The following is an 89085-nucleotide window of genomic DNA, read 5'->3' as shown; positions in this document are numbered from 1 at the left end:
CGCAATGACAGTAGTCGTAGGGTGTGTCGCCATTCTTTAATCCCTAACTTGCATAGATCCGCACCTGACAAAATAGTGATCGTAAGGTGCGTCATAGCTGAATATTTTAACCACTTACTCAAGGATTTTCCCCCGCTGGGCCCCCTACTACGGCGATACTAGATATTTTGTTATCCCTTGAAAGATTGATAGTTTCATGAAGAGGTAGAAATGATGAATATAGAATATCAACAAACTTTAAATGACCAACAAAAACTGGAATTTTTGAGGATTCAAAATTTAATTAATGAAGATGGACTAAGGCCAGACCCCAAAGCAGGATTGTTTTTTGAACAAGCTTTACTTTATGGCTCTGCTGAACAATATGCACAGGCGCTAGCCTCCTAGGACAAAGCCTGAGAATTTAAACCAGATGACTCACAAACCTGGTACAAGCGGGGCATTGCACTGCTTAATTTAGGCAGATTGGAAGATGCGAGATCCTCCTACCACAAAGCCTTAGAATTCAAACCAGATTATCACGACGCATTTTATAATAAAGCTTGCAGCTATGCGTTACACAGTCAAGTTGACTCATCTATTCAAAACTTGCAGCGTGCAATTAATCTAGATCCTGACGAATACCGAGAAATGGCAACAACAGACTCGGATTTTGACGGCGTGCGATCGCACCCTCAGTTTCAAGCCTTGATTGAATGATAGGGATTTGCCGTTGGGCGGGGGCGGGTTTACGAGATTGTCGGTGTAGAGGCAATTATTGTTGGTAAAACCCCCCCCTACAGCATCACAAACACTCTCTGATGGGCTAATGAATAATGAGGTAAAAGATGACTCAACTAAATGTAACTGTAATTAATGGCTGACCTGAAGCGACTAGAAGCACTAGAAGCTGCCCTCATTAATAAAGCAAAACTAGAAGAATATCAATGGCTAAAAGCTGCGATCGCAAATCCAGCCTTTGATTCTCTTAGAGACTCAGCCGAAGATATCTACACTTTAGCTGATGGCTTGCCATTCCACGACTCAGAATGCATTAAAACAGTAGCGATCGAGCCTAATTTTGGTTCGATTCTCGACCCGGAAGCAGACATTTATACCATCGCTGACGGTAAACCATTCCATGACCAAGGGCGAGGATTGTCATACCTCAGGCAGCTCGCCCTTTCCTCCCTTCTAGGCAATTCCCTAAAAAAAATAGTAAAAATCAATACATCCAAACCAACAGCCCGACAAAAATACTGAGAATTCAACTCGAAAAAATTGAAAAAGTTCCCCAGTTAATGTAAAATGGTCAACAATAACAAAATAAGGTACAATCGCCACCATTAGATGGCAGATGGCGAAAAACATCGCATATAAAAGAAAAAACGACAATTTTACATAATGAGGTGAAAACCCTTGCAAAAATTAGCTAGCAGAGAAAAGCCGATCGACTCTGGAGAAAAATCCATACCAGTCAACCTCCAAAACGCTCAAACGTTGTACGATCGCGGTAACGCCCTAGACGCAATGGGACGATTGTCCGCAGCGCTCGAATCCTGGTCATCCGCGATCGAACTCGAACCGAAATTTTATGAGGCATGGTACAACAAAGGCGTAGCCCTCAAAAAATTGGGACGGCTAGAAGAAGCGATCTCCGCCTACAACAAATCCTTGAAAATTCAACCAAACAATCCAGAAGCGTGGTATAATCGCGCCAACGTTTTGCGGAAGGTCAACAGACTCTCAGAAGCGATCGCCTCCTACGAACACGCGATCGAACTCAAGTCGGACTATCACGAAGCTTGGACGAACCGCGGCAACACCCTCGTCAACTTGGAAAAATTCTCAGAAGCGATCGAATCCTACAACAAAGCGATCGCCATCAAAGCAGACTACTGCGAAGCTTGGTACAACAAAGCATTCGCCCTGAAACACTCCGGCAAAAATACAGCGGCGATCGCCTCCTACGATCGGGCACTGGAACTAAGACCAGACTTGCATCAAGCCTGGTACAACCGCGGCTTAGCCCTAGCCGATGAAAAACTCTACGCGGAAGCCGTCGCCTCCTACGACAAAACCCTGCAACTGCGGCCGAATTCCCCTGAAGTCTTCAACAAGCGCGGCACGGCGATCGCCCAAATGGGACAATTTTCCGAGGCGATCGCATCCTGGGACAAAGCCCTCGCACTCAAGCCCGATGACAGCGAAACCTGGTACAACCGCGGGTTAGCCTTAGTCAACTTAAAACTCTTTGAAGACGCGATCGCCTCTTGGGACAAAACCCTAGAGTTGCAGCCAGAAAACATCGAAGCCTGGTACAACCGCGCCGTCGCCCTCAAAAAAATCCAACGCTTTACTGAAGCCATCGCCTGCTACGATCGCATCATCGCGATCACACCCGACGATCCACATCTTTACTATCAAAAAGCTTGCATTTACGCCCTAGAAAAAGCAGCAGACGATCGCACAAACAACCCGGAAGCTGTAGCAACCAGCACCCGCAAAGCGATCGAAAACTTGTCAAAGGCGATCGAACTCAATCCCAAGAAATACCGGAAACTATGCCAGAATGACTCTAAATTGCGTACAATACGGGAACAGGTGCGGTTTTTAGCTTGATTTCAGGGTAGCAATGATTGATGGATACCGATGCCGCACTGCAACCTTTGTAGGCAAAACAGCACCACAAACCCCAATCATGCAAACCCTAGACAAAACTCAAGCAAAATTCGCTCAACTCGCAGCGTACCTCAGGGAAGTTACCGACATCGAATCAGCCTCGTCACTGCTGCATTGGGATCAGGCGACTTATATGCCTGCCAAAGGTGCAAGTGCCAGAGGCCGCCAGTTGGCCACTCTCAAACAAATATCCCACGAAAAATTTACCGACCCAAAAATTGGCGAACTCCTAGAAGACTTGCGTTTCTACGAACAAACCCTCCCCTACGATTCCACCGCAGCTAGCCTGATCCGGATCGCGCGCAGAGATTACGATCGCGCCGCCAGAGTCCCCGCAGCCTTCATGTCCGCACTCTGCCGCCACCAAGCCGACTGCTACGAAGTTTGGGCCACAGCCAAAGCAGCCAACAACTTCTGGGCCGTCGAACCCTATCTCGAAAAAACCTTAGAATTAAGCAGGCAGTACGCCGACTTTTTCCCCGGATACGAACACATTGCCGATCCTTTGATCGATCGCAGCGACTACGGCATGAAAGTCTCCCTGCTGCGCCCGCTGTTCGCCCAACTGCGTCAAGAATTAGTACCCATAGTCGAAGCCATCACCTCACAACCTCCCGCCGACGACTCCTGCTTGCACCAAAAATTCTCAGAAGCTCAACAGCTAGAATTCACCCGCACAGTCGTACAACGGATGGGGTACGACTTCCAGCGGGGACGGCAAGACACCACCCTGCACCCCTTCATGACCAACTTCTCCATAGACGACGTGCGCATCACCACCCGCGTCTACGAAGATCACCTCGATCAAGCACTCTTCAGCAGCATCCACGAAGCCGGGCACGCCCTCTACGAACTCGGCAATTCCCCGGAATATGAAGGCACGCTTCTCGCAGGCGGCATTTCCTCCGGCGTGCACGAAAGCCAGTCGCGGCTTTGGGAAAATTTAGTCGGGCGCAGCCGCGGTTTTTGGCAGTGTTTTTACCCGCAACTGCAAAGCCTATTTCCGCAGCAATTGGGCGACGTATCCCCAGACTCATTTTACCGCGCCATTAACAAAGTCTCGCGATCGCTCGTCCGCACCGACGCTGACGAAGTAACCTACAACCTCCACGTCGCCATCCGCTTTGACCTAGAATTGGCAATGGTAGAGGGAAAACTAGCAGTGCGCGATCTCCCCGAAGCCTGGAACGAACGCTATAAAACTGACCTCGGCGTTGTCCCCGCCACCGACAGCGATGGTGCGATGCAGGATGTTCACTGGTATGCTGGTACGATCGGCGGAATGTTTCAAGGTTACACCCTCGGCAACTTGATGAGCGCTCAATTCTATGAAACCGCACTCAAAAACCGTCCCGAAATTCCCGCACAAATAGAACAGGGAAACTTTAGCGTACTCCACGACTGGCTCAAACAAAACATCTACGACCACGGCCGCAAATACACTGCCGTCGAATTGATCGATCGCGTCACCGGTTCACCTTTAACCATCGATCCGTTTGTCCGCTACATTCGTCACAAATACGGAGAATTTTATGTCATTTGAGGGAGTGCAATTTCCGATTGCAGACTTTAAAATGAGATTAAAAAAAGTAGGCGCCTAAAGAAAGGGTGGTACTAATACAGTATCGCCCTTTTTTAGAGCGAAAATCAAAAATCTCAAATAAGGGAGTATCTATGTCTGAACTCTTTGAGGCTGTTATCGCCAGCGACGAAAAAACCGACTTGCGGCAATTTGCCAGCGATTTGCGGGCTTTGGGAAACAAATATTTACTGCGAAACGATATAGTTAGCGCTTTTGCCACCTACTGCACCAAATACGAAAAGCCCGAACAGTTCCATCAATCTTCTCATTTGAGCAAACTGATTTACTACGTTCAGGAAATTATTCTCGAAGAAGGCAGCCTTTGCGTCCTGCTGCGGCCAAAAATTGCTACAATGGAAGTAGTGCGAGTTGGAGACGACTTGACACTGGAACCGATGACAGTCCAAGAATTGCTCGACGTGCGCGATCGCTTCGTCAACCACTTTCACCCCCAAGAAGGCGACATCCTCGAACTAGATTTCGGCCCTTTTTACGACTATTCCCCCTCCATTCGCGACCCCAAAAACATCGGCAAAGGAGTGCAATTCCTCAACCGATACCTGTCCAGCAAACTGTTTCAAGACTCCAAACAGTGGCAGGAAACTCTATTTGATTTCTTGCGGATTCACCGCTACAACGGCGTACAGTTACTAATTAACGATCGCATAAAATCTCAAGAACAACTTTCAGAACAAGTCAAAAAAGCCCTCACCTTTGTCAGCCAACTTGCTGAAGACGAACCCTACGAGAGATTTAAATTTGTCCTGCAAATGATGGGGTTGGACGCAGGTTGGGGAAATACCGCAGCCCGGGTGCAAGAAACCCTAGGAATTCTCGACGAATTAATTGATTCCCCCGACCCGCAAACCCTAGAAGCATTTATTTCTCGCATCCCGATGATTTTCAAAATCGTCCTAGTTTCTCCTCACGGCTGGTTCGGCCAAGAAGGAGTTTTGGGGCGGCCGGATACGGGCGGCCAAGTAGTTTATGTACTCGATCAAGCCAAGAATTTAGAGAAACAACTGCAAGAAGACATTCATCTTGCCGGTCTCGATACTTTAGGCGTCAAACCTAAAGTAATTATTCTCACCAGGTTAATTCCTAACAGCGACGGCACGCGCTGCAACGAACGTTTGGAAAAAGTTTACGGCACAGAAAATGCTTGGATTTTGCGGGTTCCATTCCGAGAGTTCAATCCCAAACTGACTCAAAATTGGATTTCGCGGTTCGAGATTTGGCCTTATTTGGAAACTTACGCGATCGATGCCGAAAAAGAACTGCTGGCAGAGTTTCAGGGCAAGCCAGATTTAATAATTGGCAACTATTCTGACGGCAATTTGGTGGCATTTTTGCTGTCTAGAAAACTAAAAGTTACTCAGTGCAATATTGCCCACGCGCTGGAAAAATCGAAATATTTGTTCAGCAATCTCTACTGGCAAGAATCAGAGGAAAAATACCATTTTGCGCTGCAATTTACTGCCGATATCATTGCCATGAATGCAGCTAATTGTATTGTCAGCAGCACTTATCAAGAGATTGTCGGTAAACCCGATAGTGTCGGGCAGTACGAATCTTACAATTGTTTTACCATGCCTGATTTGTACCACGTCGTCAACGGCATTGAACTGTTCAGCCCTAAATTTAACGTCGTGCCGCCGGGAGTCAACGAAAGTGTATACTTTCCCTATACGCGGAGCGAAGACAGGGTGCATGGCGATCGCGATCGGCTCAACGAACTGCTGTTTACTCTAGAAGACCCCGAACAAGTCTTCGGAACACTCGACGACCCGCAAAAGCGCCCTTTATTTTCCATGGCCAGGCTCGATCGCATTAAAAACCTGACAGGCTTAGCAGAATTGTTTGGAAAAAGCCAGGAATTGCAAGCAAAATGCAACTTAATTCTAGTAGCCGGCAAGCTGAGAGTCGAAGAAACCGAAGACTACGAAGAAGCAGAAGAAATTAAAAAGCTCTACGCAATTATCGACCAGTACAACCTGCACGGTAAAATTCGCTGGCTGGGAGTGCGGCTTTCCAAAAGCCTGTCCGGCGAAATCTACCGGGTAATCGCCGACGGCCAAGGTATATTTGTACAGCCAGCCTTATTTGAAGCTTTCGGCTTGACAATTCTCGAAGCAATGATTACCGGCATTCCCACTTTCGGGACGCAGTTTGGCGGCCCGCTGGAAATCATTCAAGATGGGGTAAATGGGTTTTATATCAACCCGACACAACACCAGGAAACTGCCCAAAAAATTCTAGATTTTTTCTCGAAATGCGAACAAAATCCCAACTATTGGTATGAAATTTCAACGCGAGGAATAGACAGAGTTTACAGCACCTATACCTGGAAAATTCACACTACCAAGCTGCTGACGCTCGCCCGGACTTACGGTTTCTGGAACTACTCGTCCAAGGAAAACCGCGAAGATATGCTCCGCTACATAGAAGCGCTGTTTTATCTGATTTACAAGCCGAGAGCGAAGGCTTTATTGGCAGAACACGCGAAGCGATAAGTGGCGAGTTTTGCTTCTCTAGGGGCCGGTTGACACCAAAAACTTTGCCTCCGAGCGATCGACTAGGTATGTTGTTCCGCAAAGAGCGCTCTTTGCGCAACAACGTACCTAGTATTTAAGGTGGATGCTAAGAAACCCGGTTTCTACGAAAATATTGGGTTTGGTAACGAAACATCTCTGCTGAAACCGGGTTTCTGACGAATAGTGCGCGATCGGGCCCAACATCCAACTCGCAACTTCTAACTCGCAACTGCTGACGGTGGCTCTCCCCGTTACCCAAATTCTAGAGGTCAGGACAGATATAGCAACTGCCCTGACCGTTAGGACGTTCTTAATGACCCAAACATCAGCGGTGGATTCCTTCTTCCTTCTATCCGTTACATCCATTACTTGCAATCTGCTGCCGAACTTCCTTTGTGTCGTTCGCGTCTTCGCGATTAGTAAAAAAATCACCTTCAAAACATCCGTTAAATCCGTTACAGAATCCGCTGCCGAACTTCCTTCTTCTTTATTTCTCAGAAAGCTATCCGGGTAATACAATGAGATGGAGAAACATGAAAATAGGGAAACCTTGTCAAACCTTACCAACAGGATGAAACTTATGCGTGTAACTACTGTTACGATTTTCAGCTTGCTCGCTCTGCTCGCTCCCGGGTTGACCAGAAAGGCAAATGCAGCCTTCGAGTCCAAACCCTTTGTGCAGGAACAGTACCGCACAGACTTTGCAGCTCCCGCCGATCCGGGAGCGTCGGCACAGCCTGAGGCAACTTCCCAAGGAGATATGTTTAATAAGCCTTTTTATGCAGGGGATCAAAAGCCTGTCAGAAAGGAAAAAACTATCTCGGCGGGAGCTGACGGCCCAGAAGTGGCCACCATACAGCAGCGGTTACAAGTTCACGGTTTCGCGATCGGCACGATCGACGGTTCCTATGGTTCTCGCACCACATCCGCTGTCAGTGCTTTTCAGCAGTCTAAGCAGTTGAAGTCAGACGGCATCGTGAACAAAGAAACTTGGACAGCTTTAGCAGCAGATCCGGCGCGCGCTCCTGAAACTTTGCAGAGCAATGCTCCAATTGACAACAGCGCTCCAATTCAGAGCAATGCTCCAATTCAGAGCAATGCTCCTGTGCCCGGCAATCCTGCCACTGCTCTGACTAAAGGCGCTGCCGGTTCCAAGGTGAAGACGCTACAGGTGCGTTTGGAAGTACAGGGTTACGATCCGGGCCCGATCGATGGCATTTTTGGCGCTCGCACTGCTACGGCTGTTAAGAAATTTCAGGAGTATAAGGGTTTGACGGCTGACGGCGTGGTGGATGAAATCACCTGGAAGGCGATCGGGCAAAACTAAGTGACGAGTTAAAAATACGGAAAATTGCTGTGGCGATGACTCATCAATGAACCCGGTGTCCAAAAATGACCGGGTTTTTGGATGTTGACGCATCGCTCGGTTGTGTGTTATATTAGTTGAATGTGAAAATGCGGATATGGCGAAATTGGCAGACGCGCCAGATTTAGGTTCTGGTTCCGAAAGGAGTGAAGGTTCAAGTCCTTTTATCCGCACTACTCTTAACGCTTTGTACATCAATAGTTTCAGGTTCGTTACGCCATTAAAACTTATGCTTTCCGCTCATCCTTCGCTAATTTAGGTGCCAAGTATTTCCAAAACCACCTCCATATCTGCCAAGTCCGCCCTCGACTTTTTGCGTGTGGTTTTCAACTGGTTGAGCAAGTCGGCCGGCTCTGGAAATTCTGCGACGGTCGGAGCCGAGTTTTTGTTTTCCTCCCGATCGCGCTGCGCTTCCTTGAGTTCTTGCTCCAGCATCTGAACCTTCAGACCCAAATCGCCGTTGCGCTCGTGTAGCTGATTCAGTTCTGCATCCCATTCTGCAAGTTGCTTGTTGGCCGCTTTCAATTCCTGCCTGAGCGATTCATCGTTGCCATCACTCAGGCACTCAATTTTCCCAGCCGTTCCTCAATGGCGGCCATCCGCTCCATCACGGGGTCAAGGCTTGAACTTACAGCCTTGTCTACAATGTCTACAATATTTGTAGACACGACATCATGAGAGTTTGTTGTAGACACCTCGGCGGGAGGTGTAGACACATCGTCTGATGATGTAGACACAGGATTGCCGCTGGTTGTATACAGCTTGTAGTTACCGTACACTCCCGATATTTCCTTGAGAATGCGCTGTGCAGCTTGACTGACCGACTCACCCTCTAGTCTCTGAGCTTCTATCCAGTTCAGGAAGTGGCCGGAAGCTCTGAACGATACGACTTGACTTTGACTCATTGTAGACATCTGTATACGGCATTTGTCTACACTAACAGACTGCTGTCTACACTGTCAACAAATGTCTACAGAGGTTGTAGACATGAAAATCCCCCAGTTAAGGGGGATGAGTTTTAGCCGCTAGTTGTCAGGCAGCGGCTAAATTTTCCGCAGGTCGCAGAACAACATAGAAATTATCCGTCCGCCCTTGTGACCTTCCCGTTCTTGCCAGTCAACCTTGCAACTGATACTCGTGTGAATTTCAATGATGCGACCGTGCCAGTTGTAGCTAGAGTTCTCTGGTTTGTTGCCAGCCACTTTGTCTCCGACTCTAAAAGCTTTGAGCGGGTCGGAGCAAGGGACGCCCGTGAGTAGTTCTGTCAGTTTTTGCTTGTCAGAGAGGGTGAGTTTTGCGATCGCATTGCACAATTCCAAAATAGTTGGGTTTTGTGCTCCACCATCTCCACCAGCTTGCTGTGTAAGGATTGTTTGCTCCACCAGTGCTCCACCCGTAATTTCTTGGTGGAGCAATGGTGGAGACGATTTCCTTGCTGTGTCTACTGGTGGAGCAGGTGGAGCACTTTTTGCACTTTTTTCTGGTTTTTGTTTTACGATGCCTAAATAGTAAAAATCTCCTTTCGTTCGTCCAGACTCAAAAACTCCTTCTGTATGTCGGTATTTTTCCAAGTTCGGGACTAACTCGCTCAATCGGGCATACAGTTGGTTGATAGCTTTTACAGGAGCATCACGCCCCGGCAACTCATTCCAGACTCGTTTCTCCTTGCCGTCGCGGTCATACTCAACCTCAAGGGTTCCCGTCTCTATGTACCAGTCCACCAAGTCATTCCACGCATCTTTGGCGTAAACGCGATCGCCTTTGCCAGCCTCATATCCCCTGTCTCGCATGAATTGCCACAGGTGATTTGATTTTTCCTGAGCTTCCCGTAAAGCAGCCTCGCCGGAACTATAATCAATACCCTCAGCCAATATCACAGGAATTCGCGCCAGCATCATGTTAAGCATGGCAGGGGCAACGTGCTTAAGGACAAAATCTTTGTCGCTCTTTAAGCGTGGGTCTGCCTCCAACTGTCCTCGACTTGCATCCGCTCCGACGGCGTAAGTTTTCTTGAAATCAACAATGCAGTATCGGCTCCTGATTGCTTCAGCATCGCTGCTGATAGATGGCACGGCATTGCAATTCGCGAGAAACGTAGCTTGAGGCTCATAAGGATATTCCCCGCGTCCTTTGTGTTCGATGGTGAGTTCATCCCCAGTGATGAATTGCTTGAGGCTTTGCAGCTTATCCAGTCTCACGGCATCCGAGTTTTCACTTGACCAATTGCACAGGGAATTCTCCAACCCAGCGAGAGGAAACTTCCGGCCGGTGTCATAAATCTGGAAATCCTTAAGAGTTTTGCCCGTCACACCTCGCCCCAGAACCATAAGAAGCGCAATCCGCAAAGTATCTTTGCCGTTGCTGCCTTCGCCGTGCAGCAACAGCCCTTTGACCCTCGACATTTTCAAACGAACCAGTGGCAAGCACAGAGAAGCGGCAAAAGTTCTGAGAATGATTTCTCGCTGCGATGGCTCAAGGCATTCAAGAAGGCGATCGCAATCCGAGGGGTTTACATTCGGGTCATACTTGCAGCCCACATAGGTATAAATTCTGTCTGGACTGTGGCGGACAAGGGAATGAGAGCCGTCATCGTGGATGATTACCACCCCATTGGAGCAATTTAACCCCGGCGGATTGACCTCCTTGATGTCTACAGCGCGACCCAAAACCACCCAATTAAAAATCTCGTCAATACTTCCCGACTTGGCACGGTTGCAGACATAGACGGCGTTGCGATTCTTCTCCGAGTAGGTGTTCAGCCAATCTCTGATACGCCGCTTCTCCAACTTTTCTGGCCGCTCCTCATAGTAAGTGCCAGTGAATTGGTAAAGTAGCCCGCCAATAGACACCCAGTGACCCTCAGAATAGAGCGCTGACTCGGCTTTTTGAACAAAATTTTGCTCTGGAACTGGTGCTGTATCAGGGATGTAGTAGTTTAAACTACTGTCATACTTCTGGCATACTACTTCTTCTCGCGTGCGCAGGTGAGGAGTTAGAGAATTTAGTATGTCTTGAGCGCTGAGTTTTTTGTCCTCAATCCAATCTCTGACATCTAATCCCTGACTTTTTGGCAAATTATCCCAAGCCCAGGAGTCTGGATAACAGTAGAGCCACATCGCCTCTGGGAAGTGCTGGGAAAGTTTAGCCGCGTCCTCAACTCCCGGTATGTCGCGGTCGGGGCAAATAACAACCTTTGCACCTTGTAAATCGCTTGTGTCAGTGATTCGCCACTTACCCATGCCGCCGATGCTGGTGGTAGCGGCCAAACCTAAATCCCACAGAATGTCAGCGCAAGATTCGCCGTCAACGATAAAAACTTGTTGACCGTTGGCGATCGCCTTTTGAACCTCGGCACGGCAATAAACGGGGATGCTGGCACGTTCAACCTTGCCCAAACCCATCGCCCAATCGTTTTTATCTTTGTCCCAATGCTGCTGCTTGATATCCTTCTTGCGATCGTCGCCGAAGTCAGTGCGCTTAACCCGAACAAGCGGGGAGCCGTCGCGAGCTGGGTATTCAAAATAGCGAGTTTGAGCGGGGCGGACAGCTTTTTTCTCTTGAACAGGTGCGTAGTAGAGATGACCGTCTTGATCTGACTTGGCAGTCGCTTCCCAGCCAGTAGCGGGCGGTTGGTCGCGGTTGCAGACTGACAAATCACCTACGGAATAGCACCAATCTGGTTTGCCACAGTGCAAGCAGGGGTTGTCTTTAGAAACGCGAATCAGCTTGGACTTGGGATTTGATGTATTATTTGAATACATAGGTTTAGCTCGCCCTCAAGGCGAGTTGAATGTTTACTTCCAAAAAGCCGTTGCGGTTCAGGTTCCAATTGAAAGCAGCGGTTTTTTGGTGCGCGGGTAAAGAATTTGGAGCTAGACAGGGGGAACCGCTCCGCTTGGATTAATAAGCGGAGTCAGCCAAGTCGCTGCGAGCACAGCTACCCTGTTCGGTCTTATGGGGAATAGGAATAAATGCCACAGGTGGCGGCCCTCTACCTACCAAAGGCTGAAGCACTTCTATCCGTGGAGCCGGAATGCGGAGGCAGGTTGGTGCTAAGCGACGGCGGATGAAGCGGGTCGGTACCAGCCTATTAAGCTTTAGGATGAGTTCTTCGAGTTCTAGTTCGACGAGTAGTGAGTAGCAGTACCAGCCCCCCTCCGAGAGCAAGTCAGTCACCCGTTCCATGTATAGCGCTTCTAGTGCCCCGTCCAGTTCCTCGTCGGGGAGTAGTCCGTTTTCTGCTACACCTAACCCGTGTGGGGCAATTATCTCTAGAAGTCGATCAATTAGTTGTCCTAGTAGCCTTGCTGTTATGTTTAGTATCATTGCCATATGTTACCGGCGAGGGGGAGCGATGGGAGTCAGTGGGAATAAGTGTGATTTTTGACGGTTATCCGATGACAGCTTGATTCATAGAAGCAATAACCGATAAAAATCTTTAATTTATAACTTAGTTTCCTTATAGGGCAAGGGTTTGCGGTCACTGTATTTACTTCTTGAAGGCTAAGGTACAAGGTGGAGTCTGTAAGGAAGGTTGCACCCCTAAAACTTAGAAACTTGTTGCTGTCGGGAGGCATGGCGTTTAATATACTGCAAAATTCCTCGAAACCTAATAGGTTTGCAATTTTAGTATGTGAGAATAGACACTCGCATTTGAGCGATTTTGCCACCCTCGGAAATTGCCAAATCTCAGAGGATGGCTTCCTGATAGGAAGTATTAATCGCGCTGGCCACCCAAAACTGCATCCCACAGTCGAGGTTGTGGTTCCGCCGGTGTTGGCGGGACTGCTACACCGAGCTGGGGTAATTGCAGGTCATTGAGGTAGTAAGCGTACTGATTGCTATCCCCTCTTTGCGGGTAATACTTGCCGTTAGTTTTCCAGAAGAAATCTTTGCCTCGCAAAACCGCCAGAACTAACTCTATTTCTGACTTAGTGCCAGTCAATCTTAGGGATGCCGTGGTTGGGATGTTTGGCGGTCTGTTCATGACTTTTCCCCTTCAAACTGATTGAGTAAATTTTGCAGTTTCACCTTGCCTTCTGAGAATTTACGCCCTCCCATTTTGAGTACATTCTCAACAATCCACGTCACAGACTTACCCGCTTCCATTGACTTACAAACTTCCAAGTATATAGGGTAATCAGGAGAGTCGGAAGCGGAAGCAGTTTCCTGTAAGCCGCTGCTATATATAGCTTCCAGGGCTTGACGGCTGGCTTCCACGTCAACGCCAGGGTTCGTCAGGATAAGTTCGGCTTCCTGCTGTCTTTGTTGCTGTGAAATGTAAGCGCTTGTCGAGATTTCATCAATCACATCGGCAGTGATAGCCCGCTCTTTAATTGCCTCAATCTCCCCTTGCTCAGACAGTTTGCGGGCGATGTTACCCGCCGACACTGCACAAGCAATTGCAGCACACAAACTCACCCCTTGCACCGCTTTGTGAGTGTCTAGCTTTTTGTCTAGTGCTGCTAGTGGAACCAACCACAGCACGACAGAGGACGCACTCAACACAAACAGTTTTAACTGCATAAAAACACCCCCAAACCAATTAGCAGCATCGCTAAACCGCCAATCAAAAGTGCTTGCAGGTCAGCGACTGAAATCTTGAGCAACTTGCTCAGGGAGTAATCGAGCAACCAACTCAGCCCCCAAGCAATCGCAATTGCTGCTAATAGGAATAAAACCGCTTTCATTGCCATCGGATGCAGGCTCGCTATCCACCCCAAAAGGGAGAAAGCGACGCACCCAGCAACGAAGTAATTTGCCAGATACATCGCTTTCATTATTTTTTGCCTCCTAACACGACATCCCACGGGCGGGGCTGGGGGGTTGGCACGGCGGGGGGGCGGAAATTCTCCAAGGTATAGGAGCATCGGTTACGCCCAAAAGGGGAATTTGATATTTCCGCAAAGTGGGTAAGGTCAAACGTGAATCCGTTAGCCCTTAAAGCTTCTATTAATTGCTTCAATTCTTTTTTGTTGCCGGCAAGCCACATATATTCCATTAGCTTGCACCTCCCGTCAGCTTGGCTTTGATTTCGTCAATCCGAGTACGGGCATCGCTGTCAGCTTTATCAATCCCTAAACCCAGTCGGGCATAACCGGGTCGGAGTGCGTGTAATTTTTTCGCCAAGCCAGCGTTAGCGCGTATCTTGCCTAGCTCATTTTCTGCAACCGCACCCTCATATTTGCGATGCTCTTTGTGAACTGTTTTGTCAGCCACTTCAATCTTGGATAAAGCTTTGTAAGCACGTTTAGACTGCCGTGCCTCGTCTGTTTTCTCCTTTGCCAAATCTTTCATTGCGTCCGCTTCTTCCTTCGTGAAATAGCGCGGGGCGGGAACTACGGGAACACTACGAACTGAGTCAAAGTTACCAGGATTTGATGGCGTTATAACGCTTGCGTCAGTGCTTGCCAAAACTTTTGACTTGTCAATAGCGTGTCCGCCGTCGTTGCTGGCAGTGAGTTTTTCAGCATCAGAATTACCGCCAAACAGTCGCAGTTGTAAGCTCATGATTTTGTCCCGATTTGAATGTTGATGCGAACTGGGGAGGGAAATAAATTCAGGGGATTGATTTGTCGCCACATGGACATTGCCAACACAAACACTCCCGCCGATGCGAGTGCGAGTGCGATGAGTTGAGAGAGGTCAACCCACTCTAAAAAGCTGGTGGAATTCTGGCGACTAAAACCGCACACGGGGAACGAACCGTCGTTAGTCCAATCTAGGGTGTCTACAGTGTCTACACTTTCCACCTCAAGCGGTTCAGGCGTGGTGTCTACACTGTCTAGCGGTGTGTCTAGCGACTCGCCGTCAACGAGGTAGAGTTTCAGCAGCGCTTCCCATGTAGCAGTTTTGCTGAGTTTTCCAAACTGTCTAGCATCTTCGTTGGTGAAGCCACGGTCATAGGCGATCGCCCTGAGTTGGTCAATTCGACGGTAGCTGACTATGGGTTTAGTCATGGCTGACAAGCCTCAACTGCTCGGCCCCGGTCGGCTCGCCGTCGTAGCAGGGATAGCAGGAGTCAGCACCGCAAGTGCTGTGCGTCCAGTAGATGTAATAAACCCAACTATTAGCCGGAAAACCTGAGTGACTTTCTGGCAGCCATCGCAGACCCAAAACCTCACCAAAATCAACAACGTCCTCGTCAAATTCGTCAACCCAGTCGCTGGCAACTAAATCGCCGATACGAAAACGTGGCACAAATAGCAAAGCGGCCGATGCGATTTTTTGCAATAACTCGCGACGGGGAAATGTAGCAGAAAGGTTTGCTAAAGGTTTCATAGTGCTTCTTCTCCAGAAACCTCTAAACCTTGCACGTAGCCAATCCCCGACAGGTAAGTACATCCATGTCGTGCTGTGGCCCCACGTTCCGTGTACCGCCGTCTCCGAAGTTTAGGAAAAATCTCGCAAAGCCTTCGGTATACCTGGTTGATAGCTTTTACAGGAGTATCCCGTTTATTTTGCAACTCACGCCAAGTTAACTTCTCTTTGCCCTTGACAATCTCAACCTTCAGTACCCCAGTCCTGACGTACCAGTCGCGCAACTGCTGCCAGAGGTCAATAAGGTCAATTTGACTATCGGGTTGATATTCCAAGCCGACTTCACGGACAAATTCCATCAAATGACTGGTGCTGCGCGGTGTCCACTTGGGTTGCTTCTTGTCCTTTGCCTTGGTCTTACTGAGGCTAGCTAGGGCTGCTGCCAGCATTTTCTGCTGTTCGTTGATGACCTCGACCTGGGTCTGGGCGAGTTCGATGAGTTGAGATACTTGAGGGTCAAAAACCTGTTCAGATGTGGAACGAGAATAGCTCCCTGTCCGGCGGATGCTGGGTAGCACTTCCTCAAACATCCAAATTCGGAACCGTTGGGCTGCTGGCTTGTCCGAGCGAAAAATAAGTTCGTACAAACCGGGCTCAGTTACGGTGAGAACTTGTTGAGGGCCGCCAGGGGTATGTATTGAATACATACCCTTCCAGTTCTCAGGCATCTTTGCAAGCCGACGACTAAGCGTGCTTTGTTCAATTCCTAAAACAGCGCCCACATCGGCGGCCACCCACACAAGGGTATCGGTTAGACCGATACCCCTAATTTCTTGACCCTCGAAATTGAAAATTGATAGTTCAGTCATTGCAAAACCTCGCAAACTCAATCATTAAGAGTTGCGATCGTCCGCAAAGACAACCGTCTAAAAATGTCATAATTTATCGGCTCCAAACGTTCTGATTCAACGGTTTGGGGAAGTCGTGACTTGGTTAGCGGTGCAAACGCTAGTCAGTCGCGCATCAATCTTCCTTAGTTACTCACGATTGCAGACTTACAGTTCCTTGTCAACACAGGAACTGTAAAGTTTTGTTTCAAATTATTCAGCAAGTAACTCCATCACTTCGTCAGGCGTAATGCCGTAAATAGCAGCTAATAATCTAATACATTGTGCGTCGCTTCCTATTTGCTTGAGTACCTGGATAGCGCTACTTAAAGGAATAGCTTCTTTTGTAAATCGAGTCAACAAATCAATTGTCGTTTTGGTATTAGCTCGCTTCTTGTAAGTGCCTTCGTTCATCTGCGTTGAATGTCCCAAATTTTTAGCTCTTGTTTCCTGAGACATCCCCGCCATCTGACCGTTGAGATTAGCCAAGTGACGTAAAGCGTGAGACTGAGTAAAACCTTTATTCCATCTTTTCAAAGTAGTCCAAGCACGGCGACTATATATACCAGCAATTGTTTGAGGGCTATCTGACAATAAACAGATTTTAGGTAGTTTACCAGACTTAATTCCTAAACGCTCTATCAAGTCAGGATGAGTCGGCGCTAACATCGGTACGCACAGCCGGTAGCCAGTCTTAGTTGTTGTATCTAGTGATGTTTTGTCGCCTACTACAGCAATCATTCTCACGTTGTCTGACTCGGTCAGCGCTTGAATAATAATTCCATCCTCTGTCTTAAATGATTTGTCAATGTTTTGAATAGCAAAGACTTCGTGTACTCGAAAACCATACACCACTTGCATCGAGAACACCCACAGCCAACAGCGTCGCTGCTCTAAATCGTATCGTTTATTACCAAGAGGGACATCTAAAACATCTTCACAGAATTTAAGAAATTCGTCAATAGATACTGATTGCAGGTCTTTCCTAAACTCCGTTTGTCTTCCGTCAATCTCCTTCAGACGAGCGAGTATATCAGTATTGCCGATAACTTCAGCTAACTTTTTCATGGCACACAAGCAGTTCTTAAAACACTTACTGCCTTGTTTTTTACTATTGATTATTGACAGAATGTCCGTTAAATTGACAACCGTGTTCTGTGGTAAAAGCTTGTAATCGTGACCGTAAACGGCATCCCAAGTATTCTGCTGGCTAATACTACTTTTGTCGCGCTGGTGACGGCGTTTAGTACGTCCATCCCAGTAATCTTTCTCTACTTTTGCTATTGCATCACCAAACGTCATCAAATCATTTTTGATGATGTTTTTTTCTAAAATCGTGTCATCGTACCACGCTAAAAACTGAGACTCGCTAGAGAATGAGCTTAGAGCATTAGCCACTAAATGAGCTTTTCTTGTGGCGTCAGTAATACCCTGCATCGTCAGATAGCACCCGCAGGTCTTGTTGACCCGCTTGTTACCTAACTTGAACTGAAGTGTTATATAACCTCCACTAGCTTTGCTGTCTCTTTTGATCCCTACTCCTTTAGGGCATTCCTTCTGGGCTTGTTTGAAATAGTCCAAAATCCGCTCATAGCCGATAAGGTAGTCGGCGGTAGTGTTTGCTGTGACTGAATTAAACTTTTCGCTCATCTTTCGCTCCCAGCTCTAAAGTGTTGAATTTGCTTGCTGTATAGACCATACATCAAGTAGCTCAGTCTTCGCTCAAGTGTAAGACAGGACTTTCAGAGTGAGTAGAGAAAAGCGCTAGGATGGCGGAAAATCGTGATTTGAAGCCTAAGTGTTAATTCAACTCCTTTTATCCGCATCGCTTTCTAAGGCTTATGGTTACTCCATTGAGGTGTATGAGTAAATCCCGGGTTAACGGTTTCCACTCATATCATGTCCGAAGAGAATAACCACAATACAATTGGTTTGTAGTGAGGACTTTAGTCCTCTGATTGATGCGGACTAAAGTCCTCACTACAAACCCTAATACAATTGGTTTGTAGTGAGGACTTTAGTCCTCTGATTGATGCGGACTAAAGTCCTCACTACAAACCTTTATTTGAGGTTGTGCGTCTTGAACTTTTAAAACCACCGCTTTTTGAGTTTCTTTAAGTGCGATCGCCTTAAATTATCCACCAACCGCCGCAATTGATCCATATTTCCCGCTTCGCCGCCATACTTCCACCGCACGTAAGCTTGCGAAACTTCCTCAATTACCTCCGCTTCATCAGTTGCATGATGGCCGCGCATTGCTTCAGCATACTCCAAAGGCGTTTGAGCTTTCTGCTTGGCAAATCCCCGGCTCGCCAAATCCTTCAGCATTTGCTGATAAACCCCTTCCACCGGCGGCAATTTCCCTAGCCAGCGACGGTAGCGCCACTTGCGCCACCCTTCCCAAATTAACCAGCCAATGAAGCCAAAGCCGATCGCACTAATCAACCCAGTAAATAACCCCACCCAACCCTTAGCAAATTGTCCCAGAAACCAGCCCAGAATCAAAGTTATCCAGCCAATCACAAAACCGATAACTGAATCCAGCCCGCTTCTCAGAGGAGTCGGTAGCCAACCCGCGATCCACTTCCAAAACGATTCCAGCGCGCTAAAAGTCTGGTTGTCTTCCACCGAAGGTGGAATCAGCGGATAACCGGGAATCGGATTAAAACCAAACCAGCCGTATTTGGGAAAATATACCTCCGTCATTAAGAAAGCGTCGGTATTTTTCACAACATACAAACCAGTAAACGGGTTGAATTCTCCCGTATCGAAACCGCCAGCCATTCGCGCCGGAATCCCGATCGATCTGAGCATAATTGTCAGTACCGTCGAAAAATGATCGGGATATCCGCCTGTAACTTTTTTGCCATCCTGGGTGTTTTTGTAGCCAAACAGAAAACCCTCGACTAAATCTTCACTTTCCTCTAAATAAGGCAAGGCTTTTACAAGTTTGTAATTCGGGTTTTGCTTCAAATATTGAGCTAAGTACAAAGCTTTTTCGTAGGGAGAATCGATCGCCCTATCCGACTTAGCTACTCTAGTTCTCGCCAACAAAATTTCTTCAGTTTTTTCTCGCACCTTCTGGGCAATTTTCGGCGGCACATCCAAATAGAACTTGCGAATATTTTTCGGGTAATCAGTACCAGTTTGACCCAACAAAGAGCGATCGCGAAAAGGCACATTAGAAATCACCGTATAAGTCAAACCTTCCGCCAATTCCACAGGCGATCGCAAACCGCCCTCCGCATCCACCGCCACATCCTGCGTCGGAAAATAGAGTTCCTTCGGCTTAGCCAAAGCCGGAATTAAATTCGGCAACTGAGCCACAACAGTATAACTTTGAATCACCTCTTGAGTGCGAGGCGCATTGGGATACGGATTCAGATAAAATTGATAAGACCAGCGAGGTCTATTCACCTTTTGAGCTTGTTCGTTGCGAGAAATTTCCCAACCCTGGCCCGTGTATTTGTCAAAGCCCAACACCCGCCAAAAACCCGCCGCCTGCGATCGCACGCGCATCACCACTTGGGGTTTCATTTCCCCCCGCAAATTCTGATTGATGCGCTGGTTGAAACCGTAATAAAAAGTAGAGTCCACCTCTCCTGGCCCTTTGTCTGGGTTTCTCCCCCTTCCTCCGCCAGTTCCTTTTTCATTTCCCCCTCTGACATACCCCGGATTTAAAATGCTGCGCGAGTCAAACTCCCCCTGATATTGAATGGGAGCACTCACCGGAAAAGTCCGCAACTGATAGCCCGGGAGGCGCGGCAAAAACGCAAAAATAGTCAGCCCCAACCCGACAGTTATCAGCAACAGCCAACCAAAATATTTGGGGGATAGAGTAGCAGCAAATAGTGACCAATTCTTATTTTTGGCTGCACCTTCTGCTTTCTGCTGACTACCTTCTGCTTTCGACAGTCCCAAGCGCGATCGATAATCCAGCACCAAAGTCGGCAGCGCTAAAGCCAAAAACACCAACAGCAACGGCCCAAAAGTCAGCGTTTGACTGATAGTCGCCGCTACACTCAACAGAATCAGCCCGATGACGATCGAATAGCCCAAATCCTTGCGGCGGGGCAAATCGAAGCTGTGCAGCACTTGAATGTTGATTAACAGTTGCGCCAAAACTAACCGGGTATCGTTCAATTCTCCTACCAAGCGGGTAAAAAAAGCGAACAGCGCCACCAGCATGGCAATAGCTATGCAGAACTTAGCAGCTACATTGCGATCGCGGCGGCGGTACCAACTCCAAGTTGCTCCCACAATGCTAACAGGCACAGCCCACAGGTTCAGGGGTTCTTCTGCGGCAACGTCAGTAGCCACAATTCCCACAATTACCAACAACTGAACTAGGATTCGCAGCAGTAAAGAATCCTCAATCACCGGCGGAGGCATGGCCTCAATCTGCTCCCACAGCTTACCTAAAACAGGTATCTTTCGCAGGTTATCAGTTGTCATGTGCACCCATCCTAGTCAGTCGATTTTAGATTTTAGATTTTAGATTTTAGATTGACTCCACAGATAAATCAAGGAGAAATTCAACTAATATCTAAAATTTCTGGCTTTCCACGAGATAATTCAGTTTATTCTAGATTTTAGATTGAGTCCACAGATAAATCTGAGAGACCTTTAACTAAGATCTAAAACTTTTGGCTTTCCACTACTAGAGAATTGAGTCGCTTTTAGATTTTAGATTGACTCCATAGATAAATCTAGGAGAGATTCAACTAAGATCTAAAACTTTGGGTTTTCCACGACCGAAGTCGGGGGATTGATTGTGTTTGTGTGTGAGGTCAAACCACAGAGTAAAAACCTACATAATTTACTCTAATTTTATTGGTTTTAGTTGCTATCTTGTCCTGACAAAATTGGACGAATAGCAAACATCAGAGGTCTGGTCTCGAAGTTTTGGAATCGAACTTCTAAGGCATAAGTCTTATCGGGTTGCGGGTCAAACAACTCCACACTTAAATGCCCGGAATTTGGACGATGTGCAGTTGCTTCGGCATCTCCTGCCGTGAGTTCCAAACTTCCTCCCCCTGGAAATTCGCACTCAACTCTTAAACACGGCATTGGTTGTTCTGTATTGCGGTTGGACAGGTATTGAGCTTGCAGAGTCAGCGAGCCCAAAGCCGTCAGCCACTCCCGCGAAACCGGCGGCTGATTTACAGGACAATTTAAAGTTAGAGACTCAATGATTTCTCGGGCGGCCAACAGCGACATTAGCATTTGTTGATCGGTAGTTGCCGCTTCGTAATTCGGTAAATCTTCTACTTCTAAAGCTGTCATTCCTCTGGCAGCACCCATGAGTACGAAACCAGCTAATTGGTTGAGTTCCTGAGACTGGCCCGGAAACAAGCTATCTACAGCGCGAACTAACTTCGAGCCTTCCCGCAGCGACGACATTACCATTTCCTGACAAGGTTCTAGCAGTTGAGCAAAAACCCCTTGGCCGATCGGAATTGGCAGGCGACCCCATCTAATATTTTGTAGTTGGGGAGTCCAGATGTGTAGGGGGGGAACCCATTGGGGGGCTACATCGTCTGGGTAGTCGTGGTCGTAGCTTTTGATTTCTGTTTCCCAGGGGAACAGCGGCGGGTTAGATTCAATGGAGGCTCTAAGCCTTTCTTTTAACAAGGTCTGAAAACGGTCTTGCACGGTCGGTATGTCTCCAATAGTCAGCGGTTGTGCGGGTGCATTGCTGTGCGCCCCCACTTGATAATCCAGCGGGTCTGGTTCGTCCCATTCCCAGTATTCCACCCCAGAATTGTCTTCGGTGTCGCCCCACTCTTCTGAGAGATGGGGCCCATTGAGGTTGTCATCATCTTCGCTAGAGGTATTCGCGATTGGCGCCTGCAATATCCAGTCTAAAAAATGGCGCTCGAAAGCCTCTGCATCCCTGTTCGTTTCGTTATTCATCACTAGATGCCCCTTCTCCGGAATCTGAACGATTTCGCAATTCCCAGGCAAGTTCGAGTAATTTAAACCACCGTTTCTGTACCTGGGCTACCGTGCTGCCGAGGGTTTGCGCGATCGCTGACTCTGACAGACCCTGTTGCTTCAACTTTAACAAACGCTGCCCCTCTGGGCCAATTTGCTCGCCAAAAGCCTGCCATTGAGAAGGCAGCAAACCCAGATTTCGATCTAAGTCTGCTTCCAGCCACTGGTGAACCAGTTCCCAGCGGTGCGACATGGCGAACCTGAGCAAATGGTACTTGAAGCGCTGCTGCAAATAGTCTCTTTTGCGGGGAGTTATGCCCAGAAGCGACTCTATTTCATTAGTCGGCAAGTCTTGCAAGCGCAATATGAAATAATCGGCGCATTCTTGTTGGTTGCGCTCTTTTAAATACGCCACTAATTCGTCAATCACGTTTTGCCGCAGAGATTCTGACTCGTCGCCTTGGGGGCGAATTGCTGATGAACCCTGTCCGGCCATCGCTTCCCGCACCGAGTGCACCGAGGTGTCGTTCCAAGTTTGGTCGGAATCTGAAGCCCCCCCGTCGGCGGCTTGTTCCATATCTACGGAGGTTTCTTTGGGCTGCTGCTGGGAAAAGGTTTGGGCCCGTAAAATAATTAGTTGCTGGCTGCGGTTCCGAGGTAAAGGAATGCGCCGCTTGCCGAAACGCTCTACAAATGCCATGTACTCTGCTAATTCTAAGCGAGTGCGGGGACTGTAGGTGGGTGGCAGTTGGGTTTCCCGCCGGAATGCCTTTAAAGCTTCCAGATAAAATCCTTGCAAGAAATCTTTGATCAGTTCCACTCGCGCCTGATAGCTAGACTGCACCTGGGGAGGGGTGATGTAGCGATAGACGATCGCGCTGAGGGTACTGTGCAATTCTACTCGCCCGGGCCCGGAGCCTAAATTGTAATAGTGGAGGCATTGTTGCAAGCGGTGCTGAGCTAGGCTCTGGGCTGACCCCTCTATGTCTCCGGAGTCTTGAATCCGTTGACTTTCTGTGCATATCCTGGTGACTTCTGCTGCGAGTCGCCCTGCTACATCTTGGCAGTTCTGCTCAGACGCGCGAGTGGACTTTTTGAGTTCGTCTAACAGCAGTTGAAATATGGTTTCCACGCTCTGGCAGATTTCCCGCATGATGGTTTACAGCTCACATTGAAATTAGCACAGTTAGTACCAGTATGGATAAATCTTTTATACCGCTACTTTACCCGGTATTCCCGGCACAGGACAAACTGCAATGCCCTCGATCTCCTGTTCCACAAAAACACTGAGGACTGCTTTTTTTTGATCTGTCCCGGAGGTACCATCCGCCACAAACCAGCTTTAACCAGCGGTTTTTGGTGGCGAGGGCGAGATAATTTTTAGCAGAAACCGATTTTTTTGCGTCCTGGACTATAAATAATGTTGTATCAGCCACCGAAACTCGCCTTAATTAAATCGAGCATGAGGCAGGAGCTTGTTAGATTTGAAGGCTAAACCGTCAATTTGTCTAAAAAATGCGGAAATTTTTCTCAAAAACGCTATATTTGGGTATATGTTTAATATTTATTAATCATATTCATGGGGTTTCAGATTTCGCATTTTACATTATTATGGGGCAGTCCTGGTTAATATATACTTGGACGCGCACCTGTTACCGTGAAATTCTGAAACTCAAATCTCAAATTAACTGACTGATGGATTTAGACCAACAGATTCAAGCACTGATCGAGAAAGCTCCGCCAGACGGTTCGACCCCACAAATCTTAAAGGCGATCGCCCCGGCGCTAGTATTAATTGCCCAACAGCTACAGCACCTCGAATACTCGATCCTGCAAGCCCTAGACCAAAGTTGGGCGATCGTGGTTTTGAGCAATCTCAAGCAACCGGGACGGGAAAAGAAGGTGATTTATGCTTTTCCTACTTTTCAAGATGCGTCCTCCGCTGCGGCGGCTGCGGGCGATCGCGTCAGACCCGTGCCTTTGCCTGTTACTCACATTTTATTTCAAATGATCGCTCTTGAAGGTCTCGACAGCATTGTTTTTTTTGAAAATCCCGGCAATCAAGAAGTCGGTACCGAAATCCCTCGCCAGCAAGTGCAGGACTTAATTAACGTTTACTTGCAACAGTATCGATCGGCTCCACCGTCGGATATTGCATAAATATAGCCTTTCTAAAGGGCTCGCTTGATATGTCCAGCAATCGGGAATCGGGAATCGGTAATTGGTAATTGGTAATCGGTAATTGGTAATTGGTAATCGGTAATCGGTAATCGGTAATCGGTAATCTGTCATCGCTCGCGCTCTCGGGAACTCCATTAAGAAGCGCTATAACTCAATTTATGATGAATTGGTAATAGGGAATTCCCCATTACCAATTACAAATTACCAATTACCAATTACCAATTCCCCGTAAACTGTAATTTTTTCACCTCTAATAAAGCCGGCTCAAAACGTAATCTGCCAAATCAATCAAGGCTTGGCGGGACTCTGAATGGGGCAGCGCAGCCAAGTATTCGACAGCTTTCTGTGCGTGATTTGTGGCTAGTTCTCGCGATCGCTCTATGCCCCGAGAATCTGCTACCAGTGCCAGGGCCTGCTCTAGATCTCCTTCTTGGGCGAACTCGCGTTCTATCAGAACTTCCAAATAAGGCTTTTCTTCTAGGGCAAATAGCGCTGGTGCTGTCAGATTACCGCTGACTAAATCCGAGCCTGCGGGTTTCCCTAAAGTTTCTGTTGAGGCGGTGAAATCCAATATATCATCTACTATTTGGAATGCTAAACCAATGTTGCGACCGTAGTTGTACAAATCGTCTGCTATTTCCGCTGAAACCTCGCTCAAACAGCCCGCTGCTTTAGAACTGTTGGCAATTAAAGACGCTGTTTTGTAATAACTTTTTTCTAAGTACGCTTCGATCGACAAACTGGTGTCAAATCCATTTAGTCCCTGTTGAATTTCCCCCTCAGCTAAATCCATAATCACTTCTGAAAGCAGTTTGACTACTGGCAGGTTGTCCAGATTTGCCAAATGCCAACTCGATTGAGCAAACAGAAAATCTCCCGCCAATACTGCCACTCGGTTGTTAAACCGACTGTGTACCGTCGGTACTCCCCGTCGCAGATCCGACTCGTCCACCACGTCGTCGTGGACTAGACTGGCGGTGTGGATCATTTCTGTGATTTCCGCGAGGCGGCGGTGTTTTTCTGTGATTGGACGATCGGGCATCGTCGCCTTGGCCATCAACAAGACTATTGCGGGTCTCACCCGTTTTCCCTTTGTGCCGAATAAGTATTCCGCAGCCGCGTACAAGATGGGATGACGGGCACCCACTAACTGTTTCAAGTTTTCTGTCAACAGTCGCAGGTCTTCTTCAACCGAGGAAAATAGGAGAGTGCTAGAGATCATGGATACGCCGACTCAAGCCGTAAAGTAACAAAATTTTACATATCATATCTTTATTTTAAGGCAATTCTCTGCAATAGGGAAGAAAAATCTAGCCGATCGGCAGTTATTTGTCATCTGCTACGAGCTAGGAGTCACCCCACTGCCTCCGGTGAGTGGCCCGCTGGCAGAGGCGTTGCCCCTATTGTATCGAATTGTTAAGCACACTGCCCAAAAATATGTAAATCCCAGAAACCCTGTGTTATTATAGGTATTAAGGATTTAAACAATTCTATACATTAAGTACAGGCTGTATTTGAGCCTGGCTGGCAGGTAGCTTTCAGATGCCTGTAATAGTTTCGTAGAGCCAGCCTTGTTAGTCGATCGCAGCGAAAATTTCTGGGACAGATTTTGAGTTCCTCGTGGCTAAAAATTTTCAGGAGTTAAGACTAGCGCATGAGATGTGCACGGCAGCTCAAAGCAGCTAAAGTGGATGGTTTTACGCTGTTCAAGCATCTGTAAAGCAGTAAATCATGACCGACCCTGCCCAAAAACGGGTACAAGTCCCCTCCAAGCGTCGTGGAGATCCCAAAATTTTAGATCGAAGTTCCAGCTCCCAGATTCATCTGTGGAGTAAATCTAAAATCTAAAATCTAAAATCTAAAATCGATTGACCGGGGACGGCTAAATGTTCCCGCGGGCTTGATATGGAAAAGCAGCCTTCAGAACCAAGGCACGGTCTTGCGTGCTGACTTAATGTAGTAGGTCTTGAACTTGTCCCCTCCTCCTCCTAGTCCTTGACTTTTGGTTCTAATTATGATTTATCGCGATATTCCTCTAATTATTCCCATTCTAGCCGCCGGTTATGTAATGACTATTTATATAGTGCTGATGTTGGCCGAACGTAGCTCTAAAATAACTCGATTGGGCGAGTAGTACCCCGCGAGGCTGCCGAATCCGACCTCGCCCGCAATGGACTACTCGCTCAGAATTCCGAATATTCAATCATAACCCTGCCTTGAATGCTTGCGCACAAAGGCAGGGTTATATGATTTGAGATTTTCCATTTTTCGATTTGAGACTGAAGATTTGCGAATGGATGAAGCTCGTGGTTTAGAGCTTACAGCAAGTCTGAGAATATTTGTGGTGATAGCTGCGAACACATATCAGTCGTTACACTAAGATAAACGCTGCTGCTCCCTAAGATTCTGCGGTTATGCTCCACTTTCCAGGCTACAAAATTTTCAGGAAAATCTATGAAAGCGATCGATCTCTAGTTTACCGGGGCGTGCGATCGGCCGACGGCCAGCGCGCAATCTTCAAGATACTCAAGCAAGACTACCCCACGACCGCAGCACTCGCCCGTCACAAGCAAGAATATGACATCATCCGCAGCTTAAATCTAGCAGGAGTCGTCAAAGCTTACAGCTTAGAACAGTACGATCGCACTTTGGCGATCATTTTAGAAGACTTCGGAGGCGAATCTTTGAAAAGGTTTATGCACTCTGGCTCTTTTACCCTTTCCCAATCTCTCAGCTTCGCCATTCAAATAGCCGACATTTTAGGCGACATTCACGCAGCCAACATTATACACAAAGATATCAACCCTGCCAACATAATTTTCAATCCCAGCACCAACCAACTCAAAATCATTGACTTTGGCATTGCTAGCGTCTTCGCGCCCGAAAAATTAACCGAACAACCCACCCTAAAAAATCCCCATGTTCTAGAAGGCACTCTCGCCTATATCTCTCCAGAACAAACTGGCAGAATGAACCGCAGCCTAGATTATCGCACCGACTATTACTCTCTCGGCGCAACTCTCTATGAAATGCTGACTCGCCAACTACCTTTTGAAACCACCAGTGCCCTAGAATTAGTACACTGCCACATTGCCAAACAGCCAAAACCGGCCGCCGAAGTCGATCGATCAATTCCCGCCGCAGTTTCTCATATCATCGCCAAATTATTAGCCAAAAACGCAGAAGACCGCTACCAAAGTGCTTGGGGCATCAAAGCAGACCTAGAAGAATGTCTCAACCAATTAAACACGCGCGGTAAAATATCAGAAATATCCCTAGCAAGTCAAGATATTTGCGATCGCTTTCAAATCCCTCAAAAACTGTACGGACGCGAAACACAAATTAAAACCTTACTGGCAGCATTTGAGCGAGTCACCGACAATCGCCGGCAAGATCGAGAGCAAAAGCGGGTAGAAATCATGTTGGTAGCAGGTGATTCCGGTACAGGCAAATCATCGCTGGCACAAGCAATATACAAGCAAATTATCGAAAAGCAGGGCTATTTCATCACAGCTAAATTTGAGAGAGCGCAGCAAAATGTTCCTTATAGTGCTGTCCTCAAAGCTTTTCAAGAATTGCTCCAACAAATCCTCACAGAAAGCGAAGAACGATTTCAAGACTGGCGCGCCAAACTCTTAGCTGCTCTCATACCGAATGCTCAAGTAATTATTGATGTAATTCCAGATGTAGAATTAATTATCGGCAAACAACCTGCTGTACCGGAGTTAGATCGAGAGCAGGCTAAGAATCGTTTTAATTTAGTATTTATCCAATTTTTGCGAGTGTTTTGTGCCCCGGAACATCCCTTAGTTATTTTTCTAGACGATTGGCAGTGGGCTGACTCCGCTAGCCTAAAAGTAATTCAACAGATAGCAGCGGGTCCAATGGCAAGCCCAGCCGGCGAAAATCTTGAAGATTGCGAATCAATAACCGCTAGCAAATCATCTGTCCTACAGCCAGAATATTTATTGATTGTTGGGGCATATTGCGACAAAGATGTCAGTCCTGTTCATCCTTTGATGGTGGCTGCTGCTGAATTGCGAAAACAGGGAGCAACGGTCAATCAAATTACCTTGCTTCCGTTGGAAATAGCAGACATTACTAATTTGATTGCTGACACATTATCCAGCGACCAAAAATCAGTAGCACCCCTAGCGGCATTGGTGAGGAGGAAAACAGGGGGCAATCCTTTCTTTGTCAGCGAATTTCTGAAAATGCTGCACGCCGAAAACTTAATAACTTTTAGTTTCCCTAGCTGTCTGTTGACTTTTGATGCTAGCTCATTCGCAAGTTATACCTCAAAATCTGCCCATAATTGCGGGGAATTGCAAACCGGCTGGCAGTGGGATATTACTCAAATTGAGGAGATGGAAATTACCGATAATGTGGTGGAGTTGATGATTGGCAAATTGCAAAAACTGCCCGAGTCAACGCAGCAAGTTTTACGCTTGGCTGCTTGTGTGGGAACAGATTTTGACTTGCACCTGCTTTCAATGATTTGCGAAAAGTCTCCGCAGTTAGTGTTTGCCGAACTCAAGGCAGCACTGGAATCAGGTTTGATTTTACCCGTTTCTGAGGTAAATGCCGAGCTGTTAATTGTGAATTTTAAATTTTTGCACTATCGAGTACAGCAAGCCGCCTATGCTTTGATTGACGAGGATCAGAAAAAAATATTTCACTGGCAAATAGGTTGCTTGTTATGGGAGAATGCGGAGGAATCCTGGCTGACAGATGATATCTTTAAAGTAGTCGATCATATTAATATTGGCAGAGAATATGCTTTAAATTTAACATCGATATTTACTCAGGAGGAGCGAGATAAAATCGCTAATTTGAATTTAATTGCTGGCAAAAAAGCTAAGGCGGTGGCAGCTTATGCTGCTGCGGTTATGTATTTAACTGTCAGCACGAGATTGCTGGCAGATTCGAGCTGGACAAATCAGTACGAGTTAACTTTAAATATTTATGTAGAATCAGTTGAGGCGGCGTATTTTAGCGGCGAATTTGAGCTGATGGAACAATTAGCTGGGACTGTGCTGCTGCAAGGGAGAACCCTGCTCGACAAAATCAAAGTTTATGAGGTGAAAATTCAAGCTTATATCGTGCAGAGGAGACAGCTAGAAGCGATCGCGATCGCCCGAGAAGTGCTAGCACAATTTGGCGTAAGTTTTCCAGACAATCCTAGCGAGTTGAATATTCAGCGAGAATTAGAGCAAACAGCGGCAAAATTAGCCGGAAAGAAGATCGAAGACTTAATTAATCTGCCTGTGATGACATCTCCCGAACAACTAGCAGTAATGCGGCTCGCAGCAAGCATAGTTCCTGCGGCATTTCACTGCGCTCCTCAACTATTAGCTCCGTTGGTTTTGTCACAGATTAATTCATGTATTAAGTATGGAAATTCACCGCTTTCTGCCTTTTTATACGCAGCTTGGGGCGTAGTTATGAACTACGAATCTCAAGACATTGAATCGGCAAATAAGTTAGGCGAATTGGCTTTAAACTTAGCATCGATGTTCAATGCCAAAAGCCTCAGAGGCAAGATATTATATGTAGTAGCAGCTTGTATCGCTCACAGCAAGTATCATGTCAGGGAAACCCTGCCAATGTTCCGAGAAAGCTATCAAAGTTCGCTCCAAAACGGAGATTTTGAATTTGTCGGTTATTGTGCCCAACAAAAATCTCAATATGCTTATTTTGTCGGTCAAGAACTTACAAATCTTAAACGCGAAATTGCCGAGTCTAGCAACCTACTGGCTCAACTCAAGCAATCAATAAACTTACAATGCAATCAAATATTTCATCAAGCGGTGGTTAACTTGCTGGGTGAGGCAGATAATCCCTGCAATTTATCGGGGACAGCTTGTCAAGAAGAGCATCTGGTGCCGCTGCTGGCGAAAGCGAGCGATCGCACGGGAATACATTACTTTTATTTACACAAGCTCATACTGTGTTATTTGTTCGGGGATTTGTCCCAAGCACTGGAAAATGCAGGTAAATTTAGACAAGGTTTAACGGGAGGAACTGGTTTTTTAACTGTACCTGTTTTCCATTTTTACGATTCTTTGGCTGCACTAGCGGCGTATTCTGAGGCGGATGTATTAGAGCGAGAGATTCTGCTCAACAGAGTAGGAGAAAACCAAAAGAAAATGCAGAAATGGGCGGCACACGCCCCCATGAATCACTTGCACAAATTTCATCTGGTTGAGGCAGAGAAACATCGGGTTTTGGGCGATAATTTTCAGGCAATGGAAGAGTACGATCGCGCGATTGGTTTAGCGAAGCAAAACGAATATATGAACGAAGAAGCTCTCGCTCAGGAACTAGCCGCTAAATTTTATATGGGTTGGGGAAAAGATAAGATTGCGCGAGTTTATTTGGCTGACGCTCACTACTGTTACACTCACTGGGGAGCTCAAGCCAAAGTTGAGGATTTGGAAAAAAAATATCCGCAACTTTTAATCACAATTACCGCAGCAACTAGCATCACCAGCGACTGCGCTACAATTACTAATATTTCCCAGAGCCGCGATTCCAGCAAAAGTTTTGATTTGGCCGCAGTGATGAAAGCCTCTGGTGCGATCGCTAGCGAGATTGTGCTGGACAAGTTACTGACGAAGTTGATGAGAATTATGCTGCAAAATGCCGGGGCTGAACAGGGTTTTTTGATTTTGGAAAACAAAGGTGAGTTGCTGGTGGAAGCTGCGGGTAAAGTAGATGGCGCTCGCGTCGATGTTTTGCAGTCGATTCCCGCCGAAAAATGCCTGCCAGTTTCGATTATTAATTATGTCGCCCGTACCAAACAAAGTGTTGTAGAAGATTATGCAGCTAATAAAGGAAATTTTACACGCGATCCCTATATTATCAAACAGCATTCTCAATCTATATTGTGCGCTCCTTTGCTGAATCAAGGTCAATTAATTGGAATTATATATTTAGAGAACAATCTAACTACCAGAGCTTTTACTGATGACAGGGTAGAGGTTTTGCAACTATTATCAACGCAGGCTGCTGTTTCTATTGCTAATGCTAAACTTTACGCAGAAGTGCGGGAAAGTCAAAGCAAATTGACGCAGTTTTTAGAAGCTGTTCCTGTGGGAATAACTGTACACAATCCCCAGGGCGAGGTATCCTACATCAATCAAACCGGACAGCGGTTGCTCGGTCAAGTTTTTACGCCGTCAGCTACAGGTGAAGAGTTAGTCTCAGCTTCGGAAATTTATATTTCAGGAAGGGACAGCCCCTGTTCTGAACAACAACTGCCGGCTTTGCGAGCTCTCAAAGGCGAAAGTGCGATCGCCGATAATTTAGAAGTCCGCAGAGATGGGAAGATTGTCCCTTTGGAAATGCACTCGCAACCGATTTTTGACAACAAAAACAAGATTGTCTATGCGATTACGGCTTTCAGCGATATCACTACTCGCAAACAAGCTGACAAACTGGTAGCAGAGTACAACAGAACCTTGGAAATGCAAGTAGCCGATCGCACCAGGGAACTCTCGGAAGCCCTGCAACACTTGCAAGCAACCCAACAAGAGCTGATTCAATCCGAAAAAATGGCAGCATTGGGACAGCTAGTTGCCGGTGTGGCTCACGAAATCAATACTCCTCTGGGTGCGATTCGATCGTCTGTCGAGAATTTAGCCGATTTTTTCAATCAAAATCTGGCGGAAATCGCGGATTTTTTCCACAAAATGTCCCCTGAACGTTACTCGGATTTATTGACGCTGCTCCCCAAATCCCAGTCGCGGGCGATCGGCATTTCTAACAGAGAAAAACGCCAGTTTAAAAGAGCTTTGGTTCAGCAGCTATCAAACAATTTTGTGGCAAATTCAGAAACTGTAGCCGATACTTTAGTTGACATCGGCATTTACGACAATATTGAATCAATTTTGCCTTTACTGCAAGACCCCACCAGCTCGGATATTTTACAGCGAGCCTATCAAATTTCTACTTTGCAAAGAAGTACGAATACTATTATCACAGCTACAGATAGAGCAGCAAAAGTAGTTTTTGCTTTAAAAATATATTCTCGATCTAACTCTAGGGGAGAAAAGGTAATTGCCAATATTACTGAGGGGATTGAAACGATATTAACTCTTTATTACAATCAACTCAAACAGGGAGTAGAAGTTGTCAGAAATTATCAAGAGGAACTGCCTGAATTGCTGTGCTATCCAGACGAACTCAATCAAGTTTGGACAAATCTGATTCATAATGCTATTCAGGCAATGGACAATTGCGGAGTTTTAACAGTAGAAGTGAGAGCCGAAAATCAGACCCTGCTGGTGGGCGTCACGGATAGCGGCAAGGGAATTGCCCCGGAGATTTTGCCGCGCATATTTGAGCCGTTCTTTACCACAAAACCCGCTGGGGAAGGCAGCGGCTTGGGACTGGATATTGTTAAGAAAATTGTCGAAAAACATTCGGGTAAAATAGAAGTAACATCAGCGATCGGTAAAACGACCTTTACTGTGTCAATTCCGATCGCCGTTTAGGACTATAGCACAATACGCGATTGTTAACACTGTTTATTGCCCGGAGATCCCCCTCGCATACCCCCTACTCCCCCTGGTGGGAGGGGAGTAGGGGTTGACGCAAGAGAATACTCTTGTCCCCCCCTTGGTTCGGGGAGTAGGGGTCGAGTAGGGGGCAAGTTAAGGGGGGATCGGGCTTAACTGAACTCTTTAGGACTATAGCACTAGAAATTATACCGATGCGCCACCAAAAATGCAACTTGAGACTGATGTAAAAGCTGGATTTGGGTCAGTGTGCCGCGATCGTCAAATCTCAAATCTAAAATGGTATTAATTGCGGGTTCCGCCTGCATCTATCTCCCTTGATTTGCCCATGTCAACAACAGTTTCTGATACCCAAAGCTTGCTAGAACAGGCGATCGACCCCAAACCGCCGGTACTGCCTCCAGACACGCCCTTGAAAGTCGCGATCGCCGCCATGACTCAGGCGAGCGCCAGTTGCATTTTAATCGCTGTTGAGGGGCAACTGCTCGGCATTTTTACAGAGCGCGATGTTGTGAAAATAACTGCCAGCGAAATACCGCTAGCGGGGGTGGCAATTTCTGAGGTAATGACTCAAAATCCGATCGCCATTTCCTTGGATCGAGCGGAGAATATCTTCAAGGTATTGGGCATATTGCGATCGGCAAAAATCCGTCACTTGCCCCTCACAGACGATCGCGGAAACTTGCTGGGTGTCATCACCGGAGAAAGCATCCGTCAAATCCTGAAACCGGGCGACTTGCTGCAAATGCGGCGCGCTGAAGAAATTATGATCGCAGAAGTAATAGTTGCCTCAACTAGCACATCAGTTTTAGAAGTCGCAAAACTGATGGCAACCCAGCGCAAAAGCTGCGTAGTCATTTGCACTGAGTGCGACAAAAAAAATCAGAAACCTGTGGGCATAATTACAGAACGCGACATTGTTAAATTCCAAGCTGCCGGACTCGATTTCGCCGGCACTCTTGCCGCCGCCGCCATGAGTTTTCCCCTGATACCGTTGCAGGTAAAAACCACATTGTGGCAGGCTCACCAGTTCATGCAGGAACACCGCATCCGGCGCTTGGTGGTGGTGGACGAGGCAGGATATTTAGCCGGAATTGTGACCCAAAGTACGCTGCTGCACGCCTTAGATCCGGTAGAAATGCACGCGAATGTCGAGCTTTTGCAGGAAACAGTTGCCGAAAATATCCAGGAGTTAAAAAAAGTGAACGAACAATTGCAAAAAGAAGCGCTTCGGAGAACAGAAGTAGAGGAACAGTTGCGGCTTTTAAATGAAAATTTAGAAGAAGAAATTAAACAGCGAACTTTAGAATTAATTAACGCTAACAGTCAGTTAAAAAAGGAAATACAAGACCGCGCCACCGCTGAAGCTGAAGTCCGCCGCCTCAACACCGAACTCGAACAGCGAGTTCGAGAGCGCACGGTTCAACTAGCAGCCAGCAACCAAGAATTGCAGCAAGAAATTAGCGGTCGCAAATTGCTAGAAGAAAAATTGCACTTTTCTGAAACCAAAGTCCGCGCAGTTTTTGAAGCGATGACAGACATCGTTCTCGTGCTAGACAGTCAGGGCAATATAGAAGTCTTGCCGACCAATACGGCAGCGTTTTCTGAGCCTGATTGCGATATAGTCAGCCTGACGATCGAACATTTTTTTGACGACGAAAACCCGGATGATTGGTGGATGCTAGTTAAGCAAGTGTTAGCCACGCAACAAATGCTCAATTTCGACTACAGCTTAACAGTTTGCGGCCGCGAGATTTGGTTTTCCGCCTGCATTTCTCTGTTCTCAAAAAATGCAGTAATTTGGGTTGCCCGCAACATCAACGACCGCAAACTAGCAGAGTCAGCACTGTGCCAAAAAAATGCAGAATTAGCTCATACCCTGGAAGAACTGAGACGCACTCAACAAGAACTGATTCAATCAGAAAAAATGGCAGCCCTCGGGCAGTTAATTGCCGGAGTTGCCCACGAAATCAATTCTCCTTTAGGAGCGATTCGCTCTTCGGTGCAGAACATCGCCGACTTCTGGGCCGAACAATTGCATCAGTTGCCGATGTTTTTCCAGCAACTATCCCCGGAACGGCAGCAGGATTTCTTTGCCCTGCTGCACAAGTCAATTACTGAAACAGACAACTTATCTAGTAAAGAAAAACGTCAGTTGAAAAAAAGTTTACAGCGGCAATTAGAATCAGAAAAAATTGACGACGCCGACAGCCTTGCTTGTACCTTATTAGATATTGGCATTTCCAATAACCTAGAAGATTTTTTACCTTTGTTGAAAGACAGTCAAAGTCCCAAAATTTTACAAATAGCCTACGAATTTGCTACGGTACAAAAAAGCACTAAAAATATTACTACTGCGACAGATAGGGCAGCAAAAATCGTTTTTGCTTTGAAAAGCTACTCTCGTTACGACCAGTCGGGTGCCAAGGCGATCGCTAATATTACCGACGGCATTGATACTGTTTTAACGCTTTACCACTACCAAATCAAACAGGGTGTGGAAGTAATCAGAAACTATGGTAATGATTTGCCCTCTGTGCTATGCTATCCTGATGAGCTCAATCAAGTTTGGACGAATTTGCTTCACAATGCTTTACAAGCGATGGGCAACAAAGGAGTGTTAAAAATTGATGTCAAACAGGAAGATCGGGCAATATCAGTCAGTATTACCGACAGCGGTCAAGGCATTCCGCCAGAGATTATGCCGAGAATTTTTGAGCCGTTTTTCACGACAAAACCTCCGGGAGAAGGCAGCGGTTTGGGATTGGATATAGTTCATAAAATTATTGAAAAACACCAAGGTCAACTGCAAGTAGAAAGCGTGCCCGGTCAAACCAAATTTACTGTATCCTTGCCCATCGAAATCACGGACGGCAATTAAAAACCAGGGGCAATACGCCGCCAAAATTTAAAATTACAGAGAGTTAAATTTTATGTCGAAACCAGTAATTTTGTGCGTTGACGATGAAGTTGTAATCTTAAACAGTTTGAAAATCCAACTGAAAAAAGAATTTGGCGATGCTTACCTCTATGAAGTAGCAGAAAATGCCGAGGAAGCTCTGGAAATTATTCAGGAAATTGAAGAAGAAGATGAAAGCGATATTTTGGTCATAGTATCTGACTGGTTAATGCCGGGTATTAAAGGAGATGAATTTTTGATCCTGGTTCACCAAAAATATCCCAATATTGTGAAAGTTATGCTGACTGGGCAAGCCGACGCAGTAGCAATTGAACGGGTGAAAGAGCAAGCAAACTTGCAGTGCTGCTTGTACAAGCCGTGGGATGGCAAAGAATTAGTAGACACTATAAAATCTGGTTTGGCAAAAATATGAATAATAAACCTGTGATTATTTGCGTGGATGACGAACCGATCATTCTTGAAAGTTTGAAGATTGAGTTAAAAAAAGCCCTGGGAGAAGAACATTTATTAGAAACCGCAGAAGGCGGCGAAGAGGCTTTAGAGTTGATAGATGAATTGCTGGCAGAGGGTTACGAAATCGTGGCTGTGATTTCTGACTACCTGATGCCGAATATCAAAGGGGACGAATTGCTGAAGCAGATTCACAGAATTTCGCCAAAAACTATCAAAATTATGCTGACGGGGCAAGCAGACCTCGAAGCTGTGGCGAATACTATTAAATATGCTAAATTGTACCGCTACATATCGAAGCCTTGGCAGTCAGAAGATTTGAAGTTGACCTTAAAAGAAGCGGTCAACAGCTATTTTATGGAGAAGCAATTAGGGGAACAAAATGCTCAACTCCAAAAGCTGAATCAAGAATTGGAAACTTTAGTTGAGGAGCGGACTGCACAACTGCGCTTGTCTGAGGAAAAGTTTGCTAAAGCTTTTCGTTCTTCTCCCAACCCGATTACTATTATTAGACTTAAAGACGGTCGTTATTTAGAAGTCAATGAGGCTTTTTGTCAGACAATCGGTTATTCGGTAGCAGAAATTATCGATCGCACGGCGCTTGATTTGAATCTTTGGGAAAGCGAACCAGCCCGCGCCAAGTTGTTTACAATGTTAGACGAACAAAAAATTGTTCGCAATTACGAATTTGATTGGCGCACTAAAACTCGGGAACTCCGAACCGGGCTGGTGTCTGCTGAAATCATTGACATTCACGGCGAAACCTGCGTGATTTCTGTGATTCAAGATATTAGCGATCGCAAATTGGCAGAAGAAAAACTCCGGGCTGTAGCCGCCTCTTTAGCCGCAGCGCAGAGAATCGCCCGCGTCGGCAATTGGGAATGCGATTTTTCTGCGGATACCACTACTTGGTCTGAAGAATTATCTCATATTTTCGGTCTCAATGCAACCCAGGCTGCACCAAGACTAAGTGAGTTTGCCCAATACGTGCATCCGGGCGATCGCCAAAAATGGCAAACAACGATCGACGCTGCTATTGCTAGCGGGCAATCCTACAGTTTGGAATATCGCATCCTCCGCCCGGAATCGACAATTGCTGCGGATAATTGCCCGTCACAGACAAGTGAAGGCGGCTCGATCCGCTACATCGAATCCAGAGGAGAAGTAGTTGTCAACCAACAAGGGCAAGTGACTAAACTCTTCACAACTTTGATGGATATAACTCCCCGCAAGCTGGCGGAAATAGCATTAGCAGAAAGCGAAGAAAAATACCGTCATTTAGTGGAAACTTCCCAAGATATTATCTGGTCTTGCGATGCCCAAGGACACCTGACTTTTGTCAACCAAGCTGTCAAACAAATCTACGGTTATGACCCGGAAGAAATGCTCGGCTATTCTTTTAGCGATTTCTTAGCACCAGCCCAAATAGACCGGAACCGAGAACTTCAGCAGCACTTGCTGACGGGAGATGCTGTGTTTCAGTACGAAAGTATAGTATTAGGGAAAGACGGCAGGCAGATAGATGTCAATACGAAGGCGATCGCGCGATTGGACGGGGCAGGAAATATCACCGGTACCACAGGCACAGCCAGCGATATTACTGAGCGGAAAAAAGCAGAAATAGCGCTGCAAAAAGCCAAAGAAGAAGCCGACAGAGCCAACAGGGCGAAAAGTGAATTTCTCTCGAATATGAGCCACGAATTGCGAACTCCCCTCAACGCGATTCTCGGTTTCACGCAACTGCTGGCCCGCGACGCAGCCCTCGGTACCCACCAACAGGAATACTTGGGAATTATTAACCGCAGCGGAGAACATTTACTCGCTCTGATCAACAATATTCTGCAAATGTCAAAAATTGAAGTCGGGCTGGCGACTCTTAATAACAGCATCTTTGACTTGCACCAAATGCTAAAAAATACTGAAGATATGCTGAAGCTGCAAGCACAAAAAAAAGGATTGCAGTTAATTTGTGATACCACGCCCGACCTCCCTCAATATGTAGAAACAGATGAAAGTAAGTTGCGTCAAGTATTGATTAATGTGGTGGGAAATGCAATTAAGTTTACGGGGGAAGGTGGTGTTAATTTGAGAATCAAACACGAGCTGTTGCCAACAAACACAGATCGCGAAGAGATTCTGCTGGTTGACAATTGCTGCTTGCTCTTTGAAGTGCAAGACACGGGGGCGGGAATTGCGGCCCAAGAAATGGACAATTTGTTTAAGCCTTTTGCTCAGACAGAAAGTGGAAAAAAAGCTCATGAAGGAACTGGTTTAGGTTTGCCGATCAGCAAACAGTTCGTCGAGTTAATGGGAGGGGAAATGACGGTGACAAGCAGCGTCGGTAACGGCAGCATTTTTAGATTTGATATTAAAGTTTCGCTCCCTAATGCAGTGGATATTCAGGTGGCTCAAACAACTCGTCGCGTTGTGGGCCTGGAACCCGGACAGCCGGAATACCGCATTTTAGCTGTGGACGATCGCCTGGAAAGCCGTTTGTTGCTGGTGAGAATGCTGTCATCTCTCGGTTTTGCTGTGCGCGAGGCTGAAAATGGCGTTGAAGCTTTGGAAATCTGGTCGAGTTGGGAACCTCATTTGATTTGGATGGATATGCGGATGCCGGTGATGGATGGCTACGAAGCTACTAAACAGATTAAAGCGCATTTGAAGGGTCAAGCAACGGTGATTATTGCTCTGACGGCGAGTGCTTTTGATGAAGAGCGATCGGTGATTTTGTCTGCTGGGTGCGATGATTTTGTCGCGAAGCCTTTTCGGGAACAAGTTATTCTGGAAAAGATCGCTAAGTATCTGGGTGTCCGCTATGTTTACGATCGAGAAGCTTCGCTAAATTCTGATGCTGTGGCTGGCGGTGACGTTTCGGCGCCGACGGTGACGCCTGATTTGGCGATTGCGCTGAATGCTTCATTTTTTGAAGCTATGCCGATTCAATGGGTTGATGAGTTGTACGAGGCGGCGGATTCGGTTGATAACGAGGAGATTTTTCGGCTGTTGTTGTCGATTCCTCCTGTTGATGCTGGTTTCAGCAGGGCGATCGCCGATTTGGCGAATAACTTCCGGTGCGATAGGATTATTGATTTGATTGAGGAATTTAGAAATGTTTGAGGGAAAAAGCAAGAAGGAAGATCCCAGAGGAGCGGGTTAGACTGTTGCTAAACTTGCTCGCGGGCGATCGGCTAAACGATCTTTGATTATTGTTTAAATCAGTGCTGGATGAAGAAACCTGTTGTTTTAACGAAAATATTTCGTTACGGCCCTGTATCCAGATTGAAAAATCCGGTTTTTTGGGTGAGTTTGAGTAAGTTATGTAAATATGAAAGTAGTTGATTGACGAGCGAGTGCTACAATAACCAGTTAACCAGTTTTATTAATTTCAGCAATTATCAATTTAACAAAAAATACCCTCGATGACCAGCAATCAAAAAGAAGAGAATAAAGGCAACATATTAATTGTTGACGACACTCCAGAAAATTTGCAAGTTTTATCAGCAACGCTGTCGGATCGCGGCTACAAAGTCCGGGGCGTAATTAACGGCAAAATGGCAATCAGAGCCGCGCGTTCAGGTGCTCCAGACTTGATTTTGCTCGACATCAAAATGCCGGAAATGGACGGCTACGAAGTCTGCACGCAGCTCAAGGCAGATCCGAAAACATCAGAAATTCCAGTTATTTTTATTAGTGCTTTAGATGAAGTATTAGACAAAGTAACCGCCTTTCAAGCAGGAGGGGTAGATTTTATCACAAAACCGTTTCAGGTAGCAGAAGTTTTAGCGAGAATCGAACATCAACTGACTATCCAAAGACTGAAAAAACAATTGATCGCTCGCAATACCGAACTGCAACAAGAAATAATAGAACGCAAAAAAGCCGAAGAAACCGCAGCCGCTGCATCCCTAGCAAAAAGTCAATTCGTTGCCAACATGAGCCACGAATTGCGGACTCCCCTGAACGCCATCCTGGGTTTTACGCAACTCATGAGCCGCGACTCTTTACTCAGCCACGAAAATATTGAAAATCTCCGAATTATCAACCGCAGCGGTCAACATTTGCTGGAACTAATTAACGATGTTTTAGACTTGTCCAAAATAGAAGCCGGGATAATTGGCTTAGACGAACGCAGCTTTGACCTTTATCAACTCCTCGATACTCTTGAAGAGATGTTTCAAATCAAAGCTGAAACCAAAAATTTGCAACTAAGATTTTCCGTGCAGCCGAATGTTCCCCAATACATCAAAACTGACGAAAAAAAGCTGCGCGTATGTTTAATTAATTTACTGGGAAATGCCATAAAGTTTACACCAAACTGCGGCAGTATTTGGCTTCGCGCGAGCGTGCAAGCCAACCAGCAGCCTGCAAAATCGGAGATTTCTTCTAATTCTACGTCGGAGGATTACTGTTTTATTTTGTTTGAAGTTGAAGACACGGGAGTTGGCATAGCAACAGCAGAAATTGATAAGTTATTTGAAGCTTTCGTGCAAACAGAAGCTGGCAAACAAGCGGCTGACGGTACGGGATTGGGTTTGACAATTACTAAAAAATATGTAGAGATCATGGGCGGAGATATTGAGGTAGAGAGTGTTTTAGGTGAGGGAACCATTTTTAAATTTAATATCCGAGTATTTTCGGCTACATCGTCTGAAATAACAGTCGCTATATTGCAGCGGGCGATCGCCCTAGAAGCAGATCAACCGGTTTATCGGATTTTAGCAGTTGACGACAATCAAGAAAATCGGCTGCTGCTGGTTAAAATGCTGCAACCAATTGGTTTTGAAGTCCGAGAAGCCGAAAACGGCCTCCAAGCTGTTGAACTTTGGGAAAGTTGGCAGCCTGATTTAATTTGGCTGGATACGCGAATGCCTGTAATGGACGGTTTTGAAGCTGTCAGACAAATTAGAGCTAAAGAGAAACCATCTGGGCGGCGAACTATAATTATTGCTCTGACTGCTAGCACTTTTGAGGAAAGAAAAGGCGAAATTATCGCCGCAGGTTGCGACGATTTTGTGCGGAAACCTTTTCAAGAACAAATCCTCTTTGATAAGATGGCTTCTTACTTGGGAGTGCGCTATATTTATCAAGAGTTGCCCGCACTTCCTGTCGGGGCTTTACGGCGTTATTTTGTGAGCGAAAAACCTGATTCATTTTTCTGGCCGCTGCTGGCCCAGATGCCTCGAAATTGGGTGCAGGAACTCTACGACGCAGTTAATGATGTTAATGAAGAGCTGGCGATTCAAATTGTCGATCGCATTTCGGAAACTCATCTAACTTTAGCTGAGGCTTTAAAAGATTTGCTGGCAGATTACCGACTCGACAGGATAATGGATTTAACTCAATCGATTTTAAAATAAATGGACAAGAGTGAAATTAAAGTATTGGTGGTTGACGACCAACCGAGCAATCTGCGGTTCTTATCCGAGCTGCTAACCGCCCAGGGGTATCAAGTTTATCGAGCTATTTGCGGTAAACTGGCGTTGAAAGCTGCGATCGTCCATTGCCCCGATTTAATTTTGCTCGACATCAGAATGCCGGAAATGAACGGTTATGAAGTGTGTCGCCGACTGAAAGCAACAGCGGAAACCCAACAAATTCCAGTGATTTTTTTAAGCATATTAGATGATATTAATGATAAATTACAAGCTTTTCGAGTGGGCGGCGCTGACTATATTGCCAAACCCTTTCAAGTAGAAGAAGTTTTAGCACGCATTGACAAGCAAGTCTGCTTGCAAAAACTGCAACAGCAACTAAAAGAGCAAAACACTCAACTGCAACAGTCGCAGTCGCTGCTTGCTAGCATCTTAAATAGTTCCTTAGATGGTGTGGTGGCTTATTCTGCCGTCCGCAACAATCAGGGAAAGATTGTAGATTTCCAGTGGCTGTTAGTCAACCCTGCTGCCAACAATATTTCTGGTCGGCCATTAAATGCGATAGTTGGCAATCATTTGTTGGCAGAAATTCCCGAAGTTCGCAATAATGGGTTATTTGATTTGTACGTTTCTGTGGTAGAAACCGGAGAAACTGTAGACCAAGAATTTTATTACGAACACGATCGAGATATAAGTGCTTGGCTGCACATTGTCGCGGTCAAATTAAACGACGGTCTGGCAGTAACATTTCGCAATATCACCGATCGCAAACGAGCAGAAATTGCCCTGCGAGAAAGCGAAGAACGCTTCCGCGCGATCTTTGAGCAAGCGGCAGTCGGCATCGGCAAAACCACCCTTTGCGGTCAATTTCTGCGGGCCAATCCTGGTTTTTGCAAAATTGTCCGCTATGCTGAATCGGAATTGTTACAGCTTCATTGGCAGGAAATTACTCACCCGGATGATATCGAAACTGATACACAATACGTGCGATCGCTGTTATCCGGGGAGATTAAAACTTTTTCTATGGAAAAGCGTTTTATCTGCAAAAATGAGGAAGTGCGCTGGGTGAATGTTACTGTTTCGGCAATGCGCGATGCTGAGGGGACGGCGCAGTATTTGATTTGTGCGATCGAGGATATTTCGGAGCGCAAGCTGGTACAAGAACTGCTGCAATCGAGTTTAGAGACTCAAACCCGCTACGCTCAAGAATTAACTCGTTCTAATGCCGAACTCGAACAGTTTGCTTACGTGGCTTCTCACGATTTGCAAGCGCCTTTGGGCACGATTGCCGGCTACGCTCAACTATTACAAAGGCGCTATCACAACCAACTTGATGCCCAAGGGAATAAATTTATCGAGAATATTGTTAATTCCTGCGTGCGGATGCAGGCGCTGATTGATGACTTGCTGGAGTATTCGCGAGTCGGTCGCAGTCAGAAACCTTTTGAGCTGATAGATTGTAATCAGGTTTTTGAGGATGCTTGCGCTAATTTGCAGTTGGCAATCCGCAAGCATCAAGCTACTGTAATTAGGGACGATTTGCCCATGATAACAGGTGACTGTTTTCAACTCCTGCAACTGTTTCAAAATTTAATTGGCAATGCCCTTAAATACCGTAGCAGCGAGGCGCCGGTGGTACAGGTGGGCGCTGCGCGTCAGGGGGATAACTGGGTGTTTTCGGTGCAGGACAACGGTATTGGCATTCCCGAACAGTACCATCCGCGAATTTTTCAGATTTTTCAGCGCTTGCACACCCAAAAAGAGTATTCTGGAACTGGTATCGGTTTAGCGATTTGTCAAAAAATTGTCGATCGGCACGGCGGCCGGCTTTGGATAGAATCAGCACCCGGTCGAGGCTCGACTTTTTATTTTTCTGTTCCTGTTCCACAGTGAACTCAGCAGTCTGCTTGGATCGGTTAGCAGTCATTTACTCAAACTATAAATCAATACGGTTTACTTAACACTATCTATGCCCCGGAGATCCCCCTAAATCCCCCTTAAGAAGGGGGACTTTAAGAGCTTCTTGTCCCACCCCCTACTCCCCTTGGTTCGCGGGGTTAGGGGGGATCTGTCTTAAGTGAACTGTATTGAACTATAAATATCTTTATCGTTTATTTACACAAATGTTTAGAAAGTGTAGCATATTCACTGATGACATCGAGCTAAAAATCCATCAATATAAATATATTAGCTCGATCCCTATACAACTTAAAAATCAGCGGTGTACGCCAGACTTGTCAGTTTGTTTCAACTGTATCCAGAGCATCTTGCTTTGGGATGCAGTAGTTTCCCTAATAGTTCGCGGACAAGCATTTTTGATGTCTTTGCCGTTTGCCGGTTCTCGGACAGACTGCCAAGTGAAACAAGCATTAGTGGCAAACCTTTGTCAATTATGCAAAACCGCAAATTGCTGCAACACAAATTCAGTGCGATCTGCCAGATTTGCGGGATGATGGCAACAGATGCTTTGGAGGCGATCGGAAACTGCTCCAAGTCGCGCCACCTCACAAAATCCGTTAGTGGTGAGGCCAAGCAGTGAATTATCAAAAGAAAAATGAAAAGAAAAAATTTACTATTTTAATAGCAAACGATGACGAAGACACGCGCTTTTTGGTGGAGGAAGCACTGCGAGAAGTTCGATTAGCAATCAGAAGCGAATTTGTGGAAAATGGAGAACAAGTGCTAGACTATTTGTACCGTCGCGGTCAATATGCTGCTCGCAGCAATTGGCATCGACCAGACCTGATACTTTTGGATCTGAATATGCCGAGGCTTGACGGGCGAGAAGCACTAACTTTGATCAGATGTGACCCCGAGTTGCAACAAATTCCGGTTGTGATTCTAACAACGTCGCATCGCAGCGGAGATATCTTGCTTTGCTACCGCTTGGGCGCGAATTCTTTCATATCCAAACCAGTCACTTTTGAAGGATTGGTGGAAGTAATGAAGATTTTATGCCAGTATTGGTTTGAAATCGTTTCGCTCCCGCCCGTAGATCTGTAAGGTTTAATTGATGGCTAGATCGATCGTTTGAGTGTAAACTGAATTTGATAGACCGACATATTGGCCCGATCGCAAGTTAGTAGGTAGGTACAAATAAACAGGCTGATGGGAAGGGTGGGTGAGAGCAGCGTTCCACTGCCTGCTAGCTAAACATCCGGGTTCAACCCGTCACTAGAAGATATTATTATTGTTTCGTGCCGATCGCCAGTATCGCTCTCAAAACAAAAAAGTTTCCTTAAACCCGCTCCAAACCCTATAGTTGTGTTAACACGTAACCAATGTCTCAAAATTTTGTTGGTTGAGGATGACCTCGCAGATGCGACGCTGATCGAAGATCTTTTAGGGTCATTCAGCGAGGTTCTGTTTCGCCTCCAAACTGTTACATCTCTGGAGATGGGACTGGCGTGTCTGGAAGCAGAAAAGTTTGACGCGGTACTATTAGACTTGTCACTGTCAGACGGCTGGGAGGGAAACGAGGGGATCGCCATCTTGAAAGCCCGATCGCCCACAGTGCCAGTTGTGGTGCTGACAGATATCAACGATGAAAATACGGCGCTGTCGGTATTGCGATCCGGCGCTCAGGATTGTTTGGTAAAGGGAAGATTTCAGAGAACTTTGCTGGTGCGAGCAATCCATTACGCGATCGAACGCCAGCAAGTCGAAGAACAATTGCGGCAGCAGGCGATCCGAGAGCGGCTGTTGGGACAAATGATCGAACATATTCGATCGTCAATAGACGCGGCAAGCATTCTTCAAAGTACCGTTGCAGAAGTGCGCCAGTTTCTCAAAACAGACCGGGTTTTAATTTATCGCTGTCAGGATTGGGCGTCTCAATTTGACGGGGAAGAGCAAAAAGGTGCGATCGTCGCAGGTGATGGTTTGCCCGACGGTTATATTGAAAACCAAAATATTCATGCTGCTTTGGCAGTGTCATGTTGGGTTTTGGTCGAGTCCCAGTCCGTACAAGCAATAGCAGATGTCAGCACTGCCGCATTGTCTAGCAGTTGCAAAGAATTGCTGGCAGATTGTGAAATTGCAGCAGTTTTAAGCGTGCCAATTTGGCAATCTGGCGACTGGGAAACGGCAAACCAAAGACTAGAAGGCAGTGTCTGGGAAGGCGAAAAAAATCAATATGCAGCCGAAAATTATCTCTCGCTGCCGGCTGTTGGCAAACCGCAGGGACAGGGGAAAAGTGCGGCGGAATCTACGGGTGAAAATCGCAATAATTTGTGGGGAATGCTGACAGCATACAATTGTAGCGAGGCGAGAGAATGGCAGCAGTGGGAAATAGATTTTTTACAGCACTTGGCGAATCAAGTGGCGATCGCGATCGAACAGTCTCAACTTTACCGCCAGCTAGCAATAGCCAATCAAAAATTGCAGGAACTGGCAACTACTGACGGACTGACGGGCATTGCCAACCGCCGCCAGTTCGATCGCGTTTTGATGTTAGAGTGGCGCAGATTGGCAAGAGAGGAACTGCCACTGTCTCTAATTATGTTTGACATCGACTTTTTTAAACTTTATAACGACTTTTACGGACACCTCGGCGGCGACGATTGTTTGCGCCAAGTTGCCAAGGCGATCGCCTCTTGTGCCAAGCGGGCTGGGGATTTGCCTGCCCGCTACGGCGGCGAAGAATTTGCCATAGTGCTGCCCAACACCAGCGCCGAAGGGGCAAACATTGTCGCCCGGAAAATTTGCGATCGCATCGCCAGCTTGAAACTGCCCCACGCGCGATCGTCGATCGGCTCCTACGTTACCCTCAGTTGCGGCATTGCAACGGCGATTCCTTCTGGCGAGGCATCTCCCGACACCCTAATTCGCAGCGCTGACAGCGCCCTTTATCAAGCCAAAACCGAAGGCAAAAATCGTATTTGTCACGCCAGCAGCAAGCCGGAATCTTCCCCAATTTTAATGTAATGGGAATGGGGAATGGGGAATGGGGCATGGGGCATGGGGCATGGGGCATGGGGCATGGGACATAGGGCATGGGGCATGGGGCATGGGGCATGGGGCATGGGCACTCGCAGGGCAGTGGGGCAAACAGGGCAGTGGGGCAAACAGGGAATTGGTAATTGGCAAAACAGGGAATTGGCAAAACAGGGAATTGGCAAAACAGGGAATTGGCAAAACAGGGAATTGGCAAAACAGGGAATTGGTAATTGGTAATTGGTAATTGGTAATTGAGAATTGGTAATTGGTAATTGGTAATTGGTAATTGGTAATTGAGAATTGGTAATTGGTAATTTTCTACCCAACTAATGCCCGATGCCCGATGCCCGATGCCCGATGCCCGATGCCCGATCCCCCATGCCCCATGCCCCATGCCCGATCCCCCATGCCCCATGCCCCATGCCCAATGCCCAATGCCCAATGCCCCATGCCCCATGCCCAACGACTAATGTTTGATTAATTTGGGGATTGCTTCTAAAAGTTGGGCTTCACTGTAAGGTTTCGTAAAATATTGATTAGCGCCTAATTCCATTGCCATTTGCCGGTGTTTTTCGCCGCTGCGAGATGTCAGCATGGCTACGGGAATTTTAGCAAAGCGCTGGGTCGATCGCATAGAGCGCAATAATTCAAATCCATCCATCCGGGGCATTTCAATATCGACAATCGCCAAACTGCAATCGAGACCATTTTGCAGCTTTTCTAGGGCATCCAAGCCGTCTTTAGCCTGCACCACCCGGTAACGGGCGCGAGTCAGCATCAGAGATAGCAACTGCCGAATTGTATAGGAATCGTCCACTACCAAAATCTGGGGCGATTGACTCGAAGTCGGCGCCATTGGTGGCGTTTTACCGGACGCAGGGGCGATCGAACTATTGGATAAAGGTTGACCCACCAAATCATCCACATCCAAAATAGTTACAACTTTACCGTCCCCCAAAATCGTACTCCCCAAAACCCCGCGAGGCTTGGATAGAGGAGGCGGCAAAGGTTTAACCACAATTTCCTGCTGGCCGATGAGGCGTTCGACAGCCACCGCCAGCATTCCTTCGGTAGAAGCCAAAACTAAGACGGGAATGTGATCTTGAGTCAAAGGGTCTGGCGAGGGGCCATCGGGCCCGACGAGGCTGTATTCGAGCAAATCTTGCAGCCGCACCAATCGAATAAATTCGTCCCGCCACCACAGCATCGGCTGATTGCCGGCGGTGTGAATTTCCGAGGCTTTGACGTGCAGAATTTCCTCCACTGCATCCAGCGGTACTGCTATTTTATTGCGATCGGTCTTTACCATCAAAGCCTCAGTAATCGATAGCAACAGAGGCAGTTTGATGATAAAACTCGTACCTTTTCCCAGACGAGAGTCTACCTTCACAGTCCCCCGTACAGTCCGCAAATTCGTGCGCACCACGTCAAGCCCGACTCCCCGCCCGGAAAGGTCACTCACTTCCTCAGCAGTGCTGAAACCAGGCCAAAATAGAAAATCATAGAGTTCAGTAATCGAAAATTCTTGAGCTTGTTCTTCCGTCGCTAAACCCTTTTTAACAATTTTGCGGCGAATGATTTCCGGGTCAATGCCTTTGCCGTCATCGGCGATAGTAATAATAGTTTGGCCGCCTTGATGGCGGGCTTCGATTTCAATTTGACCGCTGGCGGGCTTGCCGCTGGCTTGCCGAATTTCGGGCATTTCGATGCCGTGGTCGAAGGCGTTTCTCACTAAATGTACTAAGGGATCGCGCAAAGCATCCAGCAAACTTTCGTCAATTTTGGTATCTCTTCCTACTAGCAGCAGGTTGACATCTTTATCGTAAGTGAGGCACATATCCCGGAGCGCTCTGGGTAGGTGATCGACGGCGCGGCTGAAACTGACGACTCGCAACTGCATGACGCGGCTGCGGAGTTGTTCGGTGATGCGGCGCAGTTGGTCGGTACTGCGCTCGAATTTCATCGCTAAGGTGTCTAATTTGGTGGCGGATTGGGAAATTGCTTCGGCGGTTTCGATGACTTCTGCGGCTGTCGAGTGGAACTCTGTATAACGATCCATCTCTAGGATGTCGAAGTGCTCGTGGGCGATCGAGGATTTGTCGATCGCCATCAGTGGAAATTCTGTTTCATATCCTGCAATTTTTCCTAATCCGGAATTACCGTTTCCTCCTTTCCAGTCTGCAAAACTCAGTCTGTCGTATTCTTCCCGCAACTGGCCGCCGAATTGGTTTAAATCTACGATACTGCGGCGAATGCGTTTGACTTCGCCGCGCAATTCGGATTCTTGCAGTTCCAAATTTGTACGGTTGATGACTAATTCTCCGACTAGATTCACCAATTCAGTTAGCCGTTCTAAGTCTACGCGGATTGTCGGCCTTTGTGGGTTGGGGAGAGGGGATTGGGGAGAGGGCGAGGGGGAAAGGGGGAGAGGGGGAGAGGGGGAGATTGGGGGAGGGGTTTCGGATGCTTGTGATTCGTCTGCGGGTGGGGGGGAGATTTGGGGGAGTTCGATCGCCTTTCCGTCTAATAGGTGTTGGCGTGCGGTTTGCAAATTTTGGGCGATCGCCCAACCGTCGGATTGCAAGCGTTGTAAAGTCAAGTCTGGAGAGTCGATCAAATCTCTCAGAGGTTCGGCGACTTTCCCAAAATCCGGCAATTGCAGCATTCCAGCCAAGCCGGAGAGTTGGTAATAAACCTGGTTGAGGGCGGTGACGCTTTTTGGTAAATCTGCCTCCGAAGCTTGGGAAAGCTCGGTTTCCAGGCGATTGAAGATTGGCGGCAATTCGTGTTCAAAAATCAGTTTCAGGGTTTCTGGGGCTGCCGATCGACTGGCTGCGGGGACTGGCGGCGGCCCCGGCTTGCCGTATTTTGCCTCGAACTGAGCCTGAATTTGGGCGATCGCCTCCAAGTTTTCGGTTTGATCTGGAGTGTTGACATCCGAGTGCACAATTGCTTCGGTCGAAATCTTTTTGAGAATGTCCACCCCTTGCAGCAAAACAGTTACAGTGGCTGGTTCCAGGGCCGACAAGTCCGTGCGATCGCGCAAAATGACAAAACAGTCCTCCAGCGTGTGAGCCGCCGCCGACACGTTTTGAAAGCCCAACATCGAACCCGCACCTTTAATCGAGTGAGCGGCCCGAAACATTTCTTTAACAGCCGCTTGTCGCCCTTTCAAATCGGCGGCTTCCATCGCCAGCAGGTGCGTCTCCATTGACTGGAGAAACTCTTGGGTTTCTGCGGTAAAAGCATCTATTAATTCGTTTAAATCATCGTCATTCATATAAATTATTAGTCATTTGTCATTTGTCATTTGTCATTTGTCATTCTTTTAATTATGTCCGGTTCATTTACCGTAATCTTAGTAGGGGCGGGTTCACCCTAATTTATAACTCTCACCGACAATCTACATAAACCCGCCCCCACCCAACGACTCAACCCAAAACTTTCTGATAAACCATGTTTCTCGCCTCAAATAATCTCAGAAACCGGGTTGATTCCTAGATTTATCGTACTCAATCCAAAACTTTCTCATAAACCCGGTTTCTCGCCTCAAATAATCTCAGAAACCAGGTTTGTTCCGAGATTTCTCGTACTCTACCAAAAACTTTCTCATAAACCCGGTTTCTCAACCCAAATAATCTCAGAAACCGGGTTGATTCCTAGATTTATCGTACTCTACCGAAAACTTTCTCAGAAACCCGGTTTCTTGCCTCAACGACAGAAATGCGATCGCACTTTTTGCGTTGAGGGCGGGTTTATGTAGATTGTTGGTGGGAATTAAAGATTATTGGTGAACCCGCCCCTACAGGAATTGTGCGATTTAACCTAATTTCGTGTGACAACTAACAACTTCCTCCTTATTTTTGCTGAATGACTGATGACTGATAACTAAAAACCAACTGCGGAAATTATTTTTTTCCTAATCGTTTGAACTCAACAAACTTTCTAACGAACTTTCTTTCGTTATTTGCGATCGCAATCCAAGCTGTTGCCGCACTGCTTGCAATGATTTTCCTCTTTTTCCCTTCGGGCGATCGCTTGGAGGCGGCACATCGGAAGCAGAAATTACTGGCTTTTTTAGAGCAGCAAGAAATAAGTTTAATTCTTCTTGAAGTTCTTCGACTGATTCTCCTTCATGTGCGGTTTCTTTTTCGGCGCAGGCTGCGATGGCACCCTTGTCGTCATAATAAACAGTGCGGATTGTGTACCCGCCATCCTCCAAAAATACTCGATAATCCCAGTACATCATAAATCTTCCTCTTCTCCTTGAAATACGTATTTATTCCCAGGCTTGGCAGCGATGCGCTCTATACTGACAATTTTAACTTGCTTGTCAACAGCAATAAAATTGGTTTGTAGTGAGGACTTTAGTCCGCATCAATGAATCAATCCCGCCCATAAAAATTGGTTAGTAGTGAGGACTTTAATCCGCATCAATGAATCAATCCCGCCCATAAAAGTTGGTTTGTAGTGAGGACTTTAGTCCGCATCAATGAATCAATCCCGCCCATAAAAATTGGTTTGTAGTGAGGACTTTAGTCCGCATCAATGAATCAATCGCGCCCCAGAAAAATTGGTTTGTACTAAGGACTTTAGTCCGCATCAATAAATCAATCCCACTACATCATAAATCTTCTTGTCCTCCTTGAAATAAGTATTTCAGGCTTGGCAGTGCTGCGCTCTATACTGACAATTTTAACTGAGTTGTCAACGTTAATAAGATTGGTTTGGCGTGAGGACTTTAGTCCTTAGATTTATGCGGACTAAAGTCCTCACTACAAACCTTTGACTGATGACTAACTGCGGAAATTCGCTACCGACTTTTGCAATTTGCTGACAGAACCGGATAGATCGTCCAAAGATGCTTTAACATCGGAACCTTTTTGTGCAGTTGTATTCGCAATCTCGTTGACTTGCTGCATACTGTTAGAAATTTCCTCAGCAGAAACAGTTTGTTTTGCCGAAGCGCGAGTAATATTCTGCACCAAAGCATTCATTTCTCGACTAACTTCGATGATTGCATTCAGGTGAGTTTTAGCTTCGCTGGCGAGCTTGGTACCTTCGACTACCTCCAGCGTTCCCGATTCCATTGCTTTCATCACGCGGCTGATTTCTTCTTGAATTGTACCGACAATTTCCGAGATTTCCTCAGTAGCGCCGGCCGATCGCTCTGCCAGCTTCCGCACCTCTTCGGCAACAACCGCAAAACCCAAACCTTGTTCGCCCGCTCGTGCCGCTTCAATCGTAGCATTGAGAGCTAACAAATTGGTTTGCGAGGCAAGTTGAGAAATCGAAGTGACTATTTTGCCGATTTGTTGCGAAGATTCGCCCAAACGCTTCATCATTTTTGAGGTAGAGGCGATCGTCAATCGCAGCTCGTTAATCCCTTCGACAGCGCGATCGACCGCCAGCCCCCCAGCTTCAGCGGTGTGAGAAGACTGCTGGGCGACGGTTTCGGCGCGCACCGAAACATCTCGCACGTCGCGGATCGAATTCACAATCCGCTCGATTTCCCGCATGATCGCAGATATTTTTGTTGCTTGAACTTCCGCCTGTTGGGTGAGTTCGCTGGTATTGTTAATTGACTCGCCGGTGGCAGATGTTACCTGTTCGGCTAAAGTTTGAATTCCCGTTACCACCTTCCGCAGAGAACCGATTAAGAAGTTAAAAGAGTCGGCGACAGCACCTAAAACATCGTTAGTCACTTCCGCCCTGACTGTCAAATCGCCTTGAGCCGCGCCTTTAATTTCTCCCAACATTTTGAGAACTTGCTGCGTCATCGAATCAGCTTCTGCTTTGCGTTCGGCTGCTAATTTTTCCAGTCTTTCTTCTGCCTCTTTGCGCTCGGTAATGTCAAAGCGGATGGCGATATATTTGACAATTGTGCCGCTGGTATCGAAGATGGGGGCGATCGTCGAATCAACCCAATAAAACGAGCCATCTTTGCGCCGATTTTTTAGTTCCCCTTTCCACACCAAGCCGCGAGAAATTGTCAGCCACATTTCAGCAAAAAATGCTTTGGGATGGTAGCCGGAATTGACAATGCGGTGGTCGCGGTGCAGCAGTTCTCCCATGCTGTAACCGGAGATTTGGGTGAATCTTTCGTTGACGTAGGTAATCGTGCCTTTGAGGTCAGTTTCGCTGACGATCGCAGCTTCGTCGAGGGCATTTTGCCGCGTTTTGAGTTCTTGCAGCAAGCGTTCCTGTGCCTCTGCCAACTGCTGCATTTGTTGCTGCGATGCTCTTTCCTGGGTGATGTTGCGGCAAACGACTACACCGCCTTTGAGCGCCCCGGTTTCGTCTTTAAGCGGTTTGCCGCTAATTTTCACCCACAGCCCCTCCGGCTTGGCTGCGTGGCGGGTGAACAGCTCTACTTCGTGTACTGATTCTCCTCGAATCGTGCGGGCTAAAGGGATGTCGGCTGCGGGATAGGGAGTGACGGCATCGGGCAAGAATAAACCGTATTTGCCCGACCACTCGTGGGGGAGAGTATCTGTCGCACCCAAGCCAAAGATATTTTCCGCGGCGGGGTTGAACAACACAAAATTCCCATTTTCGTCAGCAGCAACCACGCCGTCGCCAATGTTGTCTATTAATAATTGCAAGAGATTGCTTTGCCGTCTAAATTCGTCTTCAGAACTGGCTAATTGGGCTGTGGTTTCTTGCAATTGACTAATTCTTTGTTTGCTTTCGGTAATGTCGCGCGCGACTGCATACATGATCTTTTCTTCGGCTAGCGGTCGCGCTTTCCAGGACAGCCATTTGTAGGAACCATCTTTGCAACGGTAGCGATTTTCAAAAGCTATTGTTTCGGCGCCGCTGGCTATTTTTGCTGTTTCTGCTAAGGTTTTTTCGATGTCTTCGGCATGGACAAAATCGATAAAAGATTGGTCTTGCAGTTCTTCTACTGTGTAGCCGAGGGTTTTTGCCCAAGCGGGATTGAGGCGCTTGAATTTGCCTTGAAAATCGGCGATGCAAAGCAAGTCGAGGGAGAGGGTGAAAAACCGATCGCGCTCTGCTTCGGCTTTTTTGCGATCGGTAATTTCGATCGCCACACCACCGACGCCGATGGGTTTGCCATCAACTCCCGCCAAAGGAAAGTAAGAAGCCAGCCAATCTCGGATCGCGCCCGGTTGATTGACGGTGGTGCCTGAAACTTCGATGTTTAAAAGCGGCTCGTTGTTTGCCAAAACGCCCTGCAAAATCGGCTGTAGAGTATCAACCATGTCCGGTACAACTTCTCTCACTGTCTTGCCGAGGTGTTCGGCAACTGAGACGCCGGTAGTTTCGGCCAAACTTTCGTTTGCTTGCACGAACCGCAACTGGTCGTCAAAAATAAACATGGAAGCCGGGGCTGCTGCGAAAAATGCGTCAAAGCGGGATTGACGCAAAACTAATTCTCGTTCTAGGGTTTTGCGATCGGTGACTTCCAGGATGAAAGCACCGATACCGATGGGTTTGCCGTCCTCTCCCGGCAAAGGAAAGTAAGAAGCCAGCCAATCCCGAAACACATCAGGGCGGGCATTCGTAGGGTGGGAAACTTCGAGGTTTAAAATTGGTTCGTTGGTACTAAAAACCTGCTGGTACAGCGGGCCAATAATCGGTGCCATTTCCGGTTCAGCTTCCCATACGGTTTTGCCAATGTATGCTGAAGTCGGCTGGCCGCCGAGTTCGGATAATTTTTCGTTGAACTGCACGAACCGCAGTTGGTCGTCGGTGATGAACATTCCCGCTGGTGCTGTGGCGAAAAAGGCGTCAAAGCGAGCTTGACGCAAAGCGAGTTCTCGTTCTAGGGCTTTGCGATCGCTGAGGTCACGGCCTTCTGGAATTAAGAGCACGACTTTGCCGCTCTCGTCTTTGATGGGTTTGAGGGAGAAGTCAACGGTTGCTACTGCACCGCCGGCAACTAACACGTCGGCTTCGTAGCGGACTACCTCGCCGGCGGCGGCTTTGACGATCGCCTCTTGCACTTTTTGCTTGGCTTCTGGGGAAATTTGCCACCACTGATTTTCGGCAAACTGGGTACCTACCAAGTCTTCGCGCCCCATTCCGGAGACTGTCAGGGCTGTTTGGTTGACTTCTAAGACGGTGCCGTCGGGTTCCAGCAGCCCGATTAATTGGAAGGATTGGTCAAAAATGGCTTGGAACAGTCTTTCGCGATCGCGCAGCATCTCTTCTGCCCGCTTGCGCTCCCTGATATCGCGGGTAACAGTCGCGACCCCTGCGGGTTCCCCAGTTTCTGGATTTTTGACAATAAATAGGGTAAAGTCAACCGGAATACTTTCACCTGTCTGAAAATTTCTTGTCCGGAATTCCCCCTGCCACAAACCATCTCGCAGAGTTGCTGGCAGAATCTCTTCTCTGAGAATCTTAGCGTCTTCTGGTGCGAGGAAGTCATACATTATTTTGGTTTTGGCTTCTTCAAAATTTTGCAATCCCGCTAGTTTAATTCCCGCGGCATTTAGGTATGTCAACTCCCCATCTAAGCTAGCCGTACCGATAAAATCCGAGCTGCTTTCCACCATTGAAATCAATCTTTTGTTTTCAATTTCTACTTGCTTCTTTACTGTAATATCGTTGTTAGTTTCCAAAATGGCTTTGGGTTTTCCCTGTTCGTCTCGCTGCAAATTCCAGCGACTGAATACTGTTATTTTGGTGTGGTAATTGGTGGTGTGAATTAATTCTCCTTCCCAATAATCCCGCTCTGCTAACTGTGCCGATATTATTTCTAAAGGCTGGGGAAAGATGGTGTGCAATAGAGTATGAGTCAGTTGACCCACAGCTTCTTGTTTTGTGAAGCCGTACATTCTCTCGGCGCCTTGGTTCCAATAATTAATCGTGCCGTCTACATCTCGAACGATCAAGGCATCACTGGCGAGGTCGAGCATTTGTAAGTTTTGCTCCAAGATTTGTTCGGTGCGCTTGCGTTCTGTGATGTTGCGGGCGATCGTTGAGATAAATTCAACTTCTCCGTTCAGAGATTTGTGGGCAATAATTACTTGAGAAACGGGCATTTCTTCGCCGTCTAAAGTCTGCCAAATGGTCTCGCCGCTCCACACTCCATCCCGACAGGCTGCGGGGATGCCGACTTGCATCAGAATGTCCATACTTTGGGGCGCTGTCACGTCGGAAATGCTGATGCCGGCTAAATCTGAGTCCTCGCCAACTCTCAACATTTCTCTGGCGGCGCGGTTGAGATAGATGCTGCGCTGTTGGGAGTCGGCCATACCTACCCAGTCGGTTGTGGTTTCTAGGATTGCTTTGAGGCGCAATAGTTCTTGTTCGGATTCGCGGCTTTCTGTGATATCGCGCCCGAAGCCGAGAACGCCTATAATGTTGCCGGATGCGTCTTTGAGGGGCAATTTTTGGGTGTCGAAGATGTGTACTTTGCCGTCTGTTAGGGTGGCGAGGTCGTTGGGGTTGCGGATAGCCCGATCGGCGAGTACGGCTGTGTCGTCAGCGCGCCAGCCTTGAACTTGTCTTTGAGGATCTGTTTGGGTATCGAGGTTGCCGAATATTTGCTCTGCGGGTACGTTGAGTTCTACGTCGTCTTTGCCTAGCATTTCTGCTTGAGTTTTGCCGAAGGCGGCGGCGAAACCTGCATTGACTAGGCTGTAGCGGAAGTTTCGATCTTTGACGAAGATCAAGTCTGGGGTGGCGTCAATGACTGTGCGCAGCAAATTTTGAGAGCTTTCAGCCTCGGCGAGTGTTTCCCGCAGTTGTTCTTCCATTCGCACGCGCTTGGTGATTTCTCTAATGGCACAAACGAGGATTTTGCTGCCGGATGCATCTACAAAAGTAGATTTTTTTACGGACAGAAAACGGGTATTTCCGTCTGGCTCAGTAATGGTTTCTTGGGTTTCGCTGCTGCTGTTTTTCAAAAAAACTAATTTGTTTTTTTGTTCATATATGTCTGCTTGTTGTTTGGGCAAGAAGTCGCGGTAAGCTCTGCCAATTAGTTCCGATCTGCTGCGACCTATGTATTCACAAAAGGCATCATTTAATGCTAGCCAGCGGTGCTGTTCGTCTTTGACGTAAATCGGGTCAGGGATGGTATTAAGGATGTTGTTTAAGAATTGTTCTGAGGCTTTTAATTGCTCTTGAACTGCGGTGCGATCGCGAATTTCCTCTTGCAATAGTGCGTTGGTTTCTTGAATCTGCTGGGTTCTGTCATTGACTCGCTGCTCTAGTTCTGCGGTTAGCTGCTGCAATTGCGATTCTATCTGTTTGCGCGCTGTAATGTCGCGGCCTTCGGCGAGGATTTGAAATACTTGTCCTGTTTCATTTAACAGGGGCTTAAATGACACGTCAATTACTCTCACCTGGTTGTTGACATCGGTAATTTCGTATTCTTCCCGCACAAATTTGCCTGTCGAGACTTGTTTGATGTTGGTTTTGAGTCGCTGCTGGTTGGTTGAGGATGATGCCCACCAAGGTGTGTGCCAAAATTTCATCCCGATCGCTTCCGATGCTTCCAAATCGCCCAATTCTAGGGCTGTCTGATTGGCTTCGAGCAGAGTACCGTCTGGCTCCAATAACGCGATTAGTTGAAAAGCTTGGTCGAAGATTGCCTGAAATCGCTGGGTAGTTTCGCTGAGGGCTTGTTCTGTTTCTTTTTTGGAGGTCAGGATTTGGGTGGAACCTACTAAGAACTCGTAGCGGTTGGACAAACTCAAAAAGGCGATCGCCGGAATGACAGTTATCCAATCCGACACAGTTTGCGCTACCGGGGAGTGTGGCAATCCCAGGTATTCGGCTGCGTGCCCGCTGTGCCCGAAAGCGCAGCTCCAAAATATGGCTGCTGTGACTGTGGCGAAGATGTCGAACCCGAATTGACGGTTTCGCCACAAACCTAAGCTGATCAGTGAGGCGATCGCAAAGTAACACAAAGAAATGATGCAATTAGCTGTCCCAGCTACCAGCGAGGCGGAGAAGTCGGGTAATGTTAGGGTGAATGTCGTGGCGAGAGAGCTATAGAAAAGTGTCATGATAAGATTAAGAATTGGCAAATTAAATGCGGGCGATGGATAGATTTTAGATTTTAGATTTGGGCATGGGGCATGGGGCATGGGGCATGGGGCAAACAGGCCAAACAGGCCAAACAGGGATTGGCTAAATAGGGAATTGGTAATAGGTAATAGGTAATAGGTAATAGGTAATTGGTAATAGGTAATAGGTAATGGGTAATGGGTAATCGGTAATTGATTGTCAACTATCAACTGCAAACTATCAACTGCCAACTGCCAACTGTCAACTGTCAACTGTCAACTATCAACTGCCAACTGCCAACTGCCAACTGCCAACTGTCAACTGTCAACTGTCAACTGTCAACTGCTTAATTACCAGCGTTCGGAATGAGCGATCGCTTCGACATCGACTATCATGAGCAAGCGTCCTTCGGAATTGTACAAACCTTTTAAGAACGGAGCTAACTCAGGGCTGACATCTACTGCTGAAACAGTGCGATCGGGATTTAGAGACAAAACTCCTTCGACGCGGGAGACAGCCAAGCCCATCCGCATTTTTGACAATCTCACGTCTCGCGGATCGGGCGCTTCCACCACTAAGATGCGGCTGCTTGGGTGGTGGGTGTCAACCGGCTCGATCCCAGCAAACCGTCCGAAGTCTGCTGCTGCTAGGATTTCGCCCCGCAAGTTGGTTAGTCCCAGCAAAAATGGTAGGGTGTTGGGAACCGGGGAAATCGGTTGTTCCTTGAGGGAAAGGACTTCCCGCACTGCTTCTAGCTCTACGCCAAAGAGACTGCCTCCTTGACCGAAAAGGAGAAATTGCTTTGTTCCACTTGTCTGATTCCCCACCGGGGGAGCAGTTGTTTTCATTCGGGATTTTTTGCTTATAGTGCAATACGGTTTACTTAAGGATTTTTGACGATTTTATTAAGTCAACCAGATTACGGTAGGGGCGCGTGCCGGCGAACAAACCATGAAATAATTGACTGTATCAAGGTCGGCACGCGCCCTGTTAAGTAAACCGTATTGGCTTATAGTGTATCTTAACAAATGATGATTTTGCGTTGCCAGCAAAGCCGATCGCCCCGAGAGTTTTTCAGGAGCGGTTTTGCAGGATCGCATGGTTAAATAAATAGCGGGCTGGGCAACTGGAATGATTGCTATGATTATATGTACCACTTTTAAGGAATTTAGCAACCCTGTTTGTAGAAAAAAACGGGGTTTCTCGCTATGATATTTTGTGAAAGCTAATGAAGACTTGATATAGCACTTCTCAAGTGAATAAGGTCAATCGTGATTATCAATTCCCAATTCCCAATTCCCAATTACCAATTACCAATTCCCCATTACCTGATTATTAGGAGAAGTGCTATATTTTGTTTAGGCCCAAAGCAGTCGCTGCACGATGTTGACAAGTTGCTGAGGTTCAAATGGTTTGCTGACGTAAGCGTCGGCGCCTAAATCGGTTCCCCAAGCTTTATCGATATCGGTGTTTTTATGAGTACAAAATACTACTGGTAAGTGTGCCGTTGCGCGATCGCCCCGCAATTCTCTGATCACTTCAAATCCGTTCATTCGCGGCATCACTACGTCTAAAACCACGAGATCCGGGGGCACTTCTCGGATCAGGGCGATCGCTTCTTCACCGTCGCCAGCCCGGATCACCTGCATTCCCGCATCTTGAAGAATGCGACAGATGATTTCCAGTTCGCTGGGAACGTCGTCCACTACTAAAATTTTTGACATAATTCCACACTTCCTTACTATTGTTGACGGCCGACAATCTCGTTCCAGAAGCTACTGGCGCGATGGCTTTCGCCCCGCTTCGCCCCGCTTCGCTACGGTTATTTGACTGCGCCACTTTGTAAACAAATAAATGCACTTCTAAATACAATATAGCCGGTCACATGGCTCCAGGGAAGAAGGAAGAAGGAAGAAGAAAGAGGGAAGAAGGAAGAGGGAAGAAGGAAGAAGGAAGAGGGAAGAAGGAAGAGGGAAGAGGGAAGAGGGAAGAATAAGCCAGAATAAGCCAGAATAAGCCAGAATAAGCCAGAAAGAAAAAGTCCGATGAAGTCGGAAGATAAAAAAACAGCTATCCCTGCCTCCGTGACTTCCGTGTCGCGAACAATGGGAATTGGGAATTGAGAATTCCCAATTAGCCACATTTAAGCTTCGATAATTACTCGCAAATTGCCGCGTTTTTTCATCACCCGACAAGCGGTTGAAGAACCCGAGCGCTCAAATTCCAAATCGAGCAAGGTTGAGCCTATCCTTAAGTTGTGCAGCGACAATTTATTAATCGATTCTGGCAGTGCTGGATCGATAATTCGCAGTTGGTTGTTAGGGGCATCGGGAACTAAATTTAACATCATTTGCAAGAGTTGAAAAATGCTGCCAGTTGCCCAAGCTTGGGGCGAGCAAGCTACAGGATACTGCACGGGGCGATCGCTCTCGCTGTTGCGCTCGTAGCCGCAAAAAAGTTCGGGGGGACGCTCGTAGGCTTGCAGCAATGTCATGTCAAATAAGCCTTGAGCTACTTCTAGGGCTTGTTCGACTCGGCCGATCGATCGCAATCCCATAGCTGTCAAAGCGTTGTCGTGCGGCCAGACGGAGCCTGTGTGGTAGCCGATGGGATTGTAGGCGGGAGATTTTGAGGATAGGGTGCGAATTCCCCAACCGCTAAACATATCTGGGGCTTGCAATCTTTCTGCGACGCTGCGAGCTTTTTCTCGCGACAAAATGCCGAGGTGCAAACAGTGTCCCGGATTTGATGAAATGCTGTCTGCGGGTTTGCCTTGGCCGTCTAATGCTAGGGCGCAATAACCTAAATCTTCGATCCAAAAATCGCGGTTGAATCTGGTTTTTAGATCTCTTGCTTCTTCTTCCCAGCGCTCGACTAAATCGATGCGTTTCTTAATGCGAGCAATCCCGGCCAGCCTGGTTTTGGCAGCGTAAACGTAGGCTTGGACTTCGCAAAGGGCGATCGCTCCTTCTGCCATTACGCCGGAGCGGTTGACGATGCAATCTCCCGAGTCTTTCCAGCCTTGATTTGCTAAGCCGCGCTTCGATTTTTGGTAATAGCTGAGGTAGCCTGTGGCGGCACATTTGCGATCGATCCATTCCATCGCCGCCAAGGCATTCGGCCACAAAAGATCTAAGATTTGGCTGTCGTAAGTCCAGGCATAATATTCAGCGTAAAGCATCAACCACAGCGGCGTTGCATCGACAGTTCCGTAATAGGGAGTGTGGGGGATTTCCTGACAGCGAGCCATTTCTCCCATGCGAATTTCGTGCAATATTTTGCCCGGTTCTTCGTCGCGCCAATCGTCGTCATTTTTGCCTTGATAGTGAGCTAAAGTTGTTAGGGTTTCTCTGGCTAAACTTGGATCTAGAATTAAGATTTGAGAAGCAGCGATGATGGAGTCGCGGCCGAATAAGGTTGAGAACCAGGGAACTCCGGCTGAAATTGCTTTGCCTTTCCCAAAGGTTTGCCGCAGGGAATAAATGTCTTGTTCGGCGCGTTTTAGGAGTCGGTTAAAGGTGTTTTTGTCCGAGTTGATTCTGGTAATTTCGCTCAGCCATTCTCGCTCTTCTAAAAGTTCTGCTGCTTTGGCTTGAGTTAAAGTTACGGGAGTGCTGACTTTGGAGATAGATTTGCCGTCGATCAGCATTTTAAGCCGATATCCCAATTTGATTGCTTGGTGGGATTCTAGGGAGATGCACCACACTGCTGTATTGCCCTGAAACAGTGCTGGCGGTTGGTTGTAAAACTCGATGTGAGATTCCATCACTGAGCCGTCTAAACCTTGGTAGGCAAGGGTTAAATTTTCCTGGAGGTTGCAGGATGGATATTGAGCCGAAAGTCGATCTATCTGGCTTTTTCCAGATGCTTGAATTGCCAGATTTTGGTTTTCTGCCGCCAGAATTTCACCGTCGCTATTGCCGTTAGCATCGGCAGGAATGGCTAATTTGCCTGCCACTTCGCCGAGGAATGCTTCGGTTTTTTTGGGCATCAGGCGGAGGAGTTTGCCACGTTTTTCGCGGCCGTAACCCCGGACTTCAAATAAGTCTAAGAAATCTGAGTTGAAGCTGAGGCTTATTTCAAAGCTGACGGCTTTTGTGGTGAAGTTGGTGATTTCTATGTCTTCAAACAAACCGCCGTTGAGGACCATTTCTCGCCTGATGCCGATGGTTTCTGCCGGGATGCGATCGTCAATGCGGGGGTTTGAGCACAAAACTGTTTGCAGGTAGCCTTTTTCGGCGTTGCTGCTGAGCAAAATTGGCGATCGCCCTTCAATTTGCAATTCTAGGCGGCTGAGAAAGCGCGTGTCGTGGCAAAACAATCCGAGGCTGGCCACGCTGTCGTCTTCTAAGCAACCTGAGATGTTGCCGAGGGTGTCGGTAATCAGAAATAAATCGTCGTCTTTGAGGGTGAGTGTTGGTTGAGGTCGATCGGCGATCGCGCAAGGCCACTCGGTTACGGGTGACTCCGCAGCGGCTACAAATGTTTTTCCTTCTAGTTCAACAGTATCGGTCATTGTTACAAAAAGTGGATTCCCAGCTTTCAAAAGTTTAATTTTCTTGAGCTTTTGACTCTTGACTTTTTGACCTTAAATTTTGATGTGAAGCGCCCTGATGTAATGCTTCACTTTTGGCATCATACCATTTTTTTTCAACTGATGCCAACAAATAGTTAAATTCATAAAATAAATTTAATTTTGCTTAAAGCAGGACAAAAAAGTGAAGCGTTCGGTAAAAAGTCACCATAATATCTACCAACTAATATAGCAGTTTTTAATCAATGCAATACAGCTTTAGACACGGCACTACCTTTCGTCGTGTCAACTTAAGATTAAAAACCTTTGTATCTCTCGTTTATAGCCGAGGCTATATCCCCCTAAATCCCCCTTAAGAAGGGGGACTTTGAGAGTTTCCGGTTCCCCCCTTCTTAAGGGGGGTTAGGGGGGATCTAGGCCTAAATCGTGAGACAGAAGTCTATGACTACGTTTGACATTAAGTTGACACGACGAAAGGCAGTGCCGTGTCATTCTTCCTGCTGCTGCTGAGAGTTCGATCCTGGTTTTGTCGCAGCTAAAACGACAATAAAGCTCAGGTAAAAACCGGGTAGTTCCATAAAATAACCCGGTTGATTGAATGTAATATGTAAATTTTGGATAACTAAACCCGCGTTGCGTTTAATTTGTCCTCGCCCACCTATCTATCTGCCGTGCAGTTCTAATTCTGTCAAATGATGCGCGTGACCGTTTTGGGAAAATCGCTCTTTTAAAATTTCTCGGTAAACTGCTTCATAGCCATCAACCATTGTTTGAACGCTGAAGCGATCGATCGCGTGTTGTCTGCAAGCACTGCGATCTAGTTCTCGGGCTGGCTCTATGGCAGCGATACATTCTGCCACGGTTTCGCACAGAAAACCTGTTTTTCCGTGAACAATTACTTCCGGAGTCGAGCCTAATTTCATGGCAATTACGGGCGTTCCCGTTACCATTGACTCAATCATCACCAACCCGAAAGGTTCGCGCCAAGTAATCGGAAATAATGTCGCGACTGCACCGCCCATCAGCACGCTTTTTTGAGCGTGGTTGGCTTCACCTAAATATTCTATTTGTTTGCCGTCAATGTGGGGCTTGATTTCTTTCTCGAAATATTCGCGATCGACCATATCGACTTTGCCTGCCATCTTTAGATGCCAGCCGGAAGCCTTAGCAATTTCTATAGCTAAATGCGCTCCTTTTTCCGGCGAAATCCGACCTAAAAAAGCTAAATAAGGAGGATTGTCAGGCTGCGGGTGAAATTCGTAGGTTGCCGGATCGATGCCGTTGTAAACTGTGGCGACGCAATTGAGGTTTAATCTATCTTCCCGCTGAGAATTAGAAATACTTACATAAGGCTGAGTGCGTGCCAAGCTAAACATCTTTTCGTTATCTGGTGTAAAAATGCCGTGCATGGTGTGAACTGTGGGCGTTTTTACTAAGTGCGAGTAAGATAAAGCGGCACAGCCTACGTGAGAGTGAATGATGTCAAATTCTCCGGCTTTTTCATATAATTTGCTCAGTTGCATCATATCGTAAATGCCGTATTCTTTAACGGTGGGATCTAGACGCAACGCTCTGGGGTGAACTGATTCTAAATTAGCAGAAGTAATTGAATCCCCGGAGGCAAACAATGTAACTTCATGTCCCCTTCTGACTAATTCTTCGGTCAAGAGGCTTACCACGAGTTCAATTCCTCCGTAAGCTGGGGGCGGAACTCGCTCGAATAGGGGGGCAATTTGGGCAATTCTCATCACAAACCTCCTAGTTTTATCTACAGTAAAATTTGCTACGCGAGAGGGTGGTTGCGCTCGGTAGTTATGGCAACTTTTCTTAACTTGTGAATTGTCGCGTACAATTAAATTTAATAATACTTAACCAATTTAGTCTATGCTACCTGGGAGGGAGATTGTCAGGTAGCGCGATCGCACTTTTATCCTTCGCTTTTGAACTCGCAGGGCTACTACGGCACGCACAAGCTGCATTGACTTCTGCCGAAAGAGTGAATAACGCGCAACGCCAGCTAGTTTTCCCAGTCGTATCTTCCCTTAATATCGAAAATTGTGTAAAATATTACAATCAGAGGACTGACGCGCGGGCGATCGCATCAACGGGGTTTTTCAATTATAGAAACCGCCACATCGGTGAGGACATAAATAACTTGATAAATAGAGCCGATACCCGTATTGCATCAATGGTTTGATTCCCGTTATGCAACTGTCAACTGTCAACTGTCAACTGTCAACTGTCAATTGTCAACTGCTATATGAGCATTCAGTTTCGCGAGATTCAACTGCCGCAAAACCCCAACCAGCGGCTACCAGAAAAAATCAAAAATGCGGGAAACTTTGTACAAACAAGCCAGCCCAATGTTCCCAAAGTGAAAACTGTGCTGCGAGGGCTGGCAGAAATTATAGCAGATATTGAGGGCGATCGAGCTGACACCATTACTCCTCTAGAATGGACTTATTGTCTTTGGGCTAAAGCTCAATGGGATATGAAAAACCCCGATCGCGCCCGAGAAATATCCCAAGCTATTTGGCTGGTAGCTCAAAACAATGTCCGCCTGAAACAGCAGTTGTTGTGGCGTTTAGCTCTCCATCACAGCCAGCAGTTAGAAAATGCAGAAAACAGTAATGTTTCCGTACTCGATCGCTCTTTGGTAGAGTGCTTTGCCGACTTTGCTAGCACGGCGGTGGGTACCGATGCCTTACCAGTACAAATTATTAAAATCCTGACTCGCGATAACTGTGATTACGAGCTGGCAAAACTGAGTTGGCAATACCTAAAAACTCCGGCGGAACTGTTAGCAAAAGCTCAGTTACCAGCCAGGATTCCTATAGTCGATCGCGCTCAACCGCACCTTGCGGGAATTTTTGCTAAAAATCAGGTTTCCGATTTGTCGGGCGTAGAATGGCTGCTCAGGTGCTTGAAGGAAATGCAACCTGCGCCGCAACTTGCAGCAGTTGAAGAGTTGTTAGTTAAAATTTCGAGCGATATTCTCAAAAATCAACGGCCGAAATTGGTTGAGTGGGTGCGAGACGAATATTATCCGAAATTGCGATTACTTTCGGATGCTGCGAAACAGTCTCTGACTCGATGGATTGGGGCGCTCAGTTACAGTTATTTCCAGAAAACGGTTGATTTGGTGGCGCGGATGCTGCGGCTGTCTGATGCGGAAATTAAGCAGTTGGAGGAGCGCCGGGATTTTTGGGCAAATTATAGCGATCGCCTTCAGCGGGTGCGCTTGCTGTTGCCACAGTCGTCTGTGAGCGCGATCGGCTACCAGTTGCAGTTTAATGTGGATATCTTACCAGAGGACGGCAGCGAAGTAACTGAAGTTTGCATTTTTCAGTTGGACAGCTATTATGCGATCGAGTTTTTTCGGGGTACCGGCGCCGAAATTCGCTTGATTAAGCGCAGCAAAGAGAACGATCGGCTGTTGTTTGTCAAGAAAGAACTGTCTGTTAAGCGCATCCGAAAATTAGGTGGCGAAGTGCACGATCGCGTTTTTATGTGGCAGAGTTCTTGCGAAAAGTGGCTGAAACAGAAAAAAATTATCCCCAATGAGGGGACTACATCTTTTCAGGGAATGTCGCAGTATTACGGCAAGTATGATGCTAAAAATGGCTTGAGAATGCCGGAACCTCAGGAACAAAAAGAGCGCGAAGTTTTGTTGAAAAAATGGCAGAAAGAAATGGAATCTTTGTAGCAATTGGCTTGTAGTGAGGACTTTAGTCCGCATCAATTTTTGCGGACTAAAGTCCTCACTACAAACCTGTTTTACAGTGGTGGAGCGAGGAGAAATGATATCAGCCCTCATTGACGGGGTGGCTGTCGGATTTTCCTCGGCAAAGGAGTTTTGACGGAGCGCCAACTGGGACAAACGGGCGATCGCCATTCTCAAGCTCTCCTCGTGGCGCCAGCCGAAAAGACTGCCACCAGATGCGGTAAAATTAATCGGAGAGAAAGATACTGCGATCGGCTATAATCGAGGGCTAGAAAAAAGAACACCGATCGCGCAAAAATATGGTTGCCATCCAGAGAAATCTCAACATTGCCGCCCTCGAAGCAGAATACAGTCAAAAAACACCGCGAGAAATTATCAAATTTGCCCTAGACAATTTTGACAATATCTCAATTTCTTTCAGCGGTGCTGAAGATGTAGTCCTGATCGACATGGCATCAAAAATTACTAAGAACTTCCGCGTTTTCACCCTAGACACCGGACGGTTGCACTCAGAAACCTATCAGTTTTTAGATGCAGTTAGAAAACATTACGGCATTAAATTAGAAGTAATGTTTCCCGATGCAGCAGAAGTACAAGCCCTAGTAGAAGAAAAGGGATTGTTTAGTTTTTATGAAGACGGTCACAAAGAATGCTGTGGCGTGCGGAAAGTCAAGCCATTGCGCCGCAAACTAAATACTCTCGATGCTTGGATTACCGGTCAGCGCAAAGATCAAAGTCCCAGTACCCGCAACGGTATTCCGGTGATTGAAGTTGACGGTGCCTTCTCAACTCCAGACCATGAATTAATTAAATTCAACCCCTTAGCAAACTGGTCTTCGGCAGAGGTTTGGGATTATATTCGCGCTTTGGAAGTGCCTTATAACAAGTTGCACGAACGCGGTTTTGTCAGCATTGGTTGCGAACCTTGTACGAAACCTGTATTGCCGAACCAACACGAACGCGAAGGTCGTTGGTGGTGGGAAGAATCGACGATGAAAGAGTGCGGTTTGCACGCTGGTAACGCACAAAAATAGTATTTGTTGGTGCAATACTTCGGACATTTTTGGAATCTCAAAAGCTAGCCGTAGGGTGCGTCAGGGCGGAAAATATTGGTTAATTTTCAAAATATTTAGCCCTGACGCACCCTACAATAGACCTCTTGCAAAATTTTTTTAATCAACTTTGGGAACGGGCTCTTCGGCCCGTTCCACAAAGATATTTTTTTCTGTGGAACGGGCCGAAGAGCCCGTTCCTAACTATTTTTGCAAGAGGTTTAATAACTATTGTATAAGGTGTAGATCTGTGAGATTGTCGATATTTGTTAATAAATTGTCGATGTATCCGCACCCTATGACTTCTGAATGCTGTCCTCAAAACCGAAGTTCACCTGTGAGAAATCGTGACCTCAGAAACCGGGTTTCTTGCGTGATTTCTCGTCACTCAACGCAAAACTCGTAGAAACCCGGTTTCTAGCTACATATCGCCAATCAAACTGTCCGAACTTTGATAGAATGATCGAGATTCAGAAAAGTTTTTAAGCCAGGTACTTATGCTCGCCTCAACTAGCGAATTGCTGAACACGGCCCGGAGAAACGCTTACGCGATCGGCGCTTTTAACGTGTACAACCTCGAAGGAGTCAAGGCCGTCATCGATGCCGCCGAAGCGCTGCAAAGTCCTGCGATGCTGCAACTTCACCCCAGCGCCCTCAAATATGGTAAATCGCCTTTAGTCGCGCTTTGCATGGAAGCCGCGCGCAAGTCTTCAGTGCCGATCGCAGTACACTTAGATCACAGCACGTCAGAAAAAGATATTCACCTCGCCCTCGCCGCCGGTATCAAGTCGATCATGGCTGACGGTTCTCCTTTGTCCTACGAACAAAACTTAATATTTACTCGTGAAATGACTAAGCTATCCCACGCTAACGGTGCGGTAGTTGAAGCGGAAATCGGCAGAATTAGCGGTACGGAAGATGGTTTGACAATTGAAGAAAAAGCTGCCAAGATGACCGATCCAGTGGAAGCTGTAGAGTTTATTCAAGCAACTAAGGTGGATTTTTTGGCCGTAACAATCGGCAACGTGCACGGTAAATATTTCAGCGAGCCGAAACTCGATTTCCCGCGTTTGGCTAAAATCCGCGCTTCGGTTTCGGTGCCTTTAGTGCTGCACGGCGCTAGCGGTTTGCCGGAATCGATGATTAATCAATCTATTAAATTAGGTGTGTCTAAGTTTAATGTGAATACGGAAGTGCGCGATGCTTATATGGATGTGTTGAAAACTAGCAGTTCTTTGTCAGATCCTGATTTGCTGGAAGTTATGGAAAAGGCGATCGCTGCTATGCGATCGGTGATTGCTGGGAAACTGCAACTTTTTGGTTCTGCGGGTAAGGCTTATTTGCATCAGTCACCTTACGCAGATGGATTTACGGCAAATAGTGCGAGTGATAAACACGTTGAGACAGATCGAGTTTTTGTCAACTCTTAAAATGTGTTTGTAGTGAGGACTTTAGTCCTTTCTTGGAGTCGGAAGAAGGACTGAAGTCCTCACTACGAACCTGGTTAAGAAGGACTGAAGTCCTCACTACGAACCTGGTTAAGAAGGACTGAAGTCCTCACTACGAACCTGGTGAAGAAGGACTGAAGTCCTCACTACGAACCTGGCTGAAGAAGGACTGAAGTCCTCACTACGAACCTGGGTGAAATCGTTTCTAACGGTTTAAAAATCGATCGGGATCTATGCCAGATTCCCGCAGTCGCTGAATTAAAGACTGTAATTGAGCTTCCGCTGATTCAGCCCGCTGTCGTTGTTGTTCGGCTTCAGTCAGAATCCAGTTGCCATCAACATCATACCAGCGCAACCACAGGCGATCGATTCCCTGAAACTCCCCTTGCCACAAACCCAAGCCCAAACTTAGATCGGCAATCCACACTCGCGAGTCAGACAATTCCAATTCTTGATAGCGTCCGGCGTTCAAGGCAAACACTCGCAACCTATTAGTATAGCGACTGAAGACAGCATAAACAGGAACCCGCAAAATCTGCTCGTAAACCTCCCACTTACTAGGCGGTTTCTCATTTGTCTGGGCCTCCAAAACTTGCCCGTTAGTCGCAAGATTCGGCTGAGTTGCTAGATTTTCATCATCGATATTTGCGCCTAAATCTTCTTTTTCCATTCCCGGCGAAAGCAATTCTACAACTACAAAAGGATTCACGCCTTCTTGCCAAGTAACATAACTCATCCGCAGTTCAGATCCATCGTACAGTCGAGGAACTCCCACCACCCCAAACCAATCCGGGCGCTTGTGCCACAGAGGGTGCTGCACGTCATAATACAGGTTCATGTCCGTGCCGCTAAATGTCTCAGAAGCCTGATAATTCCGAGGGCGAAACGCCAGGGTTAACAACTGCGGCTGCAAATCGTGAAATTCGTCAGGTAAACCAGGTTCCTCCGGGTCTTCGCTAGGTAAATCGTACATCGTCGGCAGCGTTTCTCTGGGCGATCGCGGCGGATCGCTTTGCGGCACAGGATATTTAAAAGGAAACATATAATATTGAGAAAAGACTGCACTTATGCTAACATCACTTTAATACTGCTAGGGCGATCCATAAAACCTTCTCAACCTCTTATTTATCTCATTTCCTCCTCCGTGTCCTCTGCGCCTCTGCGGTTAATTTCCCTCTTAATTCGCGACCCGAAACTCATAAATAATTTATTAAAGCCTAATTGCTCCGAACTTCTGCACTATGCTCAACATTCCCCAACTGATTGCTCAAGAACTCTCAATCAATCTCTCCCAAGTCAATAATGCCCTGGAACTTTTCGCCGAGGGCGCAACTATTCCGTTTATTGCCCGCTACCGCAAAGAACGCACAGATTTGCTGAATGAAATTCAGTTGCGAGATATTTCCGATCGCTTCACTTATTTGACGGAATTAGAAGACCGCAAAGATTCTATTTTAGAGACGATCGCCTTTCAAGGCAAACTTACTGAGGAATTGCAAGCGAAAATTGAGTTGTGCTTGCAAAAAAATGAACTCGAAGACCTCTACCTGCCTTACAAACCCAAGCGGCGGACGCGGGCGACAATTGCCAGAGAAAAAGGTTTGGAACCGCTAGCAGATTTGATCGTAGATCTCAACGATCCGACTGCTAAACCTGCCGATATCGCAGCGGAAGCAAGGCAATATGTTTCGGAAGAAAAAGGAGTTAAAACAGCAGCAGAAGCTCTCAAAGGTGCTGGAGATATTTTGGCGGAAGCCGTTTCAGAACAAGCTGAATACCGAGCTTATTTGCGAGAATTTTTGATGAAAACAGGAGTTTTTATCTCGAAAATTAAAGATGATTTCCCGGAAGGAACCACGAAATTTGAGATGTACCGCAATTACCAAATTGCGGCGAGAAATGTTCAGTCGCACAATATGTTAGCGCTGTTTCGCGGGGAAACGGAAGGAATTTTAGATTTAGACTTAGCCTTTGATGAATCGGCGGTGATGGCTTATTTGGAATCTCAGGAAATTAGAACTAGGATACCTGAAGTTAAAGAGTTTTATCGATCGACCTTGAAGGACGCTTTCAACCGCCTGATGAAGACTTCGTTGATGACGGAAGTGCGATCGCACCACAAAACCGCCGCCGATATCGAGTCCATCGCCACCTTTGAAACCAACCTCCGCGAGTTGCTGCTGTCGGCGCCGGCGGGAATGAAGCCCACATTGGCGATCGATCCGGGATTTCGCACCGGGTGCAAAGTTTCCGCCCTCGATGAAACCGGGCAGTTTTTGGAATATCAAGCCATCTTTCCCCACCAAGCGGCAGGTCAACGACAACAAGCTGGTAAAATTGTCAAGCATTTGATTGAAAAATATAAAATTGAATTAATTGCGATCGGCAACGGTACAGCTTCCCGCGAAACCGACGAGTTTGTATCGGAAGTTTTGGCAGATATGGACAGAAAACCGATTAAAGTCATGGTAAACGAGTCCGGCGCCTCGATTTATTCAGCGAGTGATGTGGCGATCGCCGAATTTCCCGATCTCGACATCACCGTCAGGGGCGCAGTCAGCATCGGTAGGCGCTTGCAAGATCCTTTAGCCGAACTTGTCAAAATCGACCCAAAGTCGATCGGAGTCGGTCAATACCAGCACGACGTTGACCAAAAATTGCTCAAAAAGAAACTCGATGAAACAGTCGAAAGCTGCGTCAACTATGTCGGAGTTGACTTAAATACAGCCTCCAAAGAACTGCTGACATTTGTATCGGGAATGAGCGCCACAGTTGCCAAAAATATCGTCAATTACCGCAACGAAAACGGCGCCTTTAAAAATCGCCGCCAACTGCTGAAAGTTCCCAAACTCGGCCCGAAAGCCTTTGAACAAGCAGCCGGATTTCTCCGGATTCGCGGCGGCGAAAACCCGCTGGACAATACAGCAGTTCATCCCGAAAGTTATCCAGTCGTCCAGGCGATCGCCAAAGATTTAACTTTGCCGCTGACTGAGATAACACAAATATCCGAAAAAGTCAAGACTGTAGATATTAAGAAATACGTGACCGAGAAAGTCGGAGAACCGACACTGCGAGACATTATTTCCGAACTAGAAAAGCCGGGAAGAGACCCGCGCGCCGAGTTTAAATATGCCACCTTCCAAGCCGGAATTAACGAAATCTCCGATTTACAAGTTGGGATGGAATTAGAAGGCATCATCACGAATGTAGCTAACTTTGGAGCCTTTGTTGATGTGGGAGTGCACCAAGATGGTTTGGTTCATGTTTCTCAATTAGCCGATCGCTTCGTGGACGATCCGAAACAGGTTGTGAAAGTCGGACAAGTTGTGAAAGTGCGGGTTTTGGAGGTGAATGAAAAGTTAAAGCGGGTGAGTTTGACGATGAAACTGCAAGAAAAACCGCAACCGTCAAATAGCGCGAGGCTTCCTGCCCCACGCCGACGTTAAAATTGCGATCGCATTCGATCGCACGTGCGGACTTCAGTCCGCTCGGAGGCTGCGGACTGAAGTCCTCACTACGAACCATTTTGTCCTCGTTGTTATTTAGCTTTGTCTGCTGGGCGAACCACCTTGAACAACTCTTCGGCAAGAGCTTTGTTGCCGTCTTTGTCAAGGTGGACAGTATCAAACTTAATGTACATCGGGGCAGAACGACCTTCTTTTTGGGCAATTTGCGCCCTACCCCAACGGACTGGTTCGGTACCATCCAGATAGGGCACACCGAGTGACTGACTAATTTCGCCAAGTCGCTTGCCCGCGTCGATAGTCAACCGATTTTTTGGCACTCGTTGTTCGTTGTCAGAAAACCTGTCAAAAGCCATAAAACGAGCCGGCAAGTAAACTACAACCAACGATCGACCGTCAGCAGCAATCGAGTCCCGGAGTGCACTCAAATCTGCCTCAAACTGCTTCCAAGCGCGTTCAGCGAGATCTGGAGGCACATCAGCCTGCTTCCAGCCCAAGGCTAGCGTTGCGCCTAAAGGAATTTCCGGCTTCATGTTGTGATTTGATAAACCCAGCAAGTACAAGCCTTTTTGGGAGTTGATTCTCAGCCAGGAAGGAGAAGCTAAAACGCGGGTAACTTGTTTGTATCCGTTTTTTAAATCTTCGAGTTTGGACTTAGGGGCAGGATCTCGATAGGGGTTTTTCGGTGCACCTTTGTCGTCGCGGCGAAACCACGTCATCGAGACCATGTTGTTGTCTACCCCCAGCACTACTACATCTGGTTTGTAGGCAGACCATTGGTTGCGATAAACATAGTTGATTTCTTTGAGGGTAGAACCTTCTATAGCGCTGTTGATATAGGTTGCCTTAGCGCCATTTTTCTGAAAAACAGTTGCTAATTGAGCCGGCCAAGTATCTTCTGCACCAATCCCAGTCCCAAATGTTGTGGAATCTCCCATGCCGAGGATGCGCAATTCGCCGGGAGCTTTTTGAATAGGCAGCAGCGGGCCGCGATTTCCGGCACTGCTGACGGCGATGGGACGACCTCCTGTAAAGTCGCGATCGAAAACGTTATTTTTGTAGTCAGGAGCAATAACTTGCAGCATTCCTTCCAATAATAAAGCTGCTAACAATAGCTTTGACAAGTCTACGGTCGTGCGGCGAAATGCTGTTTTTACATGAGAAAGTGCCTGGTCATTAAATATCGGGAGCATAACTTATACCATTTTTGATTTTTGATTTGGGATTGGGGATGATTTACTCGATCGGGGTTTTGATCTTCTAAGCCAGTTGCATTATTGCCAAAATGGTATTGTCAATCCGATTAGAACTGGAAGTAAATGAAATTTGAACTTGAGGCGCCGGCAAAGGTAAACATCAGCGCGATCGCGATCGTACAAACAATCCACTTGAAGAAATTTGGGTGTATCTGAACCCAGCTCATCCACCGTTGCTTCACATCCCCCCATTGAACTAGCAAAACTAGGCCCAAGTAAAATAGCGGGCGATAGTCAATCGGTATCCGGCCGTCAGCAAAAGTAAATATCCGCTGAAATACCACACCAGCACTGTTCAAATCAGATGATGCAAAAAGTACCCAAGAACTACAAATTACAAAAAAGGTCAGCAGCCAGCGCAGGAAATAACTAACTTTTGATTTAGGTGCAGAGGAAAGCCCAAAGGCTCGTTCCATTGAGAGCATTGCCCCTTGCAAACCTCCCCAAGCAACCCAGTTCCATCCAGCACCGTGCCAGAGACCTCCCAGCAGCATCGTGATCATTAAGTTCCCATAGGTACGGAGTTGACCCTGCCGGTTGCCACCGAGGGGAATGTAAAGATAGTCGCGCAGCCAATTTGACAGTGAAATGTGCCAGCGGCGCCAGAAATCAGTAATGCTGTGGGCCAGATAAGGCCTGTCAAAATTTTTCGGCAGTTCTATTCCGAATAGGCGGGCAGAACCGATCGCCATATCTGAATAGCCAGAAAAGTCGCAGTAGACTTGAACTGTAAAGGCGAATGTCGCCAGTAACAGCCCCAACCCGGAAACGCTCTGGGGCCGACTAAAAGCCTCACTGGTAATTGATGCCATCGGGTCAGCTATATAAACTTTTTTCAGCATCCCCCAGGTGATTTGGGCAATGCCACTGCGGATCTGAACCCAGTCTACCGGTGAGGAGCACGTCAACTGGGGCATGAGAGTCTTGGCGCGGACGATCGGGCCAGCCACCAGATTAGGGAAGAAAATGACGTACAGCGCTAGGTCGAGAAGTGATTTTTGGGCAGGTGTAACGCCCTTGTAGACATCGACTATGTAACTGATGGTCTGGAATGTGTAAAAAGAAATACCCAGAGGCAATAGCAGATTTAGTTTAGGCCAAGGATAAAATCCAAACAGGGAGTAGGTCGAAGCTGAAAAGAAGTTTGCGTATTTAAATACGCAGAGAGTGCTTATAACTACCACTAAAAAACCAATTAAAGCAGTAGTTCTCTCTCTATTTTTAGTTGATGAGTCTATAATGCGAGCTGTGATATAAGCTAGCAGGGTATATAAAACCATTAGGAGCGAGTACGGTACGCTCCACACCCAATAAAAGCAATAGCTAGCCAATAACAAAAACCAACGTCGGTATTGCGGTGTCAGCAAGTAATAGACATACACCACCACTACCAAAAAGACCAAAAATAATGTGGAGTTAAACAGCATTTTTTTAAATCTGAAATTTTAGCGATCGCTAAGTGAATCGTATCTAGAGAGATACCAGTTGTCAATGATTGGAACATTTCTTTTTCTTAACAAACCGCAAAGACGCGCAACGTGCAGAGTCAGATCGAACAGTATAAAACTTTACGATTGATTGAGAAGTGCTATTAATATTGATGACAATGTTCTGTGACATTTTTAAACGATCGGACTGCGGTGGAAACCGCCCAAGGGTCAAATGATGTCCGAGGGAAGGAATCAGGAAGAGAATGTAATTTATGTGTTAATTAATCAAGAAAAAGTTAATGTAGAGTGTTTTTGCCAAAATGCAGATGGGCTATGGTTGCTCGATCCTTTCTGAATTTTGATATGATTGAACCGCGAAGACGCGAAGCACGCGAAGGAAGAGAAAAGAAGAAGAAGAAGCTGATTATTTTTTCTTGCTGGCTTTCCAAGTGCCACCGTAGAGGTAAAAGGGATTATCTTTACTTACCGATTCCCAACATTTAAGACACAGAAAAAACCACTGCCCCGACTCGTCATACCGGGCGCGGTAGAGAGTCGGGGCAGATTGGGAACAGCGATCGCAATATTTGATTCTAATTGCTCTGGCCATTGTTTGTCAGTTTCAAGCAATAACGGACTCCTGAGGGCGCGCGAAAATCATGCGGCCCGCGCTAGTTTGCAAGGCGCTAGTGACTACGACTCGGGCTTCGGCGCCGACGTAGCTGCTACCTGCTTCTACGACAACCATTGTGCCGTCATCCAAGTAACCGATGCCCTGAGACGGTTCTTTGCCTTCTTTGCGGATTTTTAGTTCGATCGTATCTCCCGGCAAATAAGTGGGGCGCACCGCATGAGTCAAATCGTTGATATTCAAAACCGGCAGTTTTTGAACGGTAGCTACTTTCGATAAGTTGTAATCGTTGGTGAGCAAAATGCCGTCGATATCCAAAGCGAACCGGACTAATTTAGCATCCACGGTGGCAATCTCTTCGTAGTCAGCCGAGTGAATTTGAATCCGTTCTGGATAGGTTTCTTTGATGCGGTTGAGAATATCTAAGCCGCGACGCCCGCGCACTCGTTTTTGATCGTTGGCGGAATCAGCTATTAGTTGCAGTTCTTGCAGCACGAATTGCGGGATGATAATTTGACCTTCTAGGAAGCCTGTTTCTAGCAGGTTTTCAATCCGGCCGTCAATAATGCAGCTTGTATCGACAACTTTGGCACTTGCTGCTTTGAAAGTACCTTCGGCTATCAACACTGTTGTGTCCAAGCTTTTGGGGTTGATCAGGCGCAGGAAAGCGCGGCCGTGGGTGTCTGTCAAGCTGACGCCTGTGAAGCCGAACATGACGCTACCCAAGACTGCGACTAGGGGTTTGATGAAGCCGAACTCGCGAGGAATTGGCAGCAGGAACAGCGGAGCTAGCATTAAGTTGGCGACTAGCAGTCCGATAATTAAGCCGATCGCCCGTGTCAGCAGCATCTCCACCGGCATATCGCGGACTTGCTTTTCCACCCGCCGATAGGTTGTTTGAGCCACTAATCCCAACACGAAGCCGATTAATGCTCCAAAGGAACCCAGTACGGAACTTAGGCCTTGGATATTTGTAACTTCCTGCAGGAGGTTGTTCGGCAGGAGTTCGACTCCGTAATAGCCGATACCTCCGCCTGCGATTATGAATGAGATAATTATGATTGCGTCTAGCATTAGTTCTAGGTTAATGAATGTGTTTACATTATATCTTTCGAGTGCTGATAGTTTTTTCGTAGTTGCGGTCGGATATCGCTATCTTTACTCACCAATTTTTATGAACTTATATTTCGCGCCTGTACCGTGAAGGGGGATATGCTACCCGTGCTTCGTGGCCGGACAGCGCGCCCCTTCACGGGCAGACACGAGGTGCGAATAGACCGCCCTGCAACCTGTTCGGGAATTGCTGCCGGTCGCCATCGCTAGGAGATCGAGCTAAAATAGCCGTAGCTTGCGGGGCGGGACGCCATCGTTCGCAGCCTGTTATTGCTAAGAAAATGTCACAATATACATAATTATTTATCACGGTTTAATTAAAACTTTAGATTTGAAGTTGCACTTTTGGCTGGAAATGTAATGAACCCTACCACAGATTATTTAACATTTGAATTCCCAAAAAGTGCGCAGGTGTCAAATTCCGGCATTCCCAGTTCGGCTTACCTGCACGTACCTTTTTGTCGCCGCCGCTGTTACTACTGCGACTTTCCGGTTTTTGTGGTGGGCGATCGCAAAAATGGCGAGAATTCCGGCACAATCGTGCAATACGTTGCCGTACTGTGTCAAGAAATTCAAGCAACTCAAAATTTAGGCGGAGCTCTGAAGACAGTTTTTTTTGGTGGCGGCACGCCTTCGCTGCTTTCTGTCAGTCAGTTGAGCCATATTTTAGAGGCTGTTGACAGCAAATTTGGGATTGCTGCTGGGGCGGAAATTTCTCTAGAAATTGACCCCGGAACGTTTACTTTAGAGCAGTTGCGCGGATATGCAGCGGCGGGAGTAAATCGAGTGAGTTTGGGAGCGCAAGCTTTTCAGGATGAATTGCTGCAAGCTTGCGGGCGATCGCACTCTGTGGCCGAAATTTTTGAAGCAGTAGAAATAGTGCGATCGGCTGGGATTGTCAACTTCAGTTTAGATTTAATTTCGGGACTGCCGCACCAAACTTTAGCACAGTGGGAAGCTTCCCTAAAATCGGCGGTGGAAATTAGCCCCACTCACCTGTCGAGTTACGACTTAATTGTTGAGCCCTTAACTGCTTTCGGGCGCTACTTTGAAGCAGGCGCGCAGCCGCTACCAGCCGATGAAACCGCTGCTGAAATGTACCGTTTAGCGCGCTCAATTCTCACCGATGCTGGCTACGAACATTACGAAATTTCAAATTACGCTCGCGATGGTTATCAGTGTCAGCACAACCGCGTTTATTGGGAAAATCGCCCTTATTACGGTTTGGGAATGGGGGCGGCGAGTTACGTGGAAGGGCGCAGGGTGACAAGGCCTCGCAAAACTCAAGAATATTATCAGTGGGTGCGAAATCTTGCGGAGGGCAATTTTCCAGCTACCCCAAAACTTGAGGGCGAAATCCAGCCAGATATTGAGCCCGATCGCGAGCAAACTTTTCAAGTCTCAGAAAATGATGTTTTGTTAGAAACGCTGATGCTAGGTTTGCGTTTAGCAGCAGGAGTTAGCCTGTCGGTGCTGGCTCAAAAGTTTACTCAGCAAACTGTCGATCGAATTTGGGATTGTTTGCAGCCCTACTGGCGGCTGGGATGGGTAGAAATTGTGACTGATGCTGGGGCGATCGCAACTTTAGCCGAAGGTGCAAAACTGCCACTTTCGGGAAATTTGAGATTGAGCGATCCAGAAGGTTTTTTGTTTTCCAATACAATTTTAGCCGACTTGTTCAGCAAGTTAGGAGAGGATAATTAGCTTATGCCTGAAGAAGTATAGCCCTCGGTAAGGCGATCGCCCGTCAAGCCACAGCCACCAATTCGACCGTGAGCAAATTAAATTGCTCCCTAGGTTTATACTGTCAAAAAGAATATGTTTTATCTCGATCCCTCAACAAAACTTAAAGGCGAACTAAGCCTTGAGATAGACGCGGCGACTGAAATCCGGCTGTCATACTTGAGAGTGACGATTTAAAAAAGATCTTGATGGAAACTCTGACTCTGGAACGCAACAACATTGACAGCAATCCTAATCTGGTAATTAGCGATCGCGGCTGCAAGCGTACTTCTAAGTGTAAATTTTGCGGTCACTACAAGATGCAAAGAGGTGCAGTGGGTGACTGTCAATTGTTAAGCGCACCAGTGCGGGGAGGATGGAAATCTTGCGCTTTAGCAATGCCGCCTTTTGCACCTTCTTGGGAACACGTGGAAGACGCCAATATTTTTCCAGAGGCATTTATTAATTAATCTAAAGAATGCAGGAAAATATTTGCCTTTGACAGGCGATCTGATATATATTAGGCTGAGGCTGGTGACAGGTAGCTTGCACAATTTTACAAACAAGTTAAAACGATGAATTTGACACTTACTCAGGTAATTTCGGAACGTGATACGCGCATTTTGTGTTGGTATCTCAATACTACTAACCAAGTGCAAATTGCTCGGATTACAAATATTCCGAATTGGTATTTTGAGCGGACAGTCTTTCCGGGGGAACGTTTTTTGTTTGAAGCACTTCCGGAAGCTCAGTTAGAAGTTTGCAGGTGTGCGCAGACGGGTGCTATTGTGTGCGAGCGAATTTTGTGCGATCGACTGCGAGTTCAAGAATTAAGCGCGCCTGATTGAACCGAATCAAAAATGGTAGGGTGCGTCAGCTTGGAGATGTTCAATCACCACAGAAAGTCTCAGGCTGACGCACCATTGATATCGTGTCCGATCGATTAACCGCAGTAAGATTTGTTCGTAGTGCGGACTTCAGTCCGAAAATGCTGCGGAATGGGAGGGCGCACTACAAACTGTTTTTGTTATGGTAATCCACCGGAGATGAGATGATTCCCGGCGTGCGTCAGCATGAGATTGTTGGTTTGTCGCCCAAATCTTCCTAGCTGACGCACCCTACGGATCGGAAACTGATTGAACCGGCTCAAAAATGGTACGGTGCGTCAGCTTGGAGATGTTCAATCACCACAGAAAGTCTCAGGCTGACGCACCATTGATTCCGGGGGTGCGTCAGCCTGAGATTGTTGGTTTGTTGCCAAATTCACCCTAGCTGACGCACCCTACTTATCAGAAACTCTTGTGGGGTGGGCCGAAGAGCCCGCCCGAAACTTAAATTTAAATGCAGACCAAGTTCTAAGCTAAATTATATAAAATTAACCGTTCTTAAATATTAAAACCCGATGTCCCTCACCGAAAAAATTCTCTCCCAAGTGCCGGGAGACGCCCTTGGAGGCCTGCGAAAGGTCGATCGACTCTGGGAAAACCTCAAACAAAACACCGCCCCAGCACCCGCAGCCGTCAAACACAGCGAACAACCCCTAGAAACCATCGACTTCGACATAGTTATCAGTGGCGGAACCCTAGGAATATTAATCGGTACAGCCTTAGCAGTGCGCGGTTGGCGAGTAGCCTTACTCGAACGCGGCATCCTGCGAGGGCGCGAACAAGAATGGAACATTTCACGCAAAGAATTAGACGCATTCTTAGAACTAAACTTGCTGACGACTGAAGAGATAGACAAAGCAATAGCCACCGAATACAACCCAGCCCGCATCAGCTTTACCAACACCCCTGACATCTGGGTGCGCGACGTACTCAACATCGGAATCGACCCTATTTACCTCCTCGAAACCCTCAAACAAAAATTTCTCCAAGCCGGAGGCAAACTATTTGAAAACACACCATTTAAAACAGCAACAATTCACCCCAACGGAGTTCTAGTAGAATCCGATAATACCGATTCAGAATCTGCTACCAATTCATTTACAACCAGATTATTATTAGATGCAATGGGACATTTTTCGCCCATTGTGCGCCAAGCCAGACAAGGCAAAAAACCCGACGCCGTATGTTTAGTAGTCGGCAGTTGCGCCCAAGGATACCCCAAAAATGAGACTGGCGATATATTTGCATCCTTCACCCCAATGCAAAATCAGTGCCAATATTTTTGGGAAGCATTTCCCGCCAGAGACGGGCGCACCACTTACTTATTTACCTACATAGACGCCGACACAGAAAGATTTAGTTTAGAAACGTTATTTGAAGATTATTTGCGCTTGCTTCCCCAATATCAAAAAGTCGAACTCGAACAGTTAAAATTCCAAAGAGCACTCTACGGATTCTTTCCCTGCTATCGCCAAAGTCCTCTAAAAACGCCTTGGAATCGGATACTTCCAGTCGGAGACAGCAGCGGCAGCCAATCGCCCCTCAGCTTCGGCGGTTTTGGCGCCATGGTGCGCCACCTCAAACGCTTGACTCTCGGAATTGACGAAGCTTTAACCAGCGAAAGTTTAGATAAAAATTCCCTCGCACTTTTGCAACCGTACCAACCAAATTTATCAGTTACTTGGTTGTTTCAGCGTGCGATGAGTGCTGCGATGAATCAGAAAATAGACCCCAATCAAATTAATCAACTTTTGGCTGCTGTATTTGGGATAATGGAAGAGTTGGGAGAACCAGTGCTCAAGCCATTTCTTCAAGATATCGTGCTGTTTCCAGCTTTGTCAAAAACATTGTTTAAAACAGCAATTAGCCATCCCGGATTAGTGATTAAAATTATCCCGCAGGTGGGAATAGCTAATTTGCTCGATTGGATGGTTCATTATGTAAATTTAGGGATTTATACGGGATTGCAGCCTTTGGGGAAAGCGGTAAAACCGCAGGTTAAAAATTTAGGGGTGGAACAACAATACTATTTTCACCGATTGGTTGAAGCTTGGCAATACGGCGCGGGAGGCGATTATTAATTCTGGGTAATTTGGTTCGTAGTAAGGACTTTAGTCCGGGATTTTTTCTGCGGACTAAAGTCCTCACTACAAACTTATAAGAGTTATTTTACTTTATGCAGGAGCGATAACTGCCAAAGCTTGAGGAATCACTCGGAATTTTGCAGGGGTGTGAGTGGTGATTTCACCGTCGGTATTAATCGGACGGCGTTGGCTCGTATTAATCTCAATTTCTTGAGCGTGCAAGGCACGAACGTTAGGCCAACTGCTATGATTTCCTTGCCTCATCGCTGGCAGCAAAGCAATGATTTCCGACCAATGTTGTGTCTCTAAACTGTACAAATCTAGCCGCCTGTCGTCGATTGTGGCATCTTCGGCAACTTTCATGCCACCGCCGTAATAGCGGCCGTTGCCAATGGCAATCTGAATAGTTTTAACATAAAAAGATTGGTTATTTACCTTGATTTCTGCTCTGAATGGTCGCGATTCCCAAATTGTTTGCAAAGCGGTAAAAGCATAGGCGAAAACTCCCCAGCGCTGCTTCACGTCTTTAGTCAGCCGCTGGGTAATTTGCACGCTCAATCCCAAACTTGCCACATTGAAAAAATGCTGACCGTTCACCCAACCTAAGTCTATGAGCCGAACTTTACCGCTGGCAATTACTTGACAAGCTGCGGATAAATCTGTAGGAATTGCCAGAGTGCGGGCTAAATCGTTAGCAGTTCCCATTGGCAAAATACCCAAGGGTAATTTAGTGTCTATTAAACCTTCGATGGCGCAGTTTAGAGTGCCGTCGCCTCCGCCGATTATGACTAATTCGACTTGATTTTGGTAGCGCCGAATTGTCTCAGAAATTTCATCGGCGCGGTCGGTTGATTCTACAATTAACTCAAAACCAAGGGCTTGTAATTTTTCTGTGGCTTGAGATAATAGGTTTTGTCCTTTTCGGGAATGCTGGTTTACTAAAAGCAGAGCTTTTTTCATGGGAATGGGGAATGGGAATTGGTAATGGGTAAATAGGTGGGATTAGAAACGAAAATTTAATAACTTAAACATTTCCTACAGTCATCTATCTCCTATAAGTGCCGAGGTAAAAGGAGGCAGAGCCTCCGGATATGCGTTACCTGGCAGAGCCTGGTAACAAACTAATCGCTCAAGTTATTTAATTCGCATTATTTAATAAAAATAATTATGTCATGATTGGGTGTGGTTGCTTGGATATTGGTTATCTAAAAGCTGCGCTCGACTGCGAATTTATTTGCTTGAATTAACAATTTAACAGGTGGATGACTTAAGTGCATGAATTTAATGCTTTAATTACATTTGACCGCTGGTGATGGATTGACATTAATCTCAAACAATTGATAATGGTAGCAAAAGATTGCTGAAAAGTCTATCGCATTCTCCGCTAGCTGTCATCTACCTTAAAGAAGCTAAATTAAAATCATGTCTAATATTTTAGAACAAGCGCAAGCTGCTGCCGATCGCCAAAACTGGCCTCTTTTAGTCGAATGCTTGCAGCAAGTGACAGCCAACGGTAGTCAGCAGCCGGAAGAACAGATTTTAGAGCAAGCTGTCAGTTTAGCAATACAAGCCTTAGAATGGGGGGATTTTCAAGACCGCTGGGAAATTGCTAAAGTATTGCCCAATCTGGGAAATGGCGCGATCGCACCTTTAATCGCTTTGCTCGAAGACGAAGACGCAGACACGGAGCCCCGGTGGTTTGCCGCCCGCATCCTCGGAAAGTTCGATCGCCCGGAAGTGATGCAAGCTTTAGTCAAATTAATCGAAAATTCTGAGGAAGAATTGAGCCAAATTGCGGCGGAAACCCTGGGAAATTTCGGCACGAGGGCCATTGAATCCCTAGCAACTCTCCTACTCCAAGAAGACTCGCGACAGTTTGCAACAGCAGCGCTCGCCCAAATTCGGCGCCCTGAAATTATTGCACCGCTGTTGAGCGTAGTCACAGACTCTCAAGTTGCGGTGCGGGTTGCTGCGATCGAGGCCCTGAGTAGTTTTCACGATTCCCGCATCCCGCCGGTACTGGTAGCAGCACTCAAAGATCCGGCGACAGCAGTCAGAAAAGAAGCGGTGCGAGCTCTGGGAGTGCGCGCTTATTTAAATACAGAATTAGATTTAGTTAAGTTGCTCAAACCTTTGCTTTTCGACATCCGATTAGAAGTTTGTCAGGAAGCTGCGATCGCGCTCGGGCGGATGAAAACCGATGCAGCGGCGGCGGCTTTATTTGAATTGTTGCGATCGCCCGCAACTCCCCTGGAATTGCAAATCGAAAGTGTGCGCGCCCTCGGCTGGAGCGAAACCGCTGCGGGTTTAGAATATTTGCAAATAGCGCTGATCGGGCGATCGGCTGCTGGTTTCCAACCCGAGGCATCGACCAATCACAATTCAATCCCAATTGCTGAGCAAAACCTATTAATCGATAACATTAATCCTGTCGTTTGTCAAGAGATTGTTACTGTTTTGGGACGAGTGGAAAAGCCGGAATTGAAAGCCAAAGCTGCGGAAATTGCGATCGATTTGATTTCGAGCAATCATCCCGCCGTACAGTCGAGCCAAATCAAACAATCTTTGGCTTTAGCGTTAGGACAATTAGGAGACTTGAGAGCGATGGATGTATTGATTCAACTGTTAGCAGACGGCGACAACAGCGTCAGGCTGCACAGCACGGCAGCGCTCAAACGGCTGGGTGCGGGGGAGGTGCGGCAGCAATTAGCAAGTTTAGTTCAGCAAGAAGGTCTCGAACCCAGATTAAAACAGGGAATTGCGATCGCCCTGCAAGAATGGCAAGAGAATTAGTTTGTAGTGAGGACTTTAGTCCTGATTTCTTGCGGACTAAAGTCCTCACTACAAACCAAGAGAATTAGTTTGTAGTGAGGACTTTAGTCCTGATTTCTTGCGGACTAAAGTCCTCACTACAAACCAAGAGAATTAGTTTGTAGTGAGGACTTTAGTCCTGATTTCTTGCGGACTAAAGTCCTCACTACAAACCGGTTTATGTAAAATTCACCTGTGATCGATCGGCAATCGCACCCCAAAAGTCGAGCCGAGTCCCAGGCCGGGACTGTCGGCCCAGACATTGCCGCCGTGGAGTTCTACGAGATGGCGGACGATCGCCAATCCGAGTCCCAGCCCGCCGTAATTGCGCGTAGAACTGCTGTCAGCTTGGCGGAAGCGATCGAACACAAACGGCAAAAACTCCTTGCTGATGCCAATTCCCGTATCGCTGACGGCGATCGTCACAGAGTGAACCGGAGACGGAGATAACAGGGCACTACCAGCCGATCGCGGTTCTCCCTCCTCCGACAGCCTGATTTCTACGCGACCGGACGGCGGTGTAAACTTAATGGCATTCGAGACCAAATTCCACACCACCTGCTGCAAGCGAGTAGCATCGCCCCTCACCAAACTCACCCCTTCGCCACCAACAATCGCCAATTCAACCCCCCGAGATTCAGCATCAGGGCTCAGCGCCTTCACGGCCGTTTCTACAATCCGCACCAAATCCACCGGGCACAGCTTCAAACACACTTTACCGCTGACAATCCGGGAAACGTCCAGCAAATCCTCAATCATCTGAGTCTGCAACCGCGCGTTGCGCTCGATCGTCTCCAAACCCACAGCCGTTTTTTCGGCACTCAACTTGCGCTGTCGCAGCATCTGGGCCCAGCCCGAAATCGCGTTCAGAGGCGTTCGCAACTCGTGAGAAAGCGTTGCCAAAAACTCGTCTTTAATCCGGTTGGCCTCCGCTGCTTCCCGGTAAAGCCGTGCATTGTCGATCGCCACCGCCGCATCCCGCGCCAAATCCGAGAGCAAAACCAAATCTCCCTCCCCGCAGCGGCGGCCGGACTCTCCGCACAGCAACGAAATCGCTCCCAGCGTCCGCCCGCGAGCGATCAGCGGCACGCAGATTGCCGACAGCGGGTGCTGGGAGTGCAGCACTTCCAGCAGTTCCCTGTCCGACACAACCGCCTCGATCGCCCAATACGGTATTTCTGGGTAGAGCTTCGATTCCCCAGTCCGCAGCACCTTTGCCACTCCGTGGCGTCCCTGGGGGTCTACCGGCATTCGCTGGTCGATTTGCCACAGCAGAGCCACTTTGCTCGGATCGGAGTGAGAAACTGCTTGCAACCCGATCGAGCCGTCGGCCTCGATTAAATGCACGCAGCACCAATCCCCCAGCCCCGGCACTGCTAAATCGGCCAAACCTTGCAGCGCCTCTTGGTAATTCAAGGAAGCCGACGACAGCAAAGCCAAGGATCGGGCGCGGAAATCGGCTGTGGCGGCCGATCGGTGGCGATCGTCAATATCAGTACAAGTCCCGAACCACTTGAGGATGTTTCCCTCGGTATCGCATACTGGCATGGCACGACCCAGATGCCAGCGGTAAGCCCCGTCAGATGCCCGTTTCAAGCGGTATTCCACCTCGTAGGTCTCCCCCGTCTGCACCGACTCATTCCAGCGTTGCAGGCAATTTTCCAGGTCATCTGGATGCACGACGGGCTGCCATCCCCAGCCTTGAGTTTGTTCTAGAGTCAAACCGGTGTATTCAAACCAGCGCTGGTTGTAGTAGTCGAGCCAGCCGTCAGGCCAAGCAGTCCAAACGATTTGGGGGATAGTTTCAGCGAGGATGCGGTACAACTGTTCGCTGGCTTCGGCTGCGCGGCGGGCAGTTTGTTCCCGCGCCCAGGCTTGATTCCGCTGTTCTTCGGCTTGTTTGCGATCGCTGATGTCGCTAATGGCACCGATCCATTTCCAGGGATGACCTTGTTTGTCCAGCACTATTTTGCCGCGATCGATCCAGTGGAGCCAGCGGCCGCCGGAACACTGCACGCGGTATTCCTGAAAAAATGGGGTGGCATAACTTTTTGGCGCGCTCAAATATCGATCGACAGCAGCCTGGACTCGATATCGGTCTTCCGAATTTAAAATATTGTTCCAAGCTGCTCTCGTCCTCGGAAATCTGCCTTTTTCGTATCCCAAAATTTGATCCACCTGACCGAACCAGAGCACGATACCGGTCTCGATATCCCATTCGTAAATCAAATCGCTCGCACTTTCTGCTGCAATCCGAAACCGCTCTTCTGACTGTCGCAGCACTTCCATAAACTTAAAGCGTTCCGTCACGTCCAAAACCAGACACAGTATCGATATCAACTGTCCCGAATCGCTGTAAAAAGCCGAATTGTACCACTCGCAATGTACCAACGAACCCGACTTATCATAATTTCTGTTGCGAACGACATTGCACCGTTCGTGTTGGTTTGTCAAACTATAAATTGCCGCTTGTACATTTTTGACATCACCCTCAAAAATAAAGTTCCATTCCCTAAAATGCTTGCCTAAAACTTCTGTTGCCTTCCACCCAAAAATCTTTTCAGCAGCCGGAGACCACCCGCTGAGGTGAAAATTTTCATCCCACTCAATCACAGCTAGGGGCGTATTTTCAAAATGAGAAGTGAGTTTTTGCAGGGCATCGCGCAGGGATGCTTCTGCTTGCTTGCCCTCAGTAATATCGCTAAAAGCAATAGCCATGCCGTCGCCCAATTTAACGGTCATAATCCGAAACCAGCCGACAATGCCTTCGCTGTTGTAAGAAATCTCAGTATTGAGGGGAATTCCTGTTTCTACAACTTGCACGTAACGGTCGAACAAACCGCTATCTTGATGACCCGGCAGCACTTGCAGCAATCGCTTTCCGACCAATTCTTCAGGAGTGCTTTGCTGAATTTTAGCCGCTGCGGGATTGACGTATTCCCATTCAAAATCGACTATTTGGGATTCGTCGCGAATGCTGCGAAACACGTTAAATCCGTCTAGAGATAATTCCTGAAAAGCGCGAAAGCGTTCTTCGCTGGCTTGCAGCTTGTTGGCAATTTCTAGCAGGAGTTCTTGCACTCCCTCCGACTGCGCTATTTCTACGAGCAATTGCTGGTTAATGGGATCGAGTTCGCTGCTGGGGGATGGGACGGGATTTTTAACGGTACAGCCAGCTTGCGGTCGATCGACCTTTTGAGTTTCCAGCGCTGTATTTGCTGCTAATTGTGTCGCCGACGCCACCGCCAACACTTGAGAAAGCGAGGGCATCAATTGGGCCGCAGCCCACACAGAAACGACAGCGGTAACGGCGGCGAGCAAACTTGACAGCCCGTAACTGGGATGCACCAGCATCCAAACTTGCATCAGATGAGTTGTGCCGCCGCAAAAAAACAAGAGCCCCAATAGGATAAAACCCTTGCCCGCAGGCACGTCCCGCTGCTTCCTGGCCAAGTAGATCAGCATCGCTGGAATTGAGTAATAAGCCAAGGCAATTAACAAATCGCTAACCGCGTGCAGTCCCACTAACTGCGATTGCCACTCGGCCCATCCACCTTGGGGCATAAAATTGTGGTTAAATGACATAATCTTAAGAGAATTCTGCATTTCGCCTTTCCTGTGCGATCGATCGTACTTGCACTTGTGTTGCTGAGCCGCTAATTCCTAGTCTATACACAAAAAAACACAAAACAACAGTGACTTTAGGCAGGGGATGAAAGTTCATCGCAGGTTTCAACCAGGCGGCAATATTCGGACATTTATTGACAATTATAGGAACATCGAGGTACTATAATAGTGAAAAATGTACGAGATAAAATCCTAGTTTTAAAATTTTCACATTGTCCAAAAAACAAGTTAGTTCTCGCCCTTAATTAAACGACTCCGAGCGCGCAGTTAATTCAAGGTATTTAGCTAGATTTTTTTAAAATTCGATAGCTCAATCTTAATTAAATCGTTTTATTGATAAAATTGCCAACTTAGATAATGGATTCAATATTGAGAATGGGAGAATCGAAATCTAATTTTGCTGAATAAATCCTGCCCGAGCAAGTTAATTGATAGAGCCAAGCATCTGCGCCTCTGGCCCCGAAATCAAAACTAATCTGTACCTGTATCAAGGTGTACTAAATTGTGCGGAAAAATCGGTTAATGTCTCTGATGATCTCCCAGTCAAATTTCTCAAACCATCTCGAATTAAACATCCATGCGCTTAGAGCAGCTTCAAGCATTTCTTTCAGTTGCTGAAACCGGTAGCTTTCAGCAAGCGGCCCGGAAGTGCGGCGTTACCCAATCGACTATTAGCCGTCAAGTGCAGGGACTTGAAGCGGAAGTGGGTTTGTCGCTGTTTCACCGCAGCGCCCACGCCAAGCTGACTTTGGGAGGGGAACGCCTGTTACCTCACGCTCGCAAAATCTGTCAGAGTTGGCGAAATGCTGCGGTCGAATTGGGAGACTTGCTGGCGGGAAAGCAGCCGGAACTTTGCGTGGCTGCGATTCACTCGGTTTGCGCTGCTTATTTGCCGCCTGTGCTGCAAAGGTTTTGTCGCAACTATCCTGAGGTGCAGTTGCGCGTGACTTCTCTGGGGAGCGATCGAGCTTTGAAAGTTCTCAAAGACGGTTTGGTGGACATCGCGGTGGTGATGAACAACCGCTATTTTACTCAAGCCCCGGAAATGTTGGTTGAGGTGCTCTACAATGAGCCGATCGAGGTATTGATGGCAGCGAGTCATCCCCTGGCCCAGTACGATCGAGTACCTTGGCCGGAATTGATTTGTTACCCGCAAGTGGTGTTCAAGGACGGGTACGGAATGCAGCGCATGGTACAAGAGCAATTCGGACGCATCGGTGCTAAACTTCATGCTGTTTTGGAACTCAACACTCTCGATGCTTTTCGAGGTGTGGTGCGCCAGGGAGAATTGATTGCTTTGCTGCCGCATTCAGCTTTGATGGACGCTGTGGGCGATCGCACTTTAGCAATTCGGGCGATCGCCCAAGAAAGCGCAAATTCCAAGATTTCGGCGATCGGACAATCGGCGATCGATCCGACTTGGACTCGCGAAGTCGTGTTAGTCACAACTCACGATCGAATGCAAATTCCGCCGATCGCCCATTTCTGGAATCTGGTACGGGAACTTGTGCCACCACGTGATGTCATCAAAGTAGTAAAATCCGGAAATTAATACCATTTTAGATTTGAGATTTTAGATTGGAGATTTGAGATTTGAGGGCGTTACCAATGACTAATAACTAATAACTAATGACTAATGACTAGCCTTCGACTTCGCTCAGTCTAAAATGACTAATGCCCCATGCCCCATGCCCCATGCC

61 protein-coding genes and 1 tRNA gene are annotated in these 89085 nt (G+C 47.1%); 29 read left to right on the top strand and 33 right to left on the bottom strand.

Going from position 1 to position 89085, the window contains the following annotated elements:
- The first annotated feature begins 210 nt into the window (after positions 1–210).
- From QUB64_RS02305 to QUB64_RS02280, 6 genes are all read left to right on the top strand, one after another.
- On the top strand, positions 211–387 hold the full coding sequence (locus QUB64_RS02305; RefSeq protein ID WP_333266087.1) for a hypothetical protein: 177 nt from the start codon (positions 211–213) through the stop codon (positions 385–387).
- A 78-nt stretch (positions 388–465) separates the two neighbouring features.
- Positions 466–699 carry a TPR end-of-group domain-containing protein gene (locus tag QUB64_RS02300; RefSeq protein ID WP_442921625.1) on the top strand — a complete coding sequence of 78 codons (234 nt, stop codon included), beginning with the start codon at positions 466–468 and terminating at the stop codon, positions 697–699.
- A 156-nt stretch (positions 700–855) separates the two neighbouring features.
- Positions 856–1242 (top strand): hypothetical protein, encoded by a 387-nt coding sequence (locus tag QUB64_RS02295; protein ID WP_333266085.1) that lies wholly within the window; start codon positions 856–858, stop codon positions 1240–1242.
- A 156-nt stretch (positions 1243–1398) separates the two neighbouring features.
- Positions 1399–2601, top strand: coding sequence for a tetratricopeptide repeat protein (locus tag QUB64_RS02290; RefSeq protein WP_333266082.1), 1203 nt, complete (start codon positions 1399–1401; stop codon positions 2599–2601).
- A 79-nt stretch (positions 2602–2680) separates the two neighbouring features.
- Positions 2681–4204 carry a carboxypeptidase M32 gene (locus QUB64_RS02285; RefSeq protein WP_333266390.1) on the top strand — a complete coding sequence of 508 codons (1524 nt, stop codon included), beginning with the start codon at positions 2681–2683 and terminating at the stop codon, positions 4202–4204.
- Between the two features lie 131 nt (positions 4205–4335).
- The gene (locus tag QUB64_RS02280; protein ID WP_333266080.1) at positions 4336–6756 is read left to right on the top strand and encodes a sucrose synthase; all 2421 of its coding nucleotides are present in this window, start codon (positions 4336–4338) and stop codon (positions 6754–6756) included.
- A 108-nt stretch (positions 6757–6864) separates the two neighbouring features.
- On the opposite strand, the gene QUB64_RS02275 is transcribed toward QUB64_RS02280, so the two are convergent.
- On the bottom strand, positions 6865–7143 hold the full coding sequence (locus QUB64_RS02275) for a hypothetical protein (RefSeq protein WP_333266078.1): 279 nt from the start codon (positions 7141–7143) through the stop codon (positions 6865–6867).
- A 214-nt stretch (positions 7144–7357) separates the two neighbouring features.
- Between QUB64_RS02275 and QUB64_RS02270 the strand changes: the two genes are divergently transcribed.
- Entirely contained in the window at positions 7358–8104 is a 747-nt protein-coding gene (locus QUB64_RS02270) for a peptidoglycan-binding domain-containing protein (protein WP_333266076.1), read from the top strand.
- A gap of 130 nt (positions 8105–8234) precedes the next feature.
- Positions 8235–8316 (top strand) — tRNA-Leu (locus tag QUB64_RS02265).
- Between the two features lie 82 nt (positions 8317–8398).
- On the opposite strand, the gene QUB64_RS02260 is transcribed toward QUB64_RS02265, so the two are convergent.
- From QUB64_RS02260 to hetZ, 15 genes are all read right to left on the bottom strand, one after another.
- The gene (locus QUB64_RS02260) at positions 8399–8668 is read right to left on the bottom strand and encodes a flagellar alpha dynein (RefSeq protein ID WP_333266074.1); all 270 of its coding nucleotides are present in this window, start codon (positions 8666–8668) and stop codon (positions 8399–8401) included.
- A 32-nt stretch (positions 8669–8700) separates the two neighbouring features.
- The gene (locus QUB64_RS02255; protein WP_333266073.1) at positions 8701–9048 is read right to left on the bottom strand and encodes a hypothetical protein; all 348 of its coding nucleotides are present in this window, start codon (positions 9046–9048) and stop codon (positions 8701–8703) included.
- Between the two features lie 138 nt (positions 9049–9186).
- Positions 9187–11904 (bottom strand): DUF5906 domain-containing protein, encoded by a 2718-nt coding sequence (locus QUB64_RS02250; RefSeq protein WP_333266071.1) that lies wholly within the window; start codon positions 11902–11904, stop codon positions 9187–9189.
- A 139-nt stretch (positions 11905–12043) separates the two neighbouring features.
- Positions 12044–12469: a hypothetical protein gene (locus QUB64_RS02245; RefSeq protein ID WP_333266069.1), complete on the bottom strand. Its 426-nt coding sequence runs from the start codon at positions 12467–12469 to the stop codon at positions 12044–12046.
- Between the two features lie 391 nt (positions 12470–12860).
- Positions 12861–13130 (bottom strand): hypothetical protein, encoded by a 270-nt coding sequence (locus QUB64_RS02240; RefSeq protein ID WP_333266067.1) that lies wholly within the window; start codon positions 13128–13130, stop codon positions 12861–12863.
- Complete coding sequence (locus QUB64_RS02235; protein ID WP_333266065.1) at positions 13127–13669, bottom strand: hypothetical protein; 543 nt, start codon at positions 13667–13669, stop codon at positions 13127–13129. The genes QUB64_RS02240 and QUB64_RS02235 overlap by 4 nt, the downstream gene beginning before the upstream one ends.
- Positions 13660–13923, bottom strand: coding sequence for a hypothetical protein (locus QUB64_RS02230; RefSeq protein WP_333245560.1), 264 nt, complete (start codon positions 13921–13923; stop codon positions 13660–13662). Before QUB64_RS02230 ends, QUB64_RS02235 begins: the two co-directional genes overlap by 10 nt.
- A 220-nt stretch (positions 13924–14143) precedes the next feature.
- Positions 14144–14653 carry a hypothetical protein gene (locus QUB64_RS02225; RefSeq protein WP_333266063.1) on the bottom strand — a complete coding sequence of 170 codons (510 nt, stop codon included), beginning with the start codon at positions 14651–14653 and terminating at the stop codon, positions 14144–14146.
- Complete coding sequence (locus QUB64_RS02220; protein ID WP_333266061.1) at positions 14650–15102, bottom strand: hypothetical protein; 453 nt, start codon at positions 15100–15102, stop codon at positions 14650–14652. Before QUB64_RS02220 ends, QUB64_RS02225 begins: the two co-directional genes overlap by 4 nt.
- Positions 15095–15424 (bottom strand): hypothetical protein, encoded by a 330-nt coding sequence (locus QUB64_RS02215; RefSeq protein WP_333266059.1) that lies wholly within the window; start codon positions 15422–15424, stop codon positions 15095–15097. The genes QUB64_RS02220 and QUB64_RS02215 overlap by 8 nt, the downstream gene beginning before the upstream one ends.
- Positions 15421–16272 carry a BRO-N domain-containing protein gene (locus tag QUB64_RS02210; RefSeq protein WP_333266057.1) on the bottom strand — a complete coding sequence of 284 codons (852 nt, stop codon included), beginning with the start codon at positions 16270–16272 and terminating at the stop codon, positions 15421–15423. Before QUB64_RS02210 ends, QUB64_RS02215 begins: the two co-directional genes overlap by 4 nt.
- Before the next feature lie 231 nt (positions 16273–16503).
- Entirely contained in the window at positions 16504–17940 is a 1437-nt protein-coding gene (locus QUB64_RS02205; RefSeq protein WP_333266054.1) for a hypothetical protein, read from the bottom strand.
- Between the two features lie 438 nt (positions 17941–18378).
- Positions 18379–20745 (bottom strand): transglutaminaseTgpA domain-containing protein, encoded by a 2367-nt coding sequence (locus QUB64_RS02200; RefSeq protein ID WP_333266053.1) that lies wholly within the window; start codon positions 20743–20745, stop codon positions 18379–18381.
- A 384-nt stretch (positions 20746–21129) separates the two neighbouring features.
- Positions 21130–22206 (bottom strand): hypothetical protein, encoded by a 1077-nt coding sequence (locus QUB64_RS02195; RefSeq protein ID WP_333266050.1) that lies wholly within the window; start codon positions 22204–22206, stop codon positions 21130–21132.
- Positions 22199–23380: a heterocyst differentiation protein HetZ gene (hetZ, locus tag QUB64_RS02190; protein WP_333266048.1), complete on the bottom strand. Its 1182-nt coding sequence runs from the start codon at positions 23378–23380 to the stop codon at positions 22199–22201. The genes QUB64_RS02195 and hetZ overlap by 8 nt, the downstream gene beginning before the upstream one ends.
- A 542-nt stretch (positions 23381–23922) precedes the next feature.
- Here hetZ and QUB64_RS02185 point away from each other — a divergent pair.
- Entirely contained in the window at positions 23923–24387 is a 465-nt protein-coding gene (locus tag QUB64_RS02185; RefSeq protein ID WP_333266046.1) for a hypothetical protein, read from the top strand.
- A 271-nt stretch (positions 24388–24658) separates the two neighbouring features.
- Here the strand turns inward: QUB64_RS02185 and sds are convergent, their stop codons facing one another.
- Positions 24659–25630, bottom strand: coding sequence for a solanesyl diphosphate synthase (sds, locus tag QUB64_RS02180; protein ID WP_333266044.1), 972 nt, complete (start codon positions 25628–25630; stop codon positions 24659–24661).
- A 1192-nt stretch (positions 25631–26822) separates the two neighbouring features.
- Between sds and QUB64_RS02175 the strand changes: the two genes are divergently transcribed.
- From QUB64_RS02175 to QUB64_RS02130, 10 genes are all read left to right on the top strand, one after another.
- A complete protein-coding gene (locus QUB64_RS02175) occupies positions 26823–32906 on the top strand; it encodes an AAA family ATPase (protein WP_333266039.1) in 6084 nt (2027 codons plus the stop codon).
- Positions 32907–33258: 352 nt separating this feature from the next.
- Positions 33259–35811, top strand: coding sequence for a CBS domain-containing protein (locus tag QUB64_RS02170; RefSeq protein WP_333266037.1), 2553 nt, complete (start codon positions 33259–33261; stop codon positions 35809–35811).
- 52 nt (positions 35812–35863) lie between these two features.
- Positions 35864–36262, top strand: a complete 399-nt coding sequence (locus QUB64_RS02165; RefSeq protein ID WP_333266035.1) for a response regulator — start codon at positions 35864–35866, stop codon at positions 36260–36262.
- Positions 36259–39420, top strand: coding sequence for a PAS domain S-box protein (locus tag QUB64_RS02160; protein WP_333266033.1), 3162 nt, complete (start codon positions 36259–36261; stop codon positions 39418–39420). Before QUB64_RS02165 ends, QUB64_RS02160 begins: the two co-directional genes overlap by 4 nt.
- A gap of 302 nt (positions 39421–39722) precedes the next feature.
- Positions 39723–41660 carry a response regulator gene (locus QUB64_RS02155; protein WP_333266031.1) on the top strand — a complete coding sequence of 646 codons (1938 nt, stop codon included), beginning with the start codon at positions 39723–39725 and terminating at the stop codon, positions 41658–41660.
- Positions 41661–43568 carry a PAS domain S-box protein gene (locus tag QUB64_RS02150; protein ID WP_333266029.1) on the top strand — a complete coding sequence of 636 codons (1908 nt, stop codon included), beginning with the start codon at positions 41661–41663 and terminating at the stop codon, positions 43566–43568. It begins immediately after the preceding gene.
- Between the two features lie 328 nt (positions 43569–43896).
- Positions 43897–44214, top strand: coding sequence for a hypothetical protein (locus tag QUB64_RS02145; protein WP_333266027.1), 318 nt, complete (start codon positions 43897–43899; stop codon positions 44212–44214).
- Positions 44211–44678 (top strand): response regulator, encoded by a 468-nt coding sequence (locus QUB64_RS02140; RefSeq protein WP_333266025.1) that lies wholly within the window; start codon positions 44211–44213, stop codon positions 44676–44678. The genes QUB64_RS02145 and QUB64_RS02140 overlap by 4 nt, the downstream gene beginning before the upstream one ends.
- 261 nt (positions 44679–44939) lie before the next feature.
- Positions 44940–46601 carry a diguanylate cyclase domain-containing protein gene (locus QUB64_RS02135; protein ID WP_333266023.1) on the top strand — a complete coding sequence of 554 codons (1662 nt, stop codon included), beginning with the start codon at positions 44940–44942 and terminating at the stop codon, positions 46599–46601.
- 12 nt (positions 46602–46613) lie between these two features.
- The gene (locus tag QUB64_RS02130; RefSeq protein ID WP_333393952.1) at positions 46614–46850 is read left to right on the top strand and encodes a hypothetical protein; all 237 of its coding nucleotides are present in this window, start codon (positions 46614–46616) and stop codon (positions 46848–46850) included.
- Between the two features lie 81 nt (positions 46851–46931).
- On the opposite strand, the gene QUB64_RS02125 is transcribed toward QUB64_RS02130, so the two are convergent.
- The 9 genes from QUB64_RS02125 to QUB64_RS02085 form a co-directional block, all read right to left on the bottom strand.
- Positions 46932–47063 carry a hypothetical protein gene (locus QUB64_RS02125; RefSeq protein WP_333266019.1) on the bottom strand — a complete coding sequence of 44 codons (132 nt, stop codon included), beginning with the start codon at positions 47061–47063 and terminating at the stop codon, positions 46932–46934.
- A 16-nt stretch (positions 47064–47079) separates the two neighbouring features.
- Positions 47080–49893: a hybrid sensor histidine kinase/response regulator gene (locus QUB64_RS02120; protein WP_333266017.1), complete on the bottom strand. Its 2814-nt coding sequence runs from the start codon at positions 49891–49893 to the stop codon at positions 47080–47082.
- Between the two features lie 639 nt (positions 49894–50532).
- Positions 50533–50862 carry a hypothetical protein gene (locus tag QUB64_RS02115; protein WP_333266015.1) on the bottom strand — a complete coding sequence of 110 codons (330 nt, stop codon included), beginning with the start codon at positions 50860–50862 and terminating at the stop codon, positions 50533–50535.
- Between the two features lie 547 nt (positions 50863–51409).
- Positions 51410–57601 (bottom strand): PAS domain S-box protein, encoded by a 6192-nt coding sequence (locus tag QUB64_RS02110; protein ID WP_333266012.1) that lies wholly within the window; start codon positions 57599–57601, stop codon positions 51410–51412.
- A gap of 351 nt (positions 57602–57952) precedes the next feature.
- The gene (locus tag QUB64_RS02105; RefSeq protein ID WP_333266010.1) at positions 57953–58450 is read right to left on the bottom strand and encodes a chemotaxis protein CheW; all 498 of its coding nucleotides are present in this window, start codon (positions 58448–58450) and stop codon (positions 57953–57955) included.
- A gap of 510 nt (positions 58451–58960) precedes the next feature.
- On the bottom strand, positions 58961–59326 hold the full coding sequence (locus QUB64_RS02100) for a response regulator transcription factor (RefSeq protein WP_293175153.1): 366 nt from the start codon (positions 59324–59326) through the stop codon (positions 58961–58963).
- 98 nt (positions 59327–59424) lie between these two features.
- Positions 59425–59745: a hypothetical protein gene (locus QUB64_RS02095; RefSeq protein ID WP_333393950.1), complete on the bottom strand. Its 321-nt coding sequence runs from the start codon at positions 59743–59745 to the stop codon at positions 59425–59427.
- Positions 59746–62148, bottom strand: coding sequence for an amylo-alpha-1,6-glucosidase (locus tag QUB64_RS02090; protein ID WP_333266006.1), 2403 nt, complete (start codon positions 62146–62148; stop codon positions 59746–59748).
- A 650-nt stretch (positions 62149–62798) separates the two neighbouring features.
- Positions 62799–63884, bottom strand: coding sequence for a glycosyltransferase family 4 protein (locus QUB64_RS02085; RefSeq protein ID WP_333266004.1), 1086 nt, complete (start codon positions 63882–63884; stop codon positions 62799–62801).
- Positions 63885–64396: 512 nt separating this feature from the next.
- Between QUB64_RS02085 and QUB64_RS02080 the strand changes: the two genes are divergently transcribed.
- The 3 genes from QUB64_RS02080 to QUB64_RS02070 all read left to right on the top strand — a co-directional run bounded on the left by QUB64_RS02080 (position 64397) and on the right by QUB64_RS02070 (position 68342).
- The gene (locus tag QUB64_RS02080; protein WP_333266002.1) at positions 64397–65842 is read left to right on the top strand and encodes an EH signature domain-containing protein; all 1446 of its coding nucleotides are present in this window, start codon (positions 64397–64399) and stop codon (positions 65840–65842) included.
- 317 nt (positions 65843–66159) lie between these two features.
- Entirely contained in the window at positions 66160–66894 is a 735-nt protein-coding gene (locus QUB64_RS02075) for a phosphoadenylyl-sulfate reductase (RefSeq protein ID WP_333265999.1), read from the top strand.
- Between the two features lie 515 nt (positions 66895–67409).
- Positions 67410–68342, top strand: a complete 933-nt coding sequence (locus tag QUB64_RS02070) for a class II fructose-bisphosphate aldolase (RefSeq protein WP_333265997.1) — start codon at positions 67410–67412, stop codon at positions 68340–68342.
- Between the two features lie 223 nt (positions 68343–68565).
- On the opposite strand, the gene QUB64_RS02065 is transcribed toward QUB64_RS02070, so the two are convergent.
- Complete coding sequence (locus QUB64_RS02065) at positions 68566–69402, bottom strand: Uma2 family endonuclease (RefSeq protein ID WP_333265995.1); 837 nt, start codon at positions 69400–69402, stop codon at positions 68566–68568.
- Positions 69403–69601: 199 nt separating this feature from the next.
- On the opposite strand from QUB64_RS02065, the gene QUB64_RS02060 reads away from it, so the two are divergent.
- Positions 69602–71806 carry a Tex family protein gene (locus tag QUB64_RS02060; RefSeq protein WP_333265993.1) on the top strand — a complete coding sequence of 735 codons (2205 nt, stop codon included), beginning with the start codon at positions 69602–69604 and terminating at the stop codon, positions 71804–71806.
- Between the two features lie 92 nt (positions 71807–71898).
- Here QUB64_RS02060 and QUB64_RS02055 read toward each other — a convergent pair whose 3' ends face one another.
- The 4 genes from QUB64_RS02055 to QUB64_RS02040 all read right to left on the bottom strand — a co-directional run bounded on the left by QUB64_RS02055 (position 71899) and on the right by QUB64_RS02040 (position 76215).
- The gene (locus QUB64_RS02055) at positions 71899–73017 is read right to left on the bottom strand and encodes a GDSL-type esterase/lipase family protein (RefSeq protein WP_333265991.1); all 1119 of its coding nucleotides are present in this window, start codon (positions 73015–73017) and stop codon (positions 71899–71901) included.
- A 110-nt stretch (positions 73018–73127) separates the two neighbouring features.
- Positions 73128–74507 (bottom strand): MBOAT family O-acyltransferase, encoded by a 1380-nt coding sequence (locus QUB64_RS02050; protein ID WP_333265989.1) that lies wholly within the window; start codon positions 74505–74507, stop codon positions 73128–73130.
- 427 nt (positions 74508–74934) lie between these two features.
- Positions 74935–75120 carry a hypothetical protein gene (locus tag QUB64_RS02045; RefSeq protein ID WP_333265987.1) on the bottom strand — a complete coding sequence of 62 codons (186 nt, stop codon included), beginning with the start codon at positions 75118–75120 and terminating at the stop codon, positions 74935–74937.
- 12 nt (positions 75121–75132) lie between these two features.
- The gene (locus QUB64_RS02040) at positions 75133–76215 is read right to left on the bottom strand and encodes a PIN/TRAM domain-containing protein (RefSeq protein ID WP_333265985.1); all 1083 of its coding nucleotides are present in this window, start codon (positions 76213–76215) and stop codon (positions 75133–75135) included.
- 399 nt (positions 76216–76614) lie between these two features.
- Here QUB64_RS02040 and hemW point away from each other — a divergent pair, with 399 nt between their 5' ends.
- The 4 genes from hemW (at position 76615) to QUB64_RS02020 (ending at position 80944) form a co-directional block, all read left to right on the top strand.
- Positions 76615–77958: a radical SAM family heme chaperone HemW gene (hemW, locus tag QUB64_RS02035; protein WP_333265983.1), complete on the top strand. Its 1344-nt coding sequence runs from the start codon at positions 76615–76617 to the stop codon at positions 77956–77958.
- A gap of 227 nt (positions 77959–78185) precedes the next feature.
- Entirely contained in the window at positions 78186–78446 is a 261-nt protein-coding gene (locus QUB64_RS02030) for a hypothetical protein (protein WP_333265980.1), read from the top strand.
- Positions 78447–78551: 105 nt separating this feature from the next.
- The gene (locus QUB64_RS02025) at positions 78552–78824 is read left to right on the top strand and encodes a DUF1830 domain-containing protein (RefSeq protein WP_333265978.1); all 273 of its coding nucleotides are present in this window, start codon (positions 78552–78554) and stop codon (positions 78822–78824) included.
- Between the two features lie 554 nt (positions 78825–79378).
- A complete protein-coding gene (locus QUB64_RS02020; RefSeq protein WP_333265976.1) occupies positions 79379–80944 on the top strand; it encodes an FAD-dependent oxidoreductase in 1566 nt (521 codons plus the stop codon).
- A 93-nt stretch (positions 80945–81037) separates the two neighbouring features.
- On the opposite strand, the gene QUB64_RS02015 is transcribed toward QUB64_RS02020, so the two are convergent.
- On the bottom strand, positions 81038–81907 hold the full coding sequence (locus QUB64_RS02015) for a lipid kinase (RefSeq protein WP_333265974.1): 870 nt from the start codon (positions 81905–81907) through the stop codon (positions 81038–81040).
- 462 nt (positions 81908–82369) lie between these two features.
- On the opposite strand from QUB64_RS02015, the gene QUB64_RS02010 reads away from it, so the two are divergent.
- Positions 82370–83740 carry a HEAT repeat domain-containing protein gene (locus QUB64_RS02010; RefSeq protein ID WP_333265972.1) on the top strand — a complete coding sequence of 457 codons (1371 nt, stop codon included), beginning with the start codon at positions 82370–82372 and terminating at the stop codon, positions 83738–83740.
- A gap of 207 nt (positions 83741–83947) precedes the next feature.
- Here QUB64_RS02010 and QUB64_RS02005 read toward each other — a convergent pair whose 3' ends face one another.
- Complete coding sequence (locus QUB64_RS02005) at positions 83948–87343, bottom strand: PAS domain S-box protein (protein WP_333265970.1); 3396 nt, start codon at positions 87341–87343, stop codon at positions 83948–83950.
- A gap of 619 nt (positions 87344–87962) precedes the next feature.
- On the opposite strand from QUB64_RS02005, the gene QUB64_RS02000 reads away from it, so the two are divergent.
- Positions 87963–88937 (top strand): LysR family transcriptional regulator, encoded by a 975-nt coding sequence (locus QUB64_RS02000; protein WP_333265968.1) that lies wholly within the window; start codon positions 87963–87965, stop codon positions 88935–88937.
- Positions 88938–89085: the final 148 nt, after the last annotated feature.

It is taken from the genome of Microcoleus sp. Aus8_D2 (genome assembly GCF_036702665.1).
Taxonomy (GTDB): Bacteria; Cyanobacteriota; Cyanobacteriia; order Cyanobacteriales; family Microcoleaceae; genus Microcoleus.
The sequence above is the reverse complement of the archived record's forward strand: the minus strand, read 5'-3'. Positions and strand labels throughout refer to the sequence as shown.

Bases quoted from the DNA above. Each gene is read 5' to 3' on its own strand.
- hetZ (WP_333266048.1), bottom strand. From the start codon at position 23,380: ATGCGGGAAATCTGCCAGAGCGTGGAAACCATATTTCAACTGCTGTTA.
- QUB64_RS02225 (WP_333266063.1), bottom strand. From the start codon at position 14,653: ATGAGCTTACAACTGCGACTGTTTGGCGGTAATTCTGATGCTGAAAAA.
- QUB64_RS02305 (WP_333266087.1), top strand. From the start codon at position 211: ATGATGAATATAGAATATCAACAAACTTTAAATGACCAACAAAAACTG.
- QUB64_RS02245 (WP_333266069.1), bottom strand. From the start codon at position 12,469: ATGATACTAAACATAACAGCAAGGCTACTAGGACAACTAATTGATCGA.
- QUB64_RS02085 (WP_333266004.1), bottom strand. From the start codon at position 63,884: ATGAGAATTGCCCAAATTGCCCCCCTATTCGAGCGAGTTCCGCCCCCA.
- QUB64_RS02270 (WP_333266076.1), top strand. From the start codon at position 7,358: ATGCGTGTAACTACTGTTACGATTTTCAGCTTGCTCGCTCTGCTCGCT.
- QUB64_RS02215 (WP_333266059.1), bottom strand. From the start codon at position 15,424: ATGAAACCTTTAGCAAACCTTTCTGCTACATTTCCCCGTCGCGAGTTA.
- QUB64_RS02115 (WP_333266015.1), bottom strand. From the start codon at position 50,862: ATGATGTACTGGGATTATCGAGTATTTTTGGAGGATGGCGGGTACACA.
- QUB64_RS02285 (WP_333266390.1), top strand. From the start codon at position 2,681: ATGCAAACCCTAGACAAAACTCAAGCAAAATTCGCTCAACTCGCAGCG.
- QUB64_RS02110 (WP_333266012.1), bottom strand. From the start codon at position 57,601: ATGACACTTTTCTATAGCTCTCTCGCCACGACATTCACCCTAACATTA.
- QUB64_RS02100 (WP_293175153.1), bottom strand. From the start codon at position 59,326: ATGTCAAAAATTTTAGTAGTGGACGACGTTCCCAGCGAACTGGAAATC.
- QUB64_RS02095 (WP_333393950.1), bottom strand. From the start codon at position 59,745: ATGTGGCTAATTGGGAATTCTCAATTCCCAATTCCCATTGTTCGCGAC.
- QUB64_RS02150 (WP_333266029.1), top strand. From the start codon at position 41,661: ATGGACAAGAGTGAAATTAAAGTATTGGTGGTTGACGACCAACCGAGC.
- QUB64_RS02175 (WP_333266039.1), top strand. From the start codon at position 26,823: ATGCTCCACTTTCCAGGCTACAAAATTTTCAGGAAAATCTATGAAAGC.
- QUB64_RS02015 (WP_333265974.1), bottom strand. From the start codon at position 81,907: ATGAAAAAAGCTCTGCTTTTAGTAAACCAGCATTCCCGAAAAGGACAA.
- QUB64_RS02295 (WP_333266085.1), top strand. From the start codon at position 856: ATGGCTGACCTGAAGCGACTAGAAGCACTAGAAGCTGCCCTCATTAAT.
- QUB64_RS02025 (WP_333265978.1), top strand. From the start codon at position 78,552: ATGAATTTGACACTTACTCAGGTAATTTCGGAACGTGATACGCGCATT.
- QUB64_RS02250 (WP_333266071.1), bottom strand. From the start codon at position 11,904: ATGTATTCAAATAATACATCAAATCCCAAGTCCAAGCTGATTCGCGTT.
- QUB64_RS02020 (WP_333265976.1), top strand. From the start codon at position 79,379: ATGTCCCTCACCGAAAAAATTCTCTCCCAAGTGCCGGGAGACGCCCTT.
- QUB64_RS02230 (WP_333245560.1), bottom strand. From the start codon at position 13,923: ATGAAAGCGATGTATCTGGCAAATTACTTCGTTGCTGGGTGCGTCGCT.
- QUB64_RS02075 (WP_333265999.1), top strand. From the start codon at position 66,160: ATGGTTGCCATCCAGAGAAATCTCAACATTGCCGCCCTCGAAGCAGAA.
- QUB64_RS02200 (WP_333266053.1), bottom strand. From the start codon at position 20,745: ATGACAACTGATAACCTGCGAAAGATACCTGTTTTAGGTAAGCTGTGG.
- QUB64_RS02005 (WP_333265970.1), bottom strand. From the start codon at position 87,343: ATGTCATTTAACCACAATTTTATGCCCCAAGGTGGATGGGCCGAGTGG.
- QUB64_RS02125 (WP_333266019.1), bottom strand. From the start codon at position 47,063: ATGGGGCATTGGGCATTGGGCATTGGGCATGGGGCATGGGGCATGGGG.
- QUB64_RS02160 (WP_333266033.1), top strand. From the start codon at position 36,259: ATGAATAATAAACCTGTGATTATTTGCGTGGATGACGAACCGATCATT.
- QUB64_RS02055 (WP_333265991.1), bottom strand. From the start codon at position 73,017: ATGCTCCCGATATTTAATGACCAGGCACTTTCTCATGTAAAAACAGCA.
- QUB64_RS02240 (WP_333266067.1), bottom strand. From the start codon at position 13,130: ATGAACAGACCGCCAAACATCCCAACCACGGCATCCCTAAGATTGACT.
- QUB64_RS02280 (WP_333266080.1), top strand. From the start codon at position 4,336: ATGTCTGAACTCTTTGAGGCTGTTATCGCCAGCGACGAAAAAACCGAC.
- QUB64_RS02255 (WP_333266073.1), bottom strand. From the start codon at position 9,048: ATGAGTCAAAGTCAAGTCGTATCGTTCAGAGCTTCCGGCCACTTCCTG.
- QUB64_RS02120 (WP_333266017.1), bottom strand. From the start codon at position 49,893: ATGAATGACGATGATTTAAACGAATTAATAGATGCTTTTACCGCAGAA.
- QUB64_RS02080 (WP_333266002.1), top strand. From the start codon at position 64,397: ATGAGCATTCAGTTTCGCGAGATTCAACTGCCGCAAAACCCCAACCAG.
- QUB64_RS02210 (WP_333266057.1), bottom strand. From the start codon at position 16,272: ATGACTGAACTATCAATTTTCAATTTCGAGGGTCAAGAAATTAGGGGT.
- QUB64_RS02105 (WP_333266010.1), bottom strand. From the start codon at position 58,450: ATGAAAACAACTGCTCCCCCGGTGGGGAATCAGACAAGTGGAACAAAG.
- hemW (WP_333265983.1), top strand. From the start codon at position 76,615: ATGAACCCTACCACAGATTATTTAACATTTGAATTCCCAAAAAGTGCG.
- QUB64_RS02155 (WP_333266031.1), top strand. From the start codon at position 39,723: ATGACCAGCAATCAAAAAGAAGAGAATAAAGGCAACATATTAATTGTT.
- sds (WP_333266044.1), bottom strand. From the start codon at position 25,630: ATGATCTCTAGCACTCTCCTATTTTCCTCGGTTGAAGAAGACCTGCGA.
- QUB64_RS02010 (WP_333265972.1), top strand. From the start codon at position 82,370: ATGTCTAATATTTTAGAACAAGCGCAAGCTGCTGCCGATCGCCAAAAC.
- QUB64_RS02065 (WP_333265995.1), bottom strand. From the start codon at position 69,402: ATGTTTCCTTTTAAATATCCTGTGCCGCAAAGCGATCCGCCGCGATCG.
- QUB64_RS02130 (WP_333393952.1), top strand. From the start codon at position 46,614: ATGGGGAATGGGGCATGGGGCATGGGGCATGGGGCATGGGGCATGGGA.
- QUB64_RS02195 (WP_333266050.1), bottom strand. From the start codon at position 22,206: ATGAATAACGAAACGAACAGGGATGCAGAGGCTTTCGAGCGCCATTTT.
- QUB64_RS02185 (WP_333266046.1), top strand. From the start codon at position 23,923: ATGGATTTAGACCAACAGATTCAAGCACTGATCGAGAAAGCTCCGCCA.
- QUB64_RS02220 (WP_333266061.1), bottom strand. From the start codon at position 15,102: ATGACTAAACCCATAGTCAGCTACCGTCGAATTGACCAACTCAGGGCG.
- QUB64_RS02040 (WP_333265985.1), bottom strand. From the start codon at position 76,215: ATGCTAGACGCAATCATAATTATCTCATTCATAATCGCAGGCGGAGGT.
- QUB64_RS02070 (WP_333265997.1), top strand. From the start codon at position 67,410: ATGCTCGCCTCAACTAGCGAATTGCTGAACACGGCCCGGAGAAACGCT.
- QUB64_RS02000 (WP_333265968.1), top strand. From the start codon at position 87,963: ATGCGCTTAGAGCAGCTTCAAGCATTTCTTTCAGTTGCTGAAACCGGT.
- QUB64_RS02275 (WP_333266078.1), bottom strand. From the start codon at position 7,143: ATGGATGTAACGGATAGAAGGAAGAAGGAATCCACCGCTGATGTTTGG.
- QUB64_RS02030 (WP_333265980.1), top strand. From the start codon at position 78,186: ATGGAAACTCTGACTCTGGAACGCAACAACATTGACAGCAATCCTAAT.
- QUB64_RS02060 (WP_333265993.1), top strand. From the start codon at position 69,602: ATGCTCAACATTCCCCAACTGATTGCTCAAGAACTCTCAATCAATCTC.
- QUB64_RS02165 (WP_333266035.1), top strand. From the start codon at position 35,864: ATGTCGAAACCAGTAATTTTGTGCGTTGACGATGAAGTTGTAATCTTA.
- QUB64_RS02205 (WP_333266054.1), bottom strand. From the start codon at position 17,940: ATGAGCGAAAAGTTTAATTCAGTCACAGCAAACACTACCGCCGACTAC.
- QUB64_RS02235 (WP_333266065.1), bottom strand. From the start codon at position 13,669: ATGCAGTTAAAACTGTTTGTGTTGAGTGCGTCCTCTGTCGTGCTGTGG.
- QUB64_RS02050 (WP_333265989.1), bottom strand. From the start codon at position 74,507: ATGCTGTTTAACTCCACATTATTTTTGGTCTTTTTGGTAGTGGTGGTG.
- QUB64_RS02170 (WP_333266037.1), top strand. From the start codon at position 33,259: ATGTCAACAACAGTTTCTGATACCCAAAGCTTGCTAGAACAGGCGATC.
- QUB64_RS02045 (WP_333265987.1), bottom strand. From the start codon at position 75,120: ATGGCCAGAGCAATTAGAATCAAATATTGCGATCGCTGTTCCCAATCT.